Source organism: Acidovorax sp. Root568 (assembly GCF_001427445.1).
Classification (GTDB): Bacteria; Pseudomonadota; Gammaproteobacteria; order Burkholderiales; family Burkholderiaceae_C; genus Acidovorax; species Acidovorax delafieldii.
The window spans coordinates 618441-730146 of record NZ_LMGP01000001.1 but is presented as its reverse complement, the minus strand read 5'-3'; the positions used below and the strand labels follow the sequence as shown (position 1 = coordinate 730146).

At 66.6% G+C, this 111706-nt stretch carries 107 protein-coding genes and 1 pseudogene (2 of these 108 only partly in view); 43 read left to right on the top strand and 65 right to left on the bottom strand.

Annotated features, from left to right (window positions below; translation table 11 throughout):
• Both dapB and ASD75_RS03325 read right to left on the bottom strand, forming a co-directional pair.
• Nucleotides 1-199, bottom strand: the 5' portion of a protein-coding gene (gene dapB, locus ASD75_RS03330; protein ID WP_082564867.1) for a 4-hydroxy-tetrahydrodipicolinate reductase. 641 nt of this gene lie to the left of the window's left edge; the window shows 199 of its 840 coding nt (coding positions 1-199); the start codon lies at nt 197-199; the stop codon falls past the left edge of the window.
• A gap of 62 nt (nt 200-261) precedes the next feature.
• Nucleotides 262-825 carry an outer membrane protein assembly factor BamE gene (locus tag ASD75_RS03325; protein WP_056743073.1) on the bottom strand — a complete coding sequence of 188 codons (564 nt, stop codon included), beginning with the start codon at nt 823-825 and terminating at the stop codon, nt 262-264.
• 89 nt (nt 826-914) lie between these two features.
• On the opposite strand from ASD75_RS03325, the gene fur reads away from it, so the two are divergent.
• The gene (gene fur / locus ASD75_RS03320) at nt 915-1331 is read left to right on the top strand and encodes a ferric iron uptake transcriptional regulator (RefSeq protein WP_056068069.1); all 417 of its coding nucleotides are present in this window, start codon (nt 915-917) and stop codon (nt 1329-1331) included.
• Nucleotides 1332-1450: 119 nt separating this feature from the next.
• Here the strand turns inward: fur and hprK are convergent, their stop codons facing one another.
• From hprK to ASD75_RS03300, 4 genes are all read right to left on the bottom strand, one after another.
• A complete protein-coding gene (hprK, locus tag ASD75_RS03315) occupies nt 1451-2407 on the bottom strand; it encodes an HPr(Ser) kinase/phosphatase (RefSeq protein WP_056068067.1) in 957 nt (318 codons plus the stop codon).
• Nucleotides 2408-2451: 44 nt separating this feature from the next.
• Entirely contained in the window at nt 2452-2919 is a 468-nt protein-coding gene (locus ASD75_RS03310; RefSeq protein WP_056068066.1) for a PTS sugar transporter subunit IIA, read from the bottom strand.
• Nucleotides 2920-3032: 113 nt separating this feature from the next.
• The gene (gene hpf, locus ASD75_RS03305) at nt 3033-3368 is read right to left on the bottom strand and encodes a ribosome hibernation-promoting factor, HPF/YfiA family (RefSeq protein ID WP_015016131.1); all 336 of its coding nucleotides are present in this window, start codon (nt 3366-3368) and stop codon (nt 3033-3035) included.
• 243 nt (nt 3369-3611) lie between these two features.
• The gene (locus tag ASD75_RS03300) at nt 3612-4841 is read right to left on the bottom strand and encodes an MFS transporter (RefSeq protein WP_056743070.1); all 1230 of its coding nucleotides are present in this window, start codon (nt 4839-4841) and stop codon (nt 3612-3614) included.
• Between the two features lie 220 nt (nt 4842-5061).
• On the opposite strand from ASD75_RS03300, the gene ASD75_RS03295 reads away from it, so the two are divergent.
• Nucleotides 5062-5982, top strand: a complete 921-nt coding sequence (locus ASD75_RS03295; protein ID WP_056743068.1) for a phosphoribosylaminoimidazolesuccinocarboxamide synthase — start codon at nt 5062-5064, stop codon at nt 5980-5982.
• A 77-nt stretch (nt 5983-6059) separates the two neighbouring features.
• Here the strand turns inward: ASD75_RS03295 and trxA are convergent, their stop codons facing one another.
• Nucleotides 6060-6968: a thioredoxin gene (gene trxA, locus ASD75_RS03290; RefSeq protein WP_056743066.1), complete on the bottom strand. Its 909-nt coding sequence runs from the start codon at nt 6966-6968 to the stop codon at nt 6060-6062.
• Nucleotides 6969-7124: 156 nt separating this feature from the next.
• Between trxA and purE the strand changes: the two genes are divergently transcribed.
• The 4 genes from purE to ASD75_RS03270 all read left to right on the top strand — a co-directional run bounded on the left by purE (nt 7125) and on the right by ASD75_RS03270 (nt 10845).
• Complete coding sequence (gene purE, locus ASD75_RS03285) at nt 7125-7619, top strand: 5-(carboxyamino)imidazole ribonucleotide mutase (protein ID WP_056743063.1); 495 nt, start codon at nt 7125-7127, stop codon at nt 7617-7619.
• Nucleotides 7616-8785, top strand: a complete 1170-nt coding sequence (locus tag ASD75_RS03280) for a 5-(carboxyamino)imidazole ribonucleotide synthase (protein ID WP_056743062.1) — start codon at nt 7616-7618, stop codon at nt 8783-8785. Before purE ends, ASD75_RS03280 begins: the two co-directional genes overlap by 4 nt.
• A 14-nt stretch (nt 8786-8799) precedes the next feature.
• Entirely contained in the window at nt 8800-9816 is a 1017-nt protein-coding gene (locus tag ASD75_RS03275) for an L-threonylcarbamoyladenylate synthase (RefSeq protein ID WP_056743060.1), read from the top strand.
• A gap of 75 nt (nt 9817-9891) precedes the next feature.
• Nucleotides 9892-10845, top strand: coding sequence for an SGNH/GDSL hydrolase family protein (locus ASD75_RS03270; protein WP_056743058.1), 954 nt, complete (start codon nt 9892-9894; stop codon nt 10843-10845).
• 88 nt (nt 10846-10933) lie between these two features.
• On the opposite strand, the gene ASD75_RS03265 is transcribed toward ASD75_RS03270, so the two are convergent.
• The 5 genes from ASD75_RS03265 to dacB form a co-directional block, all read right to left on the bottom strand.
• A complete protein-coding gene (locus tag ASD75_RS03265) occupies nt 10934-11620 on the bottom strand; it encodes an OmpW family protein (RefSeq protein ID WP_056068053.1) in 687 nt (228 codons plus the stop codon).
• Nucleotides 11621-11645: 25 nt separating this feature from the next.
• Nucleotides 11646-12788, bottom strand: coding sequence for an SGNH/GDSL hydrolase family protein (locus ASD75_RS03260; protein WP_056743056.1), 1143 nt, complete (start codon nt 12786-12788; stop codon nt 11646-11648).
• Between the two features lie 164 nt (nt 12789-12952).
• A complete protein-coding gene (locus ASD75_RS03255) occupies nt 12953-14251 on the bottom strand; it encodes a lipase family protein (RefSeq protein WP_015016141.1) in 1299 nt (432 codons plus the stop codon).
• A gap of 133 nt (nt 14252-14384) precedes the next feature.
• On the bottom strand, nt 14385-14654 hold the full coding sequence (locus ASD75_RS03250; RefSeq protein ID WP_056743054.1) for a SemiSWEET transporter: 270 nt from the start codon (nt 14652-14654) through the stop codon (nt 14385-14387).
• Between the two features lie 31 nt (nt 14655-14685).
• Nucleotides 14686-16161, bottom strand: coding sequence for a D-alanyl-D-alanine carboxypeptidase/D-alanyl-D-alanine-endopeptidase (gene dacB, locus ASD75_RS03245; RefSeq protein WP_056743051.1), 1476 nt, complete (start codon nt 16159-16161; stop codon nt 14686-14688).
• 90 nt (nt 16162-16251) lie between these two features.
• On the opposite strand from dacB, the gene ASD75_RS03240 reads away from it, so the two are divergent.
• The 5 genes from ASD75_RS03240 (at nt 16252) to corA (ending at nt 20556) form a co-directional block, all read left to right on the top strand.
• A complete protein-coding gene (locus ASD75_RS03240) occupies nt 16252-17232 on the top strand; it encodes a DMT family transporter (protein WP_056743049.1) in 981 nt (326 codons plus the stop codon).
• 46 nt (nt 17233-17278) lie between these two features.
• On the top strand, nt 17279-17992 hold the full coding sequence (gene tsaB, locus ASD75_RS03235; RefSeq protein WP_056743047.1) for a tRNA (adenosine(37)-N6)-threonylcarbamoyltransferase complex dimerization subunit type 1 TsaB: 714 nt from the start codon (nt 17279-17281) through the stop codon (nt 17990-17992).
• Nucleotides 17993-18012: 20 nt separating this feature from the next.
• Nucleotides 18013-18513, top strand: a complete 501-nt coding sequence (gene rimI, locus ASD75_RS03230; RefSeq protein WP_015016146.1) for a ribosomal protein S18-alanine N-acetyltransferase — start codon at nt 18013-18015, stop codon at nt 18511-18513.
• Nucleotides 18514-18566: 53 nt separating this feature from the next.
• Nucleotides 18567-19349 carry a uracil-DNA glycosylase family protein gene (locus ASD75_RS03225; protein WP_056743045.1) on the top strand — a complete coding sequence of 261 codons (783 nt, stop codon included), beginning with the start codon at nt 18567-18569 and terminating at the stop codon, nt 19347-19349.
• 220 nt (nt 19350-19569) lie between these two features.
• The gene (corA, locus tag ASD75_RS03220; protein WP_015016148.1) at nt 19570-20556 is read left to right on the top strand and encodes a magnesium/cobalt transporter CorA; all 987 of its coding nucleotides are present in this window, start codon (nt 19570-19572) and stop codon (nt 20554-20556) included.
• Nucleotides 20557-20759: 203 nt separating this feature from the next.
• Here the strand turns inward: corA and ASD75_RS03215 are convergent, their stop codons facing one another.
• The 8 genes from ASD75_RS03215 to ASD75_RS03180 all read right to left on the bottom strand — a co-directional run bounded on the left by ASD75_RS03215 (nt 20760) and on the right by ASD75_RS03180 (nt 30811).
• A complete protein-coding gene (locus tag ASD75_RS03215) occupies nt 20760-21512 on the bottom strand; it encodes a 5'-methylthioadenosine/adenosylhomocysteine nucleosidase (protein WP_056743044.1) in 753 nt (250 codons plus the stop codon).
• Between the two features lie 118 nt (nt 21513-21630).
• Entirely contained in the window at nt 21631-23310 is a 1680-nt protein-coding gene (locus ASD75_RS03210) for a long-chain-fatty-acid--CoA ligase (RefSeq protein ID WP_056068036.1), read from the bottom strand.
• 93 nt (nt 23311-23403) lie between these two features.
• A complete protein-coding gene (gene pntB, locus ASD75_RS03205) occupies nt 23404-24816 on the bottom strand; it encodes a Re/Si-specific NAD(P)(+) transhydrogenase subunit beta (protein WP_056743042.1) in 1413 nt (470 codons plus the stop codon).
• A gap of 35 nt (nt 24817-24851) precedes the next feature.
• Complete coding sequence (locus ASD75_RS03200; RefSeq protein ID WP_056743040.1) at nt 24852-26456, bottom strand: Re/Si-specific NAD(P)(+) transhydrogenase subunit alpha; 1605 nt, start codon at nt 26454-26456, stop codon at nt 24852-24854.
• Nucleotides 26457-26519: 63 nt separating this feature from the next.
• Entirely contained in the window at nt 26520-27245 is a 726-nt protein-coding gene (locus ASD75_RS03195; RefSeq protein WP_056743039.1) for a hypothetical protein, read from the bottom strand.
• 317 nt (nt 27246-27562) lie between these two features.
• A complete protein-coding gene (fba, locus tag ASD75_RS03190) occupies nt 27563-28627 on the bottom strand; it encodes a class II fructose-bisphosphate aldolase (protein ID WP_056743036.1) in 1065 nt (354 codons plus the stop codon).
• A 91-nt stretch (nt 28628-28718) separates the two neighbouring features.
• Nucleotides 28719-30110 (bottom strand): histidine kinase dimerization/phospho-acceptor domain-containing protein, encoded by a 1392-nt coding sequence (locus ASD75_RS03185; protein ID WP_056743034.1) that lies wholly within the window; start codon nt 30108-30110, stop codon nt 28719-28721.
• Nucleotides 30107-30811, bottom strand: a complete 705-nt coding sequence (locus ASD75_RS03180; RefSeq protein ID WP_056743258.1) for a response regulator transcription factor — start codon at nt 30809-30811, stop codon at nt 30107-30109. Before ASD75_RS03180 ends, ASD75_RS03185 begins: the two co-directional genes overlap by 4 nt.
• A gap of 92 nt (nt 30812-30903) precedes the next feature.
• Between ASD75_RS03180 and ASD75_RS03175 the strand changes: the two genes are divergently transcribed.
• Together ASD75_RS03175 and ASD75_RS03170 are read left to right on the top strand one after the other, a co-directional pair.
• Complete coding sequence (locus ASD75_RS03175) at nt 30904-31665, top strand: phosphatase PAP2 family protein (RefSeq protein WP_082564866.1); 762 nt, start codon at nt 30904-30906, stop codon at nt 31663-31665.
• Nucleotides 31658-32221 (top strand): phosphatase PAP2 family protein, encoded by a 564-nt coding sequence (locus ASD75_RS03170; RefSeq protein WP_056743033.1) that lies wholly within the window; start codon nt 31658-31660, stop codon nt 32219-32221. Before ASD75_RS03175 ends, ASD75_RS03170 begins: the two co-directional genes overlap by 8 nt.
• A gap of 73 nt (nt 32222-32294) precedes the next feature.
• Here the strand turns inward: ASD75_RS03170 and pyk are convergent, their stop codons facing one another.
• From pyk to ASD75_RS23045, 5 genes are all read right to left on the bottom strand, one after another.
• Nucleotides 32295-33731: a pyruvate kinase gene (gene pyk / locus ASD75_RS03165; protein ID WP_056743254.1), complete on the bottom strand. Its 1437-nt coding sequence runs from the start codon at nt 33729-33731 to the stop codon at nt 32295-32297.
• A 108-nt stretch (nt 33732-33839) separates the two neighbouring features.
• Entirely contained in the window at nt 33840-34625 is a 786-nt protein-coding gene (locus tag ASD75_RS03160; RefSeq protein WP_056743252.1) for a type II CAAX prenyl endopeptidase Rce1 family protein, read from the bottom strand.
• A gap of 14 nt (nt 34626-34639) precedes the next feature.
• Entirely contained in the window at nt 34640-36037 is a 1398-nt protein-coding gene (locus ASD75_RS03155) for an aminopeptidase P N-terminal domain-containing protein (RefSeq protein ID WP_056743031.1), read from the bottom strand.
• Nucleotides 36034-36819, bottom strand: coding sequence for a nucleotidyltransferase family protein (locus ASD75_RS03150; protein WP_056743029.1), 786 nt, complete (start codon nt 36817-36819; stop codon nt 36034-36036). Before ASD75_RS03150 ends, ASD75_RS03155 begins: the two co-directional genes overlap by 4 nt.
• Entirely contained in the window at nt 36816-37208 is a 393-nt protein-coding gene (locus tag ASD75_RS23045; RefSeq protein WP_082564865.1) for an S-adenosylmethionine decarboxylase family protein, read from the bottom strand. The genes ASD75_RS03150 and ASD75_RS23045 overlap by 4 nt, the downstream gene beginning before the upstream one ends.
• Before the next feature lie 156 nt (nt 37209-37364).
• On the opposite strand from ASD75_RS23045, the gene ASD75_RS03145 reads away from it, so the two are divergent.
• The 6 genes from ASD75_RS03145 (at nt 37365) to gap (ending at nt 48581) form a co-directional block, all read left to right on the top strand.
• Nucleotides 37365-38453: a hypothetical protein gene (locus tag ASD75_RS03145; protein WP_056743027.1), complete on the top strand. Its 1089-nt coding sequence runs from the start codon at nt 37365-37367 to the stop codon at nt 38451-38453.
• 118 nt (nt 38454-38571) lie between these two features.
• Nucleotides 38572-39633: an AraC family transcriptional regulator gene (locus ASD75_RS03140; protein ID WP_235511527.1), complete on the top strand. Its 1062-nt coding sequence runs from the start codon at nt 38572-38574 to the stop codon at nt 39631-39633.
• Between the two features lie 99 nt (nt 39634-39732).
• Nucleotides 39733-42651, top strand: a complete 2919-nt coding sequence (locus tag ASD75_RS03135) for an IPTL-CTERM sorting domain-containing protein (RefSeq protein WP_056743025.1) — start codon at nt 39733-39735, stop codon at nt 42649-42651.
• Between the two features lie 151 nt (nt 42652-42802).
• On the top strand, nt 42803-45181 hold the full coding sequence (locus ASD75_RS03130) for a glycosyl hydrolase family 18 protein (protein WP_056743023.1): 2379 nt from the start codon (nt 42803-42805) through the stop codon (nt 45179-45181).
• A 231-nt stretch (nt 45182-45412) separates the two neighbouring features.
• Nucleotides 45413-47494: a transketolase gene (gene tkt, locus ASD75_RS03125; RefSeq protein ID WP_056743021.1), complete on the top strand. Its 2082-nt coding sequence runs from the start codon at nt 45413-45415 to the stop codon at nt 47492-47494.
• 88 nt (nt 47495-47582) lie between these two features.
• Nucleotides 47583-48581 (top strand): type I glyceraldehyde-3-phosphate dehydrogenase, encoded by a 999-nt coding sequence (gap, locus tag ASD75_RS03120; RefSeq protein WP_056743018.1) that lies wholly within the window; start codon nt 47583-47585, stop codon nt 48579-48581.
• A gap of 113 nt (nt 48582-48694) precedes the next feature.
• Here the strand turns inward: gap and ASD75_RS03115 are convergent, their stop codons facing one another.
• Entirely contained in the window at nt 48695-49798 is a 1104-nt protein-coding gene (locus ASD75_RS03115) for a mechanosensitive ion channel family protein (protein WP_056743016.1), read from the bottom strand.
• Between the two features lie 374 nt (nt 49799-50172).
• Here ASD75_RS03115 and ASD75_RS03110 point away from each other — a divergent pair, with 374 nt between their 5' ends.
• The gene (locus tag ASD75_RS03110) at nt 50173-50550 is read left to right on the top strand and encodes a DUF4398 domain-containing protein (RefSeq protein WP_056743014.1); all 378 of its coding nucleotides are present in this window, start codon (nt 50173-50175) and stop codon (nt 50548-50550) included.
• Nucleotides 50551-50654: 104 nt separating this feature from the next.
• Nucleotides 50655-51575 (top strand): OmpA family protein, encoded by a 921-nt coding sequence (locus ASD75_RS03105; RefSeq protein ID WP_056743012.1) that lies wholly within the window; start codon nt 50655-50657, stop codon nt 51573-51575.
• Nucleotides 51576-51654: 79 nt separating this feature from the next.
• Here the strand turns inward: ASD75_RS03105 and ASD75_RS03100 are convergent, their stop codons facing one another.
• From ASD75_RS03100 to ASD75_RS03090, 3 genes are all read right to left on the bottom strand, one after another.
• On the bottom strand, nt 51655-52674 hold the full coding sequence (locus ASD75_RS03100; protein ID WP_056743010.1) for an aldo/keto reductase: 1020 nt from the start codon (nt 52672-52674) through the stop codon (nt 51655-51657).
• A 58-nt stretch (nt 52675-52732) separates the two neighbouring features.
• Nucleotides 52733-53341, bottom strand: coding sequence for a YdeI family protein (locus ASD75_RS03095; protein ID WP_056743009.1), 609 nt, complete (start codon nt 53339-53341; stop codon nt 52733-52735).
• A 62-nt stretch (nt 53342-53403) separates the two neighbouring features.
• Nucleotides 53404-54201, bottom strand: a complete 798-nt coding sequence (locus tag ASD75_RS03090) for a sigma-70 family RNA polymerase sigma factor (protein ID WP_369817441.1) — start codon at nt 54199-54201, stop codon at nt 53404-53406.
• A gap of 361 nt (nt 54202-54562) precedes the next feature.
• Between ASD75_RS03090 and ASD75_RS03085 the strand changes: the two genes are divergently transcribed.
• Nucleotides 54563-55186, top strand: coding sequence for a hypothetical protein (locus ASD75_RS03085; RefSeq protein WP_056743006.1), 624 nt, complete (start codon nt 54563-54565; stop codon nt 55184-55186).
• Between the two features lie 142 nt (nt 55187-55328).
• Here ASD75_RS03085 and ASD75_RS03080 read toward each other — a convergent pair whose 3' ends face one another.
• Entirely contained in the window at nt 55329-55712 is a 384-nt protein-coding gene (locus ASD75_RS03080; RefSeq protein ID WP_156400933.1) for a hypothetical protein, read from the bottom strand.
• Nucleotides 55713-55947: 235 nt separating this feature from the next.
• Here ASD75_RS03080 and ASD75_RS03075 point away from each other — a divergent pair, with 235 nt between their 5' ends.
• Complete coding sequence (locus ASD75_RS03075) at nt 55948-57267, top strand: flavin-dependent oxidoreductase (protein WP_056743002.1); 1320 nt, start codon at nt 55948-55950, stop codon at nt 57265-57267.
• A 134-nt stretch (nt 57268-57401) separates the two neighbouring features.
• Nucleotides 57402-58007 (top strand): ATP-dependent Clp protease proteolytic subunit, encoded by a 606-nt coding sequence (locus ASD75_RS03070; protein ID WP_056743000.1) that lies wholly within the window; start codon nt 57402-57404, stop codon nt 58005-58007.
• A gap of 78 nt (nt 58008-58085) precedes the next feature.
• On the opposite strand, the gene ASD75_RS03065 is transcribed toward ASD75_RS03070, so the two are convergent.
• From ASD75_RS03065 to ASD75_RS03030, 8 genes are all read right to left on the bottom strand, one after another.
• Entirely contained in the window at nt 58086-59039 is a 954-nt protein-coding gene (locus ASD75_RS03065) for a Gfo/Idh/MocA family oxidoreductase (protein ID WP_056742998.1), read from the bottom strand.
• A gap of 24 nt (nt 59040-59063) precedes the next feature.
• Complete coding sequence (locus ASD75_RS03060; protein WP_056742996.1) at nt 59064-59930, bottom strand: class III extradiol dioxygenase subunit beta; 867 nt, start codon at nt 59928-59930, stop codon at nt 59064-59066.
• 2 nt (nt 59931-59932) lie between these two features.
• Nucleotides 59933-60373 carry a protocatechuate 4,5-dioxygenase subunit alpha gene (ligA, locus tag ASD75_RS03055; RefSeq protein WP_056067994.1) on the bottom strand — a complete coding sequence of 147 codons (441 nt, stop codon included), beginning with the start codon at nt 60371-60373 and terminating at the stop codon, nt 59933-59935.
• 4 nt (nt 60374-60377) lie between these two features.
• Nucleotides 60378-61307, bottom strand: coding sequence for an amidohydrolase family protein (locus ASD75_RS03050; protein ID WP_056742994.1), 930 nt, complete (start codon nt 61305-61307; stop codon nt 60378-60380).
• A gap of 33 nt (nt 61308-61340) precedes the next feature.
• Nucleotides 61341-62345 carry a tripartite tricarboxylate transporter substrate binding protein gene (locus ASD75_RS03045; RefSeq protein ID WP_056742992.1) on the bottom strand — a complete coding sequence of 335 codons (1005 nt, stop codon included), beginning with the start codon at nt 62343-62345 and terminating at the stop codon, nt 61341-61343.
• Between the two features lie 87 nt (nt 62346-62432).
• Nucleotides 62433-63116, bottom strand: a complete 684-nt coding sequence (ligK, locus tag ASD75_RS03040; RefSeq protein ID WP_056742989.1) for a 4-carboxy-4-hydroxy-2-oxoadipate aldolase/oxaloacetate decarboxylase — start codon at nt 63114-63116, stop codon at nt 62433-62435.
• A gap of 1 nt (nt 63117) precedes the next feature.
• The gene (locus ASD75_RS03035) at nt 63118-64152 is read right to left on the bottom strand and encodes an amidohydrolase family protein (RefSeq protein ID WP_056742987.1); all 1035 of its coding nucleotides are present in this window, start codon (nt 64150-64152) and stop codon (nt 63118-63120) included.
• A 35-nt stretch (nt 64153-64187) separates the two neighbouring features.
• On the bottom strand, nt 64188-64880 hold the full coding sequence (locus ASD75_RS03030) for a substrate-binding domain-containing protein (RefSeq protein WP_082564863.1): 693 nt from the start codon (nt 64878-64880) through the stop codon (nt 64188-64190).
• A 169-nt stretch (nt 64881-65049) separates the two neighbouring features.
• Between ASD75_RS03030 and ASD75_RS03025 the strand changes: the two genes are divergently transcribed.
• Complete coding sequence (locus ASD75_RS03025) at nt 65050-66015, top strand: LysR substrate-binding domain-containing protein (protein ID WP_056742985.1); 966 nt, start codon at nt 65050-65052, stop codon at nt 66013-66015.
• A gap of 117 nt (nt 66016-66132) precedes the next feature.
• Here ASD75_RS03025 and ASD75_RS03020 read toward each other — a convergent pair whose 3' ends face one another.
• From ASD75_RS03020 to ASD75_RS02985, 8 genes and pseudogenes are all read right to left on the bottom strand, one after another.
• Nucleotides 66133-67047: an NAD(P)-dependent oxidoreductase gene (locus tag ASD75_RS03020; protein WP_056742983.1), complete on the bottom strand. Its 915-nt coding sequence runs from the start codon at nt 67045-67047 to the stop codon at nt 66133-66135.
• A 42-nt stretch (nt 67048-67089) separates the two neighbouring features.
• Nucleotides 67090-68067, bottom strand: a complete 978-nt coding sequence (locus ASD75_RS03015; RefSeq protein ID WP_056742981.1) for a tripartite tricarboxylate transporter substrate binding protein — start codon at nt 68065-68067, stop codon at nt 67090-67092.
• Nucleotides 68068-68075: 8 nt separating this feature from the next.
• Nucleotides 68076-68807: an ABC transporter ATP-binding protein gene (locus ASD75_RS03010; protein WP_056743247.1), complete on the bottom strand. Its 732-nt coding sequence runs from the start codon at nt 68805-68807 to the stop codon at nt 68076-68078.
• Nucleotides 68800-69573, bottom strand: coding sequence for an ABC transporter ATP-binding protein (locus ASD75_RS03005; RefSeq protein ID WP_056742979.1), 774 nt, complete (start codon nt 69571-69573; stop codon nt 68800-68802). Before ASD75_RS03005 ends, ASD75_RS03010 begins: the two co-directional genes overlap by 8 nt.
• Before the next feature lies 1 nt (nt 69574).
• Nucleotides 69575-70570, bottom strand: coding sequence for a branched-chain amino acid ABC transporter permease (locus ASD75_RS03000; protein ID WP_056742977.1), 996 nt, complete (start codon nt 70568-70570; stop codon nt 69575-69577).
• Nucleotides 70570-71442, bottom strand: coding sequence for a branched-chain amino acid ABC transporter permease (locus ASD75_RS02995; RefSeq protein ID WP_056742976.1), 873 nt, complete (start codon nt 71440-71442; stop codon nt 70570-70572). Before ASD75_RS02995 ends, ASD75_RS03000 begins: the two co-directional genes overlap by 1 nt.
• 242 nt (nt 71443-71684) lie before the next feature.
• A pseudogene (locus tag ASD75_RS02990) lies at nt 71685-72872 on the bottom strand (ABC transporter substrate-binding protein); the annotation flags it as partial.
• A gap of 142 nt (nt 72873-73014) precedes the next feature.
• Nucleotides 73015-73791 carry a GntR family transcriptional regulator gene (locus ASD75_RS02985; protein WP_056742974.1) on the bottom strand — a complete coding sequence of 259 codons (777 nt, stop codon included), beginning with the start codon at nt 73789-73791 and terminating at the stop codon, nt 73015-73017.
• Nucleotides 73792-74061: 270 nt separating this feature from the next.
• Between ASD75_RS02985 and ASD75_RS02980 the strand changes: the two genes are divergently transcribed.
• On the top strand, nt 74062-75117 hold the full coding sequence (locus ASD75_RS02980) for an aromatic ring-hydroxylating dioxygenase subunit alpha (protein WP_056742972.1): 1056 nt from the start codon (nt 74062-74064) through the stop codon (nt 75115-75117).
• Nucleotides 75114-76079, top strand: a complete 966-nt coding sequence (locus ASD75_RS02975; protein WP_056742970.1) for a PDR/VanB family oxidoreductase — start codon at nt 75114-75116, stop codon at nt 76077-76079. The genes ASD75_RS02980 and ASD75_RS02975 overlap by 4 nt, the downstream gene beginning before the upstream one ends.
• Before the next feature lie 122 nt (nt 76080-76201).
• On the opposite strand, the gene ASD75_RS02970 is transcribed toward ASD75_RS02975, so the two are convergent.
• From ASD75_RS02970 to ASD75_RS02960, 3 genes are all read right to left on the bottom strand, one after another.
• Nucleotides 76202-76558 (bottom strand): HPF/RaiA family ribosome-associated protein, encoded by a 357-nt coding sequence (locus ASD75_RS02970; protein ID WP_056742968.1) that lies wholly within the window; start codon nt 76556-76558, stop codon nt 76202-76204.
• Nucleotides 76559-76686: 128 nt separating this feature from the next.
• Nucleotides 76687-78708 (bottom strand): adenylate/guanylate cyclase domain-containing protein, encoded by a 2022-nt coding sequence (locus ASD75_RS02965; RefSeq protein WP_056742966.1) that lies wholly within the window; start codon nt 78706-78708, stop codon nt 76687-76689.
• The gene (locus ASD75_RS02960) at nt 78680-82249 is read right to left on the bottom strand and encodes a TonB-dependent receptor domain-containing protein (RefSeq protein ID WP_056742964.1); all 3570 of its coding nucleotides are present in this window, start codon (nt 82247-82249) and stop codon (nt 78680-78682) included. Before ASD75_RS02960 ends, ASD75_RS02965 begins: the two co-directional genes overlap by 29 nt.
• 291 nt (nt 82250-82540) lie before the next feature.
• Between ASD75_RS02960 and ASD75_RS02955 the strand changes: the two genes are divergently transcribed.
• Nucleotides 82541-83416, top strand: coding sequence for a gamma-glutamyl-gamma-aminobutyrate hydrolase family protein (locus ASD75_RS02955; RefSeq protein ID WP_056742962.1), 876 nt, complete (start codon nt 82541-82543; stop codon nt 83414-83416).
• 9 nt (nt 83417-83425) lie between these two features.
• On the opposite strand, the gene ASD75_RS02950 is transcribed toward ASD75_RS02955, so the two are convergent.
• Nucleotides 83426-84349 (bottom strand): LysR family transcriptional regulator, encoded by a 924-nt coding sequence (locus ASD75_RS02950; protein ID WP_056743245.1) that lies wholly within the window; start codon nt 84347-84349, stop codon nt 83426-83428.
• Nucleotides 84350-84425: 76 nt separating this feature from the next.
• On the opposite strand from ASD75_RS02950, the gene ASD75_RS02945 reads away from it, so the two are divergent.
• From ASD75_RS02945 to ASD75_RS02930, 4 genes are all read left to right on the top strand, one after another.
• Nucleotides 84426-84776 carry a protocatechuate 4,5-dioxygenase subunit alpha gene (locus tag ASD75_RS02945; protein WP_056742960.1) on the top strand — a complete coding sequence of 117 codons (351 nt, stop codon included), beginning with the start codon at nt 84426-84428 and terminating at the stop codon, nt 84774-84776.
• Between the two features lie 119 nt (nt 84777-84895).
• A complete protein-coding gene (locus ASD75_RS02940) occupies nt 84896-85741 on the top strand; it encodes a class III extradiol dioxygenase family protein (protein WP_056742958.1) in 846 nt (281 codons plus the stop codon).
• 136 nt (nt 85742-85877) lie between these two features.
• On the top strand, nt 85878-87152 hold the full coding sequence (locus ASD75_RS02935; protein ID WP_056742956.1) for a putative DNA modification/repair radical SAM protein: 1275 nt from the start codon (nt 85878-85880) through the stop codon (nt 87150-87152).
• 15 nt (nt 87153-87167) lie between these two features.
• A complete protein-coding gene (locus ASD75_RS02930; protein ID WP_235511526.1) occupies nt 87168-88157 on the top strand; it encodes a TIGR03915 family putative DNA repair protein in 990 nt (329 codons plus the stop codon).
• Here ASD75_RS02930 and ASD75_RS02925 read toward each other — a convergent pair.
• Complete coding sequence (locus ASD75_RS02925; RefSeq protein ID WP_056742954.1) at nt 88051-89052, bottom strand: pyridoxamine 5'-phosphate oxidase family protein; 1002 nt, start codon at nt 89050-89052, stop codon at nt 88051-88053. The genes ASD75_RS02930 and ASD75_RS02925 overlap by 107 nt on opposite strands.
• Nucleotides 89049-89690: a glutathione S-transferase family protein gene (locus tag ASD75_RS02920; protein WP_056742952.1), complete on the bottom strand. Its 642-nt coding sequence runs from the start codon at nt 89688-89690 to the stop codon at nt 89049-89051. Before ASD75_RS02920 ends, ASD75_RS02925 begins: the two co-directional genes overlap by 4 nt.
• A 117-nt stretch (nt 89691-89807) precedes the next feature.
• Between ASD75_RS02920 and ASD75_RS02915 the strand changes: the two genes are divergently transcribed.
• Nucleotides 89808-90746 carry a LysR family transcriptional regulator gene (locus tag ASD75_RS02915; RefSeq protein WP_056742950.1) on the top strand — a complete coding sequence of 313 codons (939 nt, stop codon included), beginning with the start codon at nt 89808-89810 and terminating at the stop codon, nt 90744-90746.
• An 85-nt stretch (nt 90747-90831) separates the two neighbouring features.
• Nucleotides 90832-91158 (top strand): hypothetical protein, encoded by a 327-nt coding sequence (locus tag ASD75_RS02910; RefSeq protein ID WP_056742947.1) that lies wholly within the window; start codon nt 90832-90834, stop codon nt 91156-91158.
• A gap of 140 nt (nt 91159-91298) precedes the next feature.
• Here the strand turns inward: ASD75_RS02910 and ASD75_RS02905 are convergent, their stop codons facing one another.
• The 7 genes from ASD75_RS02905 to ASD75_RS02875 all read right to left on the bottom strand — a co-directional run bounded on the left by ASD75_RS02905 (nt 91299) and on the right by ASD75_RS02875 (nt 96856).
• Nucleotides 91299-91679 carry a hypothetical protein gene (locus tag ASD75_RS02905; protein ID WP_156400932.1) on the bottom strand — a complete coding sequence of 127 codons (381 nt, stop codon included), beginning with the start codon at nt 91677-91679 and terminating at the stop codon, nt 91299-91301.
• Nucleotides 91663-92139, bottom strand: a complete 477-nt coding sequence (locus ASD75_RS02900) for a peptidylprolyl isomerase (RefSeq protein WP_056742942.1) — start codon at nt 92137-92139, stop codon at nt 91663-91665. Before ASD75_RS02900 ends, ASD75_RS02905 begins: the two co-directional genes overlap by 17 nt.
• A 161-nt stretch (nt 92140-92300) precedes the next feature.
• Nucleotides 92301-93380 carry a pirin family protein gene (locus tag ASD75_RS02895; RefSeq protein WP_056068129.1) on the bottom strand — a complete coding sequence of 360 codons (1080 nt, stop codon included), beginning with the start codon at nt 93378-93380 and terminating at the stop codon, nt 92301-92303.
• 226 nt (nt 93381-93606) lie between these two features.
• Nucleotides 93607-95052 carry an MFS transporter gene (locus tag ASD75_RS02890; RefSeq protein ID WP_056742940.1) on the bottom strand — a complete coding sequence of 482 codons (1446 nt, stop codon included), beginning with the start codon at nt 95050-95052 and terminating at the stop codon, nt 93607-93609.
• Nucleotides 95053-95201: 149 nt separating this feature from the next.
• Nucleotides 95202-95690, bottom strand: coding sequence for a DUF1579 domain-containing protein (locus ASD75_RS02885; protein ID WP_082564862.1), 489 nt, complete (start codon nt 95688-95690; stop codon nt 95202-95204).
• A gap of 33 nt (nt 95691-95723) precedes the next feature.
• On the bottom strand, nt 95724-96383 hold the full coding sequence (locus tag ASD75_RS02880) for a glutathione S-transferase family protein (protein ID WP_056742938.1): 660 nt from the start codon (nt 96381-96383) through the stop codon (nt 95724-95726).
• Between the two features lie 44 nt (nt 96384-96427).
• Nucleotides 96428-96856: a VOC family protein gene (locus tag ASD75_RS02875; protein ID WP_056742935.1), complete on the bottom strand. Its 429-nt coding sequence runs from the start codon at nt 96854-96856 to the stop codon at nt 96428-96430.
• A 112-nt stretch (nt 96857-96968) separates the two neighbouring features.
• On the opposite strand from ASD75_RS02875, the gene ASD75_RS02870 reads away from it, so the two are divergent.
• Nucleotides 96969-97634, top strand: coding sequence for a TetR/AcrR family transcriptional regulator (locus ASD75_RS02870; protein ID WP_056742934.1), 666 nt, complete (start codon nt 96969-96971; stop codon nt 97632-97634).
• Between the two features lie 127 nt (nt 97635-97761).
• On the opposite strand, the gene ASD75_RS02865 is transcribed toward ASD75_RS02870, so the two are convergent.
• Complete coding sequence (locus ASD75_RS02865; protein WP_056742932.1) at nt 97762-98748, bottom strand: YafY family protein; 987 nt, start codon at nt 98746-98748, stop codon at nt 97762-97764.
• A gap of 137 nt (nt 98749-98885) precedes the next feature.
• On the opposite strand from ASD75_RS02865, the gene ASD75_RS02860 reads away from it, so the two are divergent.
• Nucleotides 98886-99614 (top strand): NIPSNAP family protein, encoded by a 729-nt coding sequence (locus ASD75_RS02860; protein WP_056742930.1) that lies wholly within the window; start codon nt 98886-98888, stop codon nt 99612-99614.
• A gap of 51 nt (nt 99615-99665) precedes the next feature.
• A complete protein-coding gene (locus ASD75_RS02855; protein WP_056742928.1) occupies nt 99666-100202 on the top strand; it encodes a hypothetical protein in 537 nt (178 codons plus the stop codon).
• A gap of 99 nt (nt 100203-100301) precedes the next feature.
• On the opposite strand, the gene ASD75_RS02850 is transcribed toward ASD75_RS02855, so the two are convergent.
• Nucleotides 100302-101213: an oxidoreductase gene (locus ASD75_RS02850; RefSeq protein WP_056742927.1), complete on the bottom strand. Its 912-nt coding sequence runs from the start codon at nt 101211-101213 to the stop codon at nt 100302-100304.
• A gap of 157 nt (nt 101214-101370) precedes the next feature.
• Here ASD75_RS02850 and ASD75_RS02845 point away from each other — a divergent pair, with 157 nt between their 5' ends.
• On the top strand, nt 101371-102354 hold the full coding sequence (locus tag ASD75_RS02845; RefSeq protein WP_056743241.1) for a LysR family transcriptional regulator: 984 nt from the start codon (nt 101371-101373) through the stop codon (nt 102352-102354).
• A gap of 18 nt (nt 102355-102372) precedes the next feature.
• Here the strand turns inward: ASD75_RS02845 and ASD75_RS02840 are convergent, their stop codons facing one another.
• The gene (locus ASD75_RS02840; RefSeq protein WP_056742925.1) at nt 102373-103170 is read right to left on the bottom strand and encodes an SDR family oxidoreductase; all 798 of its coding nucleotides are present in this window, start codon (nt 103168-103170) and stop codon (nt 102373-102375) included.
• A gap of 141 nt (nt 103171-103311) precedes the next feature.
• On the opposite strand from ASD75_RS02840, the gene ASD75_RS02835 reads away from it, so the two are divergent.
• Both ASD75_RS02835 and ASD75_RS02830 read left to right on the top strand, forming a co-directional pair.
• A complete protein-coding gene (locus ASD75_RS02835; protein ID WP_056742923.1) occupies nt 103312-104238 on the top strand; it encodes a LysR family transcriptional regulator in 927 nt (308 codons plus the stop codon).
• A 76-nt stretch (nt 104239-104314) separates the two neighbouring features.
• Nucleotides 104315-105016, top strand: coding sequence for an aspartate/glutamate racemase family protein (locus tag ASD75_RS02830; protein ID WP_056742920.1), 702 nt, complete (start codon nt 104315-104317; stop codon nt 105014-105016).
• Between the two features lie 6 nt (nt 105017-105022).
• On the opposite strand, the gene ASD75_RS02825 is transcribed toward ASD75_RS02830, so the two are convergent.
• Nucleotides 105023-106003 carry an alpha/beta hydrolase gene (locus ASD75_RS02825; protein ID WP_056742918.1) on the bottom strand — a complete coding sequence of 327 codons (981 nt, stop codon included), beginning with the start codon at nt 106001-106003 and terminating at the stop codon, nt 105023-105025.
• 37 nt (nt 106004-106040) lie between these two features.
• A complete protein-coding gene (locus ASD75_RS02820) occupies nt 106041-106613 on the bottom strand; it encodes a hypothetical protein (RefSeq protein WP_056742916.1) in 573 nt (190 codons plus the stop codon).
• Between the two features lie 257 nt (nt 106614-106870).
• On the opposite strand from ASD75_RS02820, the gene ompR reads away from it, so the two are divergent.
• Together ompR and ASD75_RS02810 are read left to right on the top strand one after the other, a co-directional pair.
• On the top strand, nt 106871-107635 hold the full coding sequence (gene ompR, locus ASD75_RS02815) for a two-component system response regulator OmpR (RefSeq protein WP_056743238.1): 765 nt from the start codon (nt 106871-106873) through the stop codon (nt 107633-107635).
• On the top strand, nt 107632-109020 hold the full coding sequence (locus ASD75_RS02810; protein WP_056742914.1) for an ATP-binding protein: 1389 nt from the start codon (nt 107632-107634) through the stop codon (nt 109018-109020). The genes ompR and ASD75_RS02810 overlap by 4 nt, the downstream gene beginning before the upstream one ends.
• A 142-nt stretch (nt 109021-109162) precedes the next feature.
• On the opposite strand, the gene ASD75_RS02805 is transcribed toward ASD75_RS02810, so the two are convergent.
• A complete protein-coding gene (locus ASD75_RS02805; RefSeq protein WP_056742912.1) occupies nt 109163-111121 on the bottom strand; it encodes a sigma-54-dependent Fis family transcriptional regulator in 1959 nt (652 codons plus the stop codon).
• Nucleotides 111122-111434: 313 nt separating this feature from the next.
• Between ASD75_RS02805 and ASD75_RS02800 the strand changes: the two genes are divergently transcribed.
• Nucleotides 111435-111706, top strand: partial view of an aldehyde dehydrogenase family protein gene (locus ASD75_RS02800; RefSeq protein WP_056067906.1) — the beginning only. The gene runs 1252 nt beyond the window's last position; only the first 272 of its 1524 coding nucleotides appear in the window; the start codon lies at nt 111435-111437; the stop codon falls past the right edge of the window.

Genomic DNA, 111706 nt, shown 5'->3' with positions numbered 1-111706 from the left:
CGCTGGCATAGCCCAGAAAGGCGGTGGCGTCCGAGCCGATGGCTGGGCTGGCGGCCACATCCAGTGCACCGGCCAGCACGCAGTCGTCGCTGGCGCGGATGGCCTCGATCAGCATGCGGCCCATGCGGCCCGAAGCCCCGGCGACGGCTACACGGAGGGGGGATGCCGCGGGAGCCGCAGGCGAAGAAGTCGCGGTCATGAAAAGGTCCTGTTCATTGATAGGGCAGCCAGCGCACCGGGCTCACGCCAGGGCCGCAAGGTTCAGCGCGCGGGCGCTTCAAGCGGCGGGTAACTGGTGGCGGCAGGCAATGTCGGCGGTGTGGCCGCTGCTGGCGCAGGGCGCTCCTTGACCGGGTACTTGGCCAGTTGCTCCGGCGTGGCTTCCAACGCCGGCACCTTGCCCTTGGCACCGTCGCGCGCACCCAGCGTGGCGACGAACTCGGTCTCGGTCGGCATTTCATCGCCTTCGGAGCGCTCCAGGGCATCGCCCTTGAAGAACACGGTCAGCTTGCGGGTCTGAATCTCTTCGCCAGGGCGTTTGAGCGTAAACACGTACTCCCAGCGGTCCGCATGGAACAGGCTGGTGACCAGCGGCGTCCCGAGAATCTCGCGCACCTGCTGGCGGCTCATGCCGGGCTGCAAGGCTTCAACCTGCTCGCGGGACACGAAATTGCCCTGCACCACGTCCACCCGGTAGGGCTTGACGATGTTGGCGATGCGGCTGCTGGCGCCATCCAGACTGCCGCAACCGGTCAGGGCGGCCATGCTGGCACCGATCAACAGAACCAGGCCCAGACGGGCGCTGTAACGGGCTTGGACGGGCATGGGTAAAAGGCCAAAGGATATGATCGTCCCATTGTAGCGGCAGCCCCTCCGGACCCTGAGCCGGTTGCCCGCCCCCGAAAGAGCCAGCCATGACCAATATCGACGAACTCAAAAGCACGGGACTCAAGGCCACACTGCCCCGCCTGAAGATTCTGGAGATTTTCCAGAAGGGGGCGCAGCGCCACATGACGGCCGAAGACGTGTTCCGCGTGCTGCTGGAAGAGCGCTCGGACATCGGCCTGGCCACCGTGTACCGGGTGCTCACACAATTCGAGCAAGCTGGCATCCTGATCCGCAGCAATTTCGAGAGCGGCAAGGCGGTGTACGAGCTCAACGAAGGGCAACACCACGACCACTTCATCTGCACTTCGTGTGGCAAGGTGGAAGAGTTTTACGACCCCGAGATCGAAAAGCGGCAGCATGCGGTGGCCAAGGCAAAGGGCTGGCTGGTGCAGGACCACACCATGGCGCTGTACGGGCAGTGCGCCGACTGCGCTAAGAAATGACTCCCCCTTGAGCCACCTTCGGCGTCTTCCCCCCAAGGGGGACGCTCCCGGCGCAGCGGTGCGGCCCTTGCGCGGCAGCCCTGTTATGGGCCGCGCCAGTTTTGGTGGCCTGAGCGCCGCTAGCCGCCCGTATCGCGCTCCATGGCACGACGATGGCGTTCGACAAACTCTTGGTAGGTGTCGATGCCGCGCAGTTGCAGGATGGTGTTGCGCACGGCGGCCTCGACCAGCACGGCGATGTTGCGGCCAGCAACCACCTGGATCACCACCTTGAGCACCGGCACGCCCAACACATCCTGCGTGAGCGGCTCGTAGGGCAGACGCTCGTAGTCACGCTCCAGCGTCTCCTTGCGCACCAGGTGCACGATGAGCTTGAGGCGCATCTTGCGGCGCACCGCCGTCTCGCCAAAGATGGCGCGGATATCGAGCAGGCCGATGCCGCGCACTTCCAGCAGGTTTTGCAGCAGCTCGGGGCACTTGCCTTCGATGGTGGTCTGGTTGATGCGGAACAAATCCACGGCATCGTCGGCCACCAGGCCGTTGCCGCGCGAGATCAGCTCCAGGCCCAGCTCGCTCTTGCCCAGGCCCGACTCGCCGGTGATCATCACGCCCAGGCCCAGAATATCCATGAACACACCATGCATGGTGGTGCGGTCAGCGAAGTGCTTGGACAGGTAGGCGCGCAGCACGTCGATGACAAACGCCGACGACTCGTGCGTGGAAAACATCGGAATCTGCGCGCGCTCGCACATCGACACCAGCGCGTCGGGTGCGGTCTGGTTGTCAGCCAGCACCAGCACGGGGGGTTCCAGCGTCACGATACGGGCGATGCGGCGCTTGCAATCGTCAGGGGAGGCGTTGCTCAGGTACGCAATCTCGCGCTCGCCGAGGATCTGGACCCGGTACGGATGGATGTAGTTGAGATAGCCGACCAGGTCGGCGCCGGAACGCGCGGAGCGCACGGCCACTTCGTCAAAACGGCGCTCGGAGGCTCCGAGACCTGCCACCCACTCCCACTTCAGGGGGCCGCGAAATTCCTCGAAAAGAACGTCGGCGCTGACAACATTGGGCTTCACGGCAGGTCAGTCAGGGTGATCAGCGCAGGCGGCGGCGAAAGCACTCAGGCCGTTTGGGTGGATTGCCAGCCCGCGATCATGCCGTGCAGTTCGGCAGCATCAGCGCAGGCCTTGAGCTTTTCGCGCAAGGCAGAGTCGCTGAGCAACTCGGCAATCTCGGAGAGGATTTCCAGGTGTTTTTGCGTGGCCGCCTCGGGCACCAGCAAAAAGATCAGCAGACCCACCGGCAACTCGTCCGGCGCATCGAACCCAATGGGATTGAGCAACTGAAACACGGCCGCCATCGGGGCCTTGAGGCCTTTGATGCGCCCATGGGGAATGGCAACGCCATGACCGAGCCCGGTGGAGCCCAGGCGTTCGCGGGCAAACAGACTGTCGGTGATCAGCGCCCGGGAGAGGCCGTGCTGGCTCTCGAACAGCAGACCCGCTTCTTCAAAAGCACGCTTCTTGCTGGTGGCGTCCACGCTCACAAGCACTTGAGCGGAGGGCAGGATGGAGGCGAGTCGGTTCATGGTCAAGGGTAACAATTATGCACATATTGGCGAAAACCCTGAGCGCGGCGCGTCAGGCAACAAAAAAACCGCCCGAGAGGGGCGGCTGCTGTGCCAGGCTCAGGGCTGGCGCATCAAGCGTGCAGTTCGCGCTTGGCGGCTTCGTGGTGGTGATCTTGCAAACGGTCCTTGTGGCGGACCACCTGACGGTCCATCTTATCGACCAGTTCGTCCACAGCCGCATACAGGTCGGCGTGGGAGCTTTCGGCAAACAGGTCGCTGCCCTTGACGTGGATGTTGCATTCCGCTCGCTGTCTCTTTTCCTTTTCCTTTTGCTTCTCTACCGTCAGCAGTACCTTGACATCGACAACTTGGTCAAAATGGCGGGTGATCCGGTCCAGCTTGGTGGTGACGTAGTTGCGCAAGGCGGGAGTAACTTCGAGGTGGTGACCGCTGATCGTCAAGTTCATAAATAAGTCTCCTGTGGCTCTCGGTGGAAAAACGCCGTCCTGGATCAGAGGAGCGGCTCGGCGAACTTGGATGCATCTGTTGTTGACGTCTTGGGTTCACTATGCCCCTGCCCTCCCTGAAATGCAATCCCATACCGCCGCAGGCCGCTGGGTTATGCCCGGCAAGGTGCCAAGCACCCGAAAAGCGCGCACAATGGGCGGATTGAAGGGACTGGCCAAAGTGCAGCGCAAGCTCCTCCCTTGTCACCGTGCCGACGGCGTCGCGCCATACAGCGTGAGGCGCCCCACCACCAGCATCGACAGCATGCTGGCGCCGATGCCCACCAGCGCAGCCACCCAGTAGTTCTGTACCAGCCCCTGCGCATCACGGCTGATCAGCACCCCTCCCACAAAAGACGCAACACCCATCGCCGCCGATTGCACGGAGGCGTTCAGCGTCATGAAGGTCCCCCGCAAAGGCGCATGCGCCGCAGAGGCAATGATGGCCATGCCGGGAATCATGCGGCCACTGACAAAAGTGAACATCAGCGTGGACACCATCAACACGCCCCACAGCGGCAACCCCTGCACCAGCGTGATACCCAGGATGCAGGGAAGGCCTGCGAGGGCCAGCCACCGGAAGGTGGGCACCTTGCCATGCCGGTCTGTCATGCGCCCGAACAGGCGTGCCGTGAACAAGGTCACCACCCCGCCGCACAGGTACACCAGCGGCACCTGATCGGTGCGCACACCCGCATTGGTCTGCATGTAAATGGTGATGTAAGGAATCACCGTAAAACCTGTAAACATTAGCAACGCCGAGAACAGAAATGCCCACCGGTGGTTGCCATCCGCCAGCACCTGGGTGATACCGCTCAGCACAGAACGCCCGTTGGCAACCTGGACATGGCCCGCCATGGTCGGCAGCGTGCGGGCCGCCTGCACGGCCAGCACTCCCACCATGGCGGCAATGCCAATGAACGGCAGGTTCCAGCCCCCGTACTGCGCGAGGATCAGCCCCAGGGGCACGCCAGCCACCGTGGACACGGAAAACGACGTCATCACGATGCCCATGGCACGCCCTCGCCGCTCAAAGGGCACCACGTCCGCCACGATGGTCTGCGACAAGGCCGACAGCACGCCGCCAAAAGTCCCCGCGAGAATGCGTGCCACCATCAGCGTGCCGTACGTGGGCGCGAGGCCACACGCCAGCGTCGCCAGCCCAAACAGGCCATAGAGCACCAGCAGAAGCCGCTTGCGACCGAAGCGATCGATGTAAGTCGAAGCCAGCAGGCCTGACGCCCCCGCCGACAGCGTGTAGGCAGACACCAGCAAACCAAACTGCGCGTCGGTGATCGCAAACAGCTGCGTGAGCTGCGGGCCCAGCGGCATCATGATCATGAAATCCAGGATGTGGGTGAACTGGATGCCTGCCAGCGTCAGCAGCAGCCACAGTTCGCGGCGGGGGGAAAGCTCAGGCGTAGAAGAAGACACAGCAGACGGCCGCAGGGGCCCAGGCAGGTTCGGGGCCGCCCAGTGTGCCGCATGCCTGCCCGGAACACACCCTTCTCGGCGCATTCCCGGCGGAAACCGCCGCCCTTCAGAGCGGCGCGTAAAATCCACCGGCTGCGCCCAGGCCTCCCCTGCCGCGCGCCCCTTTCCCCTACGTTCTTCGGACTGCCCGCAGCGGACACCCACCGCCCACACCGACACCATGACCCAGCCCAGCTCCACCGCCCTGCACACTTCGGCCCTGACTTCGCTGCCCCTGCTGGCACGCGGCAAGGTGCGTGACAACTACGCCGTGGGCGACGACCGCATCCTGATGGTGGCCAGCGACCGCCTGTCGGCCTTCGACGTCATCATGGGCGAGCCTATCCCCGGCAAGGGCGAGCTGCTCACCCAAATGGCCCTGTTCTGGTTCGACAAGCTCGGCCACATCTGCCCCAATCACCTCACAGGCGACGCACCCGAGAGCGTGGTGAGCCCCGAGGAAGCCCCTCAAATCCGTGGCCGCTCGATGCTGGTGAAGCGCCTCAAGCCCATCCCGGTCGAAGCCGTGGTGCGCGGCTACCTGGCTGGCAGCGGCTGGAAGGAATACCAGGAATCGCGCTCGGTCTGTGGCGTGCCCCTGCCCGAAGGCCTGACCAACGCCGCCAAGCTGCCCGAACCCATCTACACGCCCGCCGCCAAGGCCGCCATGGGCGAGCACGATGAGAACATCACCTTCGAGCGCACGGTGGAGATGATTGGCCTGGACCTGGCCACCCGCATCCGCGATCTGAGCATTGCCATCTACAAGGCCGCGGCCGACATCGCGCTCACCAAGGGCATGATCATTGCCGACACGAAATTCGAGTTTGGCCTGGCCCCTGACGGCACGCTGGTGCTGATGGACGAGGTGCTGACCCCCGACAGCTCCCGCTACTGGCCCGTGGAGGGCTACGCTGAAGCCCTGGCCAAGGGGGAGAACCCGCCCAGCTACGACAAGCAGTTTGTGCGCGACTGGCTGGAGCAGGCCCAGGTCAACGGCAAGCCCTGGGACAAGACCCCTCCATCGCCCCGCCTGCCTCAGGCGGTGATTGAAAAGACGGCGGCGAAGTACCGTGAGGCACTGGAGCGGCTGACAAGCTGACCTGCGCTGCCGCCAACGCCCGTGCAGCTATAAAAAAAAGGCCCTTGAAGGGCCTTTTTTCTTTGGAGTGCGCCTTCTCAGCTCAGCACGACACTCGACAACCGCCGGCGGTAGGTGGCCACCACCGGGTCTTCGGGCGGGATCTGGCCCTCGGCGACCTTGGGCTTGGGCGCCTCGATCAGTTCGAGGATGGCAACGTAGGTCTTGCGGGCGATCTCTTCGCTCCACACCTTGTCGCGCATGAGGATTTCGAGCAGCTCGTCCATGGCGTCGGTCCAGCGCTGCTGGGAGATGAGCCAGCGGGCGCGGGCATAGCGGGTGTCGAAATCCCGCTTGTTCGCGGCGATTTTTGCCTCAAATTCGGCCTCAGCGCTAGCGTCATATGCGCCAGACGCTACAAAATCAAGAGCATCCATCCAGGTCTTGAGGGCCCCCAGCTTGCGCGACATGGCGGCCTTGGCAATCACGGGAGCAAAAGCCACCTTGGCATCGTCCTCGCGCCCCAGCTGCAGCAGCAGCTTGACGTAGTCAAAGCGCGCGTCATCGTTGGCAGGGTCGGTCACGACGGCATGCTGCAGCTTCTCCAATGCGGTGCCGGTATCGCCTCCGGCGAGAGCTTCCTGCGCCTCTTCTTCCTCGGCCTCGGCCACCATCTCTTCAGCGGTGGGGACGTGCTTGTCGAGGAAGGCGCGCACCTGGCCTTCGGGCAAGGCGCCCATGAAACCGTCGACAGGCTGACCGTTCATCAGCAGCACGCAGGTAGGAATGCTGCGGATTCCGAACATGCCCGCCAGCTGCTGTTCCTGGTCGGAGTCGATCTTGGCGAGCTTGAAGCGGCCCGCGTATTCCGTCTCCAGCTTCTCCAGCACCGGCCCCAGGGACTTGCAGGGGCCACACCAGGGCGCCCAGAAGTCCACCAGCACGGGCACGTTCATCGAGGCGGCAACCACCTCGGCTTCAAAGTTCTCTACGGTGACGTCAATCATGATGGTGTGGGGCCCGAGGCCTATGGAGCGGTTTGCGCGCTATTTTGGCCCATCGAAACAGCCCCACACCCGCCAGGGAGGCGCAAAAAGTAAAATCGCGGGTTCTACCTACAGCGGCTGGGCAGGCAAGGCCTGCCGGCCAGCACCTTCCACACCATGAAACCCATCCAGATCGGCGTGGTCATGGGTTCCAGCAGCGACTGGGACACCATGCAGCATGCAGTGCAAATCCTTGAACAGTTCGGCATCGCGCACGAGGCCCGCGTGGTGTCGGCCCACCGCATGCCCGACGACATGTTTGCCTACGCCGGGGCCGCCGCCGGCCGGGGGCTGAAGGCCATCATCGCCGGGGCCGGCGGTGCTGCACACCTGCCCGGCATGATCGCCGCCAAGACCACCGTGCCCGTGCTGGGCGTGCCCGTGGCCAGCCGCCACCTGCAGGGTGTGGATTCGCTGCACTCCATCGTACAAATGCCCAAAGGCATCCCCGTGGCGACGTTTGCCATCGGCACCGCTGGTGCGGCCAACGCCGCCCTGTTTGCTGTGGCCCTGCTGGCCAATGAGAGCCCCGAGCTGCGCCAGCGCCTGGAAGCCTTCCGCGCCGAGCAGACGGAAGTGGCCCGCAACATGACCCTGCCGCCCGCCGCATGAGCGCCGCCATGCAACCCTTGCTCCCCGGATCGACGTTGGGTGTTCTGGGTGGCGGCCAGCTGGGCCGCATGTTCGTCCACCAGGCCCAGGCCATGGGCTACTTCACGGCCGTGCTCGATGCCGACCCCACCAGCCCTGCCGGGCTGGTGAGCCACCACCACATCCAGACAGGTTACGAAGACCCGCAGGGCCTCGCGGAGCTGGCCCGCCTGTCGGATGCGGTGACCACCGAGTTCGAGAACGTACCCGCCGCTGCACTGGCCACCCTGGCCGCGCAACGCCCCGTGTCGCCCGCCGCCAGCGCTGTGTCGGTGGCGCAGGACCGTGCACGCGAGAAGGCGCACTTTGTGGCCTGCGGTGTGCCCTGCGCGCCCTATGCCGTGATCGAAACCGCAGAGCAACTGGCCGCCGTATCCCCCCACCTTTTGCCCGGCATCCTCAAGACGGCCCGCATGGGCTACGACGGCAAGGGCCAGGTGCGCGTGAAGACGCCCGCCGAGCTGGCCGCCGCCTGGGATTCGGTCGGCCAAGTGGCCTGCGTGCTGGAGAAGATGCTGCCGCTGCAGCTGGAATGCTCCGTCATCGTGGCGCGTGGTGCCGATGGGACGATGGTGCACCTGCCGGTGCAGCGCAACCTGCACCGCGACGGCATCCTGGCCGTGACCGAGGTTTATGAAGGAAATCTGCCGCAAGCGCTAGTGGATCAAGCGGTAGCCGCTGCAAAATCTGTAGCAGAAGGCCTGCAGTATGTGGGCGTGCTGTGTGTGGAGTTCTTCGTGCTGCAGGACGGCAGCCTGGTGGTCAACGAGATCGCACCGCGCCCCCACAACAGCGGTCACTACAGCCAGAACGCCTGCGATGTGTCGCAGTTCGAGCTGCAGGTGCGCACCATGGCCCGCCTGCCGCTGACGCAGCCGCGCCAGCACAGCGCTGCCGTCATGCTGAACCTGCTCGGCGACCTGTGGTTTGCCCACGGCGACGCGGCGCAGACCCCGCCTTGGGCCCAGGTACTGGCCCTGCCCGGCACCCACCTGCACCTGTATGGCAAGCGCGACGCCAAGCGCGGCCGCAAGATGGGGCACCTGAACATCACCGCCGCCAACCCCGAGGCTGCGCGCGCCACGGCCCTGCAGGCCGCAGCGCTGCTGGGCATCGAGCCCTTCTGAGCCAGGCTGTTTCCATGATTCTCGACGGCAACGACCCCCAGGCCATCGCCACCGCTGCACGCGCAGTGCGCAGCGGCGCCCTGCTGGGTCTCCCCACCGAAACGGTGTATGGCCTCGCGGCCGATGCCAGCAGCGATACCGCCGTGGCGCAGATCTTCGCGGCCAAGGGGCGGCCCAGCGACCACCCGCTGATCGTGCACGTGGCCAATGCCGAGGGCATCGCGCATTTCGCCAGTGAAGTGCCCGGCTTTGCACAAAAGCTCGTTGATGCCTTCTGGCCTGGCCCGCTCACGCTCATCCTGCCGCGCTTGCCCGGCGTAGCCACCGCCGCCACCGGCGGGCAGGACAGCGTGGGATTGCGCTGCCCCGCGCACCCCGTGGCCCACGCCCTGTTGGTGGCCTGCGCAGCCGCTGGCGACAGCAATGAGGTCGGCGGCCCTCCCGTGTGGGGCGTTGCAGCCCCCAGTGCCAACCGTTTTGGCCGCGTGAGCCCCACCTCCGCCCAGCATGTGCAGGACGAGCTGGGCGCCGACCTGCTGGTGCTGGACGGCGGGCCCTGCGACGTGGGCATTGAAAGCACCATCGTGGACTGCACGCGTGGTGTGCCCGTGCTGCTGCGGCCCGGCGCCATCACCCGGGCGCAGATTGCGGCCGCTTGCGGCATGGCCCCGCTGTCCAAGGAAGACCTCCCCACGGCCACACCCCGCGCCTCGGGCACGCTGGAGGCCCACTATGCCCCCAGCGCCAAGGTGCGGTTGATGGACGCGAAGGCGCTGCAGACCAGCCTGGACCTGCTGGGTACCGATGCCGCCCACATTGCGATCTATGCCCGCGCTGCGTTGCGCAGTCGGTCCTCCAAGCTGGTCATGCGGCGCATGCCTGATGACGCAGCCGCCACGGCGCAGCAGCTGTTCGCCGTGCTGCGCAGTTTTGACGACGAGGGCGTGAAGCTGATCTGGATCGAGACCCCGCCGGCGAGCCCCGATTGGGAGGGCGTGCGCGACCGCCTGCAGCGCGCCTCCGCCGCCTGACCCGGCACGATGGCGCCGCTTTACATCCGTTGACTTTGCGTCGTTAAACTACCCCCCACTTTTCTGGAGAAATACATGGCAGCAAATTGGATGCGCCGCACCATCATGGTCGCCGCATGTGCGTCGGCCGCGTTGCTCGCGGCCTGCGGTTCCAGCACCACCGAATCGGCCATCTCGCCCCAGCGCTTTATTGCGTTCGGCGACGCCATGAACGATGTGGGGCAAAACGGCTCGCGTTACACCGTCAATGACGGCAGCGTCAACAACTGGACCCTGCAACTGGTGGCCAACTACGGCAAGTCGCTCGCCCCGGTCTCCGCAGGCGGCCTGAGCTACGCCACTGGCAACGCCCGCGTCAGCACCAAGCCCGACGCCGCAGGCAATGCCAGCACCCGGACCGTCACCGAACAAATCGATACCTTTCTGGCCAGTGGCAGCTTTGCGGCCACCGACGTGGTGATCGTGAGCGGCGGCGTCAGCGACGTGATCGCCGGCATGGCCGCTGTGAACGCAGGCACCCAGACCCAGGACGCCATGGTGGCCGCCGCCCGCAAGGCCGGGGAGGACCTGGCTGCACAGGTGCGCCGCCTGGTGACGGCGGGCGCCAAGTATGTGGTGGTGACCGGCACCTACGACCTGAGCAAGACCCCCTGGGCCAAGACCATTGGCCGCGAAGCCCTGCTGAGCAACGCCAGTAGCCGCTTCAACGAAGGCCTGCTGGTCGGCATCGTGGACCTGGGCGCCAACGTGCTGTACGTGGACTCGGCCTATTACGTGAACCTGTACACCAGCGTGCCTGGCAACTACGGCTTCAACAACTCCACGGCGGCAGTGTGCACGTCGGTGGACGCGAACAACGGTATCGGCATCGGCGCGGGCCAGGTCAATTCGGCCCTGTGCACGTCGTCCACGCTGCTGTCGGGTGCCAATGCCACCTCGTTCGTGTTTGCTGACACCGTGTACCTCACGCCGTCGGCCCAGCGCCAGTTTGGCACCTACGCCTACGACCGCCTGCGCGCGCGCTGGTAAGACGGAGCGCTGCAGGCGCCCCGCAACAAGAAGGCCGCCCTCGGGGCGGCCTTTTTTTGTGGGCGGCAGGTCTGCAGCCTTGTGCGGATCAGAACCGATACACCACGCCCAATGCCACCACGTTGGGGTTGAGCTTGACGTCAATGGTCTGGCCTGTGGACAGGGTGTTGCGGGTCTTCACAAAAGTCTTGTAGTACGCCACGTCCAGCGACCACTGGTCGTTGAGCGCAATGCTCACCCCCACCTGCGGCGTGAGGCCAAACCGCGATTCAGCGCTCAGCGTGGTGGGACGGGAGGGACTGCCACCGGTCAGACCGGTCAGCGCGGCGGTCCCCCGCTCCTTGAAGAACTTGGCGTAGGTCACGCCCAGGCCCACGTAGGGGCGCACCCGCGCATTGGCCTCCAGAAAGCGGTACTGCGCGAACACGGTCATGGGCAGCACCTTGACCTCGCCGATCTTGCCCACGCCGCCGATGGCTCCGGCGCCCATGATGTTGTGCTTGAAAGGCAGTGCCAGGGGCACGTCCACCGCCCAGTGGTCGGTGAGCATGTAGGTGATGCCGCCAGCCAGCTGCGTGTCGGCATGCACGTCCACCTTGGTGCCCGTGAAGCTGGGCGCGGACAGGTCGCCACTGGTGACCTGGGGCGCGATTTGCGTGGCGCCCGCGCGCACCAGCCAGCTGCCAGCGGTCTGGGCCTGCGCGCCGCCGGACAGGGTGAGCGCCAGTGCGGCCACAACGCCAGCCAGGGAAGGGGTGATGGTTTTGTTTTGCATGGTGTATGAACCCTTCAACTGCCGATTACAGCCAGCCCGCGCGGGCCAGCGAACGCGATACCAGCTGGCTGACCAGCTGGTGGCCATACGGCGTGGGGTGGAAGCTATCGGAGAACGCATAGGTCTTCCACCAGTCCGCGCCGCCCGTGGCGCCTGCGGGCGGCGTCTGTGCCGACAAAGCTGCCGCCGTGCACGTGGGGAAGGTATAGCTGGGCAGGCCGTCAGCGCCCAGGCCGGTGATGGGGCATGCGGTGTTCTTGGCGTTGGTCAGCCCGAACTGCGCAGGGTTGGCCACCTGGTCGTTGAACGAGGTGTAGAAGTCCACCACCACCACCTTGCTGTTGCCTGCAAAACGCTTGGCCAGCTGGGCGTTGAAGGCTTCGAGCCAGGCCTTGAGCAGGCCCTGCACCTGCGCGCTGGCGGCAGCGCCCGCGGACGCCGTGATGCCGCCGAGCACCTGCTGCAGGCGCGGCGTCTTGTCGATGGCAGGCATGTTCAACACCGCCACACGCTGCGCGCCCTTGCTCAAGGCATTGGCCTCGATCGCGTCGTGGAACTTGTCGGCCAGCGCCACCATGTAGGCGCCACCCACCTGGGCCTGGCCCGCGGCACCGCCCGCAAGGCCGGCGTTCACCGTGGCCGCTGGCAGCAAGGTGGAGAGCAGCGCGCCGAAGGCCTTGCCGCCATCCTTGGAGGCCGACAGGTAGGCACCGATGAGGTCCGCAGCATCGTTGCCACCGCCATCAATCAACAGCAGATCCCCCGCGCTGAAGCCGTCAGCCCCTGCGTCGGTCAGCTGCTTGACGATGGAGACAGGCGATGCAGGCGCCGTGAAGTTGTTGATGCGACCGCCACCAATGGCGTAGTTGGTGCAGCCCGCCGCGTTGTTGAAAGCGCTGCCGGTGGACACATAACGTGGGCAGAGCGTGCTGCCGTAGTTGCTGGCCACCAGTTCGGGCCAGATGGGCGTGGACGCCGGGCCTGTGGGTGCGCTGCCTTGCACCGTGAACTTGAAGCCGAACGTGCCGCTGTCGGCGATGCTGTCACCCATGACCTTGACGGTCTTGATGGGCGCCACCGGCGAGGTGTCGGCACCGCCGCCCCCGCACGCCACCAGCAGCGACGCTGCCGCCAGAGAAACCCACAAAGCCTTGCGCTGAAAAACCATCGGTATCACTCCTGTTATCGTAAAAATAGAACGACCGTGCTATTCCTCGCAAATCATATTCGCCAACGCAAAAAAGCCCCACCGGGTAAACACCGGTGAGGCTTAGGGGTGGGGTTCTAAAAGCCTGCGAACCCTTTGGGGGCTTCACGCAGGCAGCACAGCCGTCATTTGACGGTGTCGAACACCGCCTTGGCCTGCGCATGGCAGAAAGGTGGCTCGTAGGTGCCGTGGTAACTGCCGTAGTAGGTGGCAAATGCTGCCGAGGTGGGGTCGGTGGGCGCCTTGCCGCCAGGACCATAGGTGGCCTGGATGGCAGCGTCCACATCGACTGTGCTGACGTTCGTCACGCCCCGGCTGTCAAAGTCGGCCTTCATGACGGCCATGTGGACGGCCGGGGGGACCGTGGGGTCGCCCGCGCCGCCGCACAGCATCACACGCGCCTTGGGGGTCCAGCCCAGCAAGTCGTTCTTTTTGGCGGCCAGGTACAGCGGGTGGGTGGTGCTGGTCTGCGAGCCGGTGATGAACGCCGACTGGAACAGCGCATCACGCGCCTGGTTGGGCGTGCCCGAGGGCAGAGTGCCCGTGGTCACCAGGGTGGTGTAGTTGAGCGTGGGGTTGGGCAGCAGGTTCTCAATGTAGCCCGAGTACGGCGCCTTGAACACGTCCTTCACGTCGGTGTAGACGTTGCCATAGACCTTCTGCCAGGCGGTGACAAGGTAGGGCACAAAGAACTGCACGCCCGCGATCGCGTCTGGAATGCGCAGCGAACCCGACAGGTTGTAAGGGCCTGCCAGGTGCGCGCCCGCGACCACATTGAATTCGTTGCCGTAGTCCCGCTCGGCTGCGCGCTGCGCTGCCATGGACGAGTGGCCGCCCTGCGAGTAACCGGTGAACATCACCTTGCCCGACAGCGTGGCACCCACCGTACCTGCCGCATTGCGTGCAGCACGCACCGAGTCGATGACCGATGTGGCTTCTGAATCCGCATGCAGGTAGGGGTGGTAGCTGTAGCCCGACTTGGCAAAGCCGAGGTAGTCGGTGGCCACCACGGCATAGCCCTGCGCGGCGTACATGGCCGCCAGCAGGAAGGTTTCGCTGTCTTGCGGGTTGGCCAGGGTGCGGGGCTTTTGCACATCGGTGCCCTTGGCATAGGCCACCAGCGGGGCTGCAGTGGTGCAGCTGCCGGCTGGCACGAGCATCACGCCCGAGGCGTTTGTGTTTTCGCCGCTCTTGGCACCCACGGTCGCATAGTTCAGCGACACCACCTTCACATCGCACTTGGCCTTGCCGCTGATCGCCTGCAGGCCGCTGCTGGCCGTGGCCGCGTCGATCTGCGCCACGGTGAGCGTTGTGAGCGTGGCAGGGGGGTCGATCAGTGCGCCGCGCGCCGGGTCGTCAGAGCCACCGCAGGCGACAAGCAGGACCGCCGCAGCGGCCACACAGGTAAGGCGGAAATAGGTCATGGATGGATACCTCGGTCAGTGAAGAACGACGCATCGTGCGCGCACCTGCGCTGCAGCATCCATAGGGGATAACGCGGGAGGCTATGCCTCGCCAGACACCTAGGCGACAGCGCGCCACGGCGGCCCCGCCCGGTCAGTCAGGACGGCGTGCGCTGTACACCAGCTTCATGCCCAGGATGGTGCCGGCCAAGGCCAGGGTGATGGCATTGGCCACCACGATGGGCCAGGCCGCCAGCGCCAGGCCGTAGGCCAGCCACAGCGCCACCCCCACCGTGAAAACGCTGTACATGCCCAGCGAGATACCGCTCACGTCCCGCGTGCGAAAGGTGTGCAGGGCCTGCGGCACAAAGCTGCAGGTAGTCAGGCAGGCGGCCAGATAGCCGATCAGTTCATGAAGTTGCATGGTGGGGAAAACGCAGGGCAGCAGCGATTATTCACTGCTCACGTGCCGCCCAGTCGATGAGGCTGTCGAGCACGGGCCGCGCGGCCCCTGCATTGGGGTGGTTGACCACCGCCACCAGCACATAGCGGCGCCCGCTGGCGGCATGCACATAGCCCGCCACAGCCATCACGTCGCGCAGGCTGCCCGTCTTGAGGTGGGCAGTGCCCGCCCGGCTCTGGCTGCGGCGCAGCGTGCCGTCCACCCCCGTGATCGGCAGCGACGCCACCAGCTCCGGCATCACGGGCGATACCCAGGCCACCTGCAGCATGCGCGCCAGGGCCTGCGCAGTCACGCGCGCATCGCGGCTGAGCCCGGCGCCGTTGTCCACCTGCGGCAGGTCGGCATCGCCCATGCGGGCCTGCCACCACTGGCGCAGCACCTCGCGGGCGCCGTCGAACGTGGCCACGCCGTTTTTTTGCAGCGCCAGGGTCAGAAAGACCTGCTGCGCCATCACGTTGTTGCTGTACTTGTTCACGTCACGCACCACCTCGGCCAGTGCGGGGGACGGGACCACAAACGCGGGCTTGAGGCCCGGGGGCACCTTGCCGTCGCGCACGCTGCCCGTGAGCTTGCCGCCCAGTTCGCGCCACATGCCCTCCACCGCCCGCGCCGCAAAGCCGCGCGGGTCGGCCGCCGCCACTGGCCACACGCGTTCGCCACAGGCGGCGGGGTAGACGCCCTGGAACGACACCTTCGAGGGGTCCGACAACTCCGCACGCAGGGCGGTACGCCAGTCCCCACAATCCGCGCCCGGCGCCGCCAGCGCCACGGTGGGCTGGCGCTGCACTCCGGCCAGTGGCGGGTCGTACTGGATGCGGGCCAGGCCAGCGGCCGCATCGGGCACAAAGGTCATGACCGACGACTTGTAATTCAGCAGCAGGGCCTCGGGCGACGCGTTGTAGGGCCGCAGCGGCTCGCCATCAAACCGCGCCGGGTCCTGGTCGGGCACGTCGAACGCCGTGCGGTCCAGCACGATGTCGCCCACGATGACCTGGATGCCCTGGCCCTGCAGCCGCCGCATCAGCAGCCACAGCCGCTCCATGACCAGCTTGGGGTCGCCCTGGCCCTGGATGTACACATTGCCGCGCAGGCTGCCGTCCTGCACCGTGCCTTGCACATACACCGGTGTGTTCCAGACATAGGCGGGGCCCAGCTGTTCCAGCGCTGCATAGGTGGTCACCAGCTTCATCACCGACGCGGGGTTCACGGGCACCTGGGCACGGTGCGCAAGGCGCGGGCTGGCCTTTCCGGCAGCTTGCGCGTCCACCACCATCACCGAAAGGGACTCGCGCGGCAGCTTGGCGCGTGCCAGGGCGGTCTCCACCTCGGGCGGCAGAGTGCCTGCGGCGGGTGCCGCCGTCTGCGCCTCCGCCAAGCCCACCCCGCCCGCAGCCACCAGCCACGCAGCACCCCAACCCACCACACCACGCAGCACACGGCGGCGCCAAAGAGCAGAAGCAGACAACATGGCGGGGAGTCTATCGCCCATACACCTGCACCAAGCGCCGCACTGGGGCCCACGCCAGCACGGCCTGCGGCGGGCGCCGATAATCGCCCGATGCGTTTTTCTCCCCGCACCATCGGCCTGCTGGCGGCCGTGGTCACCGTCACCATCTGGACGGGCTTCATCATCATCGCCCGCGCCTCGGCCCAGCGCACGCTCACCCCGTTCGATATTGCGCTGCTGCGCATCGTGGGCGCCAGCCTGGTGTTGCTGCCTTGGGGCTGGTGGATGGTGCGACGACGCCAGGCGGCGCAGGGGGCCTCGGCACCAGCGTCCAGCTTGGCGGGCATCTCGCCCCTGCCCTTGCGCACCACGGCGCTGCTGGGCAGCTTTGGCGGGCTGCTGTACGCGCTGCTGGCCTATTCAGGGTTCTTCCATGCACCGGCCACCCATGCGGCGGTGCTCATGCCGGGCAGCCTGCCGCTGTGGACGGCGCTGCTGGCCGCCTGGCTGCTGCGCGACCACATCACCCCGTTGCGCGCCGCAGGCCTGGCGCTGATCGTGGCGGGCGACCTGCTGGTGGGCGGGCGCAGCCTGCTGGCGGCGTTTTCGGGCGGGGACGTGTGGAAGGGCGACCTGCTGTTCATGCTGGCCGCATCGTCCTGGGCCACCTACAGCGTGCTGGCGCGGCGCCACGCGGTCGACGCGGTGCAGGCCACCATCGCCATCACCGCGTTTGCCTGCATGGTGTACCTGCCCAGCTATGCGCTGCTGATCTGGCTGGGTGCAGTCACCAGCCATCTGGCCCAGGCGCCGTGGAGCGAGATCGCGTTCCAGATGCTGTTCCAGGGAGGGGGCTCCGTGGTGGTTTCGGGCATTGGCTTCACACGCATGATCCAGCACTATGGCCCCGTGCGCTCCACCATGATCACGGCCCTGGTGCCCGGCCTGTCGGCCATCGGGGCAGTGGTGTTTCTGGATGAGCCGATGCACTGGAACCTGGTGGCCGGCCTGCTGCTGGTCACCGCCGGTATCCTCGTGGGGGTGCTGCGCAAAAGCCAGGCCCCCGCAGCCGCTGCCAAAGCGGCGTCCTGACCGCCTTTGTCCCCGCCGCGCCACCCCATACCTCCCGACCCTGCCCATGAATTTGCTTGCCTTTGACACCAGTACCGACACCCTTTCCATCGCTGTGCAGCATGGCGATGGGGTCTGGCAGCACCAGGGGCCTGGGGGGGCGCAGGCCTCGGCGGCGCTGATCCCAGCGGTGCGCGGGCTGATGGCGCAGGCGGGCCTGACGTTCGACACCTTGGATGCGGTGGTGTTCGGACGCGGCCCCGGCTCTTTCACCGGACTGCGCACCGCCTGCGCCGTGGCCCAGGGCCTGGCGTTTGGTGCCAAGGGCGGGCAGGGAGTGCCCGTGCTGCCCGTGGACACCCTGCTGGCCGTGGCCGAGGAGGCCCGCCAGCAACACGGCTGCACGCAGGTGGTGGCGGTGCTGGATGCACGCATGGACGAGGTCTACCACGCGCGCTGCGAATGGTTGCAGGGAGAAGCCCGCTGGCAGGCGGACGAGGACTTCGGCTTGGGCGCCCCCGAGTCGGTGCAGCCCCCCATAGGCTGGACGGTGGCAGGCAACGCCCGCGCGCCCTATGGCGACCGGTTGGCGCCTAGCGCGCCACACATCACGGCCCTGCCCACCGCCAAGGCCCTGCTGCGTCTTGCGCCCGCCCTGATCGCTGCGGGCCAAGCCGTGGCAGCGGGCGATGCCCTGCCGCGCTACATCCGCGATAAAGTGGCGCAAACCACCGCCGAACGGGCCGCGCTGCGCGCCGCCCAGGCGGCGGCCACTCCCTGAGATGTGGTGAATGAATCCCCATGAGCGCACTGCCCACTTCTTCTGCATTGCCGCCCGGCGCCAGCACCGCCCGCCCCGAGGCGCGCTTCGAGACGCTGACCCTGGCCCGGCTGGACGCCGTGCTGGCGGTGGAACAGCGCGCCTATTCGCACCCCTGGACCCGTGGCAACTTCACCGACGCGCTGGCGTCTGGCTACGAGGCGCAGCTGCTGATGGCGGACGACCACCTGCTGGGCTACTTTGTGGCCATGATGGGGGTGGATGAAGTGCACCTGCTCAACATCACCGTCACCCCCGAATACCAGCGCCAGGGCTGGGCCCGCGTGCTGCTGGACGCCCTGGCACTGTGGTCACGCGGGCGCGGGGCACAATGGCTGTGGCTGGAGGTGCGGGCGAGCAACCTGCGCGCCCAGCAGATCTACCAGACCCACGGATTCCGCCGCGTGGGCGACCGCAAGCGCTACTACCCCGCCGCGCACGGCCAACGCGAAGACGCTGTGGTCATGAGCCTGGCGCTCTGACCCCACGCTGCACCCGACCCTGCTGAACCACCGATGGCCTGTTTTCTTTCTGTATGAGCCTCCACCTCGATGCGCGCCAGCGCGCCATGCTGCAAGAAATGGGCGTCACCGTGTGGGGCCCCTCCCCCGCCCAGGAGGCCACGGCGCAGCCCCCGGCAAGCGCTCCTTCAGCCCCTGCGGCCGTGGCAGCACCTACCGTCGCGCCTCCGCGTGCGCAACCCCACGCGCCGTCCCCCGCGCCTGCCGAGCGCCCCCCAGCGCCCCTGGCCCACACCACCAGCCGCAGCACATCGCCGGCTCCTGCACCGGCCACCACAGGCCCTGCCGCGCCCGCCCTGCGGCTGCACCCACCCCAGGCGCTCTACCCCACCGCCGACCCGGCGCAAACGCCCGCCGGGCTGGGCCGGGGCTGGCTGATCGTGGCCGAGAGCATGACGCCCGCCGAGCCCCTGGGTGGCGATGCGGGCCGCCTGCTCGACAACATGCTGCGGGCCATGCAATTGCACCGGCACCCGCGCGTGTTCCTGGCGGCACTGGAACGGTCTGCGCCCGGCACGGAAGCCAGCGCCGACATCCCGGCCACCCTGGCCGACGCTGTGGCCCAGCTGCAGCCCGCCATGGTGCTGGTGCTGGGTCATGTGGCGGCACGCGCGGCGCTGGGCCGGACCGAGCCCCTGGGCCGCCTGCGCGCGGGCCCGCATGTGCTGGCCGGTTGCCCGGCGGTGGTGACCTACGACCCCGCCTTTTTGCTGCGCTCGCAAGACAACAAGGCCGCCGCCTGGGCCGACCTGTGCCGGGCGCTGGCCATGGTGCGCAGTGCCGAGGCCGAGGGCTGAGAGCCTGTTGGCAGGGTCCGCGCCCCTTCCATGCCCCCGACGGACCGGCGAGACCGTCGCCCGGTGCCATAATCCGCCGCTTGCCTAATTTTTACGGAGACAGCTCCTTGGAAACCTACCCGAGTTGGTAGCTTTCAGCTCCCGGCGCATTTGACTGCTGTGGGGTTGAAAGCACCCCTACCCCCACACCGCAGACGCCAAAAAACAAGGGAGTGAGCCCATGCTCAACATCTTTACGCTCGCCAATGGCCGGCTGTTCCAGGAAGAAATCGAGTCCCTGGAAGAGCTGACCAAGTTCCAGCCGATCTGGGTGGACCTGGAAGCCCCCACGCTGGAAGAAAAGCGCTGGATCAAGCAGCACTACGGCCTGTCCATCCCCGAGGATGCGATGGACGAGGACATCGAGGAATCCGCCCGCTTCTACGAGGAAGACAATGGCGAGCTGCACATCCGCAGCGACTTCTTGATCGATGACGATGAAGACCCCCGTTCGGTGCGCGTGGCCTTCATCCTGAACCAGCACAACACCAACCTCAAGAGCCGGGGCGTGCTGTTCTCCATCCACGATGAAGACGTGCCCGTGTTCCGCCTGCTGCGCATGCGCGCGCGCCGCGCGCCCGGGCTGATTGAAGACGCCAAGGAAGTGCTGCTCAAGCTGTTCGACGCCGACGCCGAATACTCGGCCGACACGCTGGAGAACATCTACGACGAGCTGGAGGCCGTGAGCAAGCAGGTGCTGGCTGGCGACGTGACCGACACCCGCGCTGGCGAGGTGCTGGCCGCCATTGCCCGCCAGGAGGACTTGAACGGTCGCATCCGCCGCAACGTGATGGACACGCGCCGCGCCGTGAGCTTCATGATGCGCTCCAAGATGCTCAACTCCGAGCAGTTCGAGGAAGCGCGCCAGATCCTGCGCGACATCGAGTCGCTGGACAACCACACGGCGTTCCTGTTCGACAAGATCAACTTCTTGATGGACGCCACGGTCGGTTTCATCAACATCAATCAGAACAAGATCATCAAGATCTTCTCGGTGGCCAGCGTCGCCTTGCTGCCACCTACGCTGATCGCCAGCGTGTACGGCATGAATTTCAAGTTCATGCCCGAGCTGGACTGGTCGCTGGGCTACCCGTATGCGCTGGGGCTGATGCTGGCCAGCGCGCTCGGCCCTATGTGGTACTTCCGCAAGCGCGGCTGGCTGAAGTAGCCCCCCTGTGGCGCTGCGCGCCTTCCCACGCAGGGGGGACGCATCCAGCGGCCCGGCAAAGCCGGTTCCGCGGTGGCGCTGGTGGATACATAGCGCCTGTTGCAACGCAGCGTGGCGAACGGCAAATGGGATGTGGTGGCGTCCTCTTTAGAGGGAAAATCTGCCGCAAGCGCTAGTGCAATATGCCCTAGCAGCTATCAATTTCATAGTTTCTGCAGAAACGAAAGCACCATGTGCTCGGCGTACCGGCTGGCCACGGTCTGTACGAACTGGGCAAAGTCGCCATGGGCGGCATCGTCGGCGCGGTCGGAGATGGTGCGCACCGCAGCAAAGGGCAGGCCGTAGTCATGGCACACCTGGGCGACGGCAGCGCCCTCCATTTCCACAGCCAGCACGTCGTGCCCGGCCGCGCGCAGGGCGGAGCGCAGGCGCTCGGACTCTTGGGCGGTGGAGACAAAACGGTCGCCGCTGGCCACCAGGCCGTGGTGTGCCCGGTGGGCACCCCCATGGATGTTTTTCAAGCCCCAGAGACTGCTTGCGCCAGTGACGCATAGGTTGGCAGCTTCCAAAAGCATAGCAGTCAGCACCGGGTCACACGCCAGCCGGGTGCGCGCGTAGCCCGGCAGCTCCCACCGAGGGAACAGCGGCGAGGCATCCATGTCGTGCTGCACATAGTCTTGCGCTACCACCACATCCCCCCGGTGCACCCCATCGCCGACCCCGCCCGCAACGCCCGTGAAGACAATGCGCGCCACGCCAAAATGTTCGATCAAGGCCGTGGCCGTGGTGGCAGCGGCCACCTTGCCGATGCCCGACAGCGCCAGCACCACCGGGCGGTCGTGCAGCTCTCCGCGCCAGAACGCGCGGCCAGCGTGCATCAGCCGCTGCGGGTGCGCCAGCTGCTGCACCAGCGAGCTCTGTTCTTCGGGCAGCGCACTCAGGATGGCAGTGCTCATGCAAAAGTCCTTGGGGTCATGTCATGGGGCCACAAAACACCCGCGCCACCCGGGGCCGCGCGGTCGCAAAAAAGGCGGCCGGAGCCGCCTGGGGATTGTGACGTGCCAGCAGGCCGCGTCACTTCTTGTCGCGCAGTTCGCGGCGCAGGATCTTGCCCACGGGGGTCTTGGGCAGCTCAGTGCGGAACTCGATCACCTTGGGCTGTTTGTAACCCGTGAGCTCGTGGCGGCAGAACTCCTTGACCTGCGCTTCGGTGAGCGCCGGGTCCTTCTTCACGATCACGAGCTTCACGGCCTCGCCGGTCTTTTCGTCAGGCACGCCCACCACAGCGCATTCGAGCACGCCCGGGCAGTTGGCCACCACTTCTTCGACCTCGTTGGGGTACACGTTGAAGCCGCTGACCAGCACCATGTCCTTCTTGCGGTCCACGATCTTGAAGAAGCCGCGCGCGTCCATCACACCGATGTCGCCCGACTTGAAGTAGCCGTCCTCGGTCATGACCTTGGCGGTTTCATCGGGGCGCTGCCAGTAGCCAGCCATCACCTGCGGGCCCTTGATGGCGATCTCGCCCGGTTCGCCCAGCGTAGTGACCTCGCGGCCCTCGTCGTCCAGCAGCTTCATCGAAGTGCTGGGCAGCGGCACGCCGATGGTGCCGGTGTATTCCGTGCTGGTGGTGGGGTTGCAGCTGGCCGAAGGGCTGGTCTCCGACAGGCCGTAACCTTCGCAAATGGGGCAGCCCGTCTTCTCCAGCCACAGCTTAGCCACAGCACCCTGCACTGCCATGCCACCACCCACCGAGACCTTGAGGTTCTTCCAGTTGACGGTGTTGAAATCGGGGTGGTTGGCCAAGCCGTTGAACAGCGTGTTGACCGCTGGGAAGCTGTGGAAGGTGTGCTTGGACAGCTCCTTGAGCACCGCAGGCAGGTCGCGCGGGTTGGGGATCAGGATGGTCTTGCCGCCCGTGCGCATGCTCAGCATCATGTTCACGGTGAACGCGAAGATGTGATACAGCGGCAGCGCGCAGATGCTGGTGGGCTGCTCGCCCGCCGGCACCTTCTTCATCACGGGCTCGTTCCAGGCCTCGGACTGCAGCACGTTGGCAATCACGTTGCGGTGCAGCAGGACGGCGCCTTTGCTCACACCCGTGGTGCCGCCGGTGTACTGCAGCAGCGCGATATCGTCCGGCTTGATGTCGGGCTTCTTGAGGGTGCCGCGCGTGCCTTGAGCCACGGCGTCATTGAAGCGCACCGCACCCGGCAGGTTGTAGGCGGGCACCATCTTCTTGACGTTGCGCACCACGTAGTTGACCAGGGTCCCTTTGAGCAGGCCGAGCTGGTCGCCCATGGCGCACAGCACCACGTGCTTGACGGGCGTGTGCGCAATGCACTGCTCCAGCGTGGTGGCAAAGTTCTCGATGATGACGATGGCCTTGGCGCCCGAGTCCTTGAGCTGGTGCTCCAGCTCGCGCGGCGTGTACAGGGGGTTCACGTTGACGACCACAAAGCCCGCGCGCAGCACGGCCGCCACGGTCACCGGGTACTGGGGCACGTTGGGCATCATGATGGCCACGCGGTCGCCCTTGACCAGCCCCAGGCCCTGCAGATAGGCCGCAAACGCGCTGGAGAGCGAATCGGTCTGGGCGTAGGTCACGTCCTTGCCCATGAAGCTGTAGGCCACGCGGTTGGCGTACTTCTTGAACGCCTCGTCCATCAGCGCCACAAGGGAGCTGTACTGCGTGGTGTCGATGTCTGCGGGAACACCTTGTGGATAGGCGGCCAGCCACGGGCGGTCGGTCATTGGGGTTGTCTCCTGGTAGGTTTTATGGGGGTCCTGCAAGCACGCCGATGTTTTCAGCACGGTCGTGCTTTTATTGTGGAGGAATTATGCCCGTCAGCTCTTGAGCGCGGTCAGTACCTCGTCCAGCATTTTCTTGGCATCGCCAAACAGCATGCGGTTGTTGTCCTTGTAGAACAAGGGGTTGTCCACCCCTGCATAGCCCGATGCCATCGAACGCTTCATCACGATGGAGGTCTTGGCCTTCCACACCTCCAGCACCGGCATGCCAGCGATGGGGCTGGTGGGGTCGTCCTGCGCGGCGGGGTTCACGATGTCGTTGGCACCAATGACGATGGCCACGTCCGTGTCCGGGAAGTCCTCGTTGATCTCATCCATCTCCATCACGATGTCGTAGGGCACCTTGGCTTCGGCCAGCAGCACGTTCATGTGGCCGGGCATGCGGCCCGCCACCGGGTGGATGGCAAAGCGCACCTGCACGCCCTTGTCGCGCAGCGTCTTCACGATGTCGTTGACCGTGTGCTGCGCTTGGGCCACGGCCATGCCATAACCGGGCACGATGATCACGCTCTTGGCATCGCGCAGCAGTTCGGCCGTCTCGGCGGCGGCCACGGGCACCACTTCGCCCTGCGGCTCGGCGGCATCATCCTTCTTGGCGGGCGCACCGGCGCCAGAGCCAAAGCCCCCGGCAATCACGCTGATGAAGTTGCGGTTCATGGCGTTGCACATGATGTAGGACAGGATGGCGCCCGAGGAGCCCACCAGCGCACCCGTCACGATCAGCAGGTCGTTGGACAGCATGAAACCCGTGGCCGCAGCCGCCCAGCCAGAGTAGCTGTTGAGCATGGACACCACCACCGGCATGTCGGCCCCGCCAATGGCCATGACCATGTGGATGCCGAACAACAGGGCGATCACCGTCATCACCATCAGCGGCACCATGCCTTGCTCGACGGTCTCGGCGCGCAGGAACTCGCGGCCAAACCAGATCACCACCAGCAGCGCCACCAGGTTGAGCCAGTGGCGGCCGGGCAGCAGCAGCGGCTTGCCGCCAATCTTGCCGTTGAGCTTGCCAAAGGCGATCAGCGAGCCACTGAAGGTGACCGCGCCGATCAGGATGCCGACATAGATCTCCACCTCATGGATGATCTTTTCCGCGCCCTGCAGCTGGATAGAGGTATCGACATAGCTGGCAAAACCCACCAGGCAGGCCGCCAGGCCCACCAGACTGTGCATGAGCGCAACCAGCTCGGGCATTTGCGTCATCTTGACGACCTTGGCCGCATACAGGCCAATGCCGCCACCAATGACCAGCGCACCGATGATCCAGGCCACACCCGCCGGGCTGACGCGGGGGCCAAACACGGTGGCCAGCACGGCCAGAGCCATGCCGACCATGCCGAACAGGTTGCCCCGGCGGGAGGTTTCAGGATTGGAAAGCCCACCCAGGCTCAGGATGAACAAAATGGCCGCGCCCAGGTAGGCGACGGTAGCGAGACTTTGGGACATGTTCTGTGCTCCTCGTTGTTCTTGTCGTTATCGGATTACTTGCGGAACATTGCCAGCATGCGGCGCGTGACCGCAAAGCCGCCGAACATGTTGATGGCCGTGAGCACAAGGGCCGCAAACGCCAGCCACAGGATGAGCCCGTCAGGCCGACCGTTCACGCCCGCATCGGGCGGCGCAATCTGCACCAGCGCACCGATGGCGATGATGCTGGAGATGGCGTTGGTCACGCTCATCAGCGGCGTGTGCAGCGCGGGCGTGACGTTCCACACCACCATGTAGCCGATGAAGCAGGCCAGCACGAACACCGTGAAGTGCCCCAGGAAGGCCACGGGCGCATAGGCGCCGACGGCCCAGAACAGCACGGCCATCACTGCAAAAACGATGGTCAGCGTCTTGGCGGACATGGGCGCACCCGTGCCGTGACCATGGCCCGATTTCTTTTCGACCACCGGGGCCGCTGCCTTGGGTGCGGGCGCCGGTGCCTGCTTGAGTGGCGGTGCAGGCCAGGTGATGGCACCGTCCTTGACCACGGTGAGGCCACGGATCGCGTCGTCTTCCATGTTGACCACCGCCACGCCGTCCTTGGCCTTGCACAGCTCTTCGGTCAAGCGCAGCAGGTTGGTGGCATACAGCGTGGACGACTGCTTGGCCAGGCGCGAGGCCAGGTCGGTGTAGCCCACGATGGTCACGCCATGGCGCACCACGGCCTCGCCAGGCACGGTCAGCTCGCAGTTGCCGCCCTGTTCTGCCGCCATGTCCACGATCACGCTGCCGGGCTTCATGCTCTGCACCATCTCGGCGGTGATGAGCTTGGGCGCGGGTTTGCCGGGGATCAGCGCGGTGGTGATGATGATGTCCGCGTCCTTGGCCTGCTCGGCGTACATCTTGCGCTGCGCAGCCTGGAAGCCTTCGCTCATGACCTTGGCGTAACCGCCGCCGCCCGAGCCTTCTTCTTCGTAGTCCACCTTGACGAACTCGCCGCCCAGCGACTTGACCTGGTCGGCCACCTCGGCGCGCGTGTCGTTGGCGCGAACGATGGCGCCCAGGTTGGCTGCCGTGCCGATGGCAGCAAGCCCCGCCACGCCAGCGCCTGCGATGAAGACCTTGGCCGGCGGCACCTTGCCCGCGGCAGTGATCTGGCCGTTGAAAAAGCGGCCGAAGGCATTGGCCGCCTCAATGACAGCGCGGTAGCCACTGACGCCTGCGGTGGAAGTGAGCGCGTCCATCTTCTGGGCGCGCGACAGTGTGCGCGGCAGGCAGTCGATGGCCAGCACCGTGGCCTTGCGGGCCGCCAGCTGCTGCATCAGTTCAGGGTTCTGGGCGGGCCAGATGAAGTCGATGAGCGTCGTGCCCTCGCGCATCAGCGCCACTTCATCGCTGCTGGGCGGGCGGACCTTGAAGACGATATCGGATGCAGCCCACAGCGAGGCAGCGTCGCCCACGATCTCGGCGCCCGCAGCGCGGTAGGCATCGTCACTGAAGTTGGCGGCATCCCCAGCCCCAGACTCCACCGCGACAGTGAAGCCCAGCTTGATCAGCTTCTCCACCACATCGGGCACGGTGGCCACGCGCTTTTCACCGGGAAAGGTTTCCCTTGGCACGCCGATACGCTGCGGCTGCGGGACGGGGCTTGTCTGCATCAGAGGTCTCCTCGAGTTTCGTAATCGTTATGCAAGGCCGCCAGGCAGGGGAGGACTGGCGCGCTAGGGTTTGGATGTGGGCGCAGGGAACGGGAAGGGCGGAATGGCCAGGTGGCCGTCCACCATGCCGGAACTCAGGCGCACGGCCTGGGCCAGGTCATAGGCCCACTGCTGTGCGGGCCGGCCCGCCACCAGGAATTCTTCGTTATTGCGCGGACGGGAGCTCAACAACCGCTGATCGACCAGGGCATCCACCACCACCCATACACCCGCTTCAGTGACGTAACCATAGGCAACATGCGAATAGGGTGCTTTCAACGCGATCTGGCGGCTGGCCATCCATTGAACGAGGTCGGGCCGGTTCTTTTCAAGCCACTTGGGGCTGCTCGCCCAAAGCTTGAAGCGCAGGCAATCAGCCCGCACAGGGCTGCCATCGGCGGAATCCTTCACCATGACGTCCTGTTGCGCCGGGCAATACCCCACCCCTTGCGGAGACCCACGCAGGTCGCTGGTGCGGTTGGTCTGCACGCGCAGCGCAGCCAGCCATTCGCCTTGCGCACCACGCAGCCCCACGTCACGTGTTTGAAGTGAGGTACGGCCTCCGGAACCCGCAACGGCTTCCTCCGACGTGCCCAGGTCCTGCCAGGCCCCCGGCGGCAACACCAGACGGGCGCGACCCACGGGATATTCGGACTTGGGAGGAACGGTCAGGGGCGCGCACGCCACCGTGAACACCGTCACAGCCAACACAGGCAACAGCCGCCGGAACTTTGAAATGGTCAGAGTCATAGAGAAAGGTTCATACGAATTCGCCTTCAATCATCCCACGGCACCCGAGTCCGTCCATCGACGGCTTCTGCCATGCAACAACCAACTCGGTGTAGCTGGTGAAAAATGTGTTGAAAGCGCCCTGGTATCGGACACTTCTTGCGGCGCTGCCGGTGGGCAAGCTGACCGCGAGCTTACATGAAGAAAATCTTGTCGCTGTCGCCTTTGTCTGCAGTAGAGGGAACTCCCCAGTCTCCCTCCGCAAACAGGCAAAAAAAAGCCTGGCAGCACAAAGCAGCCAGGCTGGGCAGCGGCCCCGCAGGGCCTGGTGCCAACGATCAGTTCACCACTTGGGCCAGCGCACCCGAGGCGTACTGGGCGGCCACGGCCTGCAGGCTCAGGCCCTTGATCTTGCTGCCCTGGCCTTCGCAGCCGAACTCAAGGTAACGCTGCTTGCACACCTGCTTGGCCGCTTCGCGGGCGGGCTTGAGCCATTCGCGGGCGTCGAACTTGTCGGGGTTTTCAAACAGGAACTTGCGCACCGCGCCCGTCATCGCCAGGCGGATGTCGGTGTCGATGTTGATCTTGCGCACGCCGTGCTTGATGGCTTCCTGGATTTCCTCGACGGGCACGCCGTAGGTTTCCTTCATCTTGCCGCCGTACTGGTTGATGATGGCCAGCAACTCGGCAGGCACCGACGAGGAGCCATGCATCACCAGGTGGGTGTTGGGGATGCGCTGGTGGATTTCCTTCACGCGGCTGATGGCCAGGATGTCGCCCGTGGGCTTGCGGCTGAACTTGTAGGCGCCATGGCTGGTGCCGATGGCAATGGCCAGGGCGTCCAGCTGGGTGGCCTTCACAAACACGGCGGCTTCTTCGGGATCGGTCAGCATCTGGCTGTGGTCGAGCTTGCCGACGGCACCAATGCCGTCTTCTTCGCCCGCGTCCCCGGTTTCGAGGTTGCCCAGGCAGCCCAGTTCGCCTTCGACCGTAACGCCCACCTTGTGCCCCATGTCCACCACCTTGCGCGTCACTTCAACGTTGTAGTCGAAGGACGAAGGGGTCTTGCCGTCTTCCATCAGCGAGCCGTCCATCATCACCGAGCCAAAGCCCAGGTCGATGGCACCCTGGCAAATCTTGGGCGAGGTGCCGTGGTCCTGGTGCATCACCAGCGGGATGTGGGGGAAGGCCTCGACCGCCGCCTGGATCAGGTGCTTGATGAAGGGCTCGCCCGCGTACTTGCGTGCGCCAGCGCTGGCCTGCAGGATGACGGGAGCGCCCACTTCGTCCGCAGCAGCCATCACGGCCTGCACCTGCTCCAGGTTGTTGACGTTGAAGGCAGGGATGCCATAGCTGTTGGCAGCGGCATGGTCGAGCAGTTCGCGCATCGAAACGAGGGGCATGGTCGTGGGGTCCGTGGTGGGTTGAAGAAGGAGGGCGCGAGGCGCTGTAGCACCTGGCAACGCGGCGGTAACCGCTTGGTAACTCGTAATTTTAACCGGGGGCCGATACGGACGGCGATGGCAAATCCAACCGGTAGCAGGTGGTAAAGGGCGCCGGTGCGGGGGCTGCGCCAAAGTGCCCCCCGTGAATGTCCGCCACGCGGCGCAGGATTTCGTGTCCCAGATGCAGGCTGTCCACCGGCACCGCCGCCGCACGGCCAGGTGCGCCGCCGGCCTCCGGGCGCGCCCCGTCATCACACACCTGCAGCCACACGCCACCAGCGTCCGCCATGCCCAGCTGGACGGCGATCTGGGTGCCTTCGGGCGTGTGCTTGAGCGCGTTTTCCACCAGATTGCGCACTGCGATGTCCAGCAACACCGCATGGCCGGGCACGGTGAGCGCGGGCGGGGCCGACAGGGCCAGGTCGTCGCCGCGTTTCCACGCCGCCTGGGCATAGTCGGCGCACACCGACCGCGCCAGGGCGCTCAGGTCCACCGGCGCCTTGGCTTCGTGCAGCTCTGCCCGGCTGGCGCGGGCCAGGGCCAGCAGCTGGTTGAGAACGTGACCCGCACGCAGAGCATCCTGGCCGATGCGCGCCAGCGACTGGGCCCGGGCCTCTTCCGTCAGCTCCCCCGCCAGGGCGCTGGCCTGCAGCGCGATGGAGGACAGCGGGGTGCGCAATTCATGGGCCACCTCATTGGCCAGGCGGCGCTCGCGCACCATGGCGACCTGCTGGCGGTCCAGCAAGGTATTGATCGATGCCACGACCGACTCGAACTCGCTCCAGGCATGGCGCGATGCCAGCCGCTGGGTACTGGTCGGGTCCAGCGCTGCCACGTCGGCCGACAGCGCGTACAAAGGCCGCAAGCCGCGCCACAGCGCGAGCCCCAGGGCCAGAGACACCACAGGCAGCAACCACAGACCGGGCTCGATGAGCTGTCCGGCAATGTCATCCGCCAGCTCGTCCCGCTCGCGCAGCTCCAGCATCACCATGATCTTGCGGGTGCGCTCCGCATCCCATTGCGAGAAGCTGCGCCAGGCCACCTTGTCCGGACCCAGCGTGAGGTCGGCAAACCCCTCGGCATCGCTGAAAGGCGGCTCGGACACCGAACCCGTGAGGGAGAGCACCCGCCCCTGCGCATCCCACTGCACCACGCTGATGGTCTGCTGGTAATCGTGTGATTTGAGCCAGGGCGTGGGAGTGCGCTCGGTACGCTGCGGGCCTTGCATCGCCTCGGTGGCCCGCAGGTTGAGCAGCAGCGCGGCCACGCTGGCCAGGTGCCCGTCGGTCAACTCGTCGGCCTCATGCACACCGGTCTGGTAGCCAATGAAGACGAAGCTGCCCCAGACAATGGCCAGTGCCCCCAGCGACCACAGCAACAGTTGCCGGGTCAGCGATGGGCGACGCGCTGGCGCCGGGCGAGGAGCGGTGGGTGCGTTCACGCCGGCTTCTCCTGCGGCATGAAGTAACCCACCCCGCGCATGGTCTGGATACAGGCACTGCCCAGCTTGCGGCGCAGGTGGTGGATGTGGACCTCGACCGCATTGCTCTCCACAGCGGCATCCCAGCTGTACAGGCGTTCCTCAATCTGCTGGCGCGACAGCACCCGGCCCCGCGCCTCCAGCAGCACCAACAACACGGAAAACTCGCGCGGAGACATTTCCACGGGTTTGCCTTGCTGGCGCACCGTGCGGGTCGCTGGATCCAGCTCGATATCGCCCAGACGGATGGTGGGCGACGTCCGTCCCGCCGCGCGCCGCAGCAGCGCCCGCAAACGCGCGTCCAACTCATCCACATCAAAGGGCTTGGTCAGGTAGTCATCGGCGCCCTGGTCCAGCCCCGCGATGCGCTGGTGCACCTGGTCACGCGCCGTGACGATGAGGACAGGCGTAGCGGGGTCCGGCAGAGCTGCCGACGCAGCCCCGGTGGCGGGCGGGCTCAGGCGCAGACGCCGTAGCAGTTCGCTACCGTCACCGTCCACCAACCCCAGGTCCAGCAGCACAGCGTCAAAACGCTCGGCGCGCAGGGCACTCCAGGCACTGGCGACGCCGTCACTGACATCCACCGCATAGCCGCGTTGCTGCAGATTGCTGCGCAGGCCACTGGCTATGCCCGCATCGTCTTCGACCACGAGTATTCGCATGCAGGCATTGTCGCAGCCCATCGGACAGGGGCGGGACAAGGGCGGCACCGGCTTTAAGACGGCGTTAAGTACGCCCGCCTATCTTCCGGCACATGCAGCCTTCGCCCGTCGCGCCGTCCACCGCGCCCATCACACCCCACGCCCCCTCTCACCGCCACACGCTGCTTTTCTGGACCCTGGGCGCTCTGGCCTGTGTGGTGGCCTGGGATGCCGCAGGGCAGGACCTGGCGTTTGCGCAGGTGTTTGGATCGTCCAACGGGTTTCCTATGCGGGACCAGTGGTTTTTCGTACAGGTGCTGCATGAAGGCGCCCGCCGTCTGGGCTGGCTGCTGGTGCTCCTGCTGGCGCTGAGCGTGTGGTGGCCACGCGGCTTTCTGCGCAAGCTGGACGCCAGCGAGCGCCTGCAGATGGCCGTGAGCGCCCTGCTCTCGCTGGCCGTGGTCAGCATCACCAAGAACCTCAGCGCCACCAGTTGCCCGTGGGACCTCGCACAATTTGGCGGCGTGGCGCGCCATGTGTCGCACTGGGCGCTGGGTGTGCTCGATGGCGGTAGCGGTCGCTGTTTTCCGGCGGGCCATGCGTCGGCGGGATTCGCCTTTTTGGGAGGCTACTTCGCATTGCGCCACAAGCTACCGTCGGCCGCACGCTGGTGGTTGGCGGGTGCGTTGCTGGCGGGATTCGTGTTGGGTGCGGCCCAGCAGGTGCGGGGCGCCCATTTCATGAGCCACACACTGTGGACGGGCTGGCTGTGCTGGGTCACCGGCTGGCTTTGCGACCTGGCGGCCACGGCTCTGCGTCCACGCTTCCCGCATTTCGCCAGCACCACCACGCCACCGGACAGCTCCCATGCTTGAACTCGATCTGGCCCTGTTTCAGGCCCTCAATGCCGACGCCGCGACCTTGCCTGCCGTGGTGACGGTGGCACGGTGGGTGTCACAGCAACTACCCACCGCCATGGGCGGCCTGCTGCTCGGCAGCTTTGTGCTGGGCAACGCAGCGCAGCGGCGCGCCCTGGCGCTGGCGCTCGCGTCCATGGCCCTGGCGTGGGTAGGAGTACAGCTGTTGCGACTGGCGGTGCCGGCGCCGCGCCCGGCGCAGCTGGGCATTGGCGTCCAGTGGATCGAGCACGCAGCGCGCGCAGGCTTTCCCAGCATGCATGTGGCAGGAGCCGCCGCGCTGGCGGCCAGTCTTGCCCTGCGGCCGGTTCGCGGGCTGACCTGGCTGGCCGCAGCGGTCACAGCCGCCATGGTGTGGAGCCGCGTCTGCCTGGGAGTGCACTTCCCGTCTGATGTGCTGGCGGGCCTGGTCACCGGGGGGCTGGCAGCGGCGGCCATCCACGCACTGGCCGCGCGCGCACCGCGCTGGCAAGCAGCCCTGGAGCACAAGTCGCCACAAGGCAACTCGCGCTGACCGCCGCCCAGCGCCGCCGGACTCCTGCCCGGGACGCTGCCCCGCAGCGGTGAGGGTGCAACCCCTCGATCGGTCAGCTGGCCACGCAGATCTTCAGCATGTTCGTGCCGCCGGGTGCGCCCATGGGCTCACCGCAGGTGATGGCGTACACATCCCCCTTTTGCACGATGTTGCGGCTCTTGAGGTGGCGCTCTGCCTGATCCAGCGCGGTGTCGCGGTCGGCACTGGTGTCCATCAGCAAAGGGCGCACGTTGCGGTACATGGCCATCTTGCGTTGCGTGGCCACCTTGGGCGTGAGCGCATAGATGGGGATGCGGATGCTGTGCCGGCTCATCCACAGCGCCGTCGCGCCACTGTCCGTCATGGCCACGATGGCCTTGGCGCCCAGGTGGTGCGCGGTGAACAGCGCCCCCATGGCGATGGACTGGTCGATCCGGCCGAAGGTCTGGCCCGTGAAGTCGGCATCGAGCTGGTGGTCTTCCGCCGCTTCGGCCGCGGCGCAGATGGTGGCCATCTCTTCCACGGTCTCGAGCGGGTAGCGGCCTGCGGCCGTCTCGGCACTCAGCATCACGGCGTCGGTGCCATCCAGCACGGCGTTGGCCACGTCACTCACCTCGGCGCGCGTGGGCACGGGGTTGGTGATCATGCTCTCCATCATCTGCGTGGCGGTGATCACGACCTTGTCCAGCTCGCGCGCCATGCGGATCATCTTCTTTTGCAGCGCCGGCACGGCCGCGTTGCCGACTTCTACCGCCAGGTCGCCACGCGCCACCATGATGCCGTCGGAAACGCGCAGGATGGCCTCCAGGTGCGGGATGGCCTCGGCGCGCTCGATCTTGGCGATAAGGCCCGGCTTGTGGCGGTACTCGGACGCGGCCACGTTGCACAGCTGGCGCGCCATTTCCATGTCGGTCGCGTTCTTGGGAAAGCTCACCGCTACATAGTCGGCCTGGAAGCTCATGGCCGTGCGGATGTCTTCCATGTCCTTGGCCGTCAAGGCCGGTGCCGTGAGGCCGCCGCCCTTCTTGTTAATGCCCTTGTTGTTCGACAGCTCGCCGCCCACCTTGACGGTGGTGTGTACTTCTTCGCCCCGCACCGCATCCACGGTGAGCACGATCAGGCCATCGTTGAGCAGCAGCAGGTCACCCGCTTTCACATCACGCGGCAGCTCCTTGTAGTCCAGCCCCACGCCTTCGATGTCGCCCAGCTCGGTGCGCGATGCGTCGAGCACGAATTTGGCCCCCGATTCCAGCTGGACCTTGCCTTCGGCAAACTTGCCCACGCGGATCTTGGGCCCCTGCAGGTCGGCCATGATGGCCACCTCGCGGCCTGCGCGCTGCGCGGCGGCACGCACGGTGGCGGCGCGGTCGATGTGGTCCTGCGCCTTGCCGTGGCTGAAGTTCAGCCGCACCACGTTCACACCCGCTCGGATCATCGCCTCCAGAAGTGCCGGGTCGCTCGATGCAGGACCCAGGGTGGCAACAATCTTGGTGGCGCGGCGGGTAGGCATGGACATGTCTCTTTTCTCTCGGTCGTTGGGGATGCAATCGAGTTTCAATTCTCACACGAAGCGGTTACATGCGAGTTACCCCGTGCAGCGGCACCGTTACTCGGCCTCTCAGAGCAGCGGAGATGACAGCAGATGTGCCAGCACGTGCGCAATGACCGCTGCCTCCAGGCCGTGGCGCGCATAGAGCCAGCCCGCCACCAGACCAAAGGCCGTGTTGCCCACCAGCACGAATGCCACCACGGGCACGGTCAACACCCCGGCCAGCGCCTGCGCGGCAGGCAGATGCCCCACGGCAAACAACACAGCGCTGAGCACCACCGCCGCAGCCACCAGCCCCTTGCCGGGCCGCCCCTGACCACGCTGCAGCAGGCGCCAGCCCAGCCACAGCAGCAGGGTCATCACACCCCAGCGCACCAGCAGCTCTTCGGTGATGCCGCCATACAGCAGCTTGACCGCCAATGGCATGGCACTGGCAGGATCGGAGGGCTGCAGCGCCGTGGGCGCCAGCCGGGACAGCACCCATAGCCACGCAGCGCCCGCCACACCACCGCAGACTCCGGGCAGGAGTTGGCCCCGCAGCGCGGGCCCTGCGGGCCGGCTGGCCAGCCAGGAAGACATGGCGGGCGCCTGCAGGCCCACGCGAGGCGCCAGCCAGACCCCGAGCGCCACGGCCAACGCCAGGAGCACCGCCGTCTGCAACCCGCTGAGCACCAGCACGACCTCCGGTGGCAGCGGCAGCAGGGCTTCATTGGCCTTCAGGGTGGGCAGCAGCGCCCAGACCACCGCCACCACGCCGGGCATGCCCAGCAGCCACAGCGCACCGCCCAGCCGCCACTTGTCGGGTTGCGCCGGAGCGCGAGCCGCGTCTGCCCCGGCAGTGTTGTCCACGGCCATGGTTTTGCCCACGCTCAGGCGCGCATCAGCGCTTCGATCTCGTCGGCCTTCACCGGGACACCGCGCGTGATCAGCTCACAACCCGTCTCGGTGACGATGGCATCGTCTTCGATGCGGATGCCGATGTTGTGGAACTGCTCGGGCACGCCGTCGGCGGGGCGCACGTAGATGCCGGGCTCGATGGTCAGCACCATGCCGGGCCGCAGGATGCGGCTGGGGCGATTGGTGATCGTTTCGCCCGAGAGCGGGTCTTTGCGTTCGCTGGTCTGCCCCACCTCGCCGGGCTCCACATAGCTGCCGCAGTCGTGCACGTCCATGCCCAGCCAGTGGCTGGTGCGGTGCATGTAGAACTGGAAGTAGGCGCGCTTGTCGATCACGTCCTGCGCGGTGCCCACCTTGTTCTTGTCGAGCAGGCCCAGGTCCAGCATGCCCTGCGCCAGCACGGCCACCGTGGCGTCGTGCGGGTCGTTGAAGCGGGCACCCGCCTTGGTGGCAGCCACGGCCGCGTCCTGGCTGGCCAGCACCAGGTCGTACAGCGCACGCTGTGGGCCCGTGAATTTTCCGTTGGCGGGGAAGGTGCGGGTGATGTCGCTGGCGTAGCTGTCCAGCTCGCAGCCCGCGTCGATCAGCACCAGCTCGCCATCGCGCACCGGGGCTGCATCGGCGCGGTAGTGCAGCACGCAGGCGTTGGCACCGGCGGCCACGATGGAGCTGTAGGCCGGGTACTGCGAGCCCGCATCGCGGAACGCATGCAGCAGCTCGGCATCCAGGTGGTATTCACGCACATCCTCCCCGGCGCGCAGCATGCGGGCCGAGCGCTGCATGGCGCGGATGTGGGCCTGCGCACTGATGGCGCTGGCACGGCGCATGATGTCCTGCTCGTGCGCGTCCTTGAACAGGCGCATCTCGTCGAGCAGCGTGCACAAATCGTTCTGCTCGGCAGGGCAGATGGCGCCGTAGCGCACGCGCCCCCGCACCACATTGAGCCAGCCCTCCACGCGCGCGGCCAGGCCGATGTGCGTGGCAAACGGGTACCAGACGCAGGCCGTGTTTTCGAGCAGGCGTGGCAGTTTGCTGTCCAGTTCGGCCATCGAATGCGCGGCGTCCACCCCCAAGGCCGCAGGCGCAGCAGCCGGGCCCAGGCGGTAGCCGTCCCAGATCTCACGCTCCAGGTCCTTGGGCTGGCAGAACAGCGTGCTGCGGCCATCGTTCGCCAGCACCATGCAGGCGCCAGGCTCGGTAAAGCCTGTCAGGTAATAGAAGTAGCTGTCGTGGCGGAACAGAAAGTCGCTGTCCCGGTTGCGCGGACGCTCCAGCGCCGTAGGAATGATGGCAATGCCGCCGGGGCCCAGCTGGGCAGCCAGGTGCGCGCGGCGCTGGGCATAGACGGAGACAGGCACGGTGGTGTTCATGGCGCGTCGTGAGAATAGGAATTGAGTTCGGCCAGCCGCTCTGGCGTGCCCACATCGGTCCAGCGGCCGGTGTAGAGCTGCGCACTGACGCGGCCATTGTCCATCGCCCGGCGCAGCAGCGGCGCCAGCGGGGCTTTGATGCCGCCCGGATTGCCAGGCGGAATGTCACACCAGGGCCCTGCAAACAGCTCGGCGCGCAGCAGGGCGATGGTGCTGTAGGTGTAACGCGGTGCGGGGTCGTCGGCGGGTAGGTTCAGCGCCAGGCCGTCGGCCGACAGGCCAAAGTCGCCACGCGGGTTGTGGGTGGGGTTGGGCACCAGCCACAGGTGGGCCAGATGGTCGCTGGCCTCGAAGGCAGCCACCGCTGCGCTGTCGAACACGAAATCGGGCGCAAACACATCGCCTGCGGCCAGCCAGAACACCGGGCCAAGCTGCGGCAATGCACGGGCGATACCGCCAGCGGTTTCCAGCGCGCCACCAAAGTCCACCCCTTCGTGGGAGTATGAAATTGATAGCTGCTCAGGCATATTTTTCCTGCGCTTGGAGGCAAAAATGCTAGAAAAATGCGCACTGATCTGTCCACCCAGCCATGCGGTGTTGATCACCGCCCGCTCCACACCTGCGTCCAGCAAAGCCTGCAGGTGCCACTGCAGCAGTGGCTGGCCCTGCACCTGCAGCAGCGGCTTGGGCATGCTGTCGGTCAACGGGCGCATGCGCTCGCCCCGGCCTGCGGCCAGCAGCAATGCGGGGACTTGGGAAGATACGTGTACCCCAGGATTCATGGCGTACGTTCTTGCACAACGGCGCCGCGCTGCAGCGCGTTGCGCTCGGCGGCAACAGGGTCAAAAAGTGCCAGCAAAGCATTCATCAGCGCATGCGCTTTTCCCGAGTGGTCCGCACCAAAATTGCAGACATAGACGTCGAGGGTGACCGCCCGCTGCTCCGGCCAAGTGTGGACACACAAGTGGGACTCTGCCAATAACACCGTGGCAGTGACTCCTCCAGGCCCATGCCCCGTGGAAGGAAACGCATGAACAAGCTGGGCAACCGCCTGCAGCCCCGATGCCTGCACCGCCACGGTGCAGGCGCGGCCCAGTGCGTCCGCGTCCAGCAGCCAGTGGGGCGCGCATCGGCAGCCATGAAGATCGGCAGTGAGGTGCAATCCGTGCATGGGGGTGCACTGTAGTGCATCGGCGGGCGGGTCGCGGCCGGCTTGGCGCAAGCGCGCAACCGCACAAAGAGCTTCAATTTTCTGCCAACCGGATCGCGCCAACCAGTTTCGGGCTGCCGATAATGCCCGCTTAGCCTTTGCACAGATCCCAGCCCAATGCGCCCGCAGGCCATCAGCACTCCCAAAACCGTCGCCTCGCAGCAGCGGCTCTGGCAACAGCTCGACATGCTCTGCGACCTGGGCCTAGGGCTTGCGCCGGTCGCACCTGACGTCTGCGCGGTGTTGCGCACGCTGGTCGGAGCCGACGCCGCAGCGCTTTTCTGGCTGGACGAAGACGGCCTTCCTGCAGGGTTTCACCACGAGGACTCACCCGCATCCACGCAGGATCTGTTTCTCAACGAATACCTGCGTCTGTTCAACGGCCCCGGGGAAACGAACGTGCTGGAACTTGCCAAGACCGACGGCCCTCGGGTCGGTCGACTCCTGGCCCCGGGGGCAAGGTACTTTCGGTCCAACAGCTACAACCTTCTGGTGCGCGCCAGCGGCCACCAACATACGCTGGATCTTCGCGTCGAGGTGGAGGGCCGCACACGCGCCATTGCGGCGCTGTTTCTGGAGCCTGGCCCCGGTTTTAGCGATGCCCAGGCCAGGATGCTGGAGCGTGCCTGCATCAGCCTGTCACGGGCTTTTAAGCCCACCTCGCTCATCACCCGCTGGGAAACCGGGCGGTTCGGTGCCACAGGCCATATCCTGCTGGATGCCGCCGATCAGCGCCCCCTGCTGATGGATGCGGCCGCCACCGAGCTGCTGCGTCAAGCCAACCTGGCCGGACTCGGCGTGCGCGATGACTCGCGATCAAGCCGGCCGCAAAACTTGCCGCAGGATCTGTTGCAGCGTTTGGGCTTGCCACAGGAGGGCACATCGCGCGTGCCCGTTCCACACGGCTGGCTGGTGGCCAAAGCGCACGAACTGCACTCTCTGGCAGGGGGGGCCGGCCAGGTCATTCTGACGCTTCAACTGGAGCACTCCCGCTGCATTGATGTGGTGCGTCGCGTCCTTGCTTTGCCACTCAGTCCGTTGCAACGCGAAATCGCACTATTGGCGGGTATCGGCCACGCGCGCAGCGAGTGCATGGAACGTACAGGCGTAGGCGCGGCAGCGCTCAAGAAGCATCTGCGGGCCATCTTCGAAGTCACCGGCGCCGCCGACTGGGAGAGCCTGGGCCGGATTCTGCAGCAGCACTAGCAGCAGTTGGGTCGCAACGCCATTCCCCCCCGGGGGACTGGTACACACCGCCACCGCCCCACACAATCGCGCTCCCTGGGGTGCATGCACGCACCCAATCCTATTCAATGGAGCCCCCATGAGAGATGCCGCATGGCCCCTTCAGGCGCGTGCAGAATCCCCCGCCCCCATCGTCGGCAATCCGACCCACAACGTCACCGACCAGGCACGCCCAGCCTTGGCGCCCACGAACCGATCCCATGAGGCGATGGTCAACAGCCTCACGTTCGAACCCTTTCTGCATTTTCAGTTTCAATGTGACTCGCCTCTTCACGTGGAGATCACCAGCCGCAGCCGCTCGCCGCTGTACATCGTGGGTAGCGAGGGTTGCCGGCTGTGTTGGGAGAACAACGCCCCGCTGGCCCTGAATGCGGGAGACGTCGTGTTTTTGCCGCACGCAGGGCGCCACCGCATCTATACCGATGAGCGTGCACCACTGCAGCAATTTTCTGACCTGGTGGGCCAGGGCTTAAAGCGACGCGGCAAATCCTTTGACATCGTGATGGGGCACGCGGCGAACGCACCACCATCGGCGGACGAGCGCTGGAGCGGCAGTTTCTACTGGCGCTCTGATCTCTCTGCCCATCCACTGATGGCCTCGTTGCCGCCCGTCCTCGTATTGGCAAAGGCGGATGCGATGACCTGGCTCCCCACCATGACGCAACTGGTCGCGTGGATGGCCGACATTCGGGGAGGTGGCAATGGCGTCGGGCTCACGCATGTCATGAATTCACTCATGCAGCGGCTGGTGCTCGCGTGGTTGAACGATCCTCGGCGTGCAGTGCAGAGCCCAGCCAGAGACGTCACCCCCCTGCGGGACGAGCGCCTTCTGGTCGCGCTGGAGAGCATCCATACCCGCTGCGCCCAGCCCTGGACAGCCAGCTCGCTGGCCGCGCTGTGCCACATGAGCAGAACGCAGTTCACCCAGCGATTTCAGGCGCAGACGGGGCTTCCGCCCATGCGCTACCTGGCGCGGTGGCGACTGCACCTGGCGGAGCGCTTGCTCAAAGAGCAGCGCCTCACCTTGCAGCAAGTGGCCGATGCCGTGGGGTATTCCACAGGCGCGATCCTCGCGCGCGCCTACAAGCGAGAGCGCGGTGTCACGCCCGGTGCCGACGCCCCACCGAACAGTCGGCTGTGAATTTGCGCTGAACGGCTGTCGCCGCCATGGCCTCTTTTCTAAAGAATTCACCACGGGCCCGTAGCGGGCCCATTTTGTTTTCTTTGGAAGGGATTTCGCATGACAGATACCGCACTGGCCGCGAATACGCGGCGCGTGCTGAGGGCCGCCGCCCTTTGGCTGGGAGTGACCAGCGCGGCCGTGGCCAGCGCTGCAGGGTGGCAACCAGCGGTCAGCTTCGCCACCGCACGCTATGAGCACACCGCCACCGAGATGAATGATGGCCGCGTGCTCGTGGCCGGAGGGCGCAGTGGCAGCGCCACCAACGCGAGCACCCAGATCTATGACACGGGCACCGGCAAATGGACTGCCGGGCCGACACTGCTCAGCGGGGCCCGCTCTCGCCACACAGCAACGTTGCTGCGCAACGGTACGGTATTGCTTGCGGGCGGAAGCAACGGAAACGTTTCGCAGACATCGGCCGCAATCTTCGATTCACAAGTGGGCCAGTTCACCACGGTAGGCTCCCTGAGCGTAGAACGTGAGTACCACACCGCCACGCTGCTCAAGGATGGGCGCGTGCTCATCGTCGGCGGCCGAGGGAAATCTGGCGCTGAAGCGCGGCGATCGGCAGAAATCTATGACCCCGAGACGCAGAGCTGGGATTCCATCGCACAAATGCCGGGCCAAGGCGCGCGCCAGCACACAGCCACGCTGCTGAATGACGGACGCGTGCTCGTGGTCGGAGGTATCGACAACGGCCAGTCCTCCACCAAAGCGGTGGCAATCTGGAACCCATCGACCGGCACGTGGGCCTCCGTGGCAGCGCTGCCGTCACCTCGCTTTGACCACACTGCGACCCTGCTCCCCGATGGAAAAGTGTTCTTAGCCGGTGGCAATGATGCAAGCGGTGCGCTGGCCAGCACCTTGCTGTACGACCCCGCCGCCGACACCTGGACTCCCTCGGCAACGCTGAACGCTTCTCGCACCCGGCATACCGCGGCCCTGCTGCCCGACGGACGAGTACTGCTCAGCGGGGGCGAGGCGGGAGGAATACCCATCGACACGGCTGAGATTTACAACCCACCATCGGGTTCGATCAACGTTTTTTCACCCATGATCGCAGCGCGCAGCATGCATACCGCATTGGTGCTGCATACCGGCGATGTGCTCATGATCGGCGGCCAGGGTGGTGCCGGGGCTCTCGACAGCGCTGAGTTGTTTAGCGCAGATACGCTGGCGCCCGCCGCGACTGGCCCGTTGCCCGCACTGCGGGCTTATCACAAAGCCACTGCACTGCCCGACGGCACTGTACTTATCGCTGGTGGTCTCATTCCCAACGGTGGTTCCAACCAGCCCTCCAACACTGCGCTGCGTTACCACTTCGCCAGTGGCCAGTTTCAAGCGGCTGCACCGATGGCAAAGGCACGGCAGTACCACACGCAAACCCTGCTGACCGATGGTCGCGTATTAGTGGTGGGGGGCGCATATTCCCTCGACGATGTCGAACTGTACGACCCTACATCCAATCGGTGGTCCACAGCTCCTTCGCTCACCCACGGACGGTATGTGCACACGTCCACTTTGCTGCCAGGTGGCGACGTTTTTGTGGCAGGAGGAACCAACAACGGCGGTGTGGGAGAGGCGGAAATTTACAGCGTAGCGACCAACCAATGGCTGTCCGCAGGGTCCATGTTGACGCCGCGCAATGGGCACACGGCGACCCTGCTGCGCGACGGACGCGTCATGCTGGTGGGCGGAGACGCGGTGAACGGGCAAACCACCGCTACGGTGGAGTTCTACACCCCCCGCACGGGTGCCTGGACATCAGGCCCAAGTATGCAAGGTGCGCGGAGCCAGCACACGGCAACGCTGCTATCGGACGGCCGGGTTTTGGTGGCAGGAGGCACAGCCAACTTCACCTACCTGAACAGCGCTGAAATATTTGACCCCGCGACGAACGCCTGGCAACCCACCAGCGACCTACAGCAAAAGCGCGTTGTCCACACGGCAACGCTCCTGAGCGATGGCCGCGTTCTGGTCACCGGCGGTATGTACAACGGGGCTGGCATAGGGTCAGCGGAGGTTTACGACCCAGGTGCCGGAACCTGGCGGACTGCTGGCCCATTGCCCCAGGGGAGAAACCACCACACCGCGACTGTGCTGGCGAATGGACAGGTACTGATCGCAGGCGGTCTGGCCAACGGCGCTGCCACAGCACTGCTCTACGGTGGAAAACTGGGTGTTTCGGATGCGCGTCGCCCGCGCATCACAACGGCGCCGGCACAGGTTGCGCATGGCTCGGCGATGCAATTGGGCGGACTGCGTTTTACGGGCGACAGCGAAGGCAGCGGCGGCGGTTTCAGTCAATCTGCCACCAACGTGCCCCTGGTGCGCATGCAGCGCGTAGACAACGGGGACGTCCGTTGGCTCGCAGCAGAGAGCTCCAACGCCACCACCTTCACTGGGCGCCCCATGCCGTCGGGGGTCACTGCGGGCTTGTATCAGCTCACGCTGTTCGCCAACGGCATGGCATCCGATGCGGTCACTCTGCGCGTGCTGGCCGGGGGAGCACCCAACGCGCCCACCAATGTCAGCGCCACCCCTGGCGATGGCCGGGTTACGGTGTCCTGGCAACCCCCCGTGGGGGGCACCCCGCCCACGTCATACACAGTGACCGCCCAACCTGGCGGCGCGAGTTGCACCGTGCAGGCACCTGCCACCTCGTGCACCGTGACGGGCCTGACCAACGGCACGGCGTACACCTTCACGGTGACCGCCAACACCGCGGGCGGCAACGCATCAGCACCTCCGTCGGCCGCCGTCACGCCAGTACCCGGCGCGGTGGGTGGTGTGCAAAACATTCCCACATTGTCTGAATGGGGCTTGATTCTGCTGTCAGTGCTGATCGCCGGTATGGCGCTGCTTCAGAGTGGTCGCATGCGCTTTTTGTTGGACGGCTCGGCACCACTGTGCCCCGCAGTGCGAGCAAGGATCGCAGGGCGCACAGCGGGCAGCGTCAAGAACGACTTGCCATGACTGGCTGACGCATGCTCATACATCTATAGAAATGGCTCTCAGCGCTTGTCAATCAAGCGCTGGTTGCTCACTTTTTTACTCCAAAACGGCTGCGAGCCACTGCCGCGGCGATGTCTCCACATATTTCACGCACCAAGACAACAGGACAACCATGCCACACGACGCTGCAGCCAGACCACACTTCGCACCTCGGGTGCGTGCCATAGCAGCTGGTCTGCTCCTGGCGAGCACCCAGGCGCTCGCGCTCGATTGCGCGCCCGGCCAGTGGCTGGCGGAATACTTCCCCAACACCAGCCTGTCCGGGGCCGCCGTGCTGGCCCGGTGCGAAAAGGGCCCCATCGACTACTACTGGATGACCAACAGCCCCGACGCGCGCCTGCCGGTGGACGCGTTCTCAGCCCGCTGGACGGCAAGCCTGCCGTTCGCCGCTGGAGCCGCCAAGTTCACCACCTTCACAGATGACGGAGTGCGCCTGTACGTCGATGGGAAACGGATCATCAACCACTGGGCTCGGCACAGCATCGCGATGGACTCCGCATCCCTGCGGCTGACGGAAGGCCATCACACCGTGCGCATGGAGTATTTTGAGGCCGGGGGCGAAGGGCTGGCGCAGCTCTTCATTGAGGGGTTGACGCCCACCACAACGCCCCCGCCCCCACCAGAACCCCCACGCATCCGCGCATTCACGGCCCAGCCAGAAGCCATTGATATGGGGGGCAGCAGCATCCTGACATGGACCACCGAAAACACCGTCGCATGCGCCGCCAGCGGCGGCTGGACCGGCGAACAGGCCACCAACGGCGGTGCCACCGTGCGGCCTGCCGCAACCACCACCTATGGTCTGAGTTGCCGCAATGCGGCGGGTGCCACGGCCAGCGCATCCACCACCGTCACGGTGCGCAAGACGCCGCCACCGCCCGTCACGATCAGCCTGACGGCCACGCCGCCCCGCATTACCGCAGGCCAGAGCGCGCGACTGGCCTGGCAGGTGAACAACGCAGCGGGCTGCGCCGCGTCGGGCGGATGGAGCGGCCCGCGCGCCACAGAAGGCAGCGAACTGGTAGGTCCCACCACAAACACCGCCTACACCCTGACCTGTACCGACAGCGCCGGCAAGAGCACCACGGCCACCGCGCAGGTTACGGTAGAGGCCAGTAACCCGCTTCCCCCGGTCAGCGGGGTAAGTGCGACGGTTTCCGCCCGCGGGGTGAGTCTGGCTTGGGACCCGGTGGCCCGCAGCGGCAAGTGGGTCAACGGCTACTACGCAGGTTGGTTCTGGGAGACCTATCCACCCGAAGCCGTGGACATGAGCACGATGACACACTTCGTTTTCGGACGCTACGCACCAGCGCTCGGGTCCCTCCCAGGCGGCCGGGCGGGTGATCTGCTCGAAGGAGCGGGTGGAGGGCACTCGCCAGAGGTGGAGAGTGCGCTGATCGCCAAGGCCCATGCTGCGGGGGTTAAGGCGGTGATGATGGTAGGGGGCGATAGTGACGGCCCCGGATTTCTGGCCGCCACCGCTGACCCCACGGTTCGTGCACGTTTCATCCAGAACATTCTGAACAAGGCCGTACAGAAAAACTACGACGGCGTGGACATCGACTGGGAAGAAAACCTGGACACGGCCACCTCACGCGCCCAGGCCCTGGCACTTCTGCGTGAATTACGTGTCGCATCCGCGCAAAGGGTCCGATACCAAGCACCCAACGCGCCACTGGAACTAAGCTGGCCTGGTTTCTGGGTCAACCAGAACCAGTCCGACATCACGCCCTGGCACGTCGAAGTGGCAGCCGCAGTCGATCGCTTCAATTTGATGACTTACAGCATGGCGGGCGACTGGGGCTGGCTGTCATGGCACCACTCCCCTTTGTTCGGAGCAGGTGAACTACATCCAACGTCGATCCAATCGACGGTCCAGGCCTACCTTGACGCAGGCGTGCCACGCTCCAAGCTGGGCATCGGCATCGGTTTGTATGGCGCCTACTACAACAAGCCTGTCACCGGACCGCGCCAGAGCATGAATGGCATGCAAGGCTGGATGAACAATGGCGACTGGGAAAACAACTACCAGCGCCTGGTTCAAGACAACGCCTTCGGCCGGACGGGCGCCACCTACCATTGGGATGACGTGGCAAAACAGAGCTATATCACCTACTCCCCGCCGTGGAATCGCGGCCCTAACACGCCAGTGACCTACCTGAGCTTCGAAGACGAGCGCTCCATCGCTGCCAAAGGCCAGTGGGTGCGTGAGCAAGGCTTGGGCGGCACCCTGGTGTGGACCATCAACTACGGGTATTTGCCGCAATCCAGCAGCAATCCGCAGATGCAGGCGGTCAAGCAGGCGTTCATCGCGTCCGGGGCTGCAGGCTATCGGGTCTACAGAGATGGCGTGCTGATCGCCACCGTCAGCGGAATCACCTTTACAGACACCGCTGCTCCGCGTGGTCATCGGGGTTACCAGGTCAGCATGCTGGACGCGGCAGGCAACGAAGGCCCGCTGTCCGCGCCAGTGTTTGTGCAGGTCCCCTGAAAAGCCGCACGGAGCCGCTGCACCGTACCTGTAGCCAGCGTCAACCCCGCAGCCATGAAGTGCGGTGGGCGACGCCACATCTGGCGCACCATGCCCCCAAACCCAGGGGCGGCGTACAGCATTCCAGAAGCCACCTTGGAGCAGCCCGGGCGAAGACACGCTGGGTGAGTGCAGCGCGCCCCGGTAAAATACCGGGTTTCCCCTGCACCACCCCTCTTGAACCCTCCCCCCATGGCCAACACCCAGCAATCCCAACAGATGGCAAATGCGATCCGCGCATTGGCCATGGACGCCGTTCAACAAGCCAACTCCGGCCACCCCGGCGCCCCCATGGGCATGGCCGACATGGCCGTGGCACTGTGGAGCCGCCACCTCAAGCACAACCCCACCAACCCCCAGTGGTTTGACCGCGACCGGTTTGTGCTGTCCAACGGCCACGGCTCGATGCTGCTGTACGCATTGCTGCACCTCACCGGCTATGACCTGCCCATCGGCGAGCTGAAGAACTTCCGCCAGCTGCACAGCAAGACCGCCGGCCACCCCGAAGTGGGCATCACCCCCGGCGTCGAGACCACCACCGGCCCGCTGGGCCAGGGCATCACCAATGCCGTGGGCTTTGCGCTGGCTGAAAAGCTGCTGGCCGCCGAGTTCAACCGCGAAGGCCACGCCGTGGTGGACCACCACACCTACGCCTTCCTGGGCGACGGCTGCCTGATGGAAGGCATCAGCCACGAAGCCGTGTCCCTGGCCGGCGCCTGGAAGCTCAACAAGCTGATCGCCCTGTACGACGACAACGGCATCAGCATCGACGGCCAGGTTGCTCCCTGGTTTGCCGACAACACCCCCCTGCGTTTTGTGGCCAGCGGCTGGAACGTGATCGGGCCCATCGACGGCCACGACGCCGACAAGGTGGCCGCAGCCATCGTCGAAGCCAAGAAGCAGACCGAGCGCCCCACGCTCATCGTGTGCAAGACACACATCGGCAAGGGCAGCCCCAACCGCGTGAACACCGCCAAGGCCCACGGCGAGCCTCTGGGCGCCGAAGAAATCACGCTCACGCGCGAAGCCCTGGGCTGGACCAGCGAGCCCTTCGTGATCCCCGAAGACGTGTACGCCGGCTGGGACGCCAAGGCCGCTGGCGCTGCCGCTGAAGCCACCTGGAACGAACGGTTTGCCGCCTACAGCAAGGCTTTCCCCGAGCTGGCTGCCGAATACTCCCGCCGCATGCAGGGCGACCTGCCCGCCAACTTTGCGCAAGTGGCCGTGGACACCGTGGTGGCAGCGCACACCAAGGGCGAGACTGTGGCCAGCCGCAAGGCCAGCCAGCTGGCGCTGGAAGCCTTCACCGCCGCACTGCCCGAACTGCTGGGCGGCAGCGCCGACTTGACAGGCTCCAACCTCACCAACACCAAGAGCACACCCAATCTGCGCTTTGACATGCAGGGCAACGTGGTGCAGACCGCGCTCGAAAACGGCCAAAAAATCGGTGGCCGCCACATCAACTACGGCGTGCGCGAATTCGGCATGGCCGCCATCATGAACGGCGTGGCGCTGCACGGTGGCTTCATCCCCTATGGCGGCACCTTCCTCACGTTCAGCGACTACAGCCGCAACGCCATCCGCATGGCTGCGCTGATGAAGCAACGCGTGATCCACGTGTTCACGCACGACTCCATCGGTCTGGGCGAAGACGGCCCCACGCACCAGTCCATCGAGCACGTGGCCAGCCTGCGCCTGATTCCCAACCTGGATGTCTGGCGCCCCGCCGACACGGCAGAAACCGCCGTGGCGTGGAGCGTGGCCCTGTCCAACCGCAACAAGCCCACCGTGCTGGCCCTGTCGCGCCAGAACCTGCCCTATGCGCCCAAGCGCGACCTGGGCGACATCTCGCGCGGCGCCTACGTGCTGAGCGAGCCTGCCGACGTGGGCATCAAGAAGAAGCCCGTGGCCGTGATCATTGCCACCGGCTCTGAAGTGCAGCTGGCCCTCAAAGCCCAGCGCCTGCTGGCCGACAAGAAGATCGGCGTGCGCGTGGTCTCCATGCCCAGCACGACCACCTTCGACCGCGAAGATGCCAAGTACAAGAGCAGTGTGCTGCCTGCGGGCGTGCCGCGCGTGGCCGTGGAAATGGGCGTGACCGACGGCTGGTGGAAGTACGGCTGCGCCGCCGTGGTGGGCATCGACACCTACGGTGAATCGGCCCCCGCGCCTGTGCTGTTCAAGCATTTCGGATTCACCGAAGAGAACGTGGCCGACGCAGTGCTGGTGGCCATCGGCGCGGCCCGCCTGAAGCCCGCCAAGAAGGCCCGGTAAAACGCCCTTTGCCCGCTGCGCACCGCTGCCAGCGGGCGCGCGGCGGCCCATTCATGATTTCGACTTTGCAACTTTGAAGAGGCTCCCTATGACGATCAAGATTGGTATCAACGGCTTCGGCCGCATCGGCCGCAACGTGCTGCGCTCGGCCATCCAGAACTTCAGCGACATCGAAGTCGTGGGCATCAACGACCTGCTGGAGCCTGAGTACCTGGCGTACATGCTGCAGTACGACTCGGTGCACGGCCGCTTCAAGGGCACCGTGGCGATCGAGGGCAACACCCTGATCGTCAATGGCAAGAAGATCCGCCTCACGCAAGAGCGCGACCCCGCCAACCTGAAGTGGAACGAAGTCGGCGCCGACGTGGTGATCGAATCCACCGGCCTGTTCCTGGACAAGGTCACCGCGCAGAAGCACCTGGACGCTGGCGCCAAAAAGGTCATCCTGTCGGCTCCGTCGAAAGACGACACCCCCATGTTCGTGTTCGGCGTGAACCACGACACCTACGCAGGCCAGGCCATCATCTCCAACGCATCGTGCACCACCAACTGCCTGGCCCCCGTGGCCAAGGTGCTGAACGACAAGTGGGGCATCAAGCGCGGCCTGATGACCACCGTGCACGCCGCCACCGCCACGCAAAAGACCGTGGATGGCCCCTCGAACAAGGACTGGCGCGGCGGCCGAGGCATTCTGGAAAACATCATCCCCTCCAGCACCGGTGCTGCCAAGGCCGTGGGCGTGGTGATTCCTGCCCTGAACAAGAAGCTGACCGGCATGTCCTTCCGCGTGCCCACCTCCGACGTGTCGGTGGTGGACCTGACGGTGGAACTGGACAAGGCCGCCACCTACGAAGAAATCAAGGCCGAAATGAAGGCCCAGTCCGAAGGCGCCCTGAAGGGCGTGCTGGGTTACACCGAAGACAAGGTGGTGGCCACCGACTTCCGTGGTGACACCCGCACCTCGATCTTTGACGCCGACGCTGGCATCGCGCTGGATGGCACCTTCGTCAAGGTCGTGAGCTGGTACGACAACGAATGGGGCTACTCGAACAAGTGCCTGGAAATGGTGCGCGTGGTCGCCAAGTAAGCTTTTTTGAGAAGTTGAAAAAGCGCTAGAGGTAACTACCCTGTTCAAGCCGGCCGCCTGCAAAGGCTGCCGGCTTTTTTTTCGTCTGCGCGTTTGTGGTGGCTTGCCCCGCCTCAGAGCATGGCCGCGGCAGGTGCCTGCGGCGGCGCGCTGGCAATGTGCACCGTGCGGGTAGGAAACGCAAATTCCACCCCCATGGCTTTGAACTCGCGCAGCAGCCCCAGGTTGATGGACTGCTGCAGGTCCATGTAGAGGTTGTAGGCCGGGTCTTCGACGATATAGACCACCTCATAGTCCAGCGAGTTGGTGCCCAGCGCCTTGAAATGTGCACGGTCAAAGCGCAGCTCCGGGTGCGCCTCGATAAGCTTGCGCACAACGCCTGGAATGGCCTCGGCCTGCTCGGGGGTGGTGCCATAGGCTACGCCAAAGGTGAACACGATGCGCCGCCGCTCCAGCATGCGGAAGTTGCTGATGGTCTGTTTGAGCAGGTCGGTGTTGGACATCACGATCTGCTCGCCCTGCAGACTGCGGATGCGGGTGGTCTTGAGACCAATCACCTGCACGGTGCCCGACACATTGCCCACCACGATGAAGTCGCCCACCTCGAAAGGCTTGTCCACCGCAATCGCCAGCGATGCGAACAGGTCGCCCAAAATGTTCTGTACCGCCAACGCCACGGCAATACCGCCCACCCCCAGGCTGGCGATGAAGGCCGTGATGTTCACACCCACGTTGGACAAGATGGCCAGCAGCACCACGCTCCACAGCAGCGTGCGCAGCCCCCACGACATCAGCGTGGCCGAGGCGCTGACCTGCGTCATGCCGCTGGACGAGTGCCGCTCCACATAGCGGCGTACGCCAATGCCAATCGCGCGCATGCCCCACAGGCCCATCTGCAGCGCCACGGCCACAAACCATAGCTGGCTCAGGCGGCTCTCCCAGCGGCCCGGCAGGTCGAGCAGGCTTGCGCCCACCAGCAGTGCCACCACCAGCATCAGCGTGCGGCTCGTGCCTTCCAGCACGTCCACCAGGGTCAGCGCCATGCCACTGTGCGACTGCGTGGCCCACACCTTGGCGCGCCGGGTCAGCAGGTGCAGCACCACGAGGATGGCTGCGTAGGTGGCCAAAGCCGCCGCCAGGGCCACACACAGGCTCCATAGCGGCACGCCCGCAAAGGTGGTCTCCTGGACCCAGGCAAAAAAGGTGGATGGCGGCATGCAGTAACTCTCCTCTTCGTTGTGTTGCGGTGATGGAGCAGGCGTGCGCAGCGCCCGCGCAGAGGCCACGGCCATGGGAGGTGGCGTACGGGTGAAGGGCACCCGCAACAACACGCTGCGTGCGCGTGCTGTCATTGATCGAGACCTGGGGGAGATGAGAGTTCCCGAACGCAACAAGCCACTCTCTTTCACGCAAATGGTGGGCACCTTGTTTGCAAGTGTTCGTAAGACATGCCCCACAGCAATACAGAGGCAGGGCCTACGCCTGCTTGCCGGGCGGGCCCCAACAATGCATCAACACCAGAACCCCCTGGTGGCCCGCCCGATACGTCGGCACGGCCTACCCAACCACCTCCAGAGGAGTCCACCACACCATGCATTCATCCGCATTGATCCGTACCGCCACCGCGGCACTCGCACTGGGCGCACTGGCCGCCTGTTCTTCCACCCCGGCGCCCACCGAACAGATGGCGGTCACCCGCACCACCGTCAACCGCGTGGCGGCTGCTCCAGCTGTGGCCGCCAGCGCCCCCGTGCAGCTGCAGCAAGCACGCGAGAAGCTGATGCAGGCCGAAAAAGCGATGGCAGAAAAGGACTATGTGGCAGCACGCCGCCTGGCCGCTGAGGCCGAGGTAGATGCCCGTGTCGCTGAAACCCGCGCAGACGCGGCCAGCAATGCCGCCAACCTCGCCCAAGTGCAAGACGGTATCCGCGCACTGCAAGAAGAAATCAACCGCCGATCGCCCCGCTGAGCCAGCGCCAACCATGGGGCCACCGCGCCCCCTGGCTTCGCCTCAGGCACCACACCGTTGAGGCCCCCGCGATTGCCCCACCCCATTTCAAGGAACACCTGACCATGCACCGCTTTTTTCATCGCAACACCGCCCTGTGCACCAGCCTGATTGCCGTTGGCCTGCTGGCCGCGTGCGCAAGCACCACGCCATCGCCGGCACTGGAAGAGGCCCGCACCGCAGTGGGCACCGCGGCCGGAGACCCCACTGTGAACCAGTACGCGCAGCTCGAACTGAAGCAGGCCACCGATGCGCTCGCCCAGGCCGACCGCGTGTGGGCCGACGACCACGATACATCCGAGACCAACCACCTGGCGTACATCGCCCGCCAACGCGCTGAGATCGCCACCAACGCAGCCCGCGCACGCCAGCTCGATGCCAACATCAAACAGGCAGGCAGCGAAGCCGACCGCATCCGTCTGCAGGCCCGCACCCAAGAGGCTGACGCGGCCCGCCTGCGCGCCCAGCAAGCCCAGCAGCAGGCGATGAGCGCCGAGCAACGCGCCGCACAACAGCAGGCGCAAGCCACCGCTGCCATGGCCCAGGCCAATACGGCACAAGACCGCGTGCGCGCACTCGAAGCGCAATTGCGCGAACTCGAAGCCCAGCAGACCGAACGCGGCTTACTGGTGACCCTGGGCGATGTGCTGTTTGCCTTCAACAAGGCCGAGCTCTCGGCCCAGGCCGGCCCGCGCCTGGACAAGCTGGCGAACTTTCTCAAACAGTTCCCGGACCGCAAGCTGTTGATCGAGGGCTACACCGACAGCGTGGGTGGCGACAGCTACAACCAGGACCTGTCAGACCGCCGCGCGCAGGCCGTGCGCGATGCGTTGGTGCAGCGCGGCGTGGACAGCAGCCGCATCGCCGCACGCGGCTACGGCAAGGCCCACCCGGTGGCTGACAACGCGTCGCCCGAAGGCCGCGCCATGAACCGCCGTGTGGAGATCGTGATTGCCGATGACAAGGGCAATTTGCGAGGCCGTTGAGGCTCCACAAAAAGCCCCACCGTCAAGCCGTATCGAAACTGCAGTGAACCTGCACTGAAGCCCACAAAGACCGCGCCGCCTACGCTGCGCGGTCTTCAAACGTTTCGGTATCGACTTCGCTCGCGGCTTGTGCGTTGTAGCGGTGGCCCACGACCGTGCGCTCGTTGATCAGCGCATCCAGCCGCGCCATGGTGGCGGCGTCCAGCCGCACGTTGGCAGCACCCAGGTCGTCCTGCAAATGCTCCACACTGGTGGTGCCTGGGATGGGAATGATGTGCTCCGCCTTGTGCAGCAGCCACGCGAGCGCCAGCTGGGCGGGGGTGCAACCCACATCGTGCGCAATGGCTTGGTAGCCATCGAGCAGCTTCAGATTGGCGGCATAGGCGTCGGGCGCAAAACGGGGCATGGCGCGGCGGATATCCTTGGCATCCAGCGTGCTCACATCGCGCAGATCGCCACACAGAAAGCCACGGGCCACGGGGCTGAACGCCACAAAGGAGGCGCCCAGTTCTCGGCAGGCGTCCAGCACAGCAATCTCGGGGTTGCGCGTCCAGAGCGAATACTCGGTCTGCACCGCAGCAATGGGGTGCACCGCGTGCGCCTTGCGCAGCGTGGCGGCCGACACCTCCGACAGGCCGATGCTGCGGATCTTGCCCGCGCGCACCAGGTCGGCCAGTGCGCCCATGCTGTCTTCAATGGGCACCGTCTTGTCCCAGCGGTGCAGGTAGTACAGGTCGATCACGTCGGTCTGCAGGCGGCGCAGGCTGTCTTCGCAGGTGTGGCGCAGCGTGGTGGGGCGGCCGTCGATCACGCGCACCAGCTTGCCGTCGCCATTCACATCCACGCCCTGCATGCCGCATTTGCTGGCCAGGGTGAAACGGCTGCGGTGCTGCTTCAGCACACGGCCCACCAGGGTTTCGTTGGCGCCAAAGCCGTACAGCGTGGCGGTGTCAAACAGCGTCACGCCCGCATCCAGCGCGGCCAGCAGCACGCGTTCGCCCTGCTCGGCAGACACCGGGGCGCCATAGGCGTGCGACAGGTTCATGCAGCCCAGGCCGATGGCCGAGACGGAGAAAGGTCCAAGGTTTCTTTGTTGCATGCCGCGAGCTTACGGCAAGCGCGGCAACCCACCGGGTGGCTCGGGCTTGGAGGCTGGGCTAAGCCTTTGCAACGGGTGGCCGCTTCGCCCACAGCTCAATGCGCTCGCCCGCAGCACAGGCGGCCACCAGCTGCGCAAACCGCGCCTCCCGGGTCGCGTCACGTTTGGCGGATGTGACCCAGTGCAGCATCACCTTGCGGTAGCTGGGCGGTGTGGACTCCTGAAAGTACCGCCACGCGGCCTTGTTGCGCTGGAACGTGCGTTGCAGCGCCACCGGCAACTCGGCCACCCCCGCCTGCTCGTGCGAGTAGATGGCCGACTTGTCTGCCTTGCGGTGCGCGAAGGCGGCCAGCCCCGCAGGCATCATGCGGCCTGCCGCCTGCAGCTGCTCCACCTTGGCGATGTTGACCGCACTCCAGATCGACGACGGCTTGCGCGGCGTGAAGCGGATCGAATACGTGTGCTCGTCAATACGCCGCCGAATGCCATCGATCCACCCAAAGCACAGCGCTTCGTCCACCGACTCCGGCCAGCCCATGCTGGGGCGGCCCGAGCCCACCTTGTGAAAACCCACCAGCAGCTCCGTCGCGCTGGCGGCGTGGCGCTCCAGCCAATCGCGGAACGCCTGCGGGGTGGCAAAGAAGGTGGGCGCGGGCTGCTGGATCATGGTGCTGCAAACGTCCTTCCGTCTTGCCTTCTTCCTACCAGTTGCAGCTGCAGGTGCGCGGGTCAGGCCACCACGGCGTCATGCACTTGCTCGGCGTGTGGTCCCAGCGGCACCACGCACAGCGTCACACCATCAAGCGTGAGCACCAGCCCCAACTGCCCGCCTACCTGCACCACCCCACCCACCGTGGCGCTTGCGTGCTGGGCACGCGGTGGCACAAGCTGCATCGCCTGGGCTGCGGCATGCACCGCCCCCGCGCTGACGGGCGGCTGGCGCAGCAGCGCCCACAGTGTCTGTGGGTCTCGCGATTGCAGCGACTGCAGATACAGGCGCAGCGCTGCTGCGGTGGCGCCCTTGGGCTCATCGCTGGATTCGTCGCCCTCCTGCGCCTGCCGCAGCCGCTGCAAGGCGCGGCGCAGTTGCTGGCGGCTGGCTGCTTCAGACCGACCGCTGGCCTGCGCCAGCTCGGCATGGCTGGCGTCGAACACCGCATGCAACAGCACCGCAGCGCCCTCCGCGGGCGTCACACACTCTGCCAGTCGCCGCAGCGCCAGCGTGGCCTGCTGCGCAAGAGCAGCATCGGCTTCCGCAGAGGGAGCGACCGCGCCAGCGACATCGGCGTGCGCGCTCTGCACGGCTTCAGCCAGCCATTGCGCCATCCACTGGCGCCGCCGCAAACGGTCGATGGCCAGATTGCGCACCACTGTCAGCAGCCAGGCCTGGGCAGCATTGAGCGCAGGGGCATTGACCTCCAGCGCGCGCACATAGGCGTCCTGCACCGCGTCTTCAGCATCGGCCGGGCCTAGAAGGCGCGTGGCGGCGCGCACCAAGGCACTGCGGCTGGCACCTACGAGCGCCACGGTGTGTTCGTCTTTTCGCATCGGAGCATGGTGCCACAGCCTGACTGGACGCGCACCAGGGCAAAAGATGGAGGCCCAATGCAGAGCGAGCACGCCTCGACCTCGCCACGGGATGCAGAGCTCGCGCAAAGCCGCCTCGTCCCAAACGAACTTTTCGGTCGGCAAACGATTGGCATCGGTTCCATGGAGGCCACGCCATGAGGGTGATCAACACTTTCTTCAGGCATAGCGCAGGCTATAGTGCACCTCGCTGCGGCTCCGTCGGGTGCGCTCTCCGTGCCGGAACCATAGCCCTTACTACCTCCACCGCTCCAGTTGTCGCCGGGGCAAACAACGCCCCTTCTACCCGTTGACTGCCACAATGACGAACGTTCTTAGCGAAAAGAAGCGGGCTTCACTGGCTGCGCTGTACCACGACATGCCCATCGAGGAGCTGGAACGCCGAATCGCCGAAGGTCAACTTGCGGCACCAACGATGGCCATCGCACGGGAGGTTTTGCACAGCAGGCTGGAGCATGGTGACTCGATGCCAGAGTCGGCCAGCACCACACAGCGCGGTGGCAACCAGGGCTCGGTTGTGGGAACGGCGATGGTGCAGGTGCTAGTGGCGTGTTTGAGCTGGGTGGTCCTCCCTGGACACTTGGCCGCACTGGTCACGATGGTGGCAGTTTGCTGGGTAGTGGTCGGTCTGGGCAAGGCGTTACCTCGTGTGGGGCTGGCCGTGGGAGTTGTCTTTGCCCTGGCGCCCCTGGGTCTGTTGCTATGGGCCTGGCGTACCGGGGCGCTGGTGATGCGGGGCGGTGACTACAAACCCCTGGAGGCCTTACTGACGTGGGTGGGGTTAGTCATCGCGTTCGGGCTGTTTTGGTCACTCGCCAGCTTGCTCATCTTCGGCTCTCGCCACAAGGGCTCGTGGCGTGACTTGCACGACAAGCTTGAGAAGATGAGCGATGAACAGAGAGAAGCCATCACCAGGCGACGCTGAGGGGCTTGGAAACGCCGCCTGTACGTCCGATCCTGCGGCAGGAGACCTGACGTGGAGCGGCATTTGCGCCCGAGTGAATGTATTGCGGTTCTTTGAAGCAGGCGGCTGCTCAGGGCCCATTCCGGACGTCAGTCGATAGTGATCAGTACCAGCTTGCTTGGTTAACTGCCACTTCTTTGAATAGCACCCAAGGACAATTGACTGCAAAGGCCCTCAGCATTTGTTTCGCTTCGCTGCGAGATGTGTCCTTCACGTCATCGGCCCGAATCAATGCCGCTTGCAGCGCGTGATTCCACTCACTCTCGTTGCCTCTAAGGCCAACCACGAGAGCGACTATCTCTCGCGGCGTAGCGCGCTCTGGAATTGAGTAATCTGCAACGTGGTTGCGAACAAACTCCGCCAAGTCGCTCACGTAATCCGTGCCAGCCCAGGCGAGCAACTCGCCCTCCGACAACGCTGCAAGTTGATGGAACCATTCGACTTGATCATCTCGTGAGATAGGCAGGCCTGTACCGCGCTGATTCATGTGATGCTTCTAAGAGGATGGTTGAACGAAAGCTCTCGGCCGATAGTACTCACTCCAATGTCCCCAGCAGTTGCAATGCAGCCTAACCCTCTGGTCTGGGAACAACCTAGGTACCTACGCCTGACAAGGCTGGCTGAACGGGCACAACCCGCCGCAAAAAGCCACCCGCTATTCCCCCGATTCGCCTGCGGCGTCCGCGACAAGCTCCACCCGCCGTTCCATGGACAATCTCGGCATGTCTGGCGCACCTACTCTTACTTCACACCCTTCCTCGCCCCGCCCCGTCCTGATCGCTGGCGGCGGCATCGGTGGCATGGCCACTGCCCTGACCCTGCACCAGATCGGCGTGCCCTGCATCGTCTTTGAAACGGTGCCCGAGCTGCAGCCGCTGGGCGTGGGCATCAACCTGCAGCCCAACGCCGTACGAGAACTGCACGACCTGGGGTTTGGCAACGAGGTGCTGGACACGATCGGCCTGCAGGCGCGCGAATGGGCGCTGGTGGGTCGCAACGGCAACGAGGTGTACGCCGAGCCACGCGGGCTGGAGGCGGGCTACCACTGGCCCCAGTATTCGGTGCACCGGGGGCAGCTGCAGATGATGCTGTTCAACGCCGTGCGAGAGCGCCTGGGAACCGACGCAGTGCAGCTGGGGCAGCGGGTGGTGGGCTACCGGCAGGATGCGAACGGCGTCATCGCAATCGTCGAGACACGCGATGGCGAGAAGCGGGAGGTGGCAGGCTCGCTGCTGATTGCCGCCGATGGCCTGCACTCGGCCGTGCGGGCGCAGATGCACCCCACGCAGCCGCCCATCCAGTGGGGCGGCGCCATCATGTGGCGCGGCACCACGCCGGGGGTGCCGGTGCGCACGGGCGCGTCGTTTGTGGGCGTGGGCTCGCTGCGGCACCGTGTGGTGTTCTACCCCATCACCCCGCCCGACCCGGCCACAGGCCTGGCCACCATCAACTGGATCGCCGAGATCACGGTCGACAACCAGGGCGGCTGGCAGCAGGGCGACTGGAACCGGCGCGTGGCACTGGAGGAGTTCATCCACCACTTCGAGGGCTGGAACTACAGCTGGCTGGACGTGCCTGCCATGCTGCGCGGCGCCAAGGACATTTTTGAGTACCCCATGATCGACCGCGACCCCGTGCCCATCTGGGTAGACGGCCGCGTGGCGCTGCTGGGCGACGCGGCGCATGTGATGTACCCCGTGGGCTCCAACGGTGCCAGCCAGGCCATCGTGGATGCGCGCGTGCTGGGGGCGCAGCTCATCGCGCACGGTGTGGGTCCGCAGGCGCTGCGTGCCTATGACGACAAGCTGTGCAAGGACATCTCTGCGTTGGTGCTGCGCAACCGGGGCTCCGGCCCGTTTGGTCTGCTGGGGCTGGTGGACGAGCGCTGCGGCGGGGTGTTCGACCACATTGACGACGTGCTGCCACGTGAGGAGCGCGAGGGCTTCATGGCCCGCTACAAGGCGGCGGCGGGCTTTGCGATCGAGACGCTGAATGCGGCGCCGCCCACCATTGCGCCGGGGCAACGCGTGGCCGCAGGCTGAACAGTCCAAAGGGTGCAATGCGGGCCAGTGGGTCCACCATGCAGCGCTGGCCTGAATATGCTAGCGCAGAGAAATGTCACGCCCGGCGTCTCTCGTTCGTCAAGGCAGTCCTATCACTCGCAAGGACTTGCCCCATGGACACGCCAGATACCACCACACCCGCTTCAGCCCCCACCCAAGGCGCCGAACCGCGCACGTCTTACCTGGAAGAAAAAGCCTTCAAGGCCCGCACCCTGCTGGTCTTTGGCACCATCACCGACACCCTGGCCGCCGATGTGGCGCGGCGGCTGATTGCGCTGGATGCCGAGAGCGCCGAGCCCATCGACATGCTGGTGAGCTCGCCCGGCGGGCACCTGGAGTCGGGCGACACGATCCATGACCTGGTGCGCTTCATCACTGCGCCGGTGAACATGATTGGCACCGGCTGGGTGGGCAGCGCGGCCACGCACCTGTACCTGGCGGCGCCACGCGAGCGGCGGTTCTGCCTGCCCAACACGCGCTTTCTGATCCACCAGCCCAGCGGTGGCGCCGGCGGCCCAGCCAGTGACATCGCCATCCAGGCGCGCGAGATGGTGAAAGCGCGTGAGCGGATTGCAGCCACCATCGCTCGGCAGACCGGCAAGCCGCTGGAGGTGGTGCTGGCAGACATCGAGCGCGACCGCTGGCTGTCGGCCGAAGAGGCCGTGGACTACGGCTTGGTCTCACGCATCATCGAGCACAAGGCGGCATTGAAGGGGTGATGCCAGACACCCCTAACTATCAAATGCATAGCCGCTGGCGATTGATACAAAAGCGCCAGCAGCCAATTGGACTTGCAATCAGCCTGCGTTGAGCTGCAGCTCCAGGTCGTGCAGCACCTGGTAGCACGGCAGCACCTGGGCCACGCTGGCGTTGGGCTCGCGGCCTTCTTTGATGGCGGCGAAGAACTCGCGGTCCTGCAGCTCGATGCCGTTCATCGACACGTCCACCTTCGACACATCGATCTTCTCTTCCTTGCCGTTCACCAGGTCATCGTAGCGGGCAATGTAGGTAGCCGTGTCGCCGATGTAGCGGAAGAAAGTGCCCAGCGGGCCGTCGTTGTTGAACGAGAGCGACAGCGTGCAGATGGCACCGTTGGCGGCCTTGAGCTGGATGCTCATGTCCATCGCAATGCCCAGCGTGGGGTGGATAGGGCCCTGGATGGCATTGGCCTTCACGATGGGGCTGCCGGCCTGGTAGGCGAACAGGTCCACCGTGTGGGCAGCGTGGTGCCACAGCAGGTGGTCCGTCCAGCTGCGGGCCTGGCCCAGCGCGTTCATGTTGGTGCGGCGGAAGAAGTAGGTCTGCACATCCATCTGCTGGATGTTGAACTCGCCTGCCGTGATCTTCTTGTGCACGTACTGGTGGCTGGGGTTGAAGCGGCGGGTGTGGCCACACATGGCCACCAGGCCGGTCTGCTTTTGCAGGGCGATGACCTTCTCGCCATCGGCCAGCACGTCGCACAGCGGGATCTCGACCTGCACGTGCTTGCCCGCTTCCAGGCAGGCGAGGGTTTGGCTGGCGTGCATCTGCGTGGGCGTGCACAGGATCACGGCGTCCACTTCCTTGATGGCCAGGCTGTCGGCCAGGTCGGTGGTGACGTGCTTGATGCCGTACTTGTCGGCCACTTCCTGGGTCTTGGCTAAGTCGCGGCTGATGAGGGAGACCACTTCAACGCCGTCAATGTTCTTGATGCCGTCCAGGTGCTTGATGCCGAAGGCGCCAGCGCCTGCGAGTGCGACTTTGATGGTCATGGTGTGTGTCCTTTGGCGTGTTTTTTAGGTGTTCTCAAGAATCAGGTGGCCCACGGCGGTGTTGGACGCGGGCACATGGTAGAAGCGGTGCGCCAGCTTGGGTGGCTTGCCACCGGCCACATCGGCCATGGCGCCGCGGGCGATGAGCCACATCACGAGTTCAATGCCTTCGCTGCCGGCTTCGCGTACATAGTCGATGTGCGGGATGCTGGCGGCGGCCTCGGGGTCGTTGATGAGCTTGTCGAGGAAGGCGTTGTCGAACTCCTTGTTGATGAGGCCGGCACGCGGGCCCTGCAGCTGGTGGCTCATGCCGCCCGTGCCCCAGATGTGCACGTTCAGGTCTTCGTCGTAGCTCTCCACCGCCTTGCGGATGGCCTGGCCCAGGTTGTAGCAGCGGCGGCCGCTGGGCACGGGGTACTGCACCACGTTGACGGCGAACGGGATCACCGGGCAGGGCCAGGCTCCCGTCTTGGGGTCTTGCTCGCCGCACATCAGCGACAGCGGCACAGTGAGGCCGTGGTCCACATCCATCTTGTTGACGATGGTGAGGTCAAAGTCCTGCTGGATGACCGACTGCGCAATGTGCGCGGCCAGGTCCGGGTGGCCCTGCACCACAGGCACGGGGCGGGGACCCCAGCCCTCGTCGGCAGGCTGGAACTGCGCGGCCGTGCCGATGGCGAACGTGGGAATCATCTCCAGGCTGAAGGCCGTGGCGTGGTCGTTGTAGACCAGGAAGATCACGTCGGGCTTGTTGTCCTTCATCCATTGCTTGGAGAAGTCGTAGCCCGCGAACAGCGGCTTCCAGTAGTCTTCCTGCGTCTTGCCCAGGTCCAGCGCAGCGCCAATGGCAGGCACGTGCGACGTGAACACGGAGGCGGTGATCTTGGCCATGGTCAGTTTCCTTTCTTGCCGGCAGCGCCTTGTGGCTGGCGGTGTGCCTGTGCGTCGCCGTCTTCGCCGATCACGCGGTTGCCATTGGCCGAGCGGCCGCCGCTGATCATCATGTTGCGGTATTCCTCTTCGGTCATGCCAGTCATGCTGCCCGCCATCTGCTGGAAGCTCTTGCCATCGGTGGCGCCGATCTTGGCCAAAAAGTAGATGTTGCCGCCCAGGCGGATGCACCAGTTCAGGTCGCGTGCCAGCACAGCTTGCTTCTGCTCTTCGGTCATCGCCCATTCATCGAGGTAGGCGCGTTCGTTGGCCTTGAAACGCTCGCGGTTGCCGGCCTTCATCAGGCTCATGCAGAACTGGTTGAGCCAGTAGCCCTTGCGGCTTTGCTCGGCGTCGAAGATGGTCGTGCCGGGCACGTCCAGGTAGGGTTTGTCGAGTGGCATGGCATCAGCCTTTCTTTGTCACTTCTTCAGGCCAGTAGAGGCGCATGGGGTTATCCACCAGCAGCTTGTGCTGCAGCTCGGCCGTGGGGGCGATGTGCGGAATGAAGTCCACCAGCAGGCCGTCGTCGGGCATGTGGTCCTTGAGGTTGGGGTGCGGCCAGTCGGTGCCCCAGAGCACGCGGTCGGGGAACTCTGCGACCACCTTGCGGGCGAACGGGATCACGTCGGTGTAGGCATTTTGCTCGCCGTTCAGGGCCTTGGGGCCAGTCACGGAGAGGCGCTCGGGGCAGCTCACCTTGCTCCACACATTGGGGTGTTGGCGCATGAACTTCAGGAACAGCTCAAACTCCGGTCCGTCCACCGGCTTGTTCACATCGGGGCGGCCCATGTGGTCCACCACCACGGTGGTGGGCAGTGCGGTGAAGAAGTCCCACAGCTCGGGAAGGTCCACGGCCTCGAAGTAGATCACCACGTGCCAGCCGAGCTTGGCGATGCGCGCGGCAATCTCCATCAGCTCGTCCTTGGGCGTGAAATCCACCAGGCGCTTGACGAAGTTGAAGCGCACGCCGCGCACACCGGCCGCGTGCATGGCCTGCAGTTCTTCATCGCTGACCGAGCGCTTGACGGTGGCCACGCCACGCGCCTTGCCGCCCGAGTGCACCAGCGCATCGACCATGGCGCGGTTGTCCGCACCGTGGCAGGTGGCCTGCACCACCACGTTGCGCGCAAAGCCCAGGTGGTCGCGCAGCGCGTACAGCTGGTGTTTGCTGGCGTCGCAGGGCGTGTACTTGCGCTCGGGCGCGTAGGGGAACTCGGCCCCGGGGCCGAACACGTGGCAGTGCGCGTCCACAGCGCCTGCGGGCACCTGGAAGCGGGGTTTGCTGGGGCCGGCGTACCAGTCCAGCCAGCCGGGGGTCTTGGTGAATTCGCTCATGGGCGTGGGTCCTTGGTTGCTGGGTGGGGCAGGTCAGTCGAGGGACACGTTGGCCTTCTTGATCACGTCGCCAAAACGCTGGCTCTCGTCCTTGACGAACTGGGCGAACTGCGCGCGAGTTGTGGGGAAGGGCTCGTAGCCAAAGCTCTTGAACTTCTCCTGCACATCGGCGCCGGACAGGGCCTGCTCGATGTCCTTGCGGATCTTGTCGGTCACGGCAGCGGGCAGGCCGGGCGGCACGGCGATGGCGTTCCAGCCCGTCACCTCAAAGCCCTTGGGGCCACCCGATTCGCCCACGGTGGGCACATCCGGAAAGCTGGCCAGGCGCTGCGGCGCGGTGACGGCCAGAAAGCGCAGCTTGCCCGCACGTTGCAGCGGCCCGGCCGTGGCGGCGCTGCCCAGCGCAAACGACAGCTCGCCGGTGGAGACCGAGGTGTAGAGCTGCGTGGTCTCTTTGTAGAGCACGTGCTCCATCTGCGTGCCGGTGGCGCTTTCAAACAGCTCGGAGCCCAGGTGCACCGGGTTGCCGATGGACCAGGAGCCGTAGTTGAGCTTGCCGGGGTTGGCCTTGGCGTCGGCCACGATGTCGCCCACGGTTTTGTATTTGCTGTTGGCGGCCACGGTGAAGAAGAAATAGGTCTTGAACAGCGGCAGCAGCGTGTCGAAGTCTTTGGCCGTGTCGTACGGCAGCTTCTTGAACAGGCTGGGGTATGCGGCCAGGTGTACGTTGTCGAGCACGATCAGGTCATGCCCGTCCTTGGCGCCGCGCTTGAACGCATCGATGGCGATGAAGCCGTTGCCACCGGGGCGGTTCTCGACCACCACGGGCTGGCCCCAGCTCTTGGACAACTTGTCGGCCACCAGGCGGGCCACGCCGTCCGGGCCACCGCCCACGGGGAAGGGCGTGATGATGCGCACGGGCTTGGACGGAAACGCCTGCGCCGAGGCGAACTGGGGCACACAGCCCAGGGCTGTGGCCAGGCCCACGGCCAGGCCCACACGGCGGGAGAGAGAAACGGGAGACACGGAACAACGCATGGAAAGAAGAAGCTGTTTGCTATTAATTACATAGCTGCAAGCGCATGATTGACTATCGCTTGCAGCCCAAAAGACTGAAAAAGCCGCTCAATCGATGTACTTGAGGCCCGCCTTCTCCAGGCCGGGGCGCATGTTGTACATGTCCAGGCCCAGCACGCCGCTGGCGAGCTTGGCGCGCTTCTCGCCCTCAAAGCTCTCGCGCTTTTGCGCGGCGGCCAGCGTCTCGGCCGCGCGGGCGGCGGGCACACACACCACACCGTCGTCGTCGGCCACGACCACGTCGCCCGGCGTGACCAGTGCACCGGCGCACACCACGGGGATGTTGACCGAGCCCAGCGTGGCCTTGATGGTGCCCTTGCTGCTGATGGCCTTGCTCCACACGGGGAAGTTCATCTCCTGCAGCGTCTTCACGTCGCGCACACCGGCGTCGATGATGAGCGCGCGCGCGCCCCGGGCCTGGAAGCTGGTGGCCAGCAGGTCGCCAAAGTAGCCGTCGGTGCACTCCGAGGTGACGGCCGCCACCACGATGTCGCCGGGCTGGATCTGCTCGGCCGCCACATGCATCATCCAGTTGTCGCCAGGCTGCAGCAGCACGGTGACGGCCGTGCCGCTGACCTGCTGGCCGCCGTAGATGGGGCGCATGTAAGGCTTGAGCAGGCCCACGCGGCCCATGGCCTCGTGCACGGTGGCCGAGCCGAGGGCAGCCAGGCCGTCAGCGGCTGCGCGGTCAGCGCGGGTGATGTTGCGGTAGACAACGCCAAGTTCAAACATGTCAGAGCCCCTTTGCCTTCAGGCGTGAATCGAGTCGGGAGAACACGCGGCGCGTGTTGGCTTCGTAGATCTGGTGCTTGTCGTCGGCACTCAGGATCGTGGACGCCTCGATGTAGCGCTTGGTGTCGTCGTAGTAGTTGCCGGTGGTGGGGTCAATGCCCCGCACCGCGCCGATCATTTCGCTGGCAAACAGCACGTTCTTCACCGGGATCACGGTGTTCAGCAGGTCGATGCCGGGCTGGTGGTACACGCAGGTGTCGAAGTACACGTTGTTCATCAGGTGCTCGTCGAGCAGCGGCTTCTTCATCTCCTGGGCCAGCCCACGGAAGCGGCCCCAGTGGTAGGGCACCGCGCCGCCGCCGTGCGGGATCAGGAACTTGAGCGTGGGGAAGTCCTTGAACAGGTCGCCCTGGATCAGCTGCATGAAGGCCGTGGTGTCGGCGTTCAGGTAGTGCGCGCCGGTGGTGTGAAAGCACGCGTTGCAGCTGGTGCTCACGTGGATCATGGCGGGCAGGTCGTACTCCACCATCTTTTCGTAGATGGGGTACCAGTGCTTGTCGGTCAGCGGGGGGCTGGTCCAGTGGCCGCCGGAAGGGTCAGGGTTCAGGTTGATGCCCACGGCGCCGTATTCGTGCACGCACTTTTCCAGCTCGGGAATGCAGGTCGCAGGATCGACACCGGGGCTTTGCGGCAGCATGGCCACGGGCACAAAGTGGTCGGGGAACAGCGTGGAGACCCGATAGCACAGCTCGTTGCAGATGGCGGCCCAGGTGCTGGACACATTGAAGTCGCCGATGTGGTGGGCCATGAAGCTGGCGCGCGGGCTGAACAGCGTGATGTCGCTGCCGCGCTCTTTCATCAGCTTGAGCTGGTTGGTCTCGATGGACTCGCGCAGCTCGTCGTCGCTGATGTGCAGGTCCGCCACTTTGGGCATGGCTGCGGGGTCCTTGATGCCGGCGATCTGCGCATTGCGCCAGTTCTCCAGCGCCTTGGGCGCCGTGGTGTAGTGGCCGTGGCAGTCGATGATGAGGCTCATTTTTGGGTGCTCCTGGAAGGTGTTCTTGTGATCGGTCAGGCGGGGGTCATGCCCTGCTTTTGCTTGGCGTCCGCCGCAGCGGGAGAAGCCAGGTAAGCCAGCAACGCACGTGCTGCATCCGCCTGTTGCGAATGCACGCCAACGCCTGCGGAAAACGTGGTGGTGATCTGGATGGCCGGTGGCAGCGGGCCCACGATCTGGATGCCCTGCACGTGCAGCAGCTCACTCAGTTGCTGAAAGCCCAACGCCACCTCGCCCTTGGCCACCAGCGAGCCCACGGGCACACCGGGGGGCGCCTGCACCATGCGCGGGGCGATCTGATCGGCAATGCCCCAGCGCTCGAACAGCTTGGCCAGCGCCACGCCGCTGGGGCCGGTGGACAGGCTGATGCTGGGCGCAGCCAGCACGGCAGCGCGCACGGCGTCTTCGCTCGACAGCTCGGGCAGCGGCGCGCCGGCAGGCACGGCCACGGCCACGCCGGAGTGCACCCAGTCCACCTTGCTGCCGGGCACCAGATGGCCCGCAGCCAAAAGCTTGTCGATGGCGTCGGAGGCGAGGATCACCACGTCGAACGCCTCACCGGCCGCCACACGCTTGGCAGCGTCCACACCGCCCACCGATTCGATGGCGGCCTGCGTGCCCGACTGCCGCGCAAAACCGGCCACCAGGTCTGCCAGCACCTGGCGCGTGGCCATGGAAGAAATGCCTCGGATCACTGGCGCCGTCATGCGTTGTCTCCTGCCGGGCTGCGGGTGGCCCAGGCGGTGCGTGCAGTTGTATACATGCCGCCGATTGTGGGCAGCGGCGGCCCAAACATGAAGGCGGCACCGGCACTACCAGATATATCATTCCGTGATCGTTGACCCACAGCTATTGCAAATAGCAGAGAGCCTTGCCATGGACCTCAAGCAGATTGAATACTTCGTGCGGGTGGCCGAGCTGGGCAGCTTCACCCGCGCGTCGGTGGTGCTGGACATTGCCCAGCCCGCACTGAGCCGCCAGGTGCGCCTGCTGGAGGTGGAGCTGCGCCAGAACCTGCTGGTGCGCAATGGCCGGGGCGCCACACCCACTGAGGCGGGCAAGCTGCTCCTGGAGCACGGGCGCGGCATCCTGCACCAGGTCGAGCGCGCGCGCGAGGAACTGGGCCGCGTGCGCGGCGCCCTGGCCGGGCGCGTGGCCATCGGCCTGCCGCCCAGCATTGCCAAGGTGCTGACCGTGCCGCTGACCCGCGCCTTCCGCGTGAAGATGCCGGACGCGGCGCTGGCCATCAGCGAGGGCCTGTCGGTGGCCATGCGCGAATCGCTGACCACCGGGCTGCTCGACATCGCACTGCTTTACAACACCACGCCCGCGCCGGGCATCGAGACCACGGCGCTGCTGGAAGAAGACCTGTTTCTGGTGCAGCGCCGCGCCCCAGGCCAGAGCGAGGTGGAGGCCGATGCTCTGGCCCGCACGCCCCTGCCGCTGGACGAGCTGCCGCGCTTTCCGCTGGTCATCCCCACGCGCCCCAACTCCATCCGCATGCTGGTGGAATCCGAACTGGCAGCACGCGGCAAGCGCCCACAGATCAGCCTGGAGATCGATGGCGTGGCGGCCATCCTGGACCTGGTGGCCGATGGCGCGGGCTGCGCGGTGCTGCCCATGAATGCGGTCACCACGTCGGGCAAATCGGAAGTGTTCAGTACCCGGCCCATCCACGGCGCGGGCAGCGATGGGGACGGCGAGGAGGAAGGCGGCAGCACCCGCCTGCGCAGCAAGCTGTTCATGGCTGTCAGCTCGCAACGGCCGGCCACACTCACACAGCAGGCGATGGCAGAGCTGATTCGGACGACGCTGCAGGCGTTGTACAGGTCTCCCCCCTGAGCCGCTGCGCGGCATCCCCCCAAAGGGGGACGGCACCCTTGCTGCGGGGCGGCCCTTGCTCGGTGCCTCTGGCATTGCGCCGCGCCAGTTTCACCGGCGGGTGGTGATTCGCAGGGCTCAGTCCTTTGCAGGCACGACGGACAAACTGCCCAACACCCGGTCCGCATAGTCCTGCCAGCGCGCGTCCTTGGGCAGGTCGTGAAAGACGCCTTCGCGCGCCAGGTCGGCCACCCACTGCTGCTTGGCGGCGATGGCCGAGGCCATCAGTGGCTCCATGCCGGCCTCGTGCACCGTGTGGGCCGATTCGCGCATCTCTTCGGCGCGGCGCTGGCCGTGCTGCACGACGCGGCTGAAGAAGTAGCGACCCGGTTCGTGCCAGTCGATGGAGGGAAAGGTCTCGGCCAAGGTGGGCAGCACATGGTCTTCCACGCCGTAGTGGCGGGCCGTGGCGTAGCTCTCAATCACCAGGGCTTCGAGGCCCTTGATCATGATGCTGCGGCACATCTTGATGGCACTGGCCACGCCCAGTTGCTCGCTCACGGGTTTGGCATCCATGCCCCAGCTGGTCAGCACGGTGGCCAGTGCGGCGGCCTGCGCGCCGCCCAGCAGCATGGGCACGCGGATGCCGTAGGGGGGCACCGAGGTCATCACGCCCGCCTCGACATAGTGCGCACCCCGCGCCTCGATGAGCGCAGCGGCTTGCTGCTTGGTGCCGGGCGATGCCGAGTTGAGGTCCAGGAACACGGTGCCGGGGCGGATGTGCTGCGCGGCCTCCTGCGCCACGGCCAGCGTGTTCGATGCGGTGACGGCCGAGATGATGCAATCACAGCGCGCGCACAGTGCCTGCATCCCATCCAAGGCCACCACGCCCGCTTGCGCGGCGTGCTTCTGCAGAGCGTCGCGGTGCGCGGGGTCGGCCAGCTTCAGGTCCCAGGCAGCGACCGAGGCCACGCCGGGCTGGACACGCAAGCCCGCACTGAAGATCTTGCCCACCTCGCCATAGCCCACGAGGCCGATGTGTGTGATGTTCATCCGATTTGCCTTTCGGTCACAAAAGCCGAAACGCAGCAACCGTCACTGCCGCGCGATCTTGGCCCGGGCGATCACGTCGCTCCAGCGGCGCACGTCGGCCGCTAGGTGCTCGCCCAATTGCGCGGGGGTGCTGCCCTGGGCATGGAGGTTCAATTCCAGCAGGCGCTTTTTCACATCGGGCTGGGCCAGTGCGGTCTGCACTTCGCGCGACAGACGCTCCACCACGGCAGCAGGTGTCCTGGCGGGCACGGCCAGGCCGTTCCACGACGTGACGTTGAAGCCCGCCAGTGGCCCGCCGCTTTCGCGCACCGTGGGCACGTCGGGCAACTGCGGCGCCCGCTGCGCGCCCATCACAGCCAGCGGCCGCAGGGCCTTGGCGCCGATCTGTGGCATGAGACCCCCCAGGATGTCGATCATCACGTCGATCTCGCCACCCCGCAGCGCCGTGATGACCGGCGGCGTGCCGTTGAAAGGCACCACCTGCGCGTCGATGCCCGCCGTCACCTTGAACAGCTCGGCCGCCAGGTTCTGTGTGGTGCCGATCTGTGGCGTGCCGATATTGAGCTTGCCCGGGTGGGCTCGCGCATAAGCCAGAAGCTCGGCCAGGGAGGCAAAACGCCCGCCTTCTTTCACCACCACGGCCAGATCAAACGTGGCCAGCAGCGAGACAGGCGCAAAGTCCTTGAGCGTGTCAAACGGCAGCGACTGGAACAGCGCGGCGCTGACCGCCGTGCCACTGCTCACCAGCAGCAGCGTGTGGCCGTCGGGCTCAGCCCGCGCTACCAAGTCTCCCGCTACCACGCCGCCAGCGCTGGGTTTGTTTTCGATGACCACGCTTTGCCCCAGCGGGCCGGCGATCTTCTGGCCCACGGTGCGCGCCGTGATGTCGGCCGCACCGCCCGCCGCATTGGGTACGACGATGCGCAGCGGGCATGAGGGGAAAGCGGCCTGCGCGCTGGCCGCACCGCCGAACGACGCTGCCAGCCAGGCCAGAAGGGTTCTGCGGTGCACGGCTTGCATGGCGCGCGCTACCGTGCCACGCCCAGCAGGCGGTCCAGCAGCTCGGGTTGGGCGCTCAGCTCGGCAGCGCTGCCGGTGTGCACCACAGTGCCCCGGTCCAGCACGGCGGCGTGGTCCGAGATGGCCAGGATGGCCTGCGGATGCTGCTCCACGATGATGGCCGACAGGCCCTCTTCGCGCGTGATGCGGCGGATGGCGCGCAGCAGCTCTTCCACGATGATGGGCGCGAGGCCTTCGAGCGGCTCATCCAGCAGCAGCAGGCGCGGGTTGAGCACCAGCGCGCGGCCCACGGCCAGCATCTGCTGCTCGCCGCCCGAGAGCTGCGTGCCCAGGTTGGTCTTGCGCTCGGCCAGGCGCGGGAACATTTCGTACACGCGCTCGGGCGTCCACGGCCGTGCGGTCGATCCTTTGCGGCCCGGGCGCGCCACGGCCGTGAGGTTCTCGTGCACCGTGAGCGACTTGAAGATATTGCGCTCTTGCGGCACCCAGCCGATGCCGGCCGCCGCGCGTTCGTGTGGGGGCAGCTTGTGCAGCGCCACACCGCCCAGGCTCACCGTGCCCGCATGCTGGCGCGTGGCCCCGGCCAACGTGTTGATGAGCGTGGTCTTCCCCGTGCCGTTGCGCCCCAGCAGGGCCAGCGTGTCGCCTTCGGGCAGGGCCAGCGAAATGCCTTGCAGCACCACGGCCTCGCCGTAGCCTGCGCTCAGGCCCTCGATGCGCAGGAGTTCTGTCTTAGACATGCGCATCCTCCCCATGGCCGAGGTACACCGCCTTCACCTGCGGGTCATTGGCAATCGTGTCCGGGTCGCCCTCGGTGAGCACGGTGCCGTTGACCAGCACCGTCATGCGGTTGGCAAAGCTGAAAACCAGGTCCATATCGTGTTCGATCAAAAGCACCGACACATCGGCGGGCAAGGCCGCCACAGTCTGCAGCAGTTCCTCACGCTCGCCTGCGGGCACACCGGCCACGGGTTCGTCGAGCAGCAGCACGCGCGGCTCGCAGGCCAGCGCAATCGCAATCTCCAGCAGGCGGCGCTTGCCGTAGGCCAGCACGCGCGTTTCCTCGGCCATGACGGAGGTCAGGTGGAACTGCTCCAGCAGTTGCTCGCAGCGCTCGGTGACCGCCTTGCGCGCACCCAACGGTTGCCACCACTTGCCGCCCAGGCCCTGGTGCTGCGACACGGTGAGCGCCAGTGTCTCCAGCGGCGTGAGCGTGTCGAACAGCTGGTTGATCTGGAAGGTGCGCACCATGCCGCGCTGCACACGCTGGTGCGGCGCCAGGCGCGTGATGTCCTGGCCTTCGAGGGTGATGGAGCCTTCGGTGGGCTCCAGCACGCCAGTCAGCAGGTTGATGAGTGTGGTCTTGCCCGCGCCATTGGGGCCAATGAGCGCATGGCGCGCGCCCTTTTGCAGGTTCAGCGTGACGTTGTTGGTGGCCGTGATGCCGCCAAAACGCTTGACCAAGCCCTTGGCCGACAGCACGGTGGTGGAGGTTGTCGTGTTCATATCAATGGCCTCCCGCTTTGGAGGCAACCCCAGCCTTGCGACCGGCGCCAAACCAGGTCCAAGGGCGGAACAGACGGTCACGCCCGACCAGTACCAGCACCACCAGGAACAAGCCCACCCAGAAGGTCCAGTACTGCGGTGTGATGGACGAGATCACGTCCTGCAGCAGCTTGAAGCCAATGGCGCCGAGGATGCCGCCGTACAGCCAGCCCACGCCGCCGATCACCAGGATCAGCATCACGTCGGCCGAGCGGTGGAACTCGAACAGGTCGAGCGAGGCAAAGCCCGTGGTCTGCGTGAGCAGTGCGCCCGCAGCACCGGCCAGCGCAGCGGCCAGTGTGTACACCTGCGCCAGCTTGGCCGTCACCGGGATACCGATGGCCATGGCGCGCAGCCGGTTGTCGCGGATGGCCTTGAGCGTGGCACCAAAAGGCGACTGCACGATGCGGCGCGCGATAAGGAAGAACACCAGCAGCACGGTGAGCGAATACCACGCGGCCGTGCGGCCGTACAGGTCAAACTCGAACTGGCCAAGCACCGGCCCCATCATCACGCCCTGCAGGCCGTCGGCGCCACCGGTCAGCCAGTCGAGCTTGTTGGCCAGCTCCAGCATCACCAGTCCCACGCCCAGCGTGACCATGAGGCGGGTGAGATCGGTGCCACGCATGATGGTGAGCGACGCCACGGCGCCCAGCACGGTGGCCGCGCCAATTCCCACGGCCAGGCCCACCAGCGGGTCGGGCATCACATGCTTGGCAAACAGCGCGGCCGCGTAGCCCCCCAGCCCGAAGAAAGCCGCATGGCCCAGCGAGACGATGCCCGTGTACCCCAGGATGAGGTCCAGCGAAATCGCGAACAGCGCCACGATGGCGATCTCGTTGATGATGAGCGCGTGGCTCGGCAGCGCCAACGGTGCGGCAAAGGCCAGTAGCCACAGCACGGGCTCCCACCAGCGAAAACGCCGGGCCTGCAGCAAGGTGTTTTGCAGGTTCGACATCACTTGCCCCCCTTGCGCACAAAGAGGCCCTGGGGGCGCCAGATGAGAATCAGGATCATGAGGCTGTACACAATGAAGGCGCCCAGCTTGGGGATGTAGTACTTGCCTGCCACGTCGGCAATGCCGAGCAGCAGCGCGGCCAGCAGCGGGCCGGTGATGGACGAGGTGCCGCCGACCGCCACCACGATCAAGAAGTAGATCATGAACTTGAGCGGGAAGCTCGGGTCGAGACCCAGCACCTCCGCGCCCAGCGCACCGCCCAGGCCCGCCAGGCCGGACCCGAAAGCGAAGGTGGACAAAAACACGATGTTCACGTTGATGCCCATGCCAGCGGCCACGCGCTGGTCGTCCACACTGGCGCGCAGGCGGCTGCCGAAGCGGGTTTTGGTGAGCACATACTGCAGGCCCACGGTGAGCGCAGCGCACACCGCGATGATGAACAGGCGGTAGTGCCCCATGCCCAGCATGAGGGCACCGCTGCCGATCTCGGTACGGCCCTTGAGCCATTCAGGCAGCTGCATGATCTGCTGCGTGGAGCCCACAAAGTAGTCCACGCTGGCCACGGCCATGAACACCAGGCCGATGGAGAACAGCACCTGGTCCAGGTGGGCCTTGTGGTACAGCGGGCGGTACAGCGTGCGCTCCAGCACGCCGCCCAGCACGGCCGTACCGACAAAGGCGATGGGCAGGCAGACGAGGAAGGGCACATCCAGCCGCTGCATGAGCAGCACGGTGATGTAGCCCCCCGCCATGGCAAAGGCCCCGTGCGCGAGGTTGATGAAGTTCATCAGCCCCATGGTCACGGCCAGGCCTACTGCCAGGATGAACAGCAGCATGCCGTAGGCAACGCCGTCGAAAAGAATGGTCAGCATGAAATCACTTCATTGAAGACAAAAGTGCACCACCCTGCTCAGGGCTGTGGAAGTGCGACGAATCACCCAAGCCGGACGTTCAACCTGCGGCCCCCGGTTTCGACAGGCTCAGCCCGAACTGATCGAGAGGGAGCCTGCCCGTAAATGCTGGCGCGGCCAGACCAGCGGCCGCCGTGCAAGGGCCGCGCCACCGCACCGGCGGCGTCCCCCTGTAGGGGGAAGGCGCGCAGCGCCTCAGGGGGTTACTTGGTTTTTCCGGGGTCCTTGACGTCCTTGATCACGTCGAACTCCACGTTGTACAGCTGGCCGTTCACACGCTCCACCTTGCGCAGGTACACGTCCTGCACGATGTCGCGGGTCTGCGCATCGATGAACACCTTGCCGCGCGGGCTTTCGAAGATCTGGCCCTTCATGGCGGCCAGCAGGGCGTCACCGCCGCCGGCACCCTTGGTGGTCTTGAGCGCTTCATAGATCACGCGCATGCCGTCATAGCCACCCACGGCCATGAAGTTGGGACGCAGGCCCTTGTTGGCCTTCTCGAAGGCTTCCACGAACTTCTTGTTCATGGGCGAGGGGTGCGCAGCCGAGTAGTGGTGCGAGGTGACCACGCCCAGCGCGCCGTCGCCCATGTCGTTGAGTTGATCGTCGTCCGTCACGTCGCCGGTGCCGATGAGCTTGATGCCGGCCTTGTCCATGCCGCGCTCCAGGAACTGCTTCATCACCGCAGCGCCCGCGCCCGAGGGCACAAAGACAAACAGCGCGTCGGGTTTGGCGTCGCGCACCTTCTGCAGGAAGGGAGCGAAGTCGGGGTTGCGCAGCGGCACGCGCAGGGCTTCGGTCACCTGGCCGCCGTTGAACGTGAGGCGCTGGTTGAAGAACTTTTCGGCGTCGATGCCGGGGCCGTAGTCGCTCACCAGGGTCACGACCTTCTTGATGCCGTTCTTGGGTGCCCAGTCGGCCAGGGCCACCGACACTTGCGGCAGCGTGAAGCTGGTACGCACCACATAGGGCGAGGCCTCGGTGATGCTGGACGTGGCGGCAGCCATCACCACCAGGGGGGTCTTGGACTGCGTGGCCAGCGGGGCGGTGGCCATGGCCGAGGGCGTGATACCCATGCCGGCGAGCACGTTGACCTTTTCGTTGACGACCAGCTCCTGGGCCAGGCGGCGGGTCACATCAGGAAGACTGGTGTCGTCCTTGATGATGAGCTGCACCTTCTTGCCACCCACCATGTCGCCGTTCTGGGCCATGTACAGGCGCGCCGCGGCTTCGATCTGCCGGCCGGTGGTGGCTTGCTGGCCGGTCATGGGCAGAACCAGGCCGATCTTGAACACGTTGTCCTGCGCCACGGCGGGCAGCACGGTCAGGCCGGTGGACAGCGCGATGGCGGCGGCAGCCGAGGCACGAAGAAGGTGGCGTTTTTGCATCGTTGTCTCCTGTGGAAAGTCGTTGTATACAGAAAATGCTGGCGCGAGTTTGGCGTGGGCTGGGTTATTTCACAAGCGCAAATTCAAGCATTCAGGTATCGCCAAATGCAATAACCCAAGGAGCCCCGGACGCCTGCACCGGCCGTTATGCCCGCTCGCGGATCAGCTGTACACCGGGCAAGCCCTGCACCTGCGACGCCTGCACCGCCGCCAGCAGGTTGCGCCGGGTGATGCGCGAGTGCTCTCGCAGGATGGCCTCGGCCCGTGCACCCTCGCGCCGCTCGATGGCGTCCAGCGCCTGGCGGTGCTGGTCTTGCGCCACCACCAGCATGTCGCGCGCCTGGGCCGAATGCGTCTGCACCACCACAAACGCAGAGGGCGACGCAAACGGCAGGCCCTTGACGCGGTCCAGCTCCCGCGCCACCACATCACTGCCCACCATGCGGCTGAGCAGCAGGTGAAACCTTGCATTCAACTCCACATAGCGCGAAAAACCTTCGTCATCCAGCGTGGGCGGTGCCAGGGCACTGTCGATGGCGTCCAGGCAGGCATGGGCCTCGGCCAGCAGGGCGGGGGCCACGCCCCGCTCGGCCGCCAGGCGCGCGGCCAACCCTTCCATGGTGCCGCGCAGTTCAATGGCGTCGGCCACATCGGTTTCAGAGAACGTGCGCACGGCGTAGCCGCCACCGGGCAGGCGGTGCAGCAGGCCCTCCTGCTCCAGCCGCATCAGCGCGGCGCGAATGGGCGTGCGCGACACCCCCAGCTTCTCGACGAGGGTCAGCTCGGCAATGCGGGCGCCGCCGGGCAGCTCGCCCGCCAGGATCATCTCGCGCAGGCGCAATTGCGCCTTGACGGCCTGCGAGGTACCTGCCTCGGCGGCCTCGGCCGGCAGGGCAATGGTCAGGGGTTCGGGAGGGTTCATGGCGATAGGGAGCGATACGACCAGCGAAGGGGAGAGAGTCAGTCAGCGCAATGTATACACAAACCAAAACAACATCCACTCAAAAACACTTCATCACATTACAAAACAACAAGTTAGAAGATATGCCGGAGTGCAATAGCTGCTTTACGCCTTTACTATGTATACATAAACTCGCCTTTTTCGCACAATCGCCCCTCCTAGCCTGCGATCTGCGAGCGGGCTGTATACCAAGCCTGCAACGACACCATCCACCCACGGAGAGAGACAACCATGTATCCCAAGAACGCCTGGTACGTAGCCTGCACGCCCGACGAGATCGCGGACAAGCCCCTGGGCCGCACCATCTGCGGCGAGAAGATCGTGTTCTACCGCCCCGCGCCCGACCAGGTCGCCGCGCTGGACGACTTCTGCCCCCACCGGGGCGCCCCGCTGTCGCTGGGCACGGTGTGCGAAGGCCACCTGCAGTGCGGCTACCACGGCCTGCGGGTGGAATGCACGGGCAAGTCGGTGTCCATGCCCGGCCAGCGCGTGCAGGGGTTTCCCAAGGCGCGCAGCTTTCCGGTGGTGGAGCGCTATGGCTTCATCTGGGTGTGGCCGGGTGACGCCGACAAGGCCGACCCCGCCACCATCCACCACCTGCCCTGGGCCAACAACCCTGAATGGGCTTACGGCGGCGGGCTGTACCACATCGCCTGCGACTACCGCCTGATGATCGACAACCTGATGGACCTGACGCACGAGACCTATGTGCACTCCACCAGCATCGGCCAGAAGGAAATCGACGAGGTGCCCTGCAAGACCCGCGTGGAGGGCGACGAGGTGATCACCAGCCGCTTCATGGAAGGCATTGAAGCCCCCCCGTTCTGGAAGATGGCGCTGCGCATGAACGGCCTGCCCGATGACCAGCTGGTGGACCGCTGGCAGATCTGCCACTTCACGCCCCCCAGCCATGTGCTGATCGAGGTGGGCGTGGCCCTGGCCGGCAACGGCGGCTACAACGCCCCGGCCGACAAGAAGGCATCGAGCATCGTGGTGGACTTCATCACGCCCGAGACCGAAACGTCGATCCACTACTTCTGGGGCATGGCCCGCAACTTCAAGCCGCAAGACCCGTCGCTCACCACCCAGATCCGCGACGGCCAGGGCAAGATCTTTGCGGAGGACCAGCAGATGCTGGAGCTGCAGCAGGAGAACCTGCTGCGTTACCCCGACCGCAAGCTGCTCATGCTCAACATCGATGCGGGTGGCGTGCAGTCGCGCAAGATTCTGGACCGCCTGCTGGCGGCAGAACACGCGCCTGCGACAGCACAGGCGGTGGCCGCATGACCGCGCAGGAGACCCTGCAGGTCCGCGTCGTCAAGAAGCAGGCCGAAGCCGAGGGCATCGCCAGCTATGAACTGGCGCGGCTGGACGGCGCCGCACTGCCGCCGTTCAGCGCGGGCTCGCACATCGATGTGCACCTGCCGGGCGGGCTGACGCGGCAGTACTCGCTGTGCAATGCCTCGCACGAGTCGCACCGCTACCGCATCGCCGTGTTGCGTGACCCGGCATCGCGCGGCGGCTCGGTCGCCATGCACGACAGCGTGCACGAGGGCGACGTGATCACCATCAGCACGCCGCGCAACCACTTTGCGCTGCACCCTGCGCAGCGCACGCTGCTGCTGGCGGGCGGCATTGGTGTGACGCCACTGCTGTGCATGGCCGACCGGCTGGCGCGCACGGGCGCTGACTTTGCGCTGCACTACTGCACCCGCTCTGCCGAACGCACGGCGTTTGCTGCTGAAATTGCTACATCGGCCATTGCGCCCCACGCCCACTTTCACTTCGATGCAGGCGCCCTCGAGCAGAAGCTGGACACCGCCGCCGTGCTGGCGGCCCCCGGCCCCGACAAGCGTCTGTACGTGTGTGGCCCGGCAGGCTTCATCGACCATGTGGTGACCACCGCCAAGGCCCTGGGCTGGGCGCAGGACCATATCCACCTGGAATACTTTGGCGCCCCGGCACAGGACAACTCGGGCGACCAGGGGTTTGAGGTGCGCATTGCCAGCACGGGCAAGGTCTACCCCATTGCGCCCGATGTGTCGGTGGTGGAAGCGCTGCGCAAGGAGGGCATCGACATCCTGACCTCGTGCGAACAAGGCGTGTGTGGCACCTGCCTCACGCGCGTGCTGGAAGGCGAGGTGGACCACCGCGACATGTACCTGACCGACGAGGAAAAGGCGGCCAACGAGCAGTTCATGCCCTGCTGCTCCCGCGCGCGCAGCAAACTGCTGGTGCTCGACCTGTAGGCGACCCCAACAAAAAGGCGCTGCAACCTTCGGGCTGCAGCGCCTTTTTCATTACTCCTGAATTGATAGCTACCAGCACATGAAAATCATGCGCTAGAAGCCCATTTCACTTCGAATTCACTTCAATCCCGTTCGTCGGCGGCCACACGGATGGTGTCGCGGCCATTGCGGTCCTTCACACGGCCCAGGTCAGTGTCGAGGGCGCGGGCCAGTTTGTCGGCCGCGCCGATGAAGGCGTTGGCCATCTTGTCGGCCTCATCAGTCACGGTGATGGGCTGGCGGCCCGTGACGCGCGCTTCGATGCGGCAGCGCTTGTCATTGGCACCGGACTTGCCCGCATCCAGGTCGGTGAGGAACACCTCCAGCCGCGTCACATGGTCCTGAAAGCGGGACAGCCGGCTCTTGCACTCGTCCGTGATCCAGCGCGCCAGCGAATCGCCGCCGTGGATGTGGTCGTCGGTGTTGACTTGTACTTGCATGGGGAGGGTCCTTCCTGATGAAGTTGCGAAGTCCCCATCATGGCACCTGCATCCATATCCCCGGTGAATACATGTCAAAGGATGTAGAGAGCCTGGGGACGATGTCGCGGGGGATGGTCCACAGGCTCTTACAGTTTGTCGAGCGCCACGGCGGCCTGCCAGGGCGCATCGGCAGGCAACGCCCGCGCTTCATTCACACGCGCCAGCAGGCGGGTAGCGGCCGGGTCTCCGGGCAGCCGCTCCAGCACCGTTGCCAGCTGTGCCTCGGCCCCGGGCCAGTCGCGTGCATGGAAGGCGTTCAACGCGGCCAGGCTGGCATCGCGCACCGCAGCATCCTCACATGGCGTGAATACGCGCACGGGCTCGGTCTTGCCCTTGACGATCACATCGTCCAGCGCGCGCAACGCCGCCGTCGGCGGCAGCTGCGCTGCGGTGGCGGCCGACAGCAGGATGCCGGTGCCAAACGCCTTGTTGGCGCCCTCCAGCCGCGCGGCCAGGTTCACCGCGTCGCCAATGGCCGTGTACGAAAAGCGCTGGTCCGAGCCCACATTGCCCACCACCACACGCCCCGTGTGCAGCCCGATCCGCATGTGGATGGGCGGCAGTCCGCGCGCGCGCAGGTCGGCCACCAGCGCCTGCATGGCCTGCTGCATGGCGATGGCGGCGGCCACGGCGTGTTCGGCATGCCGCGGGTCGTCCAGCGGCGCACCCCAGAAGGCCATCACCGCGTCGCCAATGAACTTGTCCACGGTGCCGCCCGTGGCGTGCACGATCGGCGTCATGGCGTTGAAGTAGCCGGTGAGCACCTCCACCGTCTGCTCGGCACTGAGCTGCTCGGACAGCGTGGTGAAGTTGGCCAGGTCGGTGAACATGAGCGTGACCTCGCGCGCCTCGCCACCCAGGCGCATCAGCTCGGGCTGCGCAATGAGGCGCGAGACCACGGCGGGCGGCACGTACTGCGCAAACATCGCCCGCGTCTGGCGCGCGCGCTGGCGCACCACGGCATAGCCCACCAGCGCAGCCGCCCCATAAATGGCGACTGCCGCCGCCGCAGGCAACAGCGGCGGCCACCACAGGCGCGGGCCGGCAAACAGCCCCCACGACACGGCTCCCATGGCCACCACCAGCGCCGCCGTCAGCGCCGCCGCGCCCGCCGGGTGCAGCCGCCGGCTCGCCCCCAAAAGCACCGGCAGCAGCAGCACGGTGATCACCAGGGTCCACGCGTCCGACACGCTGCGCAGCCCGCCGCCGGTGAGGTAGTTGTCCAGCAGCGTGGCCTGCAGCTCCACCCCCGGGAAAAGCCGCTCACCGCCCGCCGTGCCAAACGGCGAGTTGAACAGGTCGGCCTGCGAGTGCGCCAGCTCGGTGGCGGTGCGCGCCGAGCGCCCCACTAGCACGATCTTGCCCTTGAAGAAACCTGCAGGCAGCAGCCCCGGCTCCAGCGCCTGGTAGTACGAGCGCGTGTCAAACGTGCCGCGCGGGCCCCGGTAGCCGATCCAGTCGAAATGGTGCAGCGCCGGGGTCTGGCCGCGCGCCTCTGTCACGCGCTGGGCCAGCCGTAGCGCAAAGCCTTCGCGCGCGACGGGGGCGCGGCGCACCACGAAGTCGTCGTCCGGCTCGACCCCGGCATCGCCCGCATCAGCGCCAGCGTCCAGAAACCGCTGCAGCGGCTGGATGTCCATCCACAGCGCGGCATTGGCGCTGTCGATCTTCTCGCGGGTGGAGGCCAGCACCACGGGCAAGCCCTGCCCCACCTGGGCCATCGTGCGGTCCAGAGCGGCGTCTTCGGCCTCGGTGGTGGGGTCGGCAAAAACAATATCCAGCCCCACGGCCAGGGCGCCGTCTGCGCGCAGCCGCTCCAGCAGGGCCGCATGCACGCTGCGCGGAAACGGCCAGGTCTGCTGCAGCTCCTGAAACGTCGGCTCGTCGATCGCAAGAATCACCACCGGCACGGGCGTGCGGTGGGGGGCCGCCAGCGCCGTCAGCACGTCAAAGGTCTTGAACTCCAGCGCATGCCAGGTGCGGCTGAGCGTGGCGGCCCCCACCAGCAGCAGCGCCAGCACCCCCGCCGCCAGCGAGAGCCACCGCTGGCGCTGCCGGGCGTGCGGCACCGCCGCCCGATCAGAAGCGATAGCGCGCATCCAGGACATAGCGGGTCTTTTGCCGGTCGGACTTGGGCGCCCACAGGTTCATGGCCGCAACGCCCACCACCCAGCGTTTGTCCTGCGTTTCCCAGAAGCCCATCAGGTCCACGCCCCAGCCCGGCGCACGGCGCGTGAGGTTCTCCTTGTCCTCAAACCGCTCCGAGCGGTACACCGCGCGCGCGCTCAGGTACAGGCGCTGCGCGCTGGCCCAGGTGGCACCCAGCGCCACGGTATGGCGCGGGATATAGGGAATGCGCCCCACCACCTCGGCACCTCCGTCGAGCATGCGGCTTTCACTGTGCTGGTACAGGTACTTGGCGTAGCCCGACCAGCGGCGGCTGAACATGTGGTTGACCGTGCCACCCAAGGTCTGCAGCGTGCCGCGCTCAAAACTCGGCGTGTCCTCCAGCAGGTCACTGGTGGACAGGTTGACCAGCTGCGCGTTGCGCATCTCTTCGAGGAACGGCAGGCTGGGCGTGCGCAGGTCCACACCAATCGTGCCGGGGTTGTTCACCCGCAGGTGGTCGGCCCGCAGACCCACGAAGGTGTTGGCGCCCACCTCCATGCCCAGCTGTGCCACTGTGCGTTTGTGGCGCCCTCCAGCCTCCACCAGGCGGTCTTCGACAGGGATGCCCCCGGTCTCCACGCTGGCAAGGGTGGAGACGCTGAGAGGCCGCAGCCAGTCCTGATAGGCCACGCGCAGCGTGGCGCCCGCAGCAGGCTGCCACACCGCGCCCAGGCGCGGCGTGACCACGCGCTCGGTGTCCGCGCGGCGGGCCTGGTCTTCGCTCAGGGCATCCAGCCCCACCAGGTAGCTCTGCGTGAGGCCGTCCACGCGGTGGCGGATTTGCTGCAGCCCCAGGGCTGCGTCCAGGCTCAGCGCCGGGTCCAGGCGTTGCGTGGTGGCTAGGGTGAGGCCGGTGTAACGGCGGTCAATGCGGTTGTAGCCTGCCAGGACGAGGTAGTCGCGGTACAGGCCCACGTTTGGAATGTCAGCCACCACGGCGGCCTCGCCCGCCAGCAGGTTGTTCTGGCGCTCGCGCACATGCTCCAGCGTCACGCTCCAGCGGCTGCCGGGGGTGGTGTCCACGGTGTGGCGCAGCTGAATGTCGCTGAAGTCCTTGCGCGGGGCGCTGCTCACGCCCATGACGGTCAGGAACGGTGGCTCGATGTAGGCCGTGGGGTAGCGCAGCAATTGCAGGTTGTCCACGCTGCGGCCCAGCTTGATCCAGGTTTGCTCCGTCGGCCCCCACCGGTAGGCCATGCCCAGGGCGCCCTGGGTGACGGTGTCGTCCAGCGAAGTCTCCTGCACGTTCTGGCCGCGCAGGCGCATGCTGAACTGGTTGGCGTAGGCAAACAGGTTGATGCGCTCGGTGGGCTGCATGCCCACCCCAGCGGTGATGGCATGGGCACGCAGGTCTCCCTCGCCCGCGCGCATGGCAGGAAGGCGGTTGACCTGCAGGTCGAACGGATAGGCACTCACATCCGCCGTCTGCGCCTTGAAGAACCAGGACACCGGCACATGGCTGTTGTCCAGGCCATTGAGCGTGACCGCTGGCGCACGCATCCGGTAGAACTCGCGGTCCAGCGTCACACCCACCGATCCGTGGCTGCCGGGCTGCTGCAGCAGGGGCGAATAACGCTGGCTGCCCCCAAACGCCATGGGGTCGGTCAGAAAGCCCTGGAACAGCGCCGAGTTCTTGTTGAATTCGCCCGCATAGCGGTCTGCCATGAACAGGTGGCTGCCGCCCCAGTAGGGGTAGAAGCTCTGCTGCGCCATCTCCAGCGCCCAGTCTTCCATGCCAAAGAACGCCAGCGATGACCCCAGGTTCGCACTGCCCTTCTGGTCGTTGGCCACCTGGTTGAGCGACTTGAGATATGGCATGCGCGCTACGGCGGCGCGCGCAGCCTCCACCGCTTCGCCGGGCTGGAACAGATCGGTGTGGATCTGCGCCAGCAGCATGTAGGGCACAGGGTCCTTGTCGTCCAGCACGGTCGCCTGCTGCAAGGTGGTCAGCGCATCCTGATGGCGGCCCAGCTGGTAGTAGGCCACGGCAGTCCAGGTCTTGGCGCGGGCATAGCGCGGCTCCATCACGCCCGCTCGCAAGAACGCATCCAGCGCGGCGTCTGGCTGCCCTTGCTTGAGGTGCAGCAGCCCCTGGCCGGTGAGCGCGACGTAGTCTGCCGGGTTGTCACCCAGCGCGGTGGCAAACGCCTGACCCGCTTCGGTGAACTGGTTCACAAAGGTTTCCAGAGTCCCTAACTCGCCCCAGGCACCGGGCGATTGCGGCGACAGCTGCAACGCGCGACGCAGGTTCTCGCGGGCGGGGCGCGGGTCTTCGCGCTCGGCATGCGCGCTGCCCAGGCCTTGCCAGGCGCGTGCATCGCCTGGCGCCAAAGTCTGGGCCTCGGCATAGGCGGCCAGCGTGCCAGGCGCATCGCCCCGGCGCCGGGCCAGCTCGGCGCGCACCAGCGCCAGGTCGGCGTGGGCCGTGCCTTGCGCGGGGGCCAGGGTGGCAGCCGCTTCGTCCACCCGGTCGCTCAGGATCTGCACGCGCGCCAGTTGCGCCACCAGCGCCGGGTGGGCGGGCCAGCGCTGGAGCGCCGTGCGCAGCGTCCCGGCCGCTGCAGCCCCTTCCCCCTCCATCAGCTGTACGTCGGACTGCATGAGCCACGCGGGCAGCGGCACGGCGTCCACCGCAGCCACTTGCCGCGCCAGCGACCCGCGTGCGGCCAGCAGGTCGCCCGCCTGCAGGGCCACGGCCGCATCAAACACATCCACCCATGCAGGCGCTGCGGCAGTGCGCGCCTGCGCCAGCGCGGCACGGGCTGCCGCGAGGTCGCGCGCCGCCAGGGCATCCCGCACGGGCGCCAGCGCTGCAGGCACAGGCTCGGCCGACAGGTGGGGCACCGGGTCGGCCCGCAGCGCGTTGACCCACTGGATACGGTCTCGCGGCTGGCTCAGCACCAGCTTGACCGGGGCCTTGCCCACTTCGGCCAGCGCCGCTTCGTTGGCGCCCACCGACACCGAGCCCTGCGCGTTGGAAAACTCCACCGTGCCCGACAGCACGGTGATCAGCGTGCGGCCATCGTCCTCCACACTGATGTCCCAATCGGTGCCACGGATCGCAGCGGTCGCGGCCGGTGTCTCCAGGTTCAGGCGGCTGCCGTCGGCGCGTTTGGTCTGCGTCCACGCACGGCCAGCGTTGAGCAGCAAGGTGGTCACGGGCTGTGCCGGGGTGGCCACGCCCTTGACCTGCAGCACCGTGTTCTGGTGCAGTCGCAGCTGGGTGTCGTCCGCGAACAGCAGCGCCATCTTGGCGGCCTGGCGTGTGCGCACAAAGTCGCCCTGGGCCAGCGCCTGGGCCAGTCGGGCAGGGCCCCAGTCGGCTGCGGAGGCGGCACGCTGGTCACCTGTGCCTTGCAGGCTGATGATCTCGGCCGCCGCACCGGCGGGCACGGTGGCCTGTGCCACCAGCGGGCAGGCGGCAGCTGTCGCGGCCACCAACGCAGCCAGGGCGGACCAACGGAATTTTGGATGGGACATTTTTCTGCTTTCGGGGAAGGCGTGCATCGCGCCACCGGGCGCCCCTCCCTGGCACCGGGTGAGCTGAAATTATGGCGATCAGCCCCCCAGATTTCGCCCGCGCCCCGTCGACATGCGGACACATTTCATGAAGAAAGCCACATTTCGTTGCAGGTTGTGACGCTTTAGACCCCCATCGACCCGTGGCCGCAGCGCGCGGCTCCGCACGGCCCTTTCCTACAGACGCCACAGGGGGTGCGGTGCTACAACTGCAGGAATCACACGCACAAGCGCTGCCCGGAGCTTTCCCCCATGCCTGCTGCCCCCCGCCTCAAGATTGGCCTGTCCGCCTGCTTTCAACACGCCGACCCTGCACGCCCGCTGTTCACGGGCAAGACGCTGCAGTACGTCGAACAGTCCATCGCCCACTGGCTCATGTCGGCGGGTGCCATGGTGGTGATGGTGCCCTGCCCCACGGGCGAGACCGCGCGCGGCGACGTCACGCTGGACCACTACGCCGAATGGCTGGACGGCATCGTGATGCACGGCGGCGCCGACGTGTGGCCGGGCAACTATGGCGAGGAGCCCCTGCGCGAGGAGTGGGTGGGCGACCGCGTGCGCGACCTGTACGACCTGGCCGTGGTGAAGGCCTTTGCCAAGGTGGGCAAGCCCATCTTTGGCGTGTGCCGGGGCCTGCAACTGATCAACGTGGCCTTTGGCGGCGCGCTGTACCAGGACATCGAGACCCAGCACCCCGGTGCGCAGCAGCACCGCAACGCCAGCACCTACGACCAGCACTTTCACGACATCCACATCCTGCCCGACTCGCACCTGGCCAAGCTGTACCCCAACATGCCGCGCGCGCGGGTCAATAGCATCCACCACCAGGGCATCAAACGCGTGGCGCCCGAGTTTGTGGTCGAGGCCCTGAGCGAGCCCGACGGCGTGCCCGAGGCGATTCGCCTCAAGCCCGCGCCAGGGCGCGGCTACATCGCCGCCACGCAATGGCACCCGGAGTTCCACAAGCAGGGTTCGGACACGCTGGACGACACGGCCATCCTGAATGACTTTCTGGCGGCCTGCGAACAGGCCAAGGCCCACCCACGGCCGGTGCTGCGCCCCGTGCCTTCGTTGCGGGAACGGGCGGCGCGGCGGCTGCGCAAGGCGCTGTCACGGCAGCGCGACTGACCCTGCGGGTCAGGCTCCTTCCACAGGCAACACAGCAGCCAGTACCTCTTGCAGCTGCGCCCGCAGCCAGCGGTGTGCCGCGTCTTGCTGGTAGCGCACATGCCAGATCAGGTACATGGGCAGACTGGGGCAGGCCACGGGCACCGGCACGCCCGCCAGCGCGGCCAACGCGGTGCGCCCCATCAGCGACGGCGCTGTAGTGAGCAGCGAGGTGCCCCGCACAAACACGGGCAGCGCGGCAAAGCCCGGCACGCGCACCACCAGGCGGCGGCGCACGCCACGTGCTTCCAGTTGCCGGTCCAGTTCCAGCCCCCGGTGCGCCTCGTAAGCCACCGTGGCGTGGTCCGCCGCCAGGTACTCCGCCTCTGAGGCCGGAGCGCTGCGCACGGCCGGGTCATAGAACACGCGGTATTGGTCTTCAAACAGACGCTTCTGCACGATGTCGGTGCCCTCGGGCGGGCGGGGGCTGATGACCAGTTGGCACGCGTCAGACCGCAGCAGCACGGCGCTGGGCGCGCCGCTAGGCACGATGCGCAGCGTGACGCCCGGTGCGGCAGTGCGCAGGCGCGCGGCCAGCGCGGGCAAAAGCAGGTCGCGCTGAAAGTCGTTGGCGGCGATGGTCAGCTCGGTCTGCCAGGCGCTCGGGTCAAACTCGGCCCCTTGGGCAAACAACTGCATCTGGTGCAGCATGTCGCGCGCGGGCTGGGCCAGGGCCTCGGCGCGTGCGGTAGGTACGATGCCGCGCCCGCGCTTCACAAACAACGGGTCGCCGGTGATGGCGCGCAGCTTGTCGAGCAAGTGGCTCACCGCCGACTGGGTGACGCCCAGGCGCTCGGCCGCCGCCGTGATGCTGCCCGTCTCCAGCACCGCCAGCAGCAGCTTCAGCAGGTGCCCGTCCAGCTGTGATCCATCGAATTTGCTCATGCATTCGATGATCTTCGGCCCCTTCATCTTTGGCAATGCCGTCGCGACACTGCGGGCTGACTTACATCAAGCCCCGGAGACTTCCATGCCTTCCAAACTGCCCCCGATTCCCGGCACCACGCCGTTCGATGGCGACCAGGCCCGCAAGGGCTATGCGCTGAACAAGATGTGCTTCTCGTTCAACAACGAGGCCAACCGCAAGGCCTTTGTGGCCGACGAAGAGGCGTACATGAAGCAATACCGCCTGAACGAGCAGCAGGCCGCCGCCATCCGCGCCAAGAACGTGCTGCAGCTGATTGCCGCAGGCGGCAACGCCTACTACCTGGCCAAGTTTGCGGGCATCTTTAAGCTGGACATGCAGGACATCGGCGCGCAGCAGACGGGCATGACCAAAGACGCATTCAAGGCCATGCTCGTGGCCGCAGGAAAAGACTGAGCCCCCACGCTCCCCACTGCGTGTGGTTCGCTGCCCCCCAGGGGGGCCTCAGGCGGCTTGGGGCGGCCCGGCGCCGCCTGAACAACACACGCCACAACAACCTTCATCAGGAAAACGAAATGGCACAACTCATCGGCGGCCTCGGCACTTCGCACATCCCGGCCATTGGCAACGCCATCCACAAGGGCCTGCAAAACGATCCGTACTGGAAGCCCTTCTTCGACGGCTTTCCGCCCATCCGCCAGTGGCTGGGCGAGAAGCAGCCCGACGTGGTGGTGATGTTCTACAACGACCACGGCCTGAACTTCTTTCTCGACAAGATGCCCACCTTTGCCGTGGGCGCAGCGGCGCAATACCACAACGCCGACGAAGGCTGGGGCATCCCCACGTTGCCGCCCTTCCCGGGCGAGGTGGACTTGTCGTGGCACCTCATCAACACGCTGATCGACCAGGAGTTTGACGTGACCACCTGCCAGGAGATGCTGGTGGACCACGCCTGCACGCTGCCGCTCAAGCTCTTCTGGCCCGAGGGCGATTGCCCCGTGACGGTGGTGCCAGTGTGTATCAACACCGTGCAGTTCCCGCTGCCATCGGCCAAGCGCTGCTACGCGCTGGGCAAAGCCGTGGGCCAGGCGATCCAGAGCTGGGACAGCAACAAGAAGGTGGCGGTGATCGCCTCGGGCGGCCTCAGCCACCAGCTCGACGGCGAGCGTGCGGGCTTTATCAACAAGGCGTTTGACCTGCAGTTCATCGAGAGCCTGACCAGCAACCCCGAATGGGCCACGCAGTTCAGCGTGCACGAGTTGGTGGAAAAAACCGGCACCCAGGGCGTGGAACTGCTGATGTGGCTGGCCATGCGCGGGGCGCTGTCCACCGCCAGCGCGGGGGTGCGGCGGGTGCACAGCAACTATCACATCCCCATTTCGAACACGGCCACGGCGGTGATGGCCCTCGAAACGGTGTAGTCCAGCAATTTTTAGATGATTTTGGCTGCAAGCGCATGATTTTCATGCGTTTGCAGCTATCAAATCAGGAGCACATTGCCGCTATCGCTTGACCCCAGGCTGGCGTCAGACAATCAAAATACTGTAAATTCATCCAGTGAATTTACAGTCCAAACTCGCCATCCTGGCCGACGCCGCCAAGTACGACGCCTCGTGTGCATCGAGCGGTGCTGCGCCGCGCGACTCGGTGGGCGGGCGCGGCATGGGGTCCACCGAGGGCATGGGCATCTGCCACAGCTATGCGCCGGACGGGCGCTGCATCTCGCTGCTCAAGATTCTGCTCACCAACTTCTGCCAGTACGACTGCCTGTACTGCGTGAACCGTGTCACCAGCAACGTGTCCCGCGCGCGCTTCACGGTCGATGAGGTGGTGCGGCTCACGCTGGACTTCTACCGCCGCAATTGCATCGAGGGGCTGTTCCTGTCCAGCGGCATCATCCAGAGCCCCGACTACACCATGGAGCAGGTGGTGGAGGTGGCCCGCGTGCTGCGCGAGGAGCACGACTTTCGCGGCTACATCCACTTGAAAACCATTCCCGACGCATCGCCCGAGCTGATGCAGCGCGCTGGCCGCTATGCCGACCGCCTGTCCATCAACATCGAGCTGCCCACGGCCGAGGGCCTGAAGGCGCTGGCCCCTGAGAAAAACAGCGCCGCCATCGACCGGTCCATGGCCCGCATGGCCGTGCACATTGGCGAATCCCGCGCCGCGCGCAAGGAGCAGGCTGCACAGCCCATCGTGTCCATGCCGCAGTCGCGCACCACACGCCGCGCCAGCGTGCCGCACTTCGCGCCCGGCGGGCAGAGTACGCAGATGATCGTGGGGGCCGATACCACCAGCGACCGCACCATCCTCGCCACCAGCGCGCGGCTGTATGGCGCGCACCAGCTGCGGCGCGTGTACTACTCAGCCTTCAGCCCCATCCCCGACGCCGCCCACGCCCTGCCGCTGGCCGCGCCACCCACGGTGCGCGAGCACCGGCTGTACCAGGCCGACTGGCTGATGCGCTTTTATGGCTTCACCCACGACGAGATCGTGCCGACATCTCAGCAGGGCATGCTGGCGCTGGACATGGACCCCAAGCTGGCCTGGGCGCTGGCGCACCGCGAGCGCTTTCCGGTCAACCTCAACACTGCCCCGCGCGAACTGCTGCTGCGCGTGCCCGGGTTTGGTGTGCAGACGGTGGACCGCCTGCTGGCCGCGCGCCGCGTGCGCCGCCTGCGGCATGCGGACCTGGCGCGGCTGCATGTGCCGCTCAGGAAAGTGCTGCCCTTTGTGGAGGCGGCCGACTACCGCCCCGGCCGTGCGCTGGACGCTGCCGACCTCGCCGCGCAGTTGACGCCGCCGCCGGTGCAGCGCAGCCTGTTCTGAGCTGGAGAGGCCCGCATGCAGCGCCACACCATCACGCTGGACCACGCCACCGACTGGCCCGGTTTTCGCCAAGCGGCACGCGCCCTGGTGCAAGCCAACGTGCCTCCTCAGGCTGTGGACTGGCGCTGCCAGGCGGATGCCGCTGAAGACCTGTTCGCACCCGAGCCTGCAGCCAGCGACACCTGGCCCAGCGCAGCCCCCGATGCGCCGCCGCTGCGCGTACCGCCCGACTTTGTGCACCTGTGCGAGCAGCTCATCCTGCACCGCGACCCGGGCCGCTTTGCGCTGATGTACCGCCTGCTGTGGCGCATGGCGCAGGGCGGCCATGAAGCCGACAGCGCGCGGCACGACCCGCTGGACGCCGACCGCATGTTGGCCCACCACATGGTCCGCAGCGTGCGGCGGGACATCCACAAGATGCACGCCTTTGTGCGCTTCCGGCCCGTGGTGGAACCCGACGGACAGACTCTGCACATGGCCTGGTTCGAGCCCGACCACTACATCACCGTGGCCAACGCGGGCTTCTTCATCCGCCGCTTCACACAGATGCGCTGGGCCATCCTCACCCCCGACGCCAGCGTGCGCTGGGACGGCCAGCAGCTGCACACCGGCCCCGGCGCGCAGCGCAGCGACGCGCCACCACCCGACGCAGGCGAGGCGCTTTGGCTCACCTACTACCGCCACATCTTCAACCCCGCGCGGCACAAGCTCAACATGATGAAAAAGGAGATGCCTACGCGCTACTGGCACAACCTGCCCGAGGCCGCGCTCATCACCGAGCTGGCGCAGACAGCACACGAGCGCAGCGCCAAGATGGTGGAGGCCGAGGCCACCGTGCCGCGCAGGCGCATCGCGGGGACAACAACACCCCGTGCGCGGCCCGCTGGTGGTGCGCCACTCAGTCCAGCGCCGCCTCGCGCATCACCCGGAACTGAGGGGCCGACACCGGCGGTGTCCAGCGCCACGGCAGCACCTGCGGCCGCCACAGGGCGCGCAGCACCGTGAGGCGTAGCACACGCTGTGCACCGGGCCAGGCAGCACGCGCTGCGCGGTCCCACAGCACCTCGGCCTGTACGGCAATGTGCAGCAAACCGCCCTCTTCATAGTCCACCACCAGCAGGCCTGCCAGCGGGTGCAGCGCAAGGTTGCCCAGGGTGTTGAAGAACTGGTTGCCAGGGTAGTCCGGCAGGCTCAGCACCACGCCGGCCTCCGTGTGCGCCACCTGCACAAAGCCCGGCTCACCGCCCCGGTGCGATACATCCACGCCTTCGCTGTGCCCGGCACCAGGGCGTGGCGCCGAGGCACTGGCAATGAACAGGGTGTCGGCACGCTGCACGCGCGCGATGGCGTCGGCGTCCAGTCCGGCCCCCAGCCACTGCACCGGGCCCTGAGCGACCAGCGCAGCGCGCAGGCCTGGCTGCCGCGCCTGGATGTATTTGGGGCAGTTGCCAAAGCTCTGCACCACCTGCACGCCCAGGCCGGTATCGCCAAACGTTGCCACCCGCCCGTTCATGCGGTTGCGCCGCCGCGTGTGCGGCTCCAGCCCCAGCACGCCCACGGCCGCACCTGGCGCCAGGTGTGCGAGCACCGGGTCCTTGGAATCCGGCGCGGTCGCGATCTGCATGCGCTGCGCATCGGGGGTGTGCACAAACCCGGGCGGTCCGGCAAGCATCGTGGCCCACGGCTGGCCTTGTTCATCCAACGTCCCCAGCAGCAAGGTGGGCAGCTTTTCAAACAGCTCGCGGTGCTGGTCGGGCATGTGGTCGCGCAACACCATGGCACCCACGGCCGCCATGCGCTCGCGCACGCCCACGCGCGCCTGCAAGGCCTGCTCACCGGGGTGGAATGCCTCGGGCGGCACCGGCACCCCAACCGATGCAGCGGGCACGGTGGCTGTCATGCCGTCACCTGCTCGGCAGCGGGCAGCTGGTCGGCCAGCACCGGATAGCCCGGCAAGGCCTGCATGCGCGCCACCCAGGCCGCAATGCGCGGGTAGGCATCCAGCGGCAGCCCTGCCAGGTGGGCCTGCGAGGTGTAGCTGACCATGGCCACATCGGCCAGGCTGGGCGCTGAGCCCCCGAGCAACCAGGCCCGCCCCTGCAGTTCGTCCTCCATGAAGGCGAGCAGGCGCTTGCCGGTGGCCTGCGCCACCTCGTTCACGGCACGGCCCGTCAACGTCGCAAAGCGCGGCCCCCCAATGCCCGGCGCCAGAAAGCCCGCCGCCAGGCTGAACCAGCGCTGCAGCTGCGCCTGCCCCACGGCGTCTTGTGGCAGCCAGGCACTGCCGGGGGCGTAGCGCTGCACCAGATACACCAGGATGCCATTGCTGTCGCTCAGCACCTGGCCCGCGTCCACCAGCACGGGCACCTGGCCCAGCGGGTTGAGTGCCAGAAACTCCGCGCGCTGGTGTTCGCCGCGCAGCAGATTCACATCAATCAGTTCATAGGGCAAGCCGAGCAGGGACAGCATCAGCTCCACGCGATGGCAATGGCCCGAGATGGGCATGCGGTACAGCTGGAGTGGGGTGGAGGGGAACATGGTGAAGCCTCGTCGGTGGGTGAGTGAAAAGATGCCTCGACGATATCTATTGCAAGCTGCGATGTGAATAGCCAATCGCCGCTTTTCATAATTGCGGCATCCGCAATAATGGGTTGCATGGACTATCTCGACACCCTGCGCTGTTTTTTGGCCGTAGCGGACGCTGGCGGCTTTGCCGTGGCGGGGCGGCGGCTGGGCTGCTCCGCCACGGCCGTCACGCGCGCCATTGCGGCGCTGGAGGCGCGGCTGGGTGTGCTGCTGTTCCAGCGCAGCACGCGCATGGTGCGGCTGACCGAGGCGGGCGAGCGCTTCTTGCACGACTGCCGCCCCCTCCTGAACGACCTGCACGAGGCCGAGCAGGCCGCCAGCGGTGCACAGGCCGAGGCCCAGGGGCTGCTGTCCATCACGGCACCGCAGATGTTCGGCATCCAGCACGTGGCGCCCATCGTGCAGGGCTTTTTGCAGGCCCAGCCGCGCGTGCAGGTGCGCACGCTGTTCGTCAACCGCCTGGTGCACTTGCTCGATGAAGGCATGGACGTGGCCATCCGCATCGCGCACCTGCCTGACTCCGGCCTCACTGCCGTGCAGGTGGGTGCGCTGCGCCGCCTGGTGGTGGCGTCTCCCGCCTACCTGGCGCAACACGGCAAGCCACGCCACCCGGCCGACCTGAGCAGCCACCGGGCCATCGGCTTCGCCTTTGACGCACGCACGCCAGCGCCCTGGAAGTTTCGCGATGGCGCCACCGGCCAGCCGCAATTCACCTGGATCAGCAACAGCAACGAGGTGGACATTGCCGCCGCAGAGGCAGGCATCGGCCTGACCCGCTGCCTCGCCTACCAGGCCGCAGCCAGCCTGCGCGCAGGGCGCTTGCGCATCGTGCTGGCCGACCACGAACTGCCACCCGTGCCCGTGCACATCGTGTACCCCGCAGGCCGGCGGGCCCCGGCGAAAGTGCGCGCCTTTGTGGAATGGGCACGCGAACGCTTGACCAAGGAGCCGGTGCTGAACGGGCGCGGTCTGGGGCGCGGTAACGCCTTGTTGCCAATGACTTCGTAACCTGTCATCGCAACGCCTCCGAGCGCCGTTGCATAGCTAAGTCCGACGCTGTGTCGGGCGGTTATCCGATCTGAAAGGATTTCTCATGAACAAGCTCCTCGCTGCCCTGCTCGCCGGTTTCTTTGTGACCGCATCGTTTGCCCAAGCCCCTGCGGCCCCCGCAACGCCAGCAACCCCCGCGAAGGCCGCGGCGCCTGCGACCCCTGCCACATCGGCCATGCCTGCCACCCCAGCGACTCCAGCCACGCCCGCCACACCAGCGGTCAAAGCCGAAGCCAAGCCCGCAGTAACGCCAACCGCCACCGCGTCTGCCCCTGCAGAAAAGAAGACAGAGAAGAAGGCGAAGGCCAAGAAGACCAAGGCAACGGCAGAGAAAAAAGCCGACGCTGCCAAGCCTGAAGCAGCCAAGTAATTCACAACGCTTCACCGAACAAAAAAGCCCGCAATGCGGGCTTTTTTGTTGGATAGTTTTGTTGATGAAGGATCCGTCGACACGCACCAAGCAGTGCAGGAGTCAAGCCCGGTGCATTGCCATTGCACTTTGCCTGCGCGTCACACAGGGCTGGTGAACCAGATCGCCGCCAATGTGATCGCCAGCACCACGCAGCTCACCAAGGCTGACGCGGTCCGGCCAGGTGCCTCGTCGAATTCAAAGTGCAGGATGGCAGACACCGTGTCGCCCACCGCGTCCGCCGCGCGCTCGCGAAAAACAACGCCCCATGCTGCAAAAGCACCGCCGGAGTACTGCACCCAATGACGCAGCACGGGGTCCATGCCGGGACCTGAGTAGTTCAACGAGTGCGCCACCCCATACAACCACCAGCCCGCGATACCAATGATCGAGCCAAAGAAGGCACCGATCAGCGCATATCCCAAGCGATCAAGAAGCCCGTGCAAGACTCGGCTCCGCCGACCATCAATGGTGATGGCCATGCGCACCATGCACATGGCGGTGCGCAACTTCTTCGGGGCTGGCGGCGCGCACTTCGGTGACCTTGCAGCTGAAGGTCAACGCCCGGCCTGCCAGCGGGTGGTTGCCGTCCAGGTGCACTTCGGGGCCCTTGATCTTGACCACGTTGAACACGGCGGGCTGGCCGTCGTTGCCCACGCCTTGCAGCTGGCCGCCGACCTTCACGCCGGGCGGGAACTCGCTTTTGGGAATGGTGCGCACCAGGCTTTCATCGCGCGCGCCGAAGGCGTCTTCCACCGCCAGCTGCAGTGTGGTGCTGAAGCCCACGGCCTGGCCATCGAGTGCGGCCTCGACCTTGGGGAAGATGTTTTCGTAGCCACCGTGCAGGTACGACAGGTGCCCCGCATCCAGCGGCTTGCCCTGGGGCGTGGTGACCTTGTAGGTGATGGTGACGGCGGAGTCTTTGGTGATGGTGGTGGCCATGGTGGTGCTTGCGCTTTCAGGCGGTGAAGAATCGGCGCGGGGCTGGCAGGGGTATACCACCAGCCGCCACGCGGGTCAGAACGAAACCCCGGATTGTCCACGAGGCGCCGGACGGCTGCCGCAGCGCCCCGTGAAAGCTTGGCAGGGCCTGGAGAACAACCCTATGCGCCCGACAGGGCCTCGGCCGGGCGCTCTTCCTCCGTCTGGCCCGGGTAGCGCGCAAAACGCCGCGCCTCGGTGCCGTGCACCGGGTCCTGGTCGGGCCAGGGCCAGCCGCCGAACTGGGTACGGCGGTAGTCGTTCATGGCCTGCATGATCTCGGCCTGTGTGTTCATCACAAACGGGCCGTACTGCGCCACGGGCTCGGCGATGGGCTGGCCCTGCAGCAGCAGGCATTCCAGCGGCGTGGCGCCGGTGTTGGTCAGCTGCCAGTCCTGCCCGGCCACCAGCTCCAGCGCGGCGTGCTGGCCCACGTCCTGCGGGCCCACGCGCAGGCTGTCGCCCACAAAGAAGTACAGCATGCGGCGCGTGCCCTGGCCGCGCGCGGCGGGCAGCGTCCACTGCGCGCCGGGGTCCATGCGCAGCGTCCAGATAGCCACATCGCCCTCGGGCTGCGAAGCCCAGGACTCGGGTGGCGGCGCCAGCGGCGCGGGCGCGCCGGGCAGGGCGCCCGCCACCACCGTCACCGTGGTGGCACGGCCTGCGTCGTCGTGGTGGACCAGGCGCGGAATGCGCTCGTTCCACAGCATGGTGAAGTGCGGCTCCACCATCTTGTTCTTCGCGGGCAGGTTCAGCCAGATCTGGAACAGCTCCAGCGGGTTGGGCTCGGTGGCGTTGAGCAGCGGGAACATCTCCGAATGCACGATGCCCTTGCCCGCCGTGACCCACTGCACATCGCCCCCGCCAAAGCGCGCGGCAGCGCCCAGCGAGTCGGAATGGTCGATGAGGCCCTTGCGCACGAGGGTGACGGTTTCAAAGCCCCGGTGCGGGTGGCCCGGAAAGCCGGGCACGGTGTCGCCGTGGTACATGCTCCAGCCGTCCTTGCGGCTGAAGTCGCTGCCGATCTGGCGGCCCTCCAGCGACACGGCTGGTGCAAACGCGCCGTTGCCTGCGGGGTAGGCGTCGTCATGGTGGGCGCAGAACAGGAACGGGTCCATCGTGGGCCACAGCGGACCCAGCGCCTGGGCCTGCACGACGGGCAGGCTGGCGGCAGACGAAGACACGGTGGGGGAGGACGACATCAAGGACTCCTTGGGTTTGCGCCACCGGCTATCGGGCAGCACGCCTGCCAAAGATAAGGCCAGCGGCCGCTTTCAGAAGTGCGCTGGGTGGAACAGTGCGGTGCGGCATACAGGACAGTGCCGCACAGCGTGCGCACACAGCTTCGCCACCATTTCAAGCCAAAATGACTGCATGCGCTAGTGGAATATGCCTGAAAAGCTATCAATTAAATAGCGCCTTATCTCTTCACACGGCACCCGCGTGGGAAGGCGCGGTGGCGGACGGCTGCGGTGCTGGGCGCAACACGAAACCACCCAGCACGGCGGCCACCAGCGAGCACAAGGCCGACACCCAGAACGCCAGCTGGTAGCCTGCATTGAGCGCCTGCTGCACACTGGCACCGGCCTGGCGCAGGTGGTCGGTGCGCGCATCGGCCAGGCTGGCCAGAATGGCGAGGCCCAGGGCGCCGCCCATCATGAAGGCCGTGTTCACCACCCCCGAGGCCAGCCCCGAGTCTTCGGGCTTCACATCGCCCATGGCGGCCAGCAGCAGCGGGTTGAGCGCAATGCCGGCGCCCACGCCCAGCAGCAGCATGCCGGGCAGCACGTGGATCACAAAACGCCCCTCGTTGGGCGCGAGTGCAAACAGGGCCAGGCCCACCGCCGCCAGCAGCAGCCCCCAGCCCAGCGTGCGGCAAATGCCAAAACGCATCACCACCCAGGCCGACAGCCCCAGCGAGCAGCCCGCCATGATGAGGTTGGACGGCAGGAACGCCAGGCCCACCTGCATGGCGTCGTAGCCCAGCACCAGCTGCATGTACAGCGCCGACAGAAAGAACCACGCAAACATCGACGCCGCCCACAGCACGCCCACCACGTTGGAGATGGCCAAATTGCGCAGCCGCAACAGCGGCAGGGGCACCAGCGGCGCAGCCACATGCGACTCGATGAACAAAAACGCCGCCAGCAGTGCCACCGCCGCCCCCAGCAGCCCCAGCGACTGCAGCGAGGTCCACCCGGCCGCGTTGCCGTTGACGATGGCGTACACCGCGAGCATCAGCGACGCGGTGATGGTGACGGCGCCCGCCACGTCCAGCCGCTGCCCGTGGGCCTGCCCCTTGCCGCCCGGCAGCAGCGCCAGGCAGGCCAGGTAGATGGCCACGCCCACGGGGATGTTGACCAGAAAGATCCAGTGCCAGCTCAATGCGCTGGTGAGCACCCCGCCCAGCAGCACCCCAATGCTGCCGCCCCCGGCACACACAAAGCCGTAGACACCCATGGCGCGCGCACGCTCGCCGGGCTCGGTGAACAGGTTCATGATGAGCGACAACGCCACGGCCGACACCACCGCGCCGCCCACGCCCTGCACCGCGCGCGCCGCCACCAGCAGCCCCTGTGTATTGGCCAGCCCGCAGGCCAGCGATGCGATGGTGAACAGCGTGATGCCCGCCAGGAACAGCCGCCGGTGGCCATACAGATCGCCCAGCCGCCCACCCAGCAGCAGGCAGCCGCCAAAGGTAAGCATGTAGGCGTTGACCACCCACACCAGCGAGGTTTCGGTAAAGCCCAGGTCGGCCTTGATGCTGGGCAGCGCGACATTCACGATGGTGGTGTCGAGCACGATCATCAGCTCGCCCAGGCACAGCAGGATGAGTGCGGGCCAGCGTGCGCGGCCTTCGATGCGGAGGGTCATGGGACGGTGGAAATCAAAAGAGATTGGCAGCGCAGTGTGTCATGCGCGTTGCGCTGGCGACTGGCGGGGTGGAATACCAGTGCGGCTGTGGATCTGGCTTGGCCAGCCCTCCGGTTACGTCGCCTTTCAGGGGGAAGCCGCGCAGTGGCTCAGGAAGTTCGGGTGTACTTGGCTTGCATGAACTGCTTCCAGCTGCCGTCCGGCTGCTGGCCGAACGAGGTGAGCGTGCGCTCGTTGGCGCTGATGACGGTGATCACGTCCCGGTAGCGCATGGTGGCGCCGTCGGCCTTGAAGCTGGGGCCTTCGGTCTCCAGCGTCAGCACCTTCTGGTCGGCATCCAGCGTGCCACGGTACACCCACATATGCGTCATCATCGAGCCCACCCAGGTGCCGACGAACGCCTGCTGGTCCGGGTCGTAGCCCAGCGTCATCAGCATGCGGGCGTCGCCGCCCCCGCCGGGCATGGCGCCCGCCCCATCGCAGAGCACCCACAGGCTGCCCAGCGCGCGCACTTGCTCGGTGCCCCGGCTTTGCGCGGCGGGTTCGCCCGGGCCCATGTCGGCCAGGGACTCGCAGGTCCAATCGCCCAGCAGCTGCTGCAGCCAGCGGTGCATAGCGTGGGGTTCGGGATTCATCATGGGAGTCTCCTGGTGAAGTGGTGGGGACGCCGCTCAGTCGCGGTCGGGCGCACCGAGCGGAAAGTAGTGGCGGTACGGACGCCCACCCTCCACCGCGCGTGCAAACGAGGGGCGCGCCAGCAGCCGGGCACGGTACGCGCGCAGCTGCGGGTAGGTGGCCGCGATGGGGTGCGTCCAGTCGGCATAGAACAGCGAGGGCGCCGCTGCGCAGTCGGCCAGCGAGAACGGCTCGCCCGCCGCCCAGGTGCGCCCTGCCCACATGCCCTCCAGCCAGGCGTAGGCTTTCTCCAGCTTCTCCGCAGCCCAGGCCACGCCCTCTGCCTTGCGCTCGGCGTTGCCGGTCAGCGCGGCATTCACCGCGTGCTGCACCGGGGCCATCACGTGCAGGTCAAAGAAGCGGTCCATGAAGCGCACGTCCAGTGCTGCCCGGGCATCGGCGGGAATCAGCGGCACAGGCCCCGGGTGCGAGAGCTGCAGGTGCTCGATCACGATGCTGCTTTCGACCACCGTGTGGTCACCGTCCACCAGCACCGGAAACTTCGCCAGCGGCCAGTGGCGCAACCAGTCGGCCGAATGGCTGACGGGCTCTGCGGGATCAAGATTGAGCAGTTCGAATGGTGTCCCGTTCTCGTACAGCGCGATCAGCACCTTCTGGGTGTAGGACGAAAAAGGGTGGCCATAGAGAGCGAGCATGCGGGTTCCTGTGGGGGAGTCGGCGGTGGTGATGGCGGTTGCACTCATTCAGGGGCCACCACCATCCAGGGCACGCCAAAGCGGTCGGCCACCATGCCAAACGCCTGCGAGAAAAAGGTCTTGCTGAGCGGCATCTGCACCTTGCCGCCATCGGCCAGCGCGTCGAAATAGCGTTTGGCATCGGCCGCATTGGCGGGGCTCAGCGCCAGCGAGATGCCCTGGAAGTTCGCGTGGCCCGAGCCCATGCCGTCCGACGCCATGATCTGCGTGTAGCCCACGGTGAACGAGGCGTGCATGACCATCTCGGGCGTGGGGCCCGGGCCGCTGCCATCGGCGCAGCCCTCGCCGGCGGCGGGCTCGGGGTTGTCCTTGTAGCGCATGAGCATGGTGACTTGGGCGCCCAAAGCGTGGCGGTAAAACTCCAGCGCTTCATCGCAGCGGCCTTCGAACATCAGGTAGGGCTCGACTTTCATGGGGGTCTCCTGGGGAACATGGACGGGGCAGGAAGGGTTTCGGCGTGCAATTGTGAACACCGTCCACAAACAATAACAAAGATAATGGACAGTGTCCACATCCCAACGATCCATGACCGTAAGCACCCGCAACAAAGCTGCCCCCTCCAGCGCACCCGCCGCACGCGCCACCTACCGCCACGGGGATCTGCACCGTGCGCTGCTGGACGCGGGCATTGAACTGGCGCGCCAGGGCGGGCCGGATGCGGTGGTGCTGCGCGAGGCCACACGCCGCGCGGGTGTGGCGCCCAATGCGGCCTATCGTCATTTCGCCAACCGCGACGACCTGCTGGGCGCCGTGCGCGCCGCTGCCGTGGCCGCCGCCGCGCGGTCCATGGAGGCCGAGCTGGCCCTTGTGCCCACCACCGGCACGCCCACCGAGCAGGCCCACGCCAAGGTGCGCGCCGTGGGCGCCGGCTACCTGCGGTTTGCGCACACCGAGACAGGGCTCTTTCGCACCGCCTTCGGTGGCCGCTTCACGGTGCAGCAAACCCCCGACCCCGCCATGGGCGGTGCCACGGGGCTGAACCCCTTCCAGCACCTGAGCGCCGCACTGGACGACCTGGTGGCGGCGGGCGCCCTGCCGCCCGGGCGCCGCCCCGGCGCCGAATACCTGGCCTGGTCCACCGTGCATGGCATGGCGCTGCTGGCCATCGACGGGCCGCTGCGCGGCACGCCCCAACAGATGCTGGACCTGCTGGGCCAGCGGTTGCTGGACATGGTGGAACGGGGGCTGTGAGCGCACCGCGCACGCCGGGTCCACTCAAGAACTGCCTTGGAACAGGCTTCGATGACCCTATGGGCCGGTAGCGCCCACAAACAATGACTTTGCCGCTATCTAATTTGCAGCAGATACTTCCCATGCCTCATCCGGCGGCCAGCCCATACAGCCGCGCCGTGGCCTGCACCCGCGCCACCAGCGCGCGGCGCAATGCCACGGGCCGCAGCACTTCCACCTGGGGCGACAGCCGCATCAGCTGCCCGCAGGCATGCTCCACCGACTCGATGGGGATCGTCACGGCCGTGCGGCCGTCCTTGCGGCGGGACGGTGGAGCGGCAGCCACCGCATGCGCCACCGCACTGCTGAGCGCACGCAGCCCCCGCAACCCTTCGGGCGTGGCGAGCAGTGCGGCCTCGCCCGTGTACAGGCCTGACTCAAAACGCCGGATCGACGCGGCCCAGTAACCCGGCAGGTCAAAGCGTGCGGGGCGCCTGGCTGGTTGGTCCAGCGCTGTGGCCGCGAGGATGTTCGACACCCGGTAGGTGCGTGGCCCGCGCGCGTCTGCTCCCGTGGGCAAGGCCACCAGGTACCACACGCCCGCTTTCAGCACCAGGCCCAGCGGGCTCACCGTGCGCTCTGCCGTGCGCGCCCAGCCCTCATAGCGCAGGGTGATCTGGTGGCCGCTCCACACGGCGGCCGCCACCGTGGGCAGGTGCGGCGTGGGGTCGCTCTCGCGGTACCAGTCCAACGGGTCCAGGTGCAGACGGGTGCTGACGCGCTGCGCGCCGTCGCGCCAGGCGGCAGGCAGCGCGGCCAGCAGCTTCAGGCGCGCCCCCGCCACGTCACCGCCCAGGCCCAGGTCTTGCGCAGGGCCGGGCAGGCCGCTCAGGAACACGGCCTGCGCCTCCGACGGCGTGAGGCCGGTGAGCGTGGTCTTCCAGCCCGGCAACAGCGCAAAACCGCCGTGTCGCCCCCGCTCGGCATAGATGGGCACACCGGCGGCGCTCAACTGGTCCACGTCGCGGTAGAGCGTGCGCACCGACACCTCGAGCGCATCGGCCAGCGCCTGCGCGCTCATGCGGCCCCGCGTTTCCAGCAGCATCTGGAGGGACAACAAACGGCTGGCGCGCATGGGTTTTGGCAGGGGTGGTGCAAAAAGACAGAACACCAAAGATAGCGCAAATACCTGCCATTGGTTGGCAGGTATAGGTGCACACACTGCAGGCCTGTCTTGGCCTTGTTGCCCCCCCTACCTTTTCAGGAGCCCCCATGCCCACCACCGATCCCCACGCCATCGTCGAACTGCGCCAGTACACCTTGCACTCCCAACAGCGCGAGGTGCTCATCGACCTGTTCGACCGGGAGTTTGTGGAAACCCAGGAGGCGCTCGGCATGCGCGTGCTGGGCCAGTTCCGCGACCTGGACCGGCCCGCCCAGTTCGTCTGGCTCCGCAGCTTTGCCGACATGCAGGCGCGCCACCGCGCGCTGGAGGGCTTCTATGGCGGCCCCGTGTGGGCGGCACACCGCAACGCCGCCAATGCGACCATGATCGATTCGGACAACGTGCACCTGCTCTGCCCCGCCTGGCCCGGCGCCACGGCGGCCCTGCCGCACCATGCAAGGCCGCAGCCGGGCGCGCAGGGTGCCACCGCTGGCGTCCTGCAGGTCACCGTGGTGCCGTTGCGTGAGCCCGCCACACCACCACTGCTGGACTTCTGCCGCCACCGCATGACGCCCACCCTGCAGCGCGGCGGCGCGCGCGAGATCGCCTGGTTCTGCACCGAGCACAGCCCCAACACGTTTGCCCGCCTGCCGGTGCGCGAAGGCGAACCCGTGCTGGTGGGCCTGGCCCTGTTTGGCGACGAGGCTGCGCTGACATCGTTTACCGACAGCGGGGCCTGGGCGCGTGACGTGGCGCCCGGTCTTGCGCCCTGGCTGGCGGCAGAGCCCGAGGTGCTCCGCCTGCAGCCCACCGCGCGCTCGGCGTTGCATGCGTGACGCACCCGCACACCTCTCCCCCTGATGCATCAACCACCACGGAGCCCCACCATGTCCACCCCAGCCCGCCTCACTCCCATCCCGTCGCCCACCGTGGCGCCCAGCGCTGCGCGCGACTTCGATTTCCTCATGGGCCCCTGGCGCATTCGCAACACGCGGCTGGTGCGCAGGCTCGCGGGCTGCCACGACTGGGAGGTGTTTGACGCCACGGGCACCGCACGTCCATTACCCGGTGGCATCGGCAACTTCGACGACTTCACGCCGCTGGCATGGAAGCCCGGCTACGTGGGCATGGCATTGCGTGTGTTCAACCCCGTGACGCAGCGCTGGAGCATCTACTGGCTGGACAACCTCACGGGCGGCCTGGACCCGGCCAATGGCCTGCTGCTGCCGCCCGTGGTGGGTGGCTTCCAGGGCGGTGTGGGCCTGTTTGAAGGCGAGGAGCTGTTCGAAGGCCGCCCGGTGCGCGTGCGCTTCGAGTGGTCGCAGATGCACACCGGCGCCCCGCGCTGGCAGCAGGCGTTTTCGGACGATGGCGGCGCGACCTGGGAGGTGAACTGGGTGATGGAGTTTGCACGGCCTGTGTGAGCGTGGTCAGCCCCCAGCACCGACCCAAAAATGGGAGGCCCAACAGCCCCTGCCGCCTGACGGCAGGGTGCTGCCAGCTACCCCAAGAGGAGCAGGGACTCACGCCGCCTGAAGCGCGGCTTCCTGCACCGGGAAGTCTGTGGACGCCGCCACCGCACGCCACTGCGCCGTCTCTTTTGCCACAAAGGCATGTTTGTCGGCAATGGTCTGCAGCGTGTCCGTGCCCAGCGGCAGGCGCAGCGGCGGCGTGGGGCTGGCCACCAGCTGCATCACGGCCTGGGCCAGGCGCACCGGGTCGCCGGGCTGATTCAGGTTGATGCGGCGGGCGGCTTCGCGCACGGCACCGGCGCTCTCGGCGTAGTCGTCCAGCACCCGGGGCGACACGGCCAGCGAAGCGCTGTCCAGAAACTCGGTGCGGAAGTACCCCGGCTCCACCACGGTGGCGTGGATGCCCAGCGGCGCCAGCTCGGCATGCAGCGCCTCGGTGATGCCCTCGACCGCGAATTTGGTGGAGCAGTACAGGCCAAACCCGGCGGCCGACTGCACGCCGCCCAGCGACGAGATGTTGACCACATGCCCGGCGCGGCGCGCGCGCATGGCAGGCAGCACAGCGCGGGTCACATGCAGCAGGCCAAACACATTGGTGTCGTACAGGCGCCGCACCTCGTCGGCGGTGGCCTCTTCCACCGCGCCCAGCAGGCCGTAGCCCGCGTTGTTGACCAGCACATCGATGCGGCCGAAGCGGTCGAGTGCCGCGCCCACAGCGTGGCGGGCCTGGGCCTCATCGGTCACGTCCAGCGCCAGGGGCAGCAGGGCATCGTGTGCGCCCAAGCGCTTTTCGACCGATGCGGCATCGCGCGACGTGGCGATGACGGCATCGCCCTGGGCCAGCGCGGCCTCGGCAATGCGCGCGCCGATGCCACGCGAGGCGCCGGTGATCAGCCAGACGCGGGGGTAGGAAGAACGGGTGGTGGGAATGGCTGTGGTGGGGGTGGTGTGTGCGGCGTTCATGGTTGGTCCTTGAGGCGGTGTTGAGCAATGGGCGGTGCCCATGGCGGTGGACTTTAGGCAAGCCATTGCCATGCGACTAGCCCATAATCTATGGATTCATTCGCAAGCAATGCTTGCCAATCCACCACGCAGCCGCCCCGCACATTGCCTGTCCACCATGGCCATCAATGAACTGCGCGCCATCGCCAACTTCGTCAAGGCCGCCGAGCTGGGCAGCCTGCGCCAGGCGGCGGCCGCGCAGGGCATCACGCCGCAGGCGTCCAGCCAGCTGCTGGTGCAGCTCGAATCGCACCTGGGCGTGCGATTGTTCCACCGCACCACGCGCAGCCTGAGCCTGACCGAAGAAGGGCGCCAGTTCCTGGCGTCGGCGCAGCCGGGCCTGGCCACGTTGCAGCACGCGGTGCAGGGCGCGCGGCGCGGGCGTGAGGCAATGGCGGGGCCGCTGCGCATCGTGGCGCCACGCTCCATCCTGCTGGAGGTGATCTGGCCGGTGCTGCACGAGTTCTGCCGCCGCCACCCGCTGGTGGAGCCCGATGTGCAGCTCGACGACCGCATCGGCAACTGGGTGGAAGACCGCGTGGATGTCGGCTTCCGCTCGGGCTACCCGCCCGAGGGTGGCGTGGTGGCGCGGCGGCTGCTCACGCTGCAGCTCATCGTGTGCGCCGCACCCGCCTACATCGCACGCCACGGTGCGCCGGACAGCATCGACGACCTGGCGCAGCACCGCTGCAGCGGCTTTCGCCATGCGTCCACCGGCAAGCCCATGCCCTGGGAGTTCCAGGTGGGCGACGACATCGTGGCGCGCACCATCCACCCCACCTTCTGCACCAACGACATCGAGGTGGAGGCCCGTGCGGTGCTGGGCGGCCACGCGGTGGGCCAGCTGGTGGGCGTGACGGCCGCGCCGCTGGTGCGCAGCGGCCAGCTGGTGCCGCTGCTGCCCCAGCATGTGGCGCAGCACCTGGCGCTCTACGTGTACTACGGCAGCCGCACGGCGCTGCCTGCGCGTGTGCGGGCCTTCATCGACCTGGCGGTGGAGATGGTGGCCAACAACCCCGCCTACCTGCTCACGCCCAAAGAGCTGGCAACCCACGGCCCTGCGGTGCAGAAAAAGCCCCGGGCGCGAAAGCCCACGCAGTGAGCGCCGTGCTGACTTCCCTCAAGCCGCAAACCCGCCGTCGATCAGCAAGCTCGCCCCCGTCACCATGCCCGACTCCGGGCCGGCCAGATAAGCCACCATGCCCGCGATCTCGTCGGGGTGGGCATGGCGGTTCAGGGCCATCAGGCCGTGCATGTCGCCCGCCATGGGGCCGTCGGCGGGGTTCATGTCGGTGTTCACAGGGCCGGGCTGCACGTTGTTCACCGTGATGCCACGCGGGCCCAGGTCGCGCGCCAGGCCCTTGGTCAGGCCGACGATGGCGGCCTTGCTCATGCCGTACACGCTGAAGCCGGGCCATGGCACGCGGTCGGAGTTGGTGCTGCCGATGGTGATCACGCGGCCATAGGCACCGCCCTGGCCCATGTGACGCACGGCGGCCTGCGTGGCCACGAACACGGCGCGCACGTTGACGTTGAGCGTGTGGTCAAAGTCGGCCAGCGCAAAGCTGCCGATTTCACCCGCGATGGCGACGCCCGCGTTGTTGACGAGGATGTCCAGGCGGCCCAGCTCGCGCGCGGCGCGGTCCACCGCCTGCGTGAGGGCGACGGCATCGGCGCTGTCGGCCTGCAGGGCCAGGGCCTTGCCGCCGCTCGCAACAATGTCCGCCACCAGCGCCTGCGCAGGCGCTGCAGAGCTGCTGTAGGTAAAGGCCACGGCCGCCCCGTCGCGCGCCAGGCGCCGCACGATGGCCGCGCCAATGCCGCGTGCGCCGCCGGTGACGAGCGCGACCTTGCCCGCCAGCGGGCGACCAGGCGATGAAGGGGCGGAGACCGGGGATGTTTCAGACACGGAAGACATGATGTTGTTTCTCCAACGAGATGTATTCAGAAAATGGTTCGCAACCGAACCGGGAAGACCTGCAGTGTCAGAAAAACACTCATGCTCCGGTAGCCATGAATGGGCTGTATATCTTTCAACCCTTGGTTGAAAATACACCGCATGCAACCCCTCAGCCACCTCGAATCGTTTGTGCAGTCCGCCCAGTCGGGCAGCTTTTCGGCCGCCGCACGGCTCATGGGCCTGACGCCCGCCGCCGTGAGCAAGAACGTGGCGAGGCTGGAGGCCAGCCTGGGCGTGCGGCTGTTCCAGCGCAGCACGCGCAGCCTCACGCTGACCGAGGGCGGGCAGCGCCTCCTGGCGCAAGTGGGCCCGCCACTCACCGCACTGGCCGATGCGGTGGACCACGCGGCCGAGGCCGAGCAGCAGCCTGCGGGCACGCTCAAGGTCAGCATGGGCCAGGCCTTTGGCCGCGCGTACCTGGTGCCGCTGCTCACCGAGTTCCTGCAGCGCTACCCGGCCATCCAGCCCGACTGGCGCTTTGAGAACCGGCAGGTGGACCTGATCGGCGAGGGCTTTGACGCCGGCATTGGCGGCGGCCTGAACCTGAACCCCGACATGGTGGCGCGCACGCTGGGTCCCATCCACCTGGTGGTTGTGGCCGCACCTGCACTGCTGCAGGGCCGCAAGCGGGCACCACGCCACCCGGCGGACCTGGCGCAGTGGGATGGCATTGCACGGCGCAACATCCGCACCGGGCGCATCAACCTCACCACGCTGCGCAACAAGGCGGGCGATGCCGCCCCCGTGGAGCTGCGCCCGCGCGTCGTGTTCGACGACCCCGAGGCCATGTGCCAGGCCGCGCTGATGGGCCTGGGCCTGGCCGTGCTGCCCATGCCGTTTGCGCAGCCCTGGCTGGCGCGGGGCGACCTGGTGCGGGTGCTGCCCGGCTGGTGGGCCGATGCAGGTCCGACCTCGCTGTACTACCCCAGCAAGAAGCTGCTGCCCGCCCGCACCCGGGTGTTTGTGGACTTTGTGCTGGAGCAGTTCAGCACCCGCGGATTTGCCCAAAGGGTGCGTGGAGACTGACGGACACAGCGCTGGGGCCAGGCCAAGGCAGCGCGGTGGCAATAATGGGCCTTTGCAACCGCTCAGGACCACCGTCATGCCCCAACACATCGGCATCGTGGGCTGCTCCGCCGAAGGGGCCGCCCTGTGTTACCGCACCCTGTGCGCCGAAGGCGCCGCATTGCTGGGCCGCCCGCATGCGCACCCCGAGGTGACACTGCACACGCCGTCGCTGGCCGACTATGTGGACTGCCTGGACCGGCATGACCTGCAAGGCGTGGCCGACCTGATGCTGGCCTCCGCCCACAAGCTGGCGCGTGCAGGCGCAGATTTTCTGATCTGCCCCGACAACACCATCCACCAGGCGATGGACCGGGTGCTGCCCCATTCGCCGCTGCCCTGGCTGCACATTGCCGAGGTGGTGGCGGCCGAGGCGGCAGCGCGCGGCCACCGGCGCCTGGCACTCACCGGCACGCGCTGGCTGGTGGACAGCAGCGTGTACCCCGATGCGCTGCAGGCCCGGGGCCTGCAATGGGTGCGCCCCACCGAGGCCGAGCGCAGCGAGATCAACCGCATCATCATGGACGAGCTGGTGCCCGGCGTCATTCGCCCCGAGGGCGTGGCCCTGTTCCAGCAAGTCACCGCCCGCATGCAGCGCGAGGACGGCTGCGATGCCGTGGTGCTGGGCTGCACCGAGATCCCGCTGATCCTGAGCGACGCCAACTCCCCGCTGCCCACGCTGGACTCCACCCGCCTGCTGGCGCGTGCCGCGCTGCGGCGGGCCGTGCAAGCGGACTGAGCGCAACTACTTGAGCCGCTGCGCCACCACCGCATCCAGCGAGGCCATGAAGGTCTCCACGGCCCGCGTGTAGGCGCTCTCCAGGCCCAGCTGCGCGTTGATCTCGCCGTGGGTCAGCTCCTGCGGCAGCACCTCGGCACGGCCGCCCAGGTCGCGCACGCGGCGGGCCATGCCCTGGGCCTGCAGGCAGGGGTGGTCGGGGCGCTCGGTGGAACAGACCAACTGGAACGGCGGCACCGGCCCCGACAGCGCGTGGTACGGCGACACTGCGGCCCAGAACAACGGGTTGGCACCCATCACCTCGTCATAGAACGGGTAGTGCGGCGCGGTCATCACCACCGGCACATTGAGCGCCGCGCTGTCCAGCGACACCGTGCCCAGCCAGGGCCAGGCCCCCTCGCGCTGGGCCAGGGTGGGCGATGCATTGATGAGCGACACCAGGTGCGCGCCCGCCGAATGCCCCATCAGGATGAACCGCGATGCATCAGCGCCCCAGCTGGCGGCAAGGCTTTGCGCGGCGGCCAGTGCCATGGCCACGTCCCGCGCCTCCTGCAGCACGTTCACGGCGGGGTACAGGCGGTAGTTCACCGAGATGAACACAAAGCCCTTGGGCACCCAGCGCGCCACCTTCTCCTGCACCACGCGGGACATGGCCTTGTCGCCCGTGCGCCAGGCGCCGCCATGCACCATGAAGATCACCGGAGCGCGTGTGCCGCTGGCCTCCGCAGCGCTGCTGGCGGCACCGCCAGCGGCGGGCAGGTAGACATCCATGCGCTGCAGCGGGTCCGCACCATAGGGCACATCGGCCACGCGCTGCACACCGGCGGGCAAGGCCGCAGCGGTGTCGCGCACCTGCGCGAAAGGCCCCAGCCCCCGCAGCTGGGCGTGGGCGGGTGGGGTCAACACGGCGGCCAGCGCGCACAGCGCTACGCCCAGGCCTGTGCGCAGGGGGGCCAATGCAAAGAGTGGGTTTGAAGGACGGGACATGCGGGATCTCCTGGCTCAATGAATGGAAGGTAATGGATCAGGGCCGCGCGGGGCAGGCCATGGGGGCGCCGCTGGCGTCAAAGCAGCTGGCGCTGCGGGTGCGGCCGGTGTCCGCGGTGTACGAGCTGCTGGTCTGCACGCTGTTGCCAGTGGCTGCGCTGGTGGCCGTGGTGGTGCGGCCCTGGGTCAAGCTGCCGTCGGCGCTGCGCGTAGCGGCGCCCGTGCTCTGCAGCGTGCCCCGGTCGCCCTGTGCGGCCAAGGTGCTGCTGTGGCTGGCCGTGCCATCGGCATTCCTTGCGCTCTGGCCCTGGCGCACCGCCATGGCGCCGTTGGGGCCCACCACGGCAGCGCCGCTGCGCACACTGCCGTGGCCCTGGCCGTCGGTGGACACGCTGCGGCCGCGCAGCACGCCCCCACCGCCCGGCGCTGCGCGGACCACGCCGGTGCGGGCGGTGGTGCTGCCGTCGGCGTTGTGCTCCACCGTGTGGCGGCTGCGTGCGTTGGCATCGTTCGCTGTCAGAAGCAGCAGCGCCGCCACGGCCAAGGCGGCCAGCAGCATGGCGCGGTAAGTGGCAACAGAGGCGGTCGGTGTCGGGACGGAAGGGAACATGGCGGTCGGCTCCTTGCAACAGAACAGGGGGTACGAAGCAGCGGGGTGCTGCTCTGGCCTGAACTATGGCCGCCAGGTATGAGCCAGTTGTGGCGCCCGCTGCACGATGTATGACAAAGCATGACAAACCACCGGCGCGTGTCATGCGTTGTCATGCACCGGAGCACCTGCCCGCGCTGGCACCCGGTGTTTTCGGCCCTACCATTGGCACGCAGCCTTGGCTGCACCCACCCGCTGCCACACCCACACACCGCCCCATGACGGAAGCCCTGGCCAAGATCCTGGTCGCCGATGACGAACCCGACCTGCGTGCGCTGCTGCAGCGCTACCTGAGCGACCAGGGCTACAGCGTACGCACGGTCGATGGCGCGGGCCCGCTCGATGTGCTGCTGCAGCGCGAGCGCTTTGATGTGCTGGTGCTCGACGTGATGATGCCGGGCGAGGATGGCCTGTCGATCTGCCGCCGCCTGCGCGCGCAGGGCGAGACCATTCCCATCCTGATGCTCACGGCCAGGGGAGACCCCGTGGACCGCATCGTGGGCCTGGAGATGGGCGCCGACGACTACCTGCCCAAACCCTTCAACCCGCGCGAGCTGCTGGCCCGCATCCAGGCCATGGTGCGCCGCCAGCGCCTGCTGGGTGCGCACACCGGGCCGCGCCAGACGGGCGGGCACATCGCGTTTGGCGCGTTCACGCTGTGGCTGGACGAGCGCCGGCTGGAGCGCAACGGTGGCGAGGGCGGCCAAGGTGCGCAAGACGTGCCCCTGACCACGGGCGAATTCGCGCTGCTGCAGGCGCTGGTACAGCAACCGCACCGGCCTCTGGGCCGCGACCGGCTCATCGCACTGGCCTATGGCCCCGACCACACGGCCACCGACCGCAGCATCGATGTGCAGGTGATGCGCCTGCGCAAACTCATCGAGGCCGACCCTGCCCAGCCGCGCCACATCCGCACCGTGTGGGGCGTGGGCTATGTGTTTGTGCCGGATGGCGCAGCGCCGGGCGGCGGAGGCAAGCCATGACGCCCTCCGCCACACCCCAAGCCACCGGGGGCTGGTGGCCGCGCAGTCTGCTCGGGCGCAACCTGCTGCTGATGGCGGTGCTCATCGTGCTGGGCCAGCTGGTGGCGGCCGTGCTGGTGCGGCAGATGATCTTTCAGCCCCGCGTGGCACAGGTGGCCGATGGCGTGGCGCGCAATGTGGGCGCGCTGCGCGCAGGGCTGCAGGCGCTGCCCCCGGCACAGCGGGCCGCATTTGTCGAAGCCTTCAACCAGCAGGCTGTGCGGTCGGCCCCGCCGGTGGCGGCGGAGAACGCTGCGCGGCGTGCGCTGCTGTCGCCCATGGAGCGGCAGTTTGTGCAGGCGGTGTCGCGCCGCCTGGGGGCGGACGATGCGGCAACGAACACTTCGCAACCCGTATGGCGCCGCGACAGCACGGGCGTGCTGGCCCTGCGTGTGGTGCACCAGGGGCCGGAGGGAGCGGAGACCTATTGGCTGAACCTGCCCAGCGTGTTCCCCACGCGCGAGTTCACCGGCGCCTGGCTGGCCGCCACGCTGGCCAGCATGCTGCTGGCGCTGCTGGGGGCCTGGTGGCTGCAGCGGCACATCAACCGCCCGCTGGCGCAGGTGGTGGCGGCGGCCCGGCAGCTGGCGCAGGGCCAGCCCCCAGCGCCGCTGCCCGAAGACGGACCCGAAGAAATCGCCACCGTGGGCCGCAGCTTCAACCACATGGCGCACAGCCTGGCCGCGGCCGAGCAGGAACGCGCGCTGATGCTGGCCGGGGTGTCGCACGACCTGCGCACCCCGCTGACCAAGCTGCGCCTGGGCGTGGAGATTGCCGGTGCACAGGTGGATGCGCCCCTGGCCGCGAGCATGGCGCGCAGCATCGACGAGATGGACGGGATCGTGGGCCAGTTCCTGCAGTTTGCGCGGGTCGGTTCCAACGCAGGCGAGGCCGAGGTGCCCACCCCGGCATCGCTCAACGACCTGGCCCAGGCCGTGGCCGAGGCGCAGGCCGATCATGGGCGCACCGTGCGGCTGGCGCTGGGCACGCTGCCCGACGTGCCGGTGCGCCCCCAGGCCCTGCGCCGCGCGCTGGACAACCTGGTGGAAAACGCCTGGCGCCACGGCACGCCGCCGGTGCTGCTGCGCACGGGGGCGGATGCCGACGGCGTGTGGCTGGAGGTGCAGGACCAGGGCCCCGGCATCGCACCGGCAGAGCTGGACCGCATCCGCCAGCCCTTTGCGCGCGGCGATGGCGCGGCACGCTCGGGCACGCCGGGCGCGGGGCTGGGCCTGGCCATCGTGGAACGCGTGGTGCGCAGCCACGGCGGGCGGCTGGAGCTGTTCAGCACGCCGGGCGCGGGGCTGCGCGCGCGGCTGGTGCTGCCACGGGGCGGGCAGGCCTGAGAGGTTGATGCCACCCGACGTGCCCTGCGCACGCCCTGGGCATGCTGCGCACTGAAAATTCAGCCAAAAGTGCCACAAGCGCTATTGCGATATGCCGCAACAGCTATCAAATGAATAGCAATTCAGTAAGTCCGGCAGACCCTCAGGCCACCGGCATCTTCAGTTTGCGGTACAGCGTCTGGCGGCTGATGCCCAGCTGGCGAGCGGCCTGCGACATGTTGCCGCGCGCAGCCTGCAGCGCCTGGTCGATGGCGGCCTGGGACAGCTGCTGCAGGCTCAGGCTGGCAGGCAAGCCGTCCACACCAGTGCCCGCTGCAGCATCGCTGCGCGGACCGGCGGGCACCGCCGTGAGGGCCTGCACCAGGTCGTCGGGCATGTGCTCCCAGCCCAGGGTGTCTTCGCCCTCGGCCAGCATGGCGCAGGCGGTGCGCAGCACATTGGCCAGCTGGCGCAGGTTGCCGGGCCAGGGGTAGGCGGCCAGGCGGGCCAGCAGGTCGGGCGCCACCTGCACCTCAAAACCCAGGCCCTGCTCGGTGGCCAGGTCGGCCAGCAGGCGCTGCAGCAGCGCCACAAAGTCGCTGCGCTCGCGCAGTGCGGGCAGCTGCACCGTGAGGCCGTTGATGCGGTAGTACAGGTCTTGCCGAAAGCGCCCCTGTTCCGCCGCCTGCATGAGCTGGTTGTGCGTGGCGCAGACCAGCGCAAAGTCCACCGGCACGGCCTTGCTGGCGCCCACGGGCGTCACGCTGCGCTCTTGCAGCACACGCAGCAGACGGGTCTGCAGGGCCAGCGGCATGTCGCCGATTTCGTCGAGAAACAGCGTGCCGCCATGGGCCTCACGCAGGCGGCCCAGGTGGCCCTCCTTGCGCGCGCCGGTGAAGGCACCGGCCACATGGCCGAAGAGTTCGGATTCGATCAGGTGCTCGGGGATGGCTGCGCAGTTGATGGCCACAAACGGCGCATCGCGGCGCGGGCCGCTGGCGTGCAGCGCGCGCGCAAACACCTCCTTGCCCACGCCCGACTCGCCCTGCACCAGCACCGCAATCGGTTTGCCCACCACGCGGCGGGCCTTGTCGGCGGCGGCGCGCCAGCGCGCGTCGCCGGTGTCCAGCTGGGCCAGGGCGTCTTGCTGGGGCGCAGCAGTCGCCGCAGCGGTGGGCCGTGTGGGGGTGGCGACCCAGGCGGCGTCCATCTGCACCTGGGCAAACAGCAAGGCGCCTTGCAGTGTGCGCAAAGCCTGCGGCTGTTGGGGGCGGCGCTTGTGGTGCGAGAGCAGGTCATCCAGCCGCACGTCCAGCACCCGCTCCAGCAAGGTGGCGCCCACGTCCCCCGCATGCAGGCCCAGCTGCGCCAGGGCCACGCGGTTGGCACCCACGATCCAGCCGTCGGCCGACACGGCCACGATGCCCTCGGCCACGCTGCCAATGCCCTCGGGCGCGCTGTGCAGGTGCAGCCGGATGTTGCGTTTGCAGGTGGCCGCCAGCAGGCGGTTTTCGATCATGCGGGCGGCCGTGCTCACCAGGCCCAGCGTGTGGGCGTGGCCGTGGCGGTAGTCGCCCGAGATGTCGAGGATGCCCAGCAACTCGCCCGCGGCCGACAGGATGGGCGAAGCCGCGCAGGTGAGAAAGTTGTTGCGCTCCAGAAAATGCTCGCCGCCGTGCACCTCCACCGCGCAGGCCTCGGCCAGCGCCGTGCCGATGGCATTGGTGCCCCGGTGGGCCTCGTGCCAGGAGGCACCGCTGGTCAGCGCCACGCGCTCGGCCTTGTCCACAAAGTACGGATCGCCCAGCGTGTGCATGAGCATGCCGCGCCGGTCGGCCAGCACCACCACGCTCTGGCTGTGGCGCACTTGCTCGAACAGGTATTCCATCACCGGCCGCGAATGCGCGAGCAGCTCGGGGTTGCTGGCCAGCACCTGGCGCAGCGTGCCGCTGCTGGGGTGGTCGATGGCCTGCGGCCGCCCGGTGGGCAGCAGGCCGGCCGCCATGCTGCGCGACCAGGAGCGCGCCAGGCGCTCGTCCACCAGGCCACTGGGGCACTGGCCAGAGTCCAGCAGGTGCTGGCGGGCCTGTCGCAGGGCGACGGGGGAAGTGTTGGGGCGCACGCTTTGTCTCCGTGCGGGCTCAGGGCGGCCCGCTTGTGGTGTGTGGGCCAGTATGGCGGGCTCGACGGCGTGGGGCAAGGGTGTGGGCGCAAGCGGTGTGCCAACTGTTCCATTTCGTGACAGGTGTCGCGGCCCGGCACATCACGATGCGGGCGGCTGCAACAGGTGTCCGCCCTGGACGGCCGAAAAAAACCAATGAAATCAACACTTCGCGCGCCGTGGCCTGCTGGCATGTGTTTTGAGTAAGGGGTTGGCATCGGACAGGCTCCACCGAGTCCGCCCGATGCACACAACCATCGCAGGAGACAACACCATGACCGTTTACGCAGCCCCCGGCGCCGCTGGCGCCAAGATCACCTACAAGCCCCGTTACGACAACTTCATCGGCGGCAAATTCGTGCCGCCCGTCAAGGGCCAGTACTTTGATGTCATCACGCCCGTGAGCGGCAAGGTCTACACCCAGGCCGCGCGCTCCACGGCCGAAGACATCGAGCTGGCCCTGGACGCCGCCCACGCTGCGGCCGACGCCTGGGGCAAGACCGATGCCGCCACGCGCGCCAACATCCTGCTCAAGATCGCCAACCG

Excerpts from the sequence above, each read along its gene's own strand:
- ASD75_RS03060 (WP_056742996.1), bottom strand. The coding sequence starts at position 59,930 with ATGGCCAAGATCACCGCCTCCGTGTTCACGTCGCACGTGCCTGCCATT.
- ASD75_RS03115 (WP_056743016.1), bottom strand. The coding sequence starts at position 49,798 with ATGCCGCCATCCACCTTTTTTGCCTGGGTCCAGGAGACCACCTTTGCG.
- ASD75_RS03275 (WP_056743060.1), top strand. The coding sequence starts at position 8,800 with ATGATTCTCGACGGCAACGACCCCCAGGCCATCGCCACCGCTGCACGC.
- pyk (WP_056743254.1), bottom strand. The coding sequence starts at position 33,731 with ATGCCTACCCGCCGCGCCACCAAGATTGTTGCCACCCTGGGTCCTGCA.
- ASD75_RS03110 (WP_056743014.1), top strand. The coding sequence starts at position 50,173 with ATGCATTCATCCGCATTGATCCGTACCGCCACCGCGGCACTCGCACTG.
- ASD75_RS03310 (WP_056068066.1), bottom strand. The coding sequence starts at position 2,919 with ATGAACCGACTCGCCTCCATCCTGCCCTCCGCTCAAGTGCTTGTGAGC.
- ASD75_RS02835 (WP_056742923.1), top strand. The coding sequence starts at position 103,312 with ATGCAACCCCTCAGCCACCTCGAATCGTTTGTGCAGTCCGCCCAGTCG.
- ASD75_RS02820 (WP_056742916.1), bottom strand. The coding sequence starts at position 106,613 with ATGTTCCCTTCCGTCCCGACACCGACCGCCTCTGTTGCCACTTACCGC.
- ASD75_RS03050 (WP_056742994.1), bottom strand. The coding sequence starts at position 61,307 with ATGAGCGAATTCACCAAGACCCCCGGCTGGCTGGACTGGTACGCCGGC.
- ASD75_RS02930 (WP_235511526.1), top strand. The coding sequence starts at position 87,168 with ATGCAGCGCCACACCATCACGCTGGACCACGCCACCGACTGGCCCGGT.
- ompR (WP_056743238.1), top strand. The coding sequence starts at position 106,871 with ATGACGGAAGCCCTGGCCAAGATCCTGGTCGCCGATGACGAACCCGAC.
- ASD75_RS03140 (WP_235511527.1), top strand. The coding sequence starts at position 38,572 with ATGAGAGATGCCGCATGGCCCCTTCAGGCGCGTGCAGAATCCCCCGCC.
- ASD75_RS02955 (WP_056742962.1), top strand. The coding sequence starts at position 82,541 with ATGCCTGCTGCCCCCCGCCTCAAGATTGGCCTGTCCGCCTGCTTTCAA.
- ASD75_RS02980 (WP_056742972.1), top strand. The coding sequence starts at position 74,062 with ATGTATCCCAAGAACGCCTGGTACGTAGCCTGCACGCCCGACGAGATC.
- ASD75_RS03015 (WP_056742981.1), bottom strand. The coding sequence starts at position 68,067 with ATGCAAGCCGTGCACCGCAGAACCCTTCTGGCCTGGCTGGCAGCGTCG.
- purE (WP_056743063.1), top strand. The coding sequence starts at position 7,125 with ATGAAACCCATCCAGATCGGCGTGGTCATGGGTTCCAGCAGCGACTGG.
- ASD75_RS02885 (WP_082564862.1), bottom strand. The coding sequence starts at position 95,690 with ATGATGAATCCCGAACCCCACGCTATGCACCGCTGGCTGCAGCAGCTG.
- ASD75_RS02940 (WP_056742958.1), top strand. The coding sequence starts at position 84,896 with ATGGCACAACTCATCGGCGGCCTCGGCACTTCGCACATCCCGGCCATT.
- ASD75_RS03265 (WP_056068053.1), bottom strand. The coding sequence starts at position 11,620 with ATGCAAAACAAAACCATCACCCCTTCCCTGGCTGGCGTTGTGGCCGCA.
- ASD75_RS03010 (WP_056743247.1), bottom strand. The coding sequence starts at position 68,807 with ATGTCTAAGACAGAACTCCTGCGCATCGAGGGCCTGAGCGCAGGCTAC.
- ASD75_RS02970 (WP_056742968.1), bottom strand. The coding sequence starts at position 76,558 with ATGCAAGTACAAGTCAACACCGACGACCACATCCACGGCGGCGATTCG.
- ASD75_RS03180 (WP_056743258.1), bottom strand. The coding sequence starts at position 30,811 with ATGCGAATACTCGTGGTCGAAGACGATGCGGGCATAGCCAGTGGCCTG.
- ASD75_RS03255 (WP_015016141.1), bottom strand. The coding sequence starts at position 14,251 with ATGACCTATTTCCGCCTTACCTGTGTGGCCGCTGCGGCGGTCCTGCTT.
- ASD75_RS03145 (WP_056743027.1), top strand. The coding sequence starts at position 37,365 with ATGCGCCCGCAGGCCATCAGCACTCCCAAAACCGTCGCCTCGCAGCAG.
- ASD75_RS03215 (WP_056743044.1), bottom strand. The coding sequence starts at position 21,512 with ATGAGCACTGCCATCCTGAGTGCGCTGCCCGAAGAACAGAGCTCGCTG.
- ASD75_RS02875 (WP_056742935.1), bottom strand. The coding sequence starts at position 96,856 with ATGAAAGTCGAGCCCTACCTGATGTTCGAAGGCCGCTGCGATGAAGCG.
- fba (WP_056743036.1), bottom strand. The coding sequence starts at position 28,627 with ATGCCCCTCGTTTCGATGCGCGAACTGCTCGACCATGCCGCTGCCAAC.
- ASD75_RS02945 (WP_056742960.1), top strand. The coding sequence starts at position 84,426 with ATGCCTTCCAAACTGCCCCCGATTCCCGGCACCACGCCGTTCGATGGC.
- ASD75_RS02860 (WP_056742930.1), top strand. The coding sequence starts at position 98,886 with ATGCCCACCACCGATCCCCACGCCATCGTCGAACTGCGCCAGTACACC.
- tsaB (WP_056743047.1), top strand. The coding sequence starts at position 17,279 with ATGAATTTGCTTGCCTTTGACACCAGTACCGACACCCTTTCCATCGCT.
- trxA (WP_056743066.1), bottom strand. The coding sequence starts at position 6,968 with ATGATTGACGTCACCGTAGAGAACTTTGAAGCCGAGGTGGTTGCCGCC.
- ASD75_RS03070 (WP_056743000.1), top strand. The coding sequence starts at position 57,402 with ATGGACACGCCAGATACCACCACACCCGCTTCAGCCCCCACCCAAGGC.
- ASD75_RS02810 (WP_056742914.1), top strand. The coding sequence starts at position 107,632 with ATGACGCCCTCCGCCACACCCCAAGCCACCGGGGGCTGGTGGCCGCGC.
- ASD75_RS02910 (WP_056742947.1), top strand. The coding sequence starts at position 90,832 with ATGAACAAGCTCCTCGCTGCCCTGCTCGCCGGTTTCTTTGTGACCGCA.
- ASD75_RS03080 (WP_156400933.1), bottom strand. The coding sequence starts at position 55,712 with ATGAATCAGCGCGGTACAGGCCTGCCTATCTCACGAGATGATCAAGTC.
- hpf (WP_015016131.1), bottom strand. The coding sequence starts at position 3,368 with ATGAACTTGACGATCAGCGGTCACCACCTCGAAGTTACTCCCGCCTTG.
- ASD75_RS23045 (WP_082564865.1), bottom strand. The coding sequence starts at position 37,208 with ATGCACGGATTGCACCTCACTGCCGATCTTCATGGCTGCCGATGCGCG.
- corA (WP_015016148.1), top strand. The coding sequence starts at position 19,570 with ATGCTCAACATCTTTACGCTCGCCAATGGCCGGCTGTTCCAGGAAGAA.
- ASD75_RS02965 (WP_056742966.1), bottom strand. The coding sequence starts at position 78,708 with ATGTCCTGGATGCGCGCTATCGCTTCTGATCGGGCGGCGGTGCCGCAC.
- ASD75_RS02895 (WP_056068129.1), bottom strand. The coding sequence starts at position 93,380 with ATGTCGTCCTCCCCCACCGTGTCTTCGTCTGCCGCCAGCCTGCCCGTC.
- ASD75_RS03195 (WP_056743039.1), bottom strand. The coding sequence starts at position 27,245 with ATGACTCTGACCATTTCAAAGTTCCGGCGGCTGTTGCCTGTGTTGGCT.
- gap (WP_056743018.1), top strand. The coding sequence starts at position 47,583 with ATGACGATCAAGATTGGTATCAACGGCTTCGGCCGCATCGGCCGCAAC.
- ASD75_RS03100 (WP_056743010.1), bottom strand. The coding sequence starts at position 52,674 with ATGCAACAAAGAAACCTTGGACCTTTCTCCGTCTCGGCCATCGGCCTG.
- ASD75_RS03085 (WP_056743006.1), top strand. The coding sequence starts at position 54,563 with ATGACGAACGTTCTTAGCGAAAAGAAGCGGGCTTCACTGGCTGCGCTG.
- ASD75_RS03030 (WP_082564863.1), bottom strand. The coding sequence starts at position 64,880 with ATGACGGCGCCAGTGATCCGAGGCATTTCTTCCATGGCCACGCGCCAG.
- ASD75_RS03025 (WP_056742985.1), top strand. The coding sequence starts at position 65,050 with ATGGACCTCAAGCAGATTGAATACTTCGTGCGGGTGGCCGAGCTGGGC.
- ASD75_RS03280 (WP_056743062.1), top strand. The coding sequence starts at position 7,616 with ATGAGCGCCGCCATGCAACCCTTGCTCCCCGGATCGACGTTGGGTGTT.
- ASD75_RS02830 (WP_056742920.1), top strand. The coding sequence starts at position 104,315 with ATGCCCCAACACATCGGCATCGTGGGCTGCTCCGCCGAAGGGGCCGCC.
- ASD75_RS03260 (WP_056743056.1), bottom strand. The coding sequence starts at position 12,788 with ATGGTTTTTCAGCGCAAGGCTTTGTGGGTTTCTCTGGCGGCAGCGTCG.
- ASD75_RS03270 (WP_056743058.1), top strand. The coding sequence starts at position 9,892 with ATGGCAGCAAATTGGATGCGCCGCACCATCATGGTCGCCGCATGTGCG.
- ASD75_RS03240 (WP_056743049.1), top strand. The coding sequence starts at position 16,252 with ATGCGTTTTTCTCCCCGCACCATCGGCCTGCTGGCGGCCGTGGTCACC.
- ASD75_RS03075 (WP_056743002.1), top strand. The coding sequence starts at position 55,948 with ATGTCTGGCGCACCTACTCTTACTTCACACCCTTCCTCGCCCCGCCCC.
- dacB (WP_056743051.1), bottom strand. The coding sequence starts at position 16,161 with ATGTTGTCTGCTTCTGCTCTTTGGCGCCGCCGTGTGCTGCGTGGTGTG.
- ASD75_RS03130 (WP_056743023.1), top strand. The coding sequence starts at position 42,803 with ATGCCACACGACGCTGCAGCCAGACCACACTTCGCACCTCGGGTGCGT.
- tkt (WP_056743021.1), top strand. The coding sequence starts at position 45,413 with ATGGCCAACACCCAGCAATCCCAACAGATGGCAAATGCGATCCGCGCA.
- ASD75_RS03250 (WP_056743054.1), bottom strand. The coding sequence starts at position 14,654 with ATGCAACTTCATGAACTGATCGGCTATCTGGCCGCCTGCCTGACTACC.
- ASD75_RS03105 (WP_056743012.1), top strand. The coding sequence starts at position 50,655 with ATGCACCGCTTTTTTCATCGCAACACCGCCCTGTGCACCAGCCTGATT.
- ASD75_RS03000 (WP_056742977.1), bottom strand. The coding sequence starts at position 70,570 with ATGTCGAACCTGCAAAACACCTTGCTGCAGGCCCGGCGTTTTCGCTGG.
- pntB (WP_056743042.1), bottom strand. The coding sequence starts at position 24,816 with ATGTCCCAAAGTCTCGCTACCGTCGCCTACCTGGGCGCGGCCATTTTG.
- ASD75_RS02985 (WP_056742974.1), bottom strand. The coding sequence starts at position 73,791 with ATGAACCCTCCCGAACCCCTGACCATTGCCCTGCCGGCCGAGGCCGCC.
- ASD75_RS02850 (WP_056742927.1), bottom strand. The coding sequence starts at position 101,213 with ATGAACGCCGCACACACCACCCCCACCACAGCCATTCCCACCACCCGT.
- ASD75_RS02880 (WP_056742938.1), bottom strand. The coding sequence starts at position 96,383 with ATGCTCGCTCTCTATGGCCACCCTTTTTCGTCCTACACCCAGAAGGTG.
- ASD75_RS02845 (WP_056743241.1), top strand. The coding sequence starts at position 101,371 with ATGGCCATCAATGAACTGCGCGCCATCGCCAACTTCGTCAAGGCCGCC.
- ASD75_RS03045 (WP_056742992.1), bottom strand. The coding sequence starts at position 62,345 with ATGCGTTGTTCCGTGTCTCCCGTTTCTCTCTCCCGCCGTGTGGGCCTG.
- ligK (WP_056742989.1), bottom strand. The coding sequence starts at position 63,116 with ATGTTTGAACTTGGCGTTGTCTACCGCAACATCACCCGCGCTGACCGC.
- ASD75_RS02995 (WP_056742976.1), bottom strand. The coding sequence starts at position 71,442 with ATGCTGACCATTCTTTTCGACGGCGTTGCCTACGGCATGCTGCTGTTC.
- ASD75_RS02890 (WP_056742940.1), bottom strand. The coding sequence starts at position 95,052 with ATGACCCTCCGCATCGAAGGCCGCGCACGCTGGCCCGCACTCATCCTG.
- ASD75_RS02870 (WP_056742934.1), top strand. The coding sequence starts at position 96,969 with ATGACCGTAAGCACCCGCAACAAAGCTGCCCCCTCCAGCGCACCCGCC.
- ASD75_RS02840 (WP_056742925.1), bottom strand. The coding sequence starts at position 103,170 with ATGTCTTCCGTGTCTGAAACATCCCCGGTCTCCGCCCCTTCATCGCCT.
- ASD75_RS02960 (WP_056742964.1), bottom strand. The coding sequence starts at position 82,249 with ATGTCCCATCCAAAATTCCGTTGGTCCGCCCTGGCTGCGTTGGTGGCC.
- ASD75_RS02920 (WP_056742952.1), bottom strand. The coding sequence starts at position 89,690 with ATGTTCCCCTCCACCCCACTCCAGCTGTACCGCATGCCCATCTCGGGC.
- ASD75_RS03150 (WP_056743029.1), bottom strand. The coding sequence starts at position 36,819 with ATGAATCCTGGGGTACACGTATCTTCCCAAGTCCCCGCATTGCTGCTG.
- ASD75_RS03005 (WP_056742979.1), bottom strand. The coding sequence starts at position 69,573 with ATGAACACGACAACCTCCACCACCGTGCTGTCGGCCAAGGGCTTGGTC.
- ASD75_RS02915 (WP_056742950.1), top strand. The coding sequence starts at position 89,808 with ATGGACTATCTCGACACCCTGCGCTGTTTTTTGGCCGTAGCGGACGCT.
- ASD75_RS03160 (WP_056743252.1), bottom strand. The coding sequence starts at position 34,625 with ATGGCCGTGGACAACACTGCCGGGGCAGACGCGGCTCGCGCTCCGGCG.
- ligA (WP_056067994.1), bottom strand. The coding sequence starts at position 60,373 with ATGCCACTCGACAAACCCTACCTGGACGTGCCCGGCACGACCATCTTC.
- ASD75_RS03020 (WP_056742983.1), bottom strand. The coding sequence starts at position 67,047 with ATGAACATCACACACATCGGCCTCGTGGGCTATGGCGAGGTGGGCAAG.
- ASD75_RS03065 (WP_056742998.1), bottom strand. The coding sequence starts at position 59,039 with ATGACCATCAAAGTCGCACTCGCAGGCGCTGGCGCCTTCGGCATCAAG.
- ASD75_RS03200 (WP_056743040.1), bottom strand. The coding sequence starts at position 26,456 with ATGCAGACAAGCCCCGTCCCGCAGCCGCAGCGTATCGGCGTGCCAAGG.
- ASD75_RS03170 (WP_056743033.1), top strand. The coding sequence starts at position 31,658 with ATGCTTGAACTCGATCTGGCCCTGTTTCAGGCCCTCAATGCCGACGCC.
- ASD75_RS03175 (WP_082564866.1), top strand. The coding sequence starts at position 30,904 with ATGCAGCCTTCGCCCGTCGCGCCGTCCACCGCGCCCATCACACCCCAC.
- ASD75_RS02855 (WP_056742928.1), top strand. The coding sequence starts at position 99,666 with ATGTCCACCCCAGCCCGCCTCACTCCCATCCCGTCGCCCACCGTGGCG.
- ASD75_RS02900 (WP_056742942.1), bottom strand. The coding sequence starts at position 92,139 with ATGGCCACCACCATCACCAAAGACTCCGCCGTCACCATCACCTACAAG.
- ASD75_RS03135 (WP_056743025.1), top strand. The coding sequence starts at position 39,733 with ATGACAGATACCGCACTGGCCGCGAATACGCGGCGCGTGCTGAGGGCC.
- ASD75_RS02905 (WP_156400932.1), bottom strand. The coding sequence starts at position 91,679 with ATGGCCATCACCATTGATGGTCGGCGGAGCCGAGTCTTGCACGGGCTT.
- ASD75_RS02925 (WP_056742954.1), bottom strand. The coding sequence starts at position 89,052 with ATGACAGCCACCGTGCCCGCTGCATCGGTTGGGGTGCCGGTGCCGCCC.
- ASD75_RS03325 (WP_056743073.1), bottom strand. The coding sequence starts at position 825 with ATGCCCGTCCAAGCCCGTTACAGCGCCCGTCTGGGCCTGGTTCTGTTG.
- ASD75_RS03295 (WP_056743068.1), top strand. The coding sequence starts at position 5,062 with ATGACCCAGCCCAGCTCCACCGCCCTGCACACTTCGGCCCTGACTTCG.
- ASD75_RS02975 (WP_056742970.1), top strand. The coding sequence starts at position 75,114 with ATGACCGCGCAGGAGACCCTGCAGGTCCGCGTCGTCAAGAAGCAGGCC.
- ASD75_RS03035 (WP_056742987.1), bottom strand. The coding sequence starts at position 64,152 with ATGAGCCTCATCATCGACTGCCACGGCCACTACACCACGGCGCCCAAG.
- ASD75_RS03095 (WP_056743009.1), bottom strand. The coding sequence starts at position 53,341 with ATGATCCAGCAGCCCGCGCCCACCTTCTTTGCCACCCCGCAGGCGTTC.
- ASD75_RS02825 (WP_056742918.1), bottom strand. The coding sequence starts at position 106,003 with ATGTCCCGTCCTTCAAACCCACTCTTTGCATTGGCCCCCCTGCGCACA.
- ASD75_RS02865 (WP_056742932.1), bottom strand. The coding sequence starts at position 98,748 with ATGCGCGCCAGCCGTTTGTTGTCCCTCCAGATGCTGCTGGAAACGCGG.
- rimI (WP_015016146.1), top strand. The coding sequence starts at position 18,013 with ATGAGCGCACTGCCCACTTCTTCTGCATTGCCGCCCGGCGCCAGCACC.
- fur (WP_056068069.1), top strand. The coding sequence starts at position 915 with ATGACCAATATCGACGAACTCAAAAGCACGGGACTCAAGGCCACACTG.
- ASD75_RS03155 (WP_056743031.1), bottom strand. The coding sequence starts at position 36,037 with ATGAACACCACCGTGCCTGTCTCCGTCTATGCCCAGCGCCGCGCGCAC.
- ASD75_RS03210 (WP_056068036.1), bottom strand. The coding sequence starts at position 23,310 with ATGACCGACCGCCCGTGGCTGGCCGCCTATCCACAAGGTGTTCCCGCA.
- ASD75_RS03225 (WP_056743045.1), top strand. The coding sequence starts at position 18,567 with ATGAGCCTCCACCTCGATGCGCGCCAGCGCGCCATGCTGCAAGAAATG.